Below are 112,850 nucleotides of genomic sequence, written 5' to 3' on the forward strand. Positions count from 1 at the left end.
TCTCAGCATGGGCTGGCGTGTCGGCGTGGTGGTCGCCGCCGCCGTACCTTTGACCCTGGCTATCGTGTTTGTGGTGATGGCAGCCACCGGCAAGAACTTCGACCGTATTACCCTCGGGTCGTTGATCCTGGCGCTGGGGCTGCTGGTCGATGACGCGATCATTGCCATTGAAATGATGGTGGTGAAAATGGAGGAGGGCTACGATCGCATAAAGGCGTCTGCCTATGCCTGGAGTCACACGGCGGCGCCGATGCTGTCCGGAACCCTGGTGACGGCGATCGGTTTTTTGCCAAACGGTTTCGCTCAGTCAACCGCCGGCGAATACACCAGTAACATGTTCTGGATCGTGGGCATCGCTCTCATCGCTTCGTGGGTCGTGGCAGTGGCGTTTACCCCTTATCTGGGCGTGAAACTGTTGCCGGACATCAAGGCAGTCGAGGGTGGACACGCCGCGATCTATAACACGCCGCGATACAACCGCTTCCGCCGGGTTCTGACCCGGGTCATTGCGCGCAAATGGTTGGTCGCGGGCTTGGTTATTGCGCTGTTCTTCGTGGCGGCTGCGGGCATGGGGCTGGTGAAAAAACAGTTCTTCCCGACCTCTGACCGTCCTGAGGTCATGATCGAGGTGCAAATGCCCTACGGCACCTCCATCGAGCAGACCAGCGCCACGGCCGCCAAGGTCGAAGCCTGGCTGCACCAGCAGGACGAGGCAAAAATCGTCACGGCCTATATCGGCCAGGGTGCGCCTCGTTTCTTCCTGGCGATGGCGCCGGAACTGCCCGATCCGTCGTTCGCCAAGATCGTGGTGCTGACCGACAGTCAGGAGGCACGGGAAACCCTCAAATTGCGTTTTCGTGACGCGGTCGCTCAAGGGCTTGCCCCGGAGGCGCGCCTCAGGGCATCGCAGATTGTGTTTGGTCCTTATTCGCCATTTCCAGTGGCTTACCGGGTGATGGGGCCTGATCCGGCAAAGTTGCGCGTGATCGCCGAGCAGGTGCAGGGCGTGATGCAAGACAGCCCGATGATGAGAACCGTGAACACTGATTGGGGGCCGCTGACTCCGTCGTTGCATTTCAACCTGGATCAGGACCGTCTGCAGGCAGTGGGGCTGACATCGACTGCGGTTGCACAGCAATTGCAATTCCTGCTCAGCGGAGTACCGATCACGGCGGTGCGTGAAGATATTCGTTCAGTGCAGGTCATGGGGCGGGCAGCGGGCGATATACGGCTCGATCCACAACAAATCGAAGGCTTCACTTTAGTCGGTGCGTCGGGACAGCGAATCCCCTTGTCGCAGATAGGCGAGGTCGATGTGCGCATGGAAGATCCGATCCTGCGTCGGCGTGATCGCACCCCGACCATCACCGTGCGCGGCGACATTGCCGAGGACTTGCAGCCACCGGATGTTTCCAGTGCGCTGCTGAAGCAACTGCAGCCGATCATCGAGAAGCTGCCTTCCGGTTACCGGATCGAGCAGGCGGGCGCGATCGAAGAGTCCGGCAAGGCCGGCAAAGCGATCCTGCCGTTGTTGCCGATCATGATCGCCATGACTCTGGTCATCATCATTGTGCAGGTGCGTTCGATCTCGGCGATGATCATGGTGTTTTTGACCTCGCCGTTAGGGTTGATTGGTGTGGTGCCGACACTGCTCATCTTCAATCAGCCGTTTGGCATCAATGCGCTGGTCGGGTTGATTGCACTGTCGGGGATCCTGATGCGCAACACGCTGATTCTGATCGGTCAGATTCATCACAACGCGCAAGAAGGGCTGGATCCGTTTCACGCTGTCGTCGAAGCCACGGTGCAACGTGCACGACCGGTACTGTTGACGGCCCTGGCGGCAATCCTGGCGTTTATTCCCCTGACACACTCGGTGTTCTGGGGGACGCTGGCCTATACCCTGATTGGCGGCACGCTCGTCGGCACCATCATGACGCTGGTGTTCCTGCCCGCGATGTACTCGATCTGGTTCAAGATCCGTCCTGACGATAAGGGGCAAACTGAAACAGTAAAACCGGCACAGGTATAAAAGCTTGAAATCTAGGCCCGCTTTGTCGGGCCTCTTTGCCCCCTTACTACTCATCTTTTGACTGGTCACGTTTGGCAGGATTACTGACAGTTTTGTCGTTTATCTGAACGTGCGGTATTGGCCGTGGCGGACATTCACGCTGATCCGCTTCTGGCCGTAAGCTGCCTATCGACGTCACCGAATACCCATTGTGGGTGAGTTCTGAGTTTCTTGATCCAGGCTGGAAAGCTGGGATGGAACGGGAGGGTTGCGGAAATAGCTGAAAAGATGCGGAAACGATCCATAGTGAGAGGAACCAATTTCCTAAATGCCAGAAACGACAAAGCCCTGAATAATCAGGGCTTTGTCGTATAAAGATGGCGGAGGCGATGGGATTCGAACTCATGGACCTGTTACAGTCGACGGTTTTCAAGACCGTTGCCTTAAACCACTCGGCCACACCTCCGTTTGCGTTGCGGGCGCCATAATACCTGAATGAAACACACTGTCAAACTCTGTGCATGGCTTGTTACAGAGCGTCTGTTATGATCTTTGCGACTGAACGTTTCAAACCAACAGGAGTGTCGCCATGCGCGAACAGGATTACGCAGTTAATAACAGCGTGCAGGCTGAGCAGCTAGAGGTTAGCCGCGTCCTGCGCAACACATACGGCTTGCTCGCTCTCACCCTCGCATTCAGCGGCGTGATGGCGTTCGTCGCCCAGCAGATGCGCGTCGGCTACCCGAATATCTTCGTGGTGCTGATCGGTTTCTACGGCCTTTTCTTCCTAACCAACAAACTCCGTGATTCCGCGTGGGGCCTGGTGTCGGCGTTTGCCTTGACCGGTTTCATGGGTTTCCTGCTCGGCCCGATCCTCAACCGTTACCTGGGCATGCAGGGCGGCGCGGAAGTAGTGAGCTCGGCCTTCGCGATGACGGCGCTGGTGTTCGGCGGTCTGTCGGCTTACGTGCTGATCACCCGCAAGGACATGAGCTTCCTCGGTGGCTTCATCACCGCAGGTTTCTTCGTGCTGCTGGGTGCGACGCTGGCGAGCTTCTTCTTCCAGGTCAGCGGTCTGCAACTGGCGATCAGCGCAGGTTTTGTGCTGTTCTCCTCGGTCTGCATTCTGTTCCAGACCAGCGCCATCATTCACGGCGGTGAGCGCAACTACATCATGGCGACCATCAGCCTGTATGTGTCGATCTACAACCTGTTCATCAGCTTGTTGCAGATCTTCGGCATCATGAGCCGCGATGATTAATCGTCGTCATGAGTAAAAAACCCGCTTCGGCGGGTTTTTTCTTGCCTGCGATTTGGCTGAAGGCTCACGCCATGGGCGGCAATCGGCGTTTGACCGGGGTTTTCTTGACGATGGCGGTGTTGGTTTCGGCGTGGGTGTTCAGGCGGTCGAGGAGGGTGTCCAGCTGTTCCATCGAGCGCACGTGCAGGCGGGCGATGAAGCAGTCGTCGCCGGTGACCTTGTCGCACTCGGTGAATTCGGGAATCGCCTGGATTTGCCGCTCAACCTCTTGCAGCTGGCCCGGCAACGGGCGGATTCGCACGATGGCCTGGAGTTGATAGCCGAAGCACTTGGGATCAATCTCGACGGTGTAGCCCTTGAGCACGCCGCGTTCTTCGAGGCGGCGCAAACGCTCGGCGACGCTCGGTGAGGACAGGCCGCTGAGGTTTGCCAGCGCCTTGAGCGAACGCCGTGAGTCTTCCATCAACGCCGTAATCAGCACCTGGTCGATATCGTCAGTCATGGCGCAACCCCTGTAAGGCAATTAATCGAAACCGCCTTGATAAAAAAGGCAGATGTCGAGTTTAGCCTGCTTTTTGCGCTGGAGAAGCCCCCGGTTGGATGGGCATACTTTGGGCTCAATCACAGGAGTCTGATGATGGACAAAACACTTCGTCGCGGGTCATTCGAGATGACCGCCGCCATGCTGATTTCCGGGACCATCGGCTGGTTCGTGCTGGTGTCCGGGCAACCGGTGCTGGACGTGGTGTTCTGGCGTTGCGTGTTCGGCGCCGGCACCTTGTTGCTGATTTGCGCGGCTTTCGGCTTCCTGCGCCCCGGCATTCTGACCCGCACCACTTTTCTGCTGGCCGTGCTCAGCGGCGTGGCGATTGTCGGCAACTGGGTGCTGTTGTTTGCTTCTTACTCCCGCGCTTCGATTGCCATCGGCACCGCGGTGTATAACGTTCAACCGTTCATGCTGGTCGGCTTGGCCGCGCTGTTCCTCAACGAAAAAATCACCCTGCAGAAACTGTTCTGGCTGGGCGTTTCGTTTCTGGGGATGCTGGCGATTGTCAGCGCTCACGGGCAACAGGGCGAGGGCGGCAACGATTACCTGATGGGCATCGCGCTGGCGCTCGGGGCCGCTTTCCTTTACGCGATTGCGGCGTTGATCATCAAACGCCTGACTGGCACGCCACCGCACCTGATCGCGCTGATTCAGGTCAGCACCGGCGTGTTGTTGCTCGCGCCATTCGCGCACTTCTCGGCGTTGCCGCAATCCCCGAGCGCCTGGGCCAGCCTGGTGACTCTCGGCATTGTTCACACCGGCGTGATGTACGTGTTGCTGTACGGCGCGATCCAGAAATTGCCGACGGCACTGACCGGTGCGTTGTCGTTTATTTACCCGATTGCGGCAATTTTCGTCGACTGGTTTGCCTTCGGCCATCGTCTGGAAGTGCTGCAATGGATCGGTGTCGCTGCGATTCTGCTGGCCGCCGCCGGCATGCAACAAGGCTGGAGCCTGAAGTTTCGGCGGACCGTTACACAATAATCAGATGTTCCAACACGGCTCGGTCTTGGCCAGGCGCTGGCGCATTTCGCCAATGTTGCTGGCCAGCTGCCGGATCAATAGCCGGTAGCCGTCCAGCGGGTTGTAGACCGGTGCGTCCAGGCTCGAATCCGTTGGCAGTTCGACGGGTCGATTCAGCCGCTGGGACGCACCGGATTTCAGCGCCCGCGCCATGCCCACCCATTGCACGCGAATCAGCCGATGCTCCGCTTTCAACGCCGATTGCAGATGCGCCATCGCGTCAGGGTCATTGATATCCGGTCGGGTGTTGCCGAGGATTTCCAGGGTGCTGACACACATGCGCAAATGGCGCTGGATCGCATCGAGTTCGGTCATTGAAATCTTCACTTCCTTGGACACCGACGGCATCAGCGAGCGCTGTTGCACCATCACCGTGTTCAGACGATTCATCAACTTCACGTGCTCGTCATCAGTGACGGGTTGGCCATTGATGATGCGCCCGTAAATCGTCGCGCAATCACGCAGCGCATCGGCCAGGTTGTAGCGCCAGGAGTAAACCGCGTACAGCGGCAGTGCAAAGGAAAACGCCAAGGCCAGGGCAATGCCGATCAGGATATCCACCCCGCGCCACAGCCCGTCGGTCACCGGATTATCGCCATGCCCGGCGACGATAAACACGGTGATCGCCGACAGCAGCGCCGTGTAACCGCCCTTGCCGATGGCATGGTATGAGAAGAATCCGCAGACCACCGACATCGCAAAATAGGTCAGCCACGGCATCCCGAGCCAGGCTTGTTGCGCCACCAGCAACAGGCCGACACCAGCGCCGATCAAGGTGCCGATGGCGCGCTCGGCGGCTTTTTTGCCGATGTTGCCGTGGTGTTGCAAACCGCCGATCACCACCAGCATCGTCACCGACGCCCACTCACCGTGGGGCAGGTGGATGCCGGTGGTCAGCAGGATCGTCGCCAGCAACCCCAGCGATACGCGTACGGCGTGAATCAATCTGGCGTGGCGATAGCGCCGGTACGGGTCCAGTAACGGACGCAGTACCCGGCGCAGTAACGGTGCCAGTCGGTTGGCTCTGAATGTACTCAGACTCGTGGTCCTCAGAAGATGTAGTCGGTGGTCAGGAAACTCGAACTGCGGCCGCTGATGATCTCGCTGATGAGGTCCTTGTTGGTCTCCTGGAACTTGGTCGCGACCAGCGTGCGAATAGAGAACACACGCAGCGCATCATGCACCGACAACGTGCCTTCGGCCGAGTTCTTGCGGCCGTTGAACGGATAGGTGTCCGGGCCGCGCTGGCACTGGGCGTTGAGGTTGATCCGTCCGACCTGGTTGGCGAAGGTGTCCACCAACCGGCCAACCGCCACCGGGTTGGTGCCGAAGATACTCAGTTGCTGGCCGAAGTCCGATTCCAGGACGTAATCGATCACTGTGTCCAGATGCCGGTAAGGCACGATCGGCACCACCGGGCCAAACTGTTCTTCCTGATAGACACGCATCTGCGGCGTCACCGGGAACAACACCGCCGGATAGAAGAACGACGCGCGGGCTTCACCGCCATTCGGGTTGACCACACGGGCACCTTTGCTCACGGCATCCGCAACCAGCCCGTGCAGATAATCGACTTTGCCCGACTCCGGCAGCGGCGTCAGGGCTACGCCGGTTTCCCACGGCATGCCGGGTTTGAGGCTGGCGAGTTTGGCGTTGAATTTGTCGATGAACGCCTCGACCACGTCTTCGTGGACGAAGAGGATTTTCAGCGCGGTGCAGCGTTGGCCATTGAACGACAGCGAACCGGTGACCGCTTCGTTCACGGCGTTGTCCAGGTCCACCTCAGGCAAAACGATGCCAGGGTTTTTCGCATCCAGGCCCAGCGCTGCGCGCAAGCGGTGCGGTTTCGGGTGGAGTTTTTTCAGGTCGCTGGCGGCCTTGTTGGTGCCGATGAACGCGAAGATATCGATCTTGCCGCTGGCCATCAGCGCGCTGACCGTCTCGCGGCCGCTGCCGTAAATGACGTTGATCACACCGGTCGGGAAGCTGTCGCGGAACGCTTCCAGCAGCGGACGAATCAGCAGCACGCCGAGCTTGGCCGGTTTGAACACCACGGTGTTGCCCATGATCAGCGCCGGAATCAGCGTCGTGAAGGTTTCGTTCAGCGGGTAGTTGTAAGGTCCCATGCACAGCGCCACGCCCAGCGGTACGCGGCGGATTTGGCCGAGCGTGTCCTGTTCCAGCTCGAAACGACTGGAGCGGCGGTCGAGTTCCTTGAGCGCGTTGATGGTGTCGACGATGTAGTCGCAGGTGCGGTCGAACTCTTTTTCCGAGTCCTTGAGGTTTTTGCCGATCTCCCACATCAGCAACTTGACCACCGCTTCGCGCTGTTCGCGCATACGCCCGAGAAATGCTTCGACGTGCTGGATGCGTTCGACCACGCGCATGGTCGGCCACAAACCCTGGCCCCGGTCATAGGCACGGACGGCGGCGTCGAGGGCAGTCAGCGCGGTGTCGGCATCGAGCAGCGGCGTGCTGCCGAGGATCACTTGTTCGTCGCCATTTTCGCCGGTCAGGTACACCGGGCTGCGGACTTGGGCGAGGGGGCCGGACCAGGTTTTCAGCTCGCCATCGACCAGGTATTCACGCTGCTCGGTCTGGCCGTCGAGGCGGTACTTTTCCGGAATGTCGCTGGCGTCGGGAAACAGGTTGCCGAGGATGTGTGCTGTGGTCATGTCGCTACTCCATGTGATGTAAGCCATACGCTGGCGGCTTGCAGTTCAGAATTCACTTCAAAGGTTATACGCCTTATTGCCTCGACTTTTTAAGTGCCGGGGTCAAGATCCGGCGATCTTTTGACCTGAGAACACACAACGGCCGACGCTGCGGGTAAACTTCATGCTCTTTATTAAGGAGTTCATATGAGTTACTACCAGCCGGGCATTCTCGCCACCCCCGTTCCACCTCAAGCCCGTCATATGTTCTTCGCGCTGGAATCCGTCGATGCTCTGCCGGCCGCGCTCGACAAGTTGATGCTGCTGGTGGACGGGAAGTCGGCGGTGGTCGGTTTCGGTGAATCCCTGGTCAAGGCGCTGCACGTGCAGATCGACGGGCTGCGGCCGTTTCCGGCACTGACCGGCGTCGGCGTCGACAACCCGTCGACCCAGCACGCGCTGTGGTGCTGGTTGCATGGTGTCGACCGTGGCGAGTTGCTCAATCGCGCCACCGCCATCGAGGCCGCGCTGGCACCGGCCCTGCGCCTGGTGCAGATGAACGAAACGTTCCGCCACCTCACCGGCCACGACCTGACCGGTTACGAAGATGGCACCGAAAACCCGCACGACGAAGCCGCCGTGGCTGCCGCGCTGGTCGGTGAGGGCGCTGACGGTGTGGTCGGTGGCAGCTTCGCCGCGATCCAGCAGTGGCAGCACGACCTGAAGGGCTTCCACGCGATGCCGTCCGAAGAAAAAGACAACATCATGGGCCGTCGCTTGAGCGACAACGAAGAAATCGATGACGCGCCGATCTCTGCCCACGTCAAACGCACCGCCCAGGAAAGCTTCGCCCCTGAGGCGTTCGTGGTCCGCCGGTCGATGCCGTGGATCGAAGGTGACCGCGCCGGTCTGATGTTCCTCGCGTTCGGTTTCTCCCTCGACGCCTTCGAAGCCCAATTGCGGCGCATGAGCGGTCTGGAAGATGGCATCACCGACGGCTTGTACCGCATCAGTCGCCCGATCACCGGCGGCTACTACTGGTGCCCACCGCTGAAGGACGGTCGACTGGACTTGCGCGCGCTGCGCGTCGGTTGATCTGTAGGGGCAAGGCTTGCCGGCGATGGCGATTTCATGGGCGCCATCGCCGGCAAGTGTGTGGGTGTACCGGGAGTGTTCGGTTGACACCAATCCTGTAGGAGCCCGGCTTGCCGGCGATGGCGATTTCAAGGACGCCATCGCCAGCAAGCCGGCTCCTACAAGTGCGTGGGTGTACCGGGGATTTTTGGTTGACGCCAATCCTGTAGGAGCCAGGCTTGCCGGCGAAGGCGATTTCATGGGCGCCATCGCCAGCAAGCCGGCTCCTACAAGTGCGTGGGTGTACCGGGAATGTTTGGTTGACGCCAATCCTGTAGGAGCCAGGCTTGCCGGCGATGGCGATTTCACGGGCGCCATCGCCGGCAAGCCGGCTCCTACAAGTGCGTGGGTGTACCGGGAGTGTTCGGTTGACGCCAATCCTGTAGGAGCCAGGCTTGCCGGCGATGGCGATTTCATGGACGCCATCGCCAGCAAGCCGGCTCCTACAAGTGCGTGGGTGTGCCGGGAGTGTTCGGTTGATGCAAACCCTGTAGGAGCCGGCTTGCTGGCGATGGCGATTTCATGGACGCCATCGCCGGCAAGCCGGCTCCTACAAGTGCGTGGGTGTACCGGGAGTGTTCGGTTGACGCCAATCCTGTAGGAGCCAGGCTTGCCGGCGATGGCGATTTCATGGGCGCCATCGCCGGCAAGCCGGCTCCTACAAGTGTGGGGGTGTGCCGGGAGTGTTTGGTTGACGCCAATCCTGTAGGAGCCGGCTTGCTGCGGGCGGCGTTCCGACGATCCATGCAGCGCGGTGCGTCAGGTAACGCGCCACCCCACGAATCTAACCTTATTCTCAAACAGTATTTCTCAACCCCGTCATTAGAACTCTAAGATCACGTCATAACTCGTTATAACAAGTGATCTGCCATGACCGATAACGTTCTCTCCCTCAGCAGTGTTCCTTTGCACACTCAACTGCGCGACGTCCTGCGTGCCCGCATTCTCGATGGCGAATACCCGCAAGACAGCCAGATGCCTTCGGAAAGCGAGCTTGGCGCGTTGTTCAAAGTCAGCCGCATCACCGTGCGCCAGGCCTTGGGCGATCTGCAAAAAGAAGGGCTGATCTTCAAGATTCACGGCAAGGGCACGTTCGTCGCCAAGCCGAAAACCTTCCAGAACGTCAGCACCCTGCAAGGCCTCGCCGAGTCCATGACCGGACGTGGCTACGAGGTGATCAACCGCCTGCGCAGTTTCAAATTCATCCCCGCCGACAAACTCGTCGCCGAGCGTTTGCAGGTGGCCGAAGGCGAGATCGTGGCGCAGATCAAGCGGGTTCGCCTGATCAACCGCGAGCCGATCTCACTGGAAATCACCTACCTGCCAAAAACCATCGGCGAACGGCTGGAGAAGGCCGATCTGGTCACCCGCGACATCTTCCTGATCCTCGAAAACGACTGCGGCCTGGCCCTCGGTCATGCCGATCTGGCCATCGACGCCGTACTCGCCGACAGCGACCTGACCCAGGCGCTCAACATCGAACCCGGTTCGCCGATCATGCGCATCGAGCGTCTGACCCACGATGCCAGCGGCCAACCCGTGGACTTCGAACACCTTTACTACCGTGGCGATGCGTTCCAGTACCGCCTGCGGATCGACCGGCACAAAGGGGCGCAGGCATGACAAGAAGTACCCTCGAACAGGAATACGACATCGTCGTGATCGGCGGTGGCACGGCAGGTCCCATGGCGGCAATCAAGGCCAAGGAGCGCAACCGCGACCTGCGCGTGTTGCTGATCGACAAGGCCAACGTCAAGCGCAGCGGCGCGATCAGCATGGGCATGGACGGCCTGAACAACGCGATCATTCCCGGCCATTCCACGCCGGAGCAGTACACCAAGGAAATCACCATCGCCAACGACGGCATCGTCAATCAAGCTGCGGTCTACGCCTACGCCACCCACAGCTTCGAAACCATCGAGCAACTGGACCGCTGGGGTGTGAAGTTCGAGAAGGACGAAACCGGCGACTACGCGGTGAAAAAGGTCCACCACATGGGCGCTTACGTGCTGCCGATGCCGGAAGGGCACGACATCAAGAAAGTCCTGTACCGCCAGTTGAAACGCGCCCGGGTCAGCATCACCAACCGTGTGGTTTGCACGCGCTTGCTGACGGACGAAGAGGGCGCGGTCAACGGTCTGATGGGGTTCGACTGCCGTACCGCCGATTTTCACGTGATCAAGGCCAAGGCGGTGATCCTCGCGTGCGGCGCCGCTGGGCGCTTGGGCCTGCCGTCCTCGGGTTACCTGATGGGCACCTACGAAAACCCGACCAATGCCGGCGACGGTTACGCCATGGCTTATCACGCCGGGGCCGAACTGGCGAACCTCGAATGCTTCCAGATCAACCCTTTGATCAAGGACTACAACGGCCCGGCCTGCGCCTACGTCACCGGCCCGTTGGGCGGCTACACCGCCAACAACAAGGGTGAGCGCTTCATCGAGTGCGACTACTGGAGCGGCCAGATGATGTGGGAGTTCCACCAGGAACTCGAAAGCGGCAACGGCCCGGTGTTCCTCAAGCTCGATCACCTGGCCGAGGAAACCATTCAGAACATCGAAGAGATCCTGCACAGCAACGAACGCCCGAGTCGCGGTCAGTTTCACGCCAATCGCGGCACCGATTACCGCACGCAGATGGTCGAGATGCACATCTCGGAAATCGGTTTTTGCAGCGGGCATTCGGCGTCGGGTGTGTGGGTCAACGAGAAGGCCGAAACCTCGGTCAAGGGTTTGTACTCGGCGGGTGACATGGCCGCCGTGCCGCACAATTACATGCTTGGCGCGTTCACCTACGGCTGGTTTGCCGGCACCAACGCAGCGGATTTTGTCGCCGGTCGCGAATTTTCAGCGGTCGATGCCAAGCAGATCGAAACAGAGAAAGCACGGGTCTACGCACCGCTGGACCGCGAGCACGGACTGCCGCCGGCCCAGGTCGAGTACAAGCTGCGACGCTTCGTGAACGATTACCTGCAACCGCCGAAAGTGACCAAGAAGATGCAAATCGGCCTGCAGCGTTTCAGCGATATCCAGCGCGATCTTGATCAGATCAAGGCCCACAACGCCCACGAACTGATGCGCGCCATGGAAGTCAGCATGATCCGCGACTGCGCCGAAATGGCCGCCCGCGCTTCGTTGTTCCGCGCCGAAAGTCGCTGGGGGCTTTATCACTATCGGGTGGATCACCCGAAGCGCAACGACAGCGACTGGTTCTGCCATTGCCATTTGAAGAAGGATGAAAACGGCCGGATGAGCAGTTTCAAGAAAGCCGTCGAGCCCTACATCATCCCGCTGGATGCCGAAGAAATGCAGGCCTACGACCGGCTGCGCGTCGGTGCCTTTGCGGCCTGAGCCTGACTATAAGAGAGACCGACCAATGGCCTATCAACCCCAGGAAATTTTCTTCCGTTCCAACGCGCCCGTCACGGTCGACGAGGACCTGTGCATCGCCCACAAAGGCTGCACCGTGTGCGTCGACGTCTGCCCGATGGACCTGCTGGCGATCAACCCGGCCACGCAAAAGGCCTACATGGCCTTCGACGAATGCTGGTACTGCATGCCGTGCGAAAAGGACTGCCCGACAGGGGCCGTGAAAGTCGAAATCCCATACCTCTTACGCTGAAACACCGAACTGTAGGAGCCGGCTTGCTGGCGATGAGGATTTCCAATTCAACATTAATGCTGGCGGATATACCGCGATCGCCAGCAAGCCGGCTCCTACAATTGATCGAGTTCCAATGTGGGAGCGGGCTTGCTCGCGAAGAGGCCAGCCCAAACAACATAAAACGCTACCCGGCAACACCGGACGCCTGCTTCAAACACCCCTCGTTTCCCACCACGCCCTGATCGTGGCGGAGACGAACATCCTATAAATGATTCGAGGGGATTCACCATGTTATTGCGTGCAGCATTGGCCGGTCTGGTACTGGCTTCATTCACCTTGTCGGCTTCCGCCGAAACCATCCGCATTGCCATTGGCACCCAGGACACCACGATCAACTGCGCCGCCGGCGGCCTGTTGATTCGCGAGCTCGGCCTGCTGGACAAATACTTGCCCCACGATGGCCAATACAAAGACGCCAAATACGAGGTCGAGTGGAAGAACTTCACTAGCGGCGCGCCCCTGACCAATGAGATGGTCGCCGGCAAACTCGACTTCGGCGCGATGGCTGATTTCCCTGGTTCGTTCAACGGCGTCGCGTTCGAAACCGCCGGCAAACACAGTCTGTTTATCAGCGTGCTGTCGGGCAGCATCAAGGGCAGCGGCAACGGCATCGTCGTGCCGAGCGCTTCGGGCGTGCAATCACTGGCCGAGCTCAAGGGCAAGACCATTTCCGTGCCGTTCGCCTCGACCGCCCATGGCATGTTGCTGCGCGCCGTGGCGGCTCAGGGTTGGGACCCGCTCAAAGACGTGAACATCATCGCCCAGCCGCCGGAAGTCGCAGGCTCCGCGTTGCAGGCCGGGAAGATCGACGCCCACGCCGATTTTGTGCCGTTCGCCGAACTGTTCCCGAGCCGTGGCTTCGCTCGCAAGATCTATGACGGCTCCCAGGCGAATACGCCGACGTTCCACGGTGCGCTGGTCGATCAGGCCTACGCGAAAAAGTACCCGGAAATCGTCGTCGCGTACCTGCGCGCCAGCCTCGAAGCCAACCAGTTATTGGCGGCAGAACCCGAGAAGTACAGCGAGTTGATCGCCAAGGTCACCGGCGTCGATGCGGAGGTCAATTACCTGTTCCACGGCCCGCTCGGCGTGCAGACCCGCGACCTGAGCTGGAAGCCGGAATATCGCCAGGCGGTCGGCACCGCCATCGACACCCTCAAGCTGCTGAAGAAGGCTGATCGCGGTCTCGATCTCAATACCTTCATCGACGACCAGTACATCCGCGCCGCGTTCAAGGCCTCGCACCTGGACTACACCGCGCAACTGGCCAACTACGGCCAGACCCCGCTCAAAGCAGTGGATGCGTTGAGCGGCAAAGCCATCACCGACTTCAGTCATGTGGCCGAGATCTGGGTGCGCGGCGAGCCGAAAGTGCGGCAGTACGGCTCGGCGGAATCGGCGTTCACCGCATTGGCCGGTTTGAAGTCCGAAGGCAAAAACATCCGCGCGGTGTATGCCCAGGCAAGTGACAGCGGGATCAAGTTGCTGGCGGATCAGGCGTGGTTTGCCAGTGATGCGAAAGGGCGCCTCAGCGCGTTTCTGCTCAAGGGCCAGGCCCAGCAATTCGCCACGGCCCAGGGCGGCAAAGTCCTCGACTTCACCGACGCCACCACCCAGGCCGTAGCCGCCCGCTAACCGCCAGAACCCCGCAATCCCCTGTGGGAGCCGGCTTGCTGGCGATGGTGTGTCAGCTACATAGATGTCGACTGACACTCCATCGCCAGCAAGCCGGCTCCTACAGGGTGGAGGAAGATGCATGTCCCGATCTATAAAGCGCTGGATTCCAAGGGCAGCTTCATTGCTGCTCTGCCTTTTGTTCTGGCAACTCGCCGCCAGCCTCCACTGGAACCTCGGCCTGGTCACCTTCGCCAATGTCCCGACACCGCTGGCGGTGATCGAAGCCGCCCTGGGCCTGGGCGATTCCGGCAAACTCGCCCAGCACCTGAGCAGCAGCCTCAGCCGGGTCTTCGCCGGTTACCTCGCGGCGCTGATCATCGGCATCGCGTTGGGCCTGGCCATCGGCCGTTCGAAATGGGCCGAAGATTTGCTGCTACCACCGCTGGAAGTCCTGCGTCCGATCCCGGCCGTGGCCTGGATTCCCCTGGCGATCCTGATGTTCCCGTCGTCGGAACTGTCGATGGTCTTCATCACCTTCACCGGCGCGCTGTTCCCGATCCTGCTCAACACCGTGCACGGCGTCGAAGGCGTCGACCCGCGCCTGATTGCCTCGGCGAAAAGCCTCGGGGCAGGGCGTCGGGCGATTCTGCTGGAGGTGATTCTGCCGGGCGCCGCGCCGAGCATCATCACCGGCCTCGCCATCGGCATGGGCACCTCGTGGTTTTGCCTGGTGACCGCCGAAATGATCTCCGGCCAATACGGCATCGGCTATTACACCTGGGAGTCCTACACCATCCAGAACTACGCCGACATCGTCGTCGGCATGTTGCTGATCGGCGTGCTCGGCATGGGCAGCAGCCTGCTGATCAAACGGTTGGGCGGGTTGTTGACGCCCTGGCATCGACCACGAGGAAAAGCCTGATGAGCGTATTTCAACACCTTGAAGGGCGTATCGATATTCGCGGATTGTCGATCAGCCTCGGGGAGGGCCGTGCCGCGTTCGAAGCCGTGCAAGGCCTCGATTGCCAGATCGAACCGGGGCAGTTCGTGTGCATTCTCGGCCCCTCCGGTTGCGGTAAATCGACCTTGCTCGGCGCACTGGCCGGACACCTGCAACCTCGCGCCGGCAGCCTCAAAGTCGATGGCGAAGACGTGTCGAGTCCTTCGCCCCAGCGCGGCATGGTGTTCCAGCACCATACGCTGTTCCCTTGGCGTACGGTGCGCGACAACGTCGCGTTCGGCCTGAAAATGCGCGGCATCGGCAAGGCCGAACGGCACGAAGCCGCCGATGAAATTCTCGCGCTGGTCGGCCTCGAAGGGTTCGCCGAGCGCTGGCCGGATCAGTTGTCCGGTGGCATGCAGCAGCGGGTGGAAATCGCCCGTGTACTGATCAACCGTCCGCGCCTGTTGCTGATGGACGAACCTTTCGGTGCCCTCGACGCGCTGACCCGATTGAACATGCAAGAGCTGCTGCTGGACATCTGGACGCGGATTCGCACCACCGTGGTGTTCGTCACCCACGACATCGACGAAGCGCTGTTCCTCGCCGACCGGCTGCTGGTCATGAGCACGCGCCCTGGACGGATCATCGAAGACCTGCGCCTCGACTTCCCTCGGCCACGCACCAGCGAACTGGTGACAAGCCATGAGTTTTCCCGCTTGAAGCGCCATTGCCTCGAATTACTGCGTCACGAAGACGGTCGGCAGCTACCACGCCTGAACCCTCTCGGACTTCCTCCTGAAAACAAACTGCCGCGATTTGCCCTATGACCTCTCTATTCGATGTAACCGATAACGATGACATTCTCGCCCTGCAACCGCGCCTGACCGATGCCGACGCCGGCGTGCGCCGGATCGCCCTGATCGAGCTGGCGGATCTGGAAGAACCGGACGGTTTGCTGTGGCTGGTCGATCGACTGGCCGAAGACCCGACCGCAGAGGTCCGCGCCGAAGCCGCGCGCCTGCTTGAAGCCTGGGAGGATGCGCCGGTCGTCGAGGCGCTGTGCCAGGCGTTGACCGATCCGTCGCCGGCCGTGCAGGCCGCCGCCGCGCAGAGCCTGAGCCTGCTCAAGAGTGAAGCCGCGGGCAGGGTGATTCTGCCGTGGACCGGGCATGCCGACATCAACGTGCGTATCGCCGCGTTCCGGGCGTTGCGCGAATTGCGTTTTCCCGATGCCGCTACCGCTGCTTTGGCGGCGCTGAGCGATGCAGACGCCAGCGTTCGCCGCGAAGCTGTTGGCGTGCTCGGCTGGCTCAAACAGCTCGATGCATTGCCGGCCCTGGCGACGTTGGCCAGTCACGACCCGGACACCGACGTCCGTCGCGCCGCCACGGGTGCACTCGGCCTGGCCTCCGATGCGTACGTCCTGCCGGCCCTGCGCCAGGCATTACAGGACGGCGCCTGGCAAGTGCGCGAAGAAGCCGCGACCACCCTCGGCAAGGTCGGTCATACCGACGCCGGCCCGGCATTGGTCGAAGCGTTGAGCGATGATTATTGGCAAGTGCGCCTGCGCGCCACCCGCAGTCTCAGTCGCTTGCGTTATGCCCCGGCGCTGGACGCATTGATCGAAACCCTCGGTCATCGCATCAGCAACCTGCGCAAGGAAGCCGCGTTGGCCCTCGGCGAATTGAACGATAAAGGCGCAGTTGCGCCGTTGCAGGCCGCGCAGAACGATGGCGACCCGGAAGTGCGTAAAGCCGTGCGCATTGCCTTGAGTCAGTTGCAATGAACCCGCTGGCGATCGGCAATTCCCGGAGCAAACGGCAGCTGCGACTGAACTGGCCGGATGGTCGTGAGCAGTTGCTGGATCATGCCGAGTTGCGCCGGCAATGCCCGTGTTCGCAGTGCCGGGCGTTTCGCTTGAAAGGGTTGACGCCGAGGGTCGATGACCGAGTGCAAGTCATCGAATTGAACGCGCAGGGCTATGGCCTGCAACTGATTTTCAGCGATGGCCACGAACGCGGCATTTACCCGTGGCCGTATCTTTCGAGCCTGGCCTGATGACGCGCTTCACCGGTGTATGAGCCCGCCGATGAAGCGCTGTTGGGTGGTCAGGCTTTGCTGGCGGCCAGGTAAGCGCCCAGTCGGCGCCCCATCTCTTCACCCAAGGCTTGCAAGCCACTCAAGGGGCGGACCATCACCTCGAATTCAACGATTTTTCCTTGTTCGTTGAAGCGGATCATGTCGATGCCCTTGAGCTGTTTTTCACCGACCCTGGCGCTGAACTCGAGGATGACGTTCAAGCCGTCCGCAGTCGACAGTTCGCGGTGGTACTGGAAGTCCTCGAACACGCCGGACACCGTGTTGAGAATCATGTTGACCACTGGCGCCCCTGGATAAGGCGTGTGCGCCATCGGCGAGCGGAAAACCACTTGCGGGTCCAACAATTCGGGCAAGGCCTTCAAGTCAGCCTTTTTGATCATCGCGTGCCATTGGTTCAAGGATTGTGCGGCGTTTGGATGCAGTTTCAGTTCCGACATTTTCAACTCCTGTATTTTTTGTTGTTCTGCAAACGTCGGCGAAGACTGTACATCAAAGGGCTTGAAGGGAAACCCTCCGGCGGCAAAACCCTCGGACACTGGTTAGTATTTTTCCGTCCTGACGTCCGTCGCCATGGGCAAAATCGTTCTAAAAATTCAGGGGCGCGGTTCGGGGGGGTGTACTAGTCTTGAATTTGTAGGTGAAGACGCAGACTGATGCGCAAGCGGATGGCAAGGACACGTGGGGCGCGTTCCGAAGGGTACACGGTTAGAAAGATCTCCGCGCTGAGATCCAGCCCTTATGCCGTGTGAAGCAGAAGAGCACAAAACTGTTCTGTGAGAGTCCTGATAAACCTTGTAAGCCGGAGACCAGCGCCGGCCACCTACTCGAATCCCAAAGCCCGCCTTGTGCGGGCTTTGTCGTTTTCGCCTTCTCCCGACACCTTTGTAGGAGCCGGCTTGCTGGCGATAGCGGTGGGTCAGCCAACTTGTTTGTTGACTGGACGGACGTTATCGCCAGCAAGCCGGCTCCTACAGGGGATTGCGTACAACAGGGTGATCAGGGCGTCTTCCGACACCGGATCCACCGGGACACCGATATTGGCCATTTCGATCTCCTTTTGGCCGACCTCGCACTATGAACTCACTCGTTCGTCAGCAAGAATCGAAGCAGCATTGCTGTTTCAGCACGCTTGCGAATCCACAACTGAAATCCTGTTTTCCTTGCCCTGGGCAATTTTTAAGGCCTGCCGTGTACAGAACATAAAAACCAACGAGCGACACATTTGGGGAATTCATTCATGGTCATGATGAAACGCATACTGGGCGCCACTGTTTGTGGGCTGACGCTGTTGGCCAGTGCCGTGCACGCCGAACAGCGGGAATTGCGGGTGTACAACTGGGCGGACTACATCCTGCCGTCCGTGCCCAAGGACTTCGCCCAGAAAAGCGGAATCAAAGTGACCTGGGACACCTTCGACACCAACGAATCGCTGGAAGCCAAGCTGCTGACCGGCAACTCGGGTTACGACCTGGTGGTGCCGTCGAACCAGTTCATCGAAACCCAGATCAAGGCCGGTGTATTCCAGAAACTCGACAAGACCAAGCTGCCGAACTGGAAACACCAGGACCCGGCACTGCTCGCATTGCTGGACAAGAACGATCCGGGCAACCAGTACGGCGTGCCCTACATGTACGGCACCGTGCTGATCGGTTTCAACCCGGCCAAGGTCAAGGCCGCGCTGGGCGAGAATGCGCCGGTGGACAGTTGGGATCTGGTGTTCAACCCGCAAAACATGCAGAAGCTGAAATCCTGTGGCGTCGCCATGCTCGACTCACCTTCGGAAATCCTGCCGCTTGCGCTGCACTATCTGGGGCTGGACCCGAACAGCCAGAACCCGGACGACTACGAAAAAGCCAAGGCGCTGATGCTGAAGATTCGCCCTTACGTCACCTATTTCAACTCCGCCAAGTACATGACCGACATCGCCAACGGCGACATCTGCGTCGCCATCGGCTACTCCGGCAGCTTCTACCAGTTCGGCAATCGCGCCAAGGAAGCGGGCAACGGCGTAGTGGTCGATTGGCGCTTGCCGAAGGAGGGGGCGCCGATCTGGTTTGATACCTTTGCGATTCCAAAAAGCGCGAAGAACGTGGAGGAAGCCCACGAGTTTCTCAACACCTTGCTGGACCCGAAAGTCATCGCACCGATCAGTGATTTCCTCGGCTACCCGAACGCCAACAAGGACTCGCTTGCGCTGATCAACAAGGAAATCACCGGCAACCCGAACCTGACGCCGACCAGCGAAGCGTTGAAAACCCTGTATGTGGTGCAACCGCTGCCGCAAAAGCTTGAACGGGTGCGTACGCGGGTCTGGACCAGCATCAAGTCCGGCGAGTAACACCCAACGCAGAGCGCAATCGACCTGTCGTACGCCTTCCCCTGTAGGAGCCGGCTTGCTGGCGATGGCGGCGTGTCAGCCAACATCAATGGTGATTGATACACCGCCATCGCCAGCAAGCCGGCTCCTACAGGTTCGGTGTCATGCCACCGAACCCCGTTTTGTTCAGATCCGCGTCAGCGCCTGCGCCAAATCGGCACGCAGATCCTCGACATCCTCAACCCCCACGGACAACCGCACCAGCCCGTCGCCGATGCCCAGCTGTGCGCGGGTTTCTGCGGGGATGGTGGCGTGGGTCATGATCGCCGGATGCTCGATCAGGCTTTCTACGCCGCCCAGACTCTCGGCCAGGGCGAATATCCGTACGCTCTCAAGGAAACGCGTGGCACCCGCCAGGTCACTCTTCAGATCGACAGAAATCATCCCGCCGAAACCGCGCATCTGCCGCTTCGCCAATTCATGCTGCGGGTGCGATGGCAGGCCCGGGTAGTAGACGCGCGCGACTTGCGGCTGGCGCTCCAGCCATTGCGCCAACTCAAGCGCGTTGCTGCAGTGACGCTCCATGCGCAGCGCCAGGGTTTTCACGCCGCGCAGGGTCAGAAACGCGTCGAACGGGCCGGCGATTGCGCCCACCGAGTTCTGCAGGAAACCCAGGCGTTGCGCCAGTTCCGGGTTCTGCCCGACCACGGCGATGCCGCCGATCACGTCGGAGTGGCCGTTCAGGTATTTGGTGGTCGAGTGCAGCACGATGTCGAAACCCAGCTCCAGCGGGCGCTGGATCCATGGGCTGGCAAAGGTGTTGTCGGCGACGCAGATGATGTCGCGGTCGCGGCAGATACGTGCGACGGCAGCGAGGTCAGTCAGGCTCAGCAATGGATTGCTCGGCGTCTCGACCCAGACCATTTTGGTGTCGTCCTGCAACGACGCTTCGAACGCACCGAGGTCTGTCAGGTCGACGAAGCTGAAGCGGTGCCCGGCGCTGCGTTTACGCACTTTGTCGAACAGTCGGAACGTCCCGCCGTACAGGTCATTGCCGGACACGATGTGCGAACCGGCGTCGAGCAGTTCCAGCACCGTGGAAATTGCCGCCAGCCCGGAGGCGAACGCGAAGGCCTGGGTGCCGCTTTCCAGGTCGGCGACGCAGCGTTCCAGGGCGAAGCGCGTCGGGTTGTGCGAGCGCCCGTAATCGAAACCCTTGTGCACGCCGGGGCTTTGTTGCAGATAGGTGGAGTTGGCATAAATCGGTGGCATCAATGCGCCGGTGGTCGGGTCCGGCGTTTGCCCGGCGTGGATCACCCGAGTGGCAAAGGCGCGTGCCGCGGCGTTTTCATCGTGTTGACTCATGCAAGGGATCTCCGCAAATGATTGAGCAGGTCGACGCGAGTAATCAGGCCATGGAAGCCCGAGGCGTCGGCGATGATCGCGACCAGCCCGCGATCGAGTTCTGCCTGCAGCTTTTCCAGGCTGGCGCTGGGCGGCAGGGTTTCTACTTTGTTGGTCATTGCGCTGGCCACGGTCAAGCGGAAGTGTGAAGGATCTTCCTGCATGCCCAGCAGAATGTCGGATTCGTCGATCACACCGACCAGTTGCTTGCCGTCCGCCAGCACCGGCAATTGCGACACATCCGCCAGGCGCATGCGCTGGAACGCCGTCAGCAACGTGTCATCCGGGCCGACGCTGATCACCCGGCCATCCTCGAAACGCCGTGCGATCACATCGCGCAGGTCGCCATAAGGTTTGCGCTTGAGCAAGCCCTGATCGTTCATCCACTGGTCGTTGTAGACCTTCGACAGGTAGCGGGTGCCGGTGTCGCAGACGAAGCTGACCACGCGTTTGGGCGTGGTTTGCTCGCGGCAGTAACGCAGCGCCGCCGCCAGCAGGGTGCCGGTCGAGGAACCGCCAAGAATGCCTTCGGCGCGCAGCAGTTGGCGGGCGTGATCGAAGCTTTCCTCGTCGCTGATCGAATAGGCGTGGCGCACGCTGGACAGGTCGGCAATCGAGGGGATGAAGTCTTCACCGATGCCTTCCACCGCCCACGAGCCGGGGGTCTGCATGGTGCCGCTGCGGCTGTATTCGGCCATCACCGAACCGATGGGGTCGGCCAGCACCATTTCCAGATTGGGTTGTACGCGCTTGAAGAAACGGGTCAGTCCGGTCAGCGTGCCGGCCGAGCCGACGCCGACGACAATCGCATCCACGTCATGCTGGGTTTGCGCCCAGATCTCCGGTGCGGTGCTGCACTCATGGGCGAGCGGGTTGGCCGGGTTGTTGAACTGATCGGCGAAGAATGCGTCGGGAATTTCCAGCGCCAGCCGTGCCGCGACGTCCTGGTAATAATCGGGATGGCCCTTGCCGACGTCGGAGCGGGTGATGTGCACCTCGGCGCCCATGGCCTTGAGGTGCAAGACTTTCTCGGTGGACATCTTGTCCGGCACCACCAGCACCACCCGATAGCCCTTGGCGCGGCCAACCAGGGCCAGACCGAGGCCGGTGTTGCCGGCGGTGGCCTCGACGATGGTGCCGCCGGACTTCAGCCGGCCGTCGCGCTCGGCTTCGTCGATCATCGCCAGGCCGATGCGGTCCTTGATCGAGCCGCCGGGGTTCTGTGATTCGAGCTTCAGAAACAGGGTGCACGGGCCCGTGTCAAAGCGGCTGACGCGCACCAGCGGCGTATTGCCGATCAGTTCAAGCACGGCAGGGCGGGAGTCGTTCGGCATGTTGTCACCTCTTTGCGAAAATTCGCACGGGAAGGACAGCAACCGGCGGCGAGCCATCGCACGCCAGTCGCCAGCAATGCATCGTTTGGACCATAGGCCGCGAATGCGCCTCTCGCAACTTTGTGCGACCAGCCGGTCACCTGATTGCTGGAGAGAATCCCCGAGTCGGCAATACTCAAGCGACCACCATCGGTCGAGGGCGAGCACCATGACGAAGGAAAGCAGTGGGGGCGAATCAGCCTCTGCGCTAATCGATGCACGAATCAGGGAATTGGATGACTGGCGGGGCGAGACGCTCGCGCGCGTCAGGGCGATCATCCAACAGGCAGACCCCGACGTGGTCGAGGAGTGGAAGTGGAGGGGCGTGCCGGTGTGGTCGCATGCCGGGATCATCTGCACGGGCGAGACGTACAAAACGGCGGTGAAAATGACCTTCGCCAAAGGTGCTGCGCTGGACGATCCCGCCCATCTCTTCAACGCCAGCCTGGAAGGCAATACCCGCCGGGCGATTGATGTGCATGAGGGCGAGACGCTTGATGAAAAAGCATTGAAGGCGCTGATTCGGGCGGCGGTGGTGCTCAACACCTCCAAATGAGTCGGCCGGTTTGTATCCCCGTGTATCCCTCGGGGCCGCAGCTATCTTGGCTTACAAAACCATGGCATCCGCGACACGTCCCCGATACACGACGGCCGCCTAATGGGGCACCACAACGGTATCACCCGGAGAAATGCCATGTTCCGTATCAACGCTCGTCACACCGCCAGAATGCTTGGCGTCGCTGTTGTCACCACTGCCGCACTCGCGGCGTTCTCCGGGATGTCTCAGGCCGAGGAAGTGAAGGCCCCTGCAAAAAGCTGGCAGACCGGGATTCATCGCACCGATCTCCTGAAAAAGGACCTCGACGTCGACGGTCGTGAAGTGATCCAGGTACGGGTTGATATCGATCCGGGCATCTCGTCGCCCAACCACTCCCATCCCGGCGTGGAAGTGGCTTATGTCATCGACGGCACGTTCGAATATCAACTGGAAGGGCAGCCACCGGTGACGTTGAAGGCCGGTGACTCGCTGTATATCCCGGCTGGCGTCGCGCATATCGCGAAGAACATCGGGACCAAAACCAGCTCCGAACTGGCGACGTACATCGTCAAGAAAGGCGAACCGCTGGTTGTGATCAAACAGTAAGGCCTAGGGGGAACCGTCGATATGGTTATCGACGGTTCCCCTGTCATGCGCGAATTTTAATACACCGCAAATCCCTGTAGGAGCCGGCTTGCTGGCGATGGAGTGTCAGTCGACATCGATTCAGCTGACCCACCATCGCCAGCAAGCCGGCTCCTACAGGATTTATGTCAACCGGACATTCCCGGAACACTCCTACAACGGTTTCAGCGTTCGGCGGGCTAGCACGACGCCCAGTGCAACAACGATCAGCCCCAACGCTACCGCGAAGGTGACCCGCATGCCGTGGGCCACGGCTTCGGGTGGCGTCTGGGTGATGTCGGCCGCCTGCGAGGCGAGGGCGAATACAGCGCCCAACGCCGAGGCGCCAGTGATCAGTCCCAGATTTCGCGACAGATTGAGCATGCCCGAGACAACGCCACGCTGATCGGACTGCACATCGCTCATGACCGTGGTGTTGTTGGCCGTCTGGAATACGGCATAGCCGAGCGTGATCACCACCATCGGCGCAACGTACCCGCCGATGCCAACTGTCAGCGGCAACACCGATAACACCAGGCAACCGACGGCCATGGCGATCAGCCCGGCGACAGTCATCCGTTGGGCGCCGAATCGGTCGGCGATCCGCCCGGCGGGCACACCTGTCAGGGCCGCGACACAGGGCCCGACCGCGAGCACTATGCCCACCACAACCGCCTTCAGCCCAAGCCCGTGGGCCAGATAAAACGGCCCGACCACCAGCGTTGCCATCATCACCGTCGCGACCAGTGTGCTCATGGCCAGGCTCGCGCTCAGCACCGGGTTGCGAAACATCGCCAGCCGTATCAGCGGCGAGGCGACTTTCATTTCAACCAAAACGAAGAGCCCCACGCCGAACCCCGCCGCCAACAGCAAACCAATATTAAGCAGCCCGAAATGGCCACGGCCCAACGTCATGGCCAGCGCATACGCCGCCAACGTCAGTGCCAACACCAGCGTGCCCCATGCGTCGAAACGGGCGCTCCCAGTGGTTGCCTTCTGCCGATCCGCCGGCAGGTAGCGATGCGCAAGCAGCAACGTCATCAGGCCCAATGGCACGGTGACCAGGAACATCGCCTGCCAACCGAACCCACTGATCAACAGGCCGCCCAGCGATGGCCCCAGCGCGGTGCCAATCGCCGACATCGTTCCGAGTAACCCCATGGCGCTGCCGGTTTTGGCTTTCGCCACGGTCTCACCGACGAAGGCCATGGTCAGCGCCATCATGATCGCCGCACCGAGGCCTTGCAGGGCTCGGGCGCCAATCAACATGCCCAATGTCGGTGCCCACGCGCACAGCGCCGAGGCGAGGGTGAACACGCCAATGCCGCCGAGCAGCAGCCGGCGGCGGCCGATCAGGTCACCGAGCCTTCCGACGCTGACGATCAGCGTGGTGATCGCCAGCAGATACGCGATGACGACCCACTGCACGTCCTGAAAGGTTGCACCGAACACCTGGGCCAGCGTCGGCAAACCGACGTTGGCGACGCTGGTGCCGAGTGACGACAGCAGCATCGACAGCGAAAGGCTGACCAGCGCCCAGCGCACGGCGGGTGTCTGTGTTGTGTTGTCCGCGATGGCGATAGTCGGCTTCATGCTGTCCCTCTGGATCTGACCGCTCCCGAAGTGGAGCTATCAGAAATCTACGCTGGCGCCTAACATGGCGGAAGGCGCACGGGTTGCACTCTACTCGTGCGTCAAACGCCATCTCACCCGGCCGTGGGGCAACGCATGTCGACTCCCGATTTCAATTTGCTGATCACCCTTGATGTGCTGCTCGCCGAAGGCAGCGTGGCGCGGGCCGCCAAACGCTTGCGGCTGAGCCCGTCAGCGATGAGCCGGGCGTTGGCGCGGTTGCGCGAAACCACCGGTGACCCGTTGCTGGTCCGGGCCGGGCGCGGACTGGTCGCCACGCCTCGGGCGCTGGAATTGCGCGAGCGGGTCAGCCAGTTGGTGCAGGACGCCGAAGCGGTGCTGCGCCCGGCGCAACAGCCTGACCTGAAACAATTGGCCCGCACGTTCACGTTGCGCACCAGCGAGGGCTTTGTGGAGACCTTTGGCGCGCCGCTCATCGCCCGCGTCGCCGAGCAAGCGCCGGGCGTGCTGCTGCGCTTCATGCACAAACCTGACAAGGACAGCACGTCGCTGCGGGACGGGACCGTTGATCTGGAAACCGGTGTGGTGGGGAAGGCCGCCGGGCCTGAGTTAAGGACCCAGGGTTTGTTTCGTGACCGATTCATCGGCGTAGTGCGCCTGGGGCACCCGTTGAGCCAGGGCGAGATCACCCCGGAACGTTATGCGGCGGGCGGTCACATCAGCGTCTCAAGGCGCGGGCTCGACAAGGGGCCTGTCGATGAAGCGCTGGCGGCGCTGCAACTGGAACGGCAGGTCGCGACCATCGTTGCCGGTTTCTCGACCGCGTTGGCGCTTGCCCGAGCCACCGATTTGATCGCTGCCGTTCCTGAACGCCACACCGAAAACCTGCGGTCGGGCATGCACAGTTTTGCGCTGCCGGTTACCTTGCCGGAATTCACCGTCGCGATGCTCTGGCATCCGCGTCTGGACGCCGATCCGGTGCATCGCTGGTTACGCGGGTGTGTTCGTGAGGTTTGTGCGCAATAGCCCAAGACGCCTGTAGGGCGCGCGCTGGCCTATGTCACTGAATGGCGTTGACGGGCAGTCTCAAAAACTGAACGACCGCGAGGTGTGTTGGGCCAGTTCGGCATCCAGCAGATGTTCGGCCAGCACATCATTCAAAAAGCGGAATTGATCGTTGAGGCCGACCACTTCGTTGCTGAAGTGGTTGCCGGCGGCGGGCATCAGCAGCGCTTCGAAGTTCTTGTCGAACACCAGCGACAGCACTTTGCGCGAGACGGCCTGCTGCGAGTAGTAGTTGTTGCCGAACACCGGAAAGCTCACGGCGAGGGTGACGGTGTGGATCATGATGTGCGCTCCTCGGTCAGGACGTACCACGAAAAAACGGTCAGAGTGAAGGCTGTCAGGGCCAGGCAGGTCAGCAGATGGATCAACATGATTTGCCCCTCCGGTTCGGGGTTGTGTGTCGGGTTGAAGTTGATCCTACGCTGACGATTCATGAGCGGAAGGCATTCGCGGCGATGGTGAATATCGACGGAAGTGATGGTCGGTTTTTGTGGTGTTCTTGAGGGACCCTTCGCGGGCAAGCCTCGCTCCTACAGAGATATCCGCGGGACACCAGTCCTCTGTAGGAGCGAGCGGTGCGACGATTCGACTTGCCCGCGAAGAGGCCATCAGCAACACCATCAACCTGAGAGTCCGCCGCCTATACTCAAATCAGGGCGCTTTAACCCCTGAATATCCCGTTCGGGGGAAGACTTTAGGACACACGATCTTGAACCTGCGTTCGCTGATCGTCGCCGTGCTGCTGGTGTTGGCGGGATGCGTCACGCCTGCGCGTGCCCCGGTGCCTGCGCCGCCGGTGACCATTTCCCAGAGCACCTGGCAGCAGGTGGATCGGGACATCGTCGCGGCATCCCAGTCCGCCACCGAACAGGCAAAAATCTATTCGCGCGGCGCCATGGATTACTGGCGAACCCGGGTCTATCAACTGACCGAAGAAAAATTCATTCCCTGGTTCAGCAGTTACTGGACCCAGGAATGGCTGTCGATGAAAGTCAGCTGGTACAGCCTCAGTGCCCAGGGTGAGCAGGACGCCTCGTCGAAACGCCTGGCGGCCTATCTGCTGGAGCAATACCAGAAACGCGTTCTGGCCCCGGTCGCGGTCGAGATTGATCCCGACCAGATCCTCGGTCTGGCCACGGCGTTCTACGTGGATATTCTTCAGGAAGAACTGCAAAAAATCTCCCAGCGCCACGGCGTGCCTATGGCCCAGCTCAATGGCCGTATCCAGAAAATCCCGGCCATCGCCCTCGGACCGCCGCCCGCGCGGGACGCTTCGCTGTACCAGGTCGTGCACACCCAGCCGCTCAACACCCTGCCGGCGTACGCGGCGCTGATCGACAAGATCCACAAGGCCGGCGGTAGCAAGGGCGTTGATTCCACCGACCAAGCCATGGCGCCGGTGGCCAAGCGCGCCAGCCAGCGGATGGAAGCCGAAATGGCCCCGCGCGGTGCCGCCAGCGCGGTGTCCGCAGCGGCGGGAAAAATCGCCGGAGGCTTGATTACCTTGGGCGTGGCGGGAATTCGCGCACTGATTCAGGCCAACGACCGACCGGACAGCGAGGCGCTGATTCGCAGCAGCCTGGGCAACACGTTCGATAAGGCCTGGATAAAAATGGTGCAGAATCCGACCACCGGTGTGATGGCGGGGACGTTGTACATGGCAGGGCAGATCGAGGGCAACCTGGCGGGGAGTGCCGACGTACCGTCGGTCAGTTCGGGCAGCGGCGCTGTCGATTGGAGCCCGTCCGAACCGACTAAACCGCAGATCAACCCTCAACCCCCGGCAGGAGAATGACCATGTCTTACGTCGATGGCTGTGTCTTTGCGGTGCCCAGTGCCAACCGCGAAAAATTCAAGAAACACGCGGAATCCGCCGCTGTGATTTTCAAGGAAAACGGCGCCCTGAGCATCGTTGAATGCTGGGGCGATGACGTGCCCGATGGCAAAGTGACTTCGTTTCCGCTGGCGGTGAAACTCAAGGACGACGAAACCGTGGTGTTTTCCTGGATCGTCTGGCCGGACAAGCCCACCCGCGATGCCGGCATGCAGAAATTGATGGCCGACCCGCGCATGCAGCAGGACGTCAACCCGATGCCGTTCGATGGCCAGCGGATGATTTTCGGCGGCTTCAACGTCCTCTTGCAGGTCTGAGCGTGTGTCAGGATCACTCCGGCGTCGGGGTGATCCTGCAACTTTTTCGATTGCGGATCTCGCTGTCCGTCGGTCGTTCTTTGACAAACTCGAAACGCGGTTCACCTTCGCTATAGTGAACCAGCCAGCCCCATTCCAGCTCTGACTCATCCTGACCCGGTTGCGGTGGCACGGCCCACCATGGCTCTTTGCTGATGATCTCTCGCATGGCCCCGTCCCGTTTATTCGGTTGGTTCAACTATAACGTGCATGTCAGGAGGTGCCAGGCGTGAGCGACGAAACCCCGGAGCCGGTCAAACGGCTGTTTTTTGCATTGGATTGCCCACCCGAACAGCGCAAGGCGATTGCCCAATGGCGCAGCGCGCTGCAATTGCGCATCGGGCGTCCGGTGCCGGTGGAAAACTTCCATCTGACGTTGCTGTTTTTGGGCGCTGTGGAGGTGGCGCAGATTGCCGAAATCTGCACTGCGGCAGCAAAGGTGCGCGTGCCGGGTGCGGCGTTGCGGCTGGCGCTGGATCGCCTGGATGTGTGGCGCAGGGCCGGGGTGTTGGTGCTCGCACCGGAACAGGCACCGCCGGAGTTGCTGCGGCTGGTGTATGCGCTGGAGCAGGCGATGTTGCCGTTCGGGTTTGAAGAGGCACACAAGGAATTCAGACCGCATCTGACGTTGATGCGTGACTATCGGGCGCCGGTGCCTGAGTCGACGACGCCGCCGGAGTTTTTTCTGCGGGCGGATCGATTTGTGTTGTTTGAATCCCACAAGGGCCGCTATCGGGCGTTGGCCGAATGGCCGCTGGTGCCGGCATAAAAAAAGGCGCCCGAGGAGGGCGCCGAACTCACCTTAACCGAGGAAGCCAGGTGAGGCCGTTCGTCAGAGAGGAGTGCAGCGGTGGTAAGGCGCTGCGTGAACGGAAACAGTTGAGTTTTGTGTTGCCAGCGATAGCAATCTTGAGTTTAGCGACTATTTCCCGAGCTTCACCCGCGTCCAGCCGCGCGTCATCACCCGCTGAACCCCGATCGGCATGTCCGGAATCGCATACAACGTCGCCATCACGGCCAAGGGCGGATACGAGCCCGGATCATCGCGAATCGCTTCATCCACCAACGGCGTCGCCGCCGCGTTGGCGTTGCTGTAGCCGATGTTGTTGGTGATCTCGGCGATGATGTCCGGGCGCATCAGGAAGTTCATGAACAGGTAGGCGTTGTCGACGTTCGCCGCATCCCGTGGGATCGCGACCATGTCGTAGAAACTGCCGGCGCCTTCTTTCGGAATGCTGTATTCGATTTTCACCTTGTCGCCCGCTTCCTGTGCGCGGGCCTTGGCTTGCAGCACGTCGCCGGAATAACCGACAGCGACGCAGATGTTGCCGTTGGCCAGGTCGGAGATGTACTTCGACGAATGGAAGTACGCCACCGACGGCCGGATCTTCATGAACAGCGCTTCAGCTTCGGCGATCTGCGCCTTGTCCTGCGAGTTCACCGGGTAACCCAGGTAGTGCAGGGCGGCGGGCAGCATTTCGGTCGGCGAATCGAGGAAGCTGATGCCGCAGGCTTTCAGCTTCTCGGCGTTTTCCGGTTTGAACAGCAAATCCCAGGAGTTGGTCGGCGCATTGGCACCGAGCACTTCCTTGACCTTGGCCGGGTTGAACCCGATGCCGATCGAGCCCCACATGTACGGGAAGGCGTGACCGTTTCCCGGGTCGCTGGCCGAAGCGTTTTTCAGCAACACCGGGTTGAGGTTTTTCCAGTTCGGCAGCTTCGACTTGTCCAGTTCCTGATAGACGCCAGCCTTGATCTGCTTGGCCAGGAAGCTGTTGGACGGCACGACAATGTCGTAGCCGGATTTGCCTGCGAGCAGGCGTGCCTCAAGGGTTTCGTTGCTGTCGAACACATCGTAGGTCACGCGGATGCCGGTCTCGTCTTCGAACTTCTTGACGGTGTCCGGGGCGATGTAATCCGACCAGTTGTAGACGCGCAGTACCTTGTCATTGGCCTGGGCGCCGGTAGCCATCGCGCCCAATAAGGACAGTGTCAGCAGAGTCCTGCCAAACATTTTCATCGGTACAACTCCATTCTTTTTTATTCAATGCGCAAAGCTGTGAAACGCGACGGCACTAGGCCGTCGCTTCTACCATTTGCTTTTTCGGTTGCTGCCAGGATTCGCTGGCGGTCTGGTCCATCGCTTCCTGGATCGCACGTTTGCGGCTGGCTTCAGCGCGGCGGCTGAAGTACCAGACCATGAAGGTCACAATCGAAACGGCGAGCAGAATCAGGCTGGCCACGGCGTTGATCTCAGGCTTCACGCCCAGACGCACCGCCGAGAACACTTCCATCGGCAAGGTCGTCGAGCCTGGGCCGGATACGAAACTCGCCAACACCAGGTCATCCAGCGACAGGGCAAACGACATCATGCCGCCGGCCGCCAGTGACGGCGCGATCATCGGGATGGTGATCAGGAAAAACACCTTGAACGGCTTCGCCCCGAGGTCCATGGCCGCTTCTTCGATGGACAGGTCCAGCTCACGCAAGCGCGCCGATACCACCACCGCCACATAGGCGGCGCAGAACGTGGTGTGGGCGATCCAGATGGTGACGATGCCACGCTCCATCGGCCAGCCGATCAGCTGCGCCATGGCCACGAACAGCAGCAACAGCGACAGGCCGGTGATCACTTCAGGCATCACCAACGGCGCGGTGACCAGGCCACCAAACAGCGTACGGCCCTTGAAGCGCGTGACACGAGTCAGCACGAACGCCGCCAAAGTCCCCAGCGCCACCGCCGCAATTGCGGTGTAGCAGGCGATTTCCAGCGAGCGCACCACCGAGCCCATCAGTTGCGAGTTATCGAGCAGGCCGACGTACCACTTCACCGACCAGCCGCCCCACACCGTTACCAGTTTCGAGGCGTTGAACGAGTAGATCACCAGAATCAGCATCGGCAGGTAGATAAACGACAGGCCGAAAATCAGCATGAACTTTGAAAATCCGAAGCGTTTCATCCCCGACCCTCCATCTCTTTGGCCTGGCTACGGTTGAACAACAGGATCGGCACAATCAGGATCAACAGCATCACCACCGCCAGGGCAGACGCCACCGGCCAGTCGCGGTTGTTGAAGAACTCTTGCCACAGCACACGGCCGATCATCAGGGTTTCCGGGCCGCCCAGCAGTTCCGGAATCACGAACTCACCGACCACCGGAATGAACACCAGCATGCAGCCGGCGATGATCCCGTTCTTGGCCAGCGGCACGGTGATTTTCCAGAAGTTGTTGAAGTTGCTCGAGCCCAGGTCCGAACCCGCTTCCAGCAAGCTTTGATCGTGTTTGACCAGGTTGGCGTACAGCGGCAAGACCATGAACGGCAGGTAGGCGTAAACCACGCCGATATACACGGCCGTGTTGGTGTTGAGGATCTCGATCGGGTGATCGGTGAGCCCGGTCCACATCAAAAACGCGTTGAGCAAACCGTTGTTGCTGAGGATGCCCATCCACGCATACACGCGGATCAGGATCGCAGTCCAGGTCGGCATCATGATCAATAGCAGCAAGACGTTTTGCGCTTCCTTGCTTGCCTTGGTGATCGCGTAGGCCATCGGAAAGCCGATCACCAGGCACATCAGCGTGCTGAAAAACGCGACCTTCAGCGAACCGAAGTAGGCCGAGATGTACAACTCATCCTCGGTTAGCAGCAGGTAGTTGCCGACGTTGAGGAACAGCTGGAGTTTCTGTTCGGCGAAGGTGTAGATCTCGGAGTAAGGAGGAATGGCCAGCGCCGCTTCCGAGAAGCTGATCTTCATCACCAGGAAGAACGGCAACAGGAAAAACAGGCACAGCCACAGGAATGGAATCCCGATGACGAGCTTTCGACCACTCGGCATCAGCCGCATGAACCGCTGATTGAGTGTTTTCATGAGCGCAGTACCACGCCGCTGTCGTCTTCCCACCACACGTAGACTTTGTCGTCCCAGGTCGGACGCGCGCCACGGCGTTCGGCGTTGGCCATGAACGACTGCACGACTTTGCCGCCAGGCAATTCGACGTAGAACACCGAGTGACCGCCGAGGTAGGCGATGTCATGCACCTTGCCCTGGGACCAGTTGTAGCGGGACTCGGGTTGGGTGGTGCTGACCAGCAGTTTTTCCGGACGGATCGCGTAGGTGATGGACTTGTCCTCCACCGAAGTGCTGACGCCGTGACCGACGTAGATCTTCTGCTCCAGATCCTTGCTGTGAATGATCGCGTGACCTTCAAGGTCCTCGACAACGGTGCCTTCGAAGGCGTTCACGTTGCCGATGAATTCGCAGACCATGCGGCTGACCGGGGCTTCGTAAATGTCCACGGGGCTTCCGATCTGGGCGATCCAGCCCAAGTGCATGATTGCGATGCGCTGGGCCATGGTCATGGCCTCTTCCTGATCGTGGGTCACCATCACGCAGGTCACGCCGACGCGTTCGATGATTTCCACCAGCTCAAGCTGCATCTGCGAACGCAGTTTTTTATCCAGTGCGCCCATTGGTTCGTCGAGCAGAAGCAGCTTCGGACGTTTCGCCAGGGAGCGGGCGAGGGCGACACGCTGACGCTGACCGCCGGAGAGTTGATGGGGTTTGCGTTTGGCGTATTGGGTCATGTGCACCAGGCGCAGCATCTCTTCCACGCGGGCGTCGATTTCACTGGCGGGCAAACGGTCCTGCTTGAGGCCGAAGGCGATGTTCTGTGCGACGGTCATGTGCGGGAACAGGGCGTACGACTGGAACATCATGTTGATCGGCCGTTCGTACGGCGGCATGTCGGTGATGTCCACGCCATCGAGCAGGATCCGCCCTTCGGTCGGGCGCTCGAAGCCGGCGAGCATGCGTAGCAGCGTCGATTTGCCGGAACCGGAACCGCCGAGCAGGGCGAAGATTTCCCCTTGATGAATCTCAAGCGAAACATCGTCCACTGCGGTGGTTTCGTCGAATTTCTTGGTGACGCGGTCGACTTTCACCAACACCTTTTTCGGTGCCTGGTGACCTTCAAGAGCCTTCCTGTAAATGCTGGAGGCGATTGCCATGTGAAACTCCCAACAGGTTTCAGTCGTCGGGCCAACGCGGCCTGACTTAAGAGTGGATTGCAAGCCCGAGCAATACGCGGGTCCTTGTAGGAGCTGGCTTGCCAGCGATGGCGGCCTGACTGCCAATGATGATGTCGGCTGTCATGGCCTCATCGCTGGCAAGCCAGCTCCTACAGGGGATACGCGCCGGCCTGGCTTATTCGGCGCCGCCGTCCTGGCTGCCTGGGTCGTACTTGTTGTTATTGCAGTGTGTTGTTTTCGCGAGCCACGGACGCGCAAAGGCACGCCCGCCAAACTCGCGGGGGCAGTAAATGGGTGTTTTGGGTCAGCGGGTTTTACGCTGCGCGGCCCGTCGTCGGCATGCATCGCCGAACGCCTGGAAAATACTCAAATAAGGAGGATTCGAAAGCACCTGCCATTCCGGGTGCCATTGCACACCGACCGCAAAGGTCGGGCTGTGGTCCACCGAAATCGCTTCGATCAAGCCGTCCGGCGCAATCGCCTCGGCGCGCAGGCCGGGAGCGAGGCGGTCGATGCCCTGGCTGTGAATCGAATTGACCATGAACTCGGTCGGCAACTCCAGCGCTTCGAACACGCCACCCGGTTGCACCGTCACCGCATGCGCCGGGGCGTATTGCACCGCCAGCTCAGGGCTGTCCGCTTCGCGGTGATCGAGCATGCCCGGCAGTTCATGCACCTTCTGATGCAGGCTGCCGCCAAACGCCACGTTCATTTCCTGGAAACCACGGCAGATGCCGAGTACCGGAACGCCCGCCGCAATGGCTGCACGCAATAAAGGAAGGGTAGTAGCGTCCCGCGCCGGATCGTGATCCGTGCCGGGAGCGCTGGCCGGGCCTTGATAGTGGAAAGGCTCCACATTCGACGGCGAGCCGGTCAGCAACAGACCGTCAAGATGCGCGAGCACATCCTCGATTTCGGTCAGTTCGCCTAAGGAAGGTATGACCACAGGCAGCCCCAGAGCCGCGACGCTGACAGCACGCAAGTACTTGTCGCCGCTGATGTGGTAGGGGTGCAGGCCAATCTGTTTGACGCACGCTGTAACGCCGATCAATGGCTTGAATGCCATTTTTATCACCTCGAAGTTTCACACTTGAACGAGCTTTTCCGGAGCTTAGCCTTGTTGATTTTAATTAACAACTCTCATGTAAAAAATTCTAAACGCCGCACGTCCGATCTTCAGGATTTACACGGTGCTCAAGGCTGATCTGGCACTCTCGTGCCCAAAAAAGGCCCGAAAATAAAGGATGGGAGGCTGGGTGTTCGCTATTGACTTCACTTTGCCGTTCGGGTTGACTGGGCTCCAGAAAGTGCAGTGAACATAATAATTAACAGCTAATAGGTGCATCATGTCGGTCCCTCTGCGTGCCGTTCAACTCAACGAAGCAAACGCATTCCTTAAGAAATATCCTGAGGTTTTGTACGTCGACCTTCTGATTGCGGATATGAACGGTGTGGTGCGCGGCAAGCGCATCGAGCGCACCAGTCTTCATAAGGTCTACGAAAAAGGCATCAACCTGCCGGCGTCTCTGTTTGCCCTGGACATCAATGGCTCCACGGTGGAAAGCACCGGCCTGGGTCTGGACATCGGCGACTCTGACCGGATCTGCTTCCCCATCCCGGGCACCCTGAGCATTGAGCCGTGGCAGAAGCGCCCAACCGCTCAGTTGCTGATGACCATGCACGAGCTGGAAGGCGAGCCGTTCTTCGCTGACCCGCGTGAAGTGCTGGCCAATGTGGTGCGCAAATTCGACGAACTTGGCCTGACCATCTGCGCCGCGTTTGAACTGGAGTTCTACCTGATCGACCAGGACAACGTGAACGGTCGTCCGCAGTCGCCGCGTTCGCCGGTATCGGGCAAGCGTCCGGTGTCGACTCAGGTGTACCTGATCGACGACCTCGACGAATACGTCGATTGCCTGCAAGACATCCTCGAAGGCGCGAAAGAACAGGGCATTCCTGCCGACGCCATCGTCAAGGAAAGCGCCCCGGCGCAGTTCGAAGTGAACCTGCATCACGTCAACGACCCGATCAAGGCCTGCGACTACGCGGTGTTGCTCAAGCGTCTGGTGAAAAACATCGCCTACGACCACGAGATGGACACCACGTTTATGGCCAAGCCGTATCCGGGCCAGGCGGGCAACGGTTTGCACGTGCACATTTCGATTCTCGACAAAGAAGGCAACAACATCTTTGCCAGCGAGGATCCCGAGCAGAACGCCGCACTGCGACACGCGATCGGCGGTGTGCTCGAGACCCTGCCGGCGCAGATGGCTTTCCTGTGCCCGAACGTCAACTCGTACCGCCGGTTCGGCGCGCAGTTCTACGTGCCGAACTCGCCGAGCTGGGGCATCGACAACCGTACTGTTGCGGTACGTGTGCCGACCGGTTCCTCCGATGCCGTGCGCATCGAACACCGCGTGGCCGGTGCCGATGCCAACCCGTACTTGCTGATGGCTTCGGTGCTGGCGGGCGTGCACCACGGCCTGACCAACAAGATCGAGCCGGGCGCACCCGTGGAAGGCAACTCCTACGAGCAGAACGAGCAAAGCCTGCCGAACAACCTGCGCGATGCATTGCGCGAGCTGGACGACAGCGAAGTCATGGCCAAATACATCGACCCGCTGTACATCGACGTGTTCGTGGCGTGCAAGGAAAGCGAGCTGGCCGAGTTCGAAAACTCCATTTCGGACCTTGAGTACAACTGGTACCTGCACACGGTTTGACGAGATCTGCGTCGACGACACCTCTCGTGCACGACACAAAACTCTGTAGGAGCCGGCTTGCTGGCGATAGCGGTGTATCAGGCGAGATCAATGTTGATTGATCCACCGCCATCGCCAGCAAGCCGGCTCCTACAGTTGATCTTCGTCGTTCACAGCTTTTGTGTACGTCACCAAACCCTGTAGGAGCCGGCTTGCCGGCGATGGCGGCAGCTCAGCCACCACCAACGCCACGGCCCACCCAACATTCCTCTGCGTCGAGTCACAACCATGACAAACACTCGCAGCGACTGGGAACAACGCTTCCAGTCCTTAACCATCGAAAGCCGCGCCTTCATCAACGGCCAATACCGCGCTGCACTCAGCGGTGAAACTTTCGAATGCATCAGCCCGGTTGACGGTCGCTTCCTGGCCAACGTCGCCAGCACCGATGAAGCCGACGCCAACGAAGCCGTCGCAGTCGCACGCCGCACCTTCGAATCCGGCGTCTGGGCGCGTTTGGCGCCCGCAGAACGCAAGCGCACTTTGATCCGCTTCGCCGACCTGATCCTGGCCAACCGGGAAGAACTCGCCCTGCTCGAAACCCTCGACATGGGCAAACCGATCAACGATTCGATGAACATCGACATCCCGGCGACCGCCAACGCGATCCGCTGGAGCGCCGAAGCCATCGACAAGATCTACGACGAAGTCGCCGCCACGCCGCACGATCAACTCGGCCTCATCACCCGCGAACCTGCCGGTGTCGTTGCCGCCATCGTGCCGTGGAATTTCCCGCTGATCATGGCCAGCTGGAAGTTCGCCCCGGCCCTCGCGGCGGGTAACTCGTTCATCCTCAAGCCTTCGGAAAAGTCGCCACTGACCGCGATCCGAATCGCTCAATTAGCGCTGGACGCCGGCATTCCGAAAGGCGTGTTCAACGTCCTGCCGGGCTACGGCCACACCGTCGGCAAGGCGCTGGCGTTGCACATGGACGTCGACGTGCTGGCCTTTACCGGCTCGACCGCGATTGCCAAGCAACTGCTGATCTATGCCGGCCAAAGCAACATGAAGCGCGTCTGGCTCGAAGCAGGGGGGAAGAGCCCGAACGTGGTGTTCGCCGATGCGCCGGATCTGCGCGCGGCAGCACAGGCAGCGGCCAGCGGCTTCGCTTTCAACCAGGGCGAAGTCTGCACCGCCGGTTCGCGTTTGCTGGTCGAGCGTTCGATCCGCGAGCAGTTCATTCCGCTGCTGGTGGAAGCGCTGCAAGCCTGGAAGCCGGGGCATGCTTTGGACCCGCAAACCATCGTCGGCGCGGTCGTCGATCAGCGTCAACTGGACAACGTGCTGCGCTACATCCAGGTCGGCAAAGACCAGGGCGCGCAACTGATCGCGGGCGGCAGCCGCACCCTCGAAGCCACCGGTGGCCTGTACGTGGAGCCGGCGATTTTCGACGGCGTGACCAACGCCATGACCATCGCCCGGGAAGAAATCTTCGGCCCGGTCCTGTCGCTGATCACCTTCGATACCGCTGAAGAAGCCTTGGCCATCGCCAACGACAGCATCTTCGGCCTGGCTGCCGGTGTCTGGACCAGCAACCTGAGCAAGGCCCACACCTTCGCTCGCGGCTTGCGCGCCGGCAGCGTCTGGGTCAACCAGTACGACGGCGGCGACATGACCGCGCCGTTCGGCGGGTACAAGCAGTCGGGTAACGGTCGGGACAAATCGCTGCACGCGTTCGACAAATACACCGAACTCAAAGCGACCTGGATCAAGCTCTAATACTTCTACAACGGCGGCCGCCGGCACATGCCCGCGGCCATCGGAGAAACCTATGAAACACGCCTCTGTTGAACAAAAGCATGTAAACAGCTACTACGCCGCAACCCGCAACTTCACCGGCGACTTCCCGGTGCTGGAACAAGCGGTGGATTGCGACGTCTGCATCATCGGCGCCGGCTACACCGGTTTGTCCTCGGCGCTGTTCCTCGCCGAAGCCGGCTACAGCGTGACCGTACTCGAAGCCGCCAAAGTCGGTTTCGGCGCCAGCGGTCGCAACGGCGGTCAACTGGTCAACTCCTACAGCCGCGACGTCGATGTCATCGAAGAGCGCTACGGCGACAGAACCGCTGAAGTCCTCGGCAGCATGATCTTCGAAGGCGCCGACATCATCCGTCAGCGCATACAACACTACGACATCCAGTGCGACTACAAGCCGGGCGGCATCTTCGCTGCGCTGAACAAAAAGCAGCTCAAAGGCCTGGCCGAGCAGAAAAGCAGCTGGGAGCGCTACGGCAACAAGAACCTGAAAATGCTCGACGCCGCGGACATCAAGCGCGAAGTCGGCAGCGACAACTACGTCGGCGGCCTGCTCGACATGCAGGGCGGCCACATCCACCCGCTGAACCTGGCCCTTGGCGAAGCCTCGGCGATCATCGGCCTGGGCGGCAAAATCTACGAACAATCGGCGGCGGTGGAAATCACCTACGGCGAACCGATCACCGTGCGCACCGCCAAAGGTGTGGTCCGCGCCAAATACCTGTTGATCGCCGGCAACGCCTACCTGTCGCAGGGCCTCGACAATCGCGTGACCGCCAAAAGCATGCCGTGCGGCTCGCAAATCGTCGTCACCGAACCGTTGTCGGAAAGGGTTGCGCGCAGCCTGATCAAAAACAACTACTGCGTCGAAGACTGCAACTACCTGCTCGACTACTACCGCCTCACCGCCGACAACCGTTTGCTGTATGGCGGCGGCGTGGTCTACGGCGCGCGCGAACCGGATGACATCGAACAGCTGATCAAGCCAAAAATCCTCAAGACCTTCCCGCAATTGAAGGACGTGAAGATCGACTACCGCTGGACCGGCAACTTCCTGCTGACCATGTCGCGCATGCCGCAATTTGGCCGCATCGAGAAAAACGCCTACTACATGCAGGGCTACAGCGGCCACGGCGTCACCTGCTCGCACCTGGCCGGCAAACTGATCTCGGAAATGATCCGCGGCGACGCTGAACGCTTCGATGCTTTCGCATCCTTGCCGCACATGCCAATGATCGGCGGCCGCACCTTCCAGGCCCCGCTCACCGCCATGGGCGCCGCGTACTACGCGCTGCGCGATCGTTTCGGCATCTAACCCAACACAACCCTGCAGGAGCAGAGCTTGCTCGCGAAGACGGCGGCACATCTGACATCGATGCCGCCTGACACACCGCCTTCGCGAGCAAGCCCGCTCCCACAGAGATCCAAAGCGGACAATAGATGTATGACCAATACCGGCTAAACCGTAGGAGCCGGCTTGCTGGCGATGGCATTTTTCCAGGCGATAATTGGACAGGCTGATACACCTCCATCGCCAGCAACCTTGCTTCTACAGCAACACCCCCAAACGTGATTTAATACCCGCCTTTCACAATTACGGGACAGGGAAGCGGTACTTTCGCGGCCAAAAGTCGCCCGCCATCCACCCCCATAACCCTTAAGTTTTCCTCGCATAAGGCTGTCATGGACACGGGCTCACGACTCAAATTAGTACGCGAAAGCTACAAACTCTCCCAGCGCGAGCTGGCGCGGCGTAGCGGCGTCACCAATGCCACCATCTCCCTGATCGAACAGAATCGCGTCAGTCCTTCCGTCAGCTCCCTGAAAAAACTGCTCGAAGGCATCCCCATGTCTCTGGCGGACTTCTTCACCTTCGACCAACCGCCACGCGAGCATCAATACGTGTTCCGCGCCAACGAACAACCGGATCTTGGGCGTCATGGGCTACGGTTGCTGCTGATTGGCGCTTCGGTGCCGAGCCGGCAGATGCGCTTGCTGCGCGAGCAATACGCGCCTGGGGCGAGCTCGGGGGAAGAGCCGATTGTGCATTCTGAAGGCGAGGAGTGTGGGCTTGTGACTCGTGGCACTGTTGAGCTGACGGTTGATGGGCAGATCAGTGTGCTCAACGCGGGGGACGGCTATTACTTCCCGACAACCTTGCCGCACAAGTTCCGCAACATCGGCCAGGATGAAGCGGAAATCATCAGCGCCAACACCCCGGCTAACTTCTGATCTCAAAAACGGACGCCAACCTGTAGCAGCTGCCGAGGTTGCGTCCGCGACCAACACCCATGCCGAATGGGAGCAGCTGCTTCAGGAATTTTCAAAGTAAATGGACTTCACATCATGACCACACCCCGCATCCGCCCCCTTGCACTCTGCATCTTCCATCACGATGGCAAGATTCTGGTCAACGAAGCCCGCGACCCCATCACTGAAAAGCCATTCTTCCGCCCAATCGGTGGCGGAATCGAATTCGGTGAAACCAGTGCCCAAGCCATTGTGCGAGAAGTACAGGAAGAACTCGGTTTGCCCATCACCGATGTTCGCTTGCTCGGCACGCTTGAAAGCCTATTTACGTATAACGGCACACCAGGGCACGAAATCGTGCAGGTCTACGACGCGAAGTTTGTGGATGCCAGCGTCTATGAGTTGTCGTACTTGAATGCTCAAGAAAGCGATGGTGCGGCCTTCGTTGCAAAATGGCTCCCATGCGCGAGCTTTATTGATGAAAAGCCATTAGTGCCTGATGGGCTCTCTGAGCTATTGAATAAAGTCGCGCTACTAGACTAATCCCCGTCACCTAATCATCTCGGGTGAAACAGCGTCAGGCTATTTTCAGGAAAATCAGGGATGTGCGTGATGAGAGTGATTATGTAAGTCGAAAAAATATTTCGATCACAATGAATTCCTAGTATCGATGGTTATGCAATTTAAACTGGCTTTTTTTCTTGGTAGTTAAAGAAATCAAAGGGGCTGTCGATAATGTTGTGGGTTTATCAAAGGAAGCGTTAAATATGATCATTACAGCAAGGTTGCGCAATAATATAATAATCGCCTTGGGCTCGATTTTCATTGTTTCAGTTATGATCTGGCAAATTTCTTGTCTGCGAACTCCAAGTAATTCTGTACCCCCAATACCTCCAGCGATGTCCGCTCAGAAAGTCAAGGCTTGCTCGGATAATGGTAATTGCTCTACAGATGTCATTTTGCTTTCTGGTCAGATTTATTCGGGTGGGGCATCTCGGACTGTAACGGCTCTCAATGAGGCGTTGAAGGATGCGGGCACTAATATAATTTGTTTGGATAGCATTGGTGGAGATAACGACGCCGCCCAAATTATTGCTAGCCATATAGCAAATCTTGGTTTGAGTACTTGTCATTCTTCGGTTTACAAAAATACAGACGGAACGGATTTTTCCTTTAACTATCGGGGGTGTCTATCATCTTGTACGTGGATTATGTTAGCGGGCAAGGAGCGGGCTATTTATGGTTCGAATGTAAATATCGGTTTTCATGGTAGTAGTTCATATAATCCCGTGGGCTTTTGCAAGTGCTTTCGGAGGCCATCTGAGGGCGCTAAAAAAGAATGGGCCACGTTGTTAGGAAATCTGTCGGGAAAGTTGGCGGAGTCTGATGTGGTGTTGAAGGCTCATCTTGATTTGTTGGATTGGTCTTTTGAGCAGGGTTATGGTGGAGAAACTTTTCCTCGAGAGCTTTCGCTTCTTCTAGGTGTTGATCACTATTTTACGAGTGATCGTAGAAATATTTAAATTTTAGTGTTGTGGGCTTTTAAAAAAGTCACAGCTCTATTTGAATAAATAGAGCTGTGGCCTTTTTTCATAACCACGGAATACAGTTGGGGTTGTAATACTTTACTTTTTCACGAGCTTGATTGAATGCGTATTCAACTTGTTCGTAAGTAATGGTTTTATCCAGTAGTTCAAGTGCTTCAGTAGATCGTTTTATCGCCTCCACGTCCGAATCTGAAGTGGCTCGATTTTCTAGGCACACCAGTCCCCGAAGCATTACGGTAATGGATTTTTCACCCGTAGCCAATCCCAGTGTTTCGGTCGGGGGTAGCAGCCACGTAAAGTTGATCTCTTCCCGTTGTCGATCAGGTGGGAGATTTCCAGCTTTGAAAACGGCTAAATCTCTTTTGGCTTGCAGAGAGTTTTTTCTACTGGCTAAATGATATCGGAGTTGAGCTAAATCGGGCAGCGGCTCATCCAAATCCAATGTCAATACTAGTGAGTTCTGAACTTTAAATCCGTCAATGGTTATATTGTTATTTTCGGTATCAAAAGTTTCAAATGATCTCGAACGACCCATTCGCAAAGGAATCCTTGCTGGGCAGATAGGGGCGACATTGATTTTTGAGACTTTGCGTCCATCTTTTTTTATTTCAAGTAGCGGTTTACTGACTGTTCCGATTTTTCCCTCAAGTGATAAGTCAGCTCTGAACGTTTCGTCTGTTATGTAGTACCACCAGTCCGCTACCACAATCATCTTATTGATATGGGAAAAATCTGCTAGCCGGAATCCTTGTGCCCCTAGTAATGCAGCCTCAATGAAAGCAATGCGACGTGCAAAGCGATTTAGCGCGTAATTCACCGAGGTTTTGTGGAACTCTTTGTGGTCGACTCCGCTGAGGATTATTCCCTGCGTAACGCTAACTCCCAATTGAACAAAATCGAAGACGATATCTGGCCCATTCTCAAGCACATCCATGTCCTGATCAGGTCGTGAGGCGAAAAAAATTTCGAGCCGTTGACGAAGCAAGCACAACAGACGGAACGCCTTGGGCTCAGTGAGCCTTGCGCTACGTTGAGCAATCTCAAGCAGGAAAAGTCGTTCCATTTGATCTTTCAAAAATAGCTCTGATTCGGTGTGGTTAGGCTTCGGCATGATCAGGCCTTCTGAAAACGGGGATTCCCGTTTTAGGGTGTTAAAGGATGAGGCGAAATTTTAGAGTTCTTTCGCCGATAGTCACCGCAATGGTTGGATATCTGGAGCTATGCATGTGGCGCAACGGACGAACATCTTTTCGCTCAGATTGTGCCTTAATCCCAGCAGCTAGCAGCTGGGTCTTACCCCATATCGAGGCAATTTTACATGTCAACATTTCAAACCTTTACTGACAGCGTGATTGATACCACCAACGATTTGATAGAGAAGGTCTCCACGCCTGGTTCTCGAGCGGGCTCAACCATTGAGCGCGCAGGAAGGATGCTCGAGGAAGGAGTCGACGCTGATGTCATAGCTCTGCAGATGACAAAAAACAGTGCTAGCTCGCAGAAATATACTAAAAGCGATGTTTTGGCCTATGGAAGAGTCTATCAAGACTGCAAAACCAAGGTTGTTCTGACCTCTGCTCAGACACGAGCGTTGATTCAAGATCAGCAGGAAGCTAGCGAACTCAGCGGCCAGTTAACCTGATACGGCTCTGCTGGATCAGGGGAAGTGGGAACGGACTGTCTAAGGCGACTCGAGCCTTAGGGGAAAATCAGAACGGTACACGCAAAAAGAAACCCGCAGAAACGCGGGTTTTTTGATATTTGAAGAATGACGGCTCAGTTTTACTTATCAACCCCACGCTGCTCAATCACCCGAAAAACATCACTCACGTCCTGGAGCAAAATCCGGGCGATGTTGGCGCTCACAACCGGGCTGTAGGACGTACTCGCGGTTGTTGTGGCAAGGCGGATTGCCACTGTTTACGGGGTTTTCACAGCATTACGGGCCGTGTGGAGTGCCTTGGGAAATCGGGGGCAGGTTTTGGGGCTGCTTCGCTGCTTGTTGGGAATAAATCCCCTCGTTACAAAAGGTAAATTCCTACACGTTTTTCGGACTCAGGTTTGCGAATCGAGTGGGCTGAAAGGTGTGACAGTGGATGTTGGTGTTGAATGTCAGGGCCTCATCGCCGGCAAGCCGGTCTCACTCCTACAGAGGGCGGTGTAGGCGGGCGCGTTGTTGCGTCCGCCTGTGATTCCTTTATGCGGTGTGACCGATCACTTCGATGATTCGCTTTGCGATGTAGTCGACGTGGGTTTCCAGGGCGAAGTGTCCGGTGTCGAGTAGTTCGACAACGGCATTGGGGTTGTCGCGTTTGAAGGCTTCTGCGCCAGGCGGGATGAAGAAGGGGTCGTTCTGGCCCCAGATGGCCAGGGTTGGCAGTTGGGTCTCGCGAAAGAAGCGCTGAAAGTCCGGGTAGCGTTTGAGGTTGTTCGCATAGTCCAGGAACAGGTCGAGCTGGATGTCTTTGTTGCCCGGCCGCTCCAATAACAGCGCGTCGAGGGTGTAGGACTCGGGAGCGATGAGTTCTGGCGTGCTGACGCCATGTTCGTATTGCCAGCGGGTGCCTTCCAGGTGCAGGACTGCGTCGGCGATGACCTGGCGATTTTCGGCCGACGGTTCTGCCCAGTAGGCTCTGATCGGTGCCCAGGCATCGCCCAGTCCTTCGAGATACGCGTTGCCGTTTTGCGAGATCAGTGCGGTCATTCTTTCGGGGTATTTGACTGCCAGTCTCAGGCCGGTCGGTGCGCCGTAATCGAAGACGTACATCGCGTAGCGTTTCAGTCCCATTGTCTCGACGAAATGGCCCAGCGTTTCTGCCAGTGCGTCGAAGGTGTACGTGTATTTGCGCTCGGCAGGCACTTCGGTGAATCCAAAGCCGGGCAGGTCCGGGGCGATGATGTGGAAGTGTGCCGACAGCAACGGGATGAGTTGGCGGAACTGGTGGGATGAGCTGGGAAACCCATGGAGCAGAAGGAGGGTCGGCTTGGCCGGTTCTCCTGCTTCCCGGTAGAAGACGCGGACGCCGTCGACGTCGGCAAAGGTGTAGCGGATGGGTGCAGTGGTGCTGGTCATGATGATTGGCCTCGTAACCGCATGGATGAGATCAAGCCGGTTTTCGAGATTAAATCTGGCACGAATAAAGTAACCCGTCAAAACAATTTTAAGAGGTTACTGTTTTCCGCCCTCAAGCATCGATGACTTTCTTTTGCCGCTCGCGGTGGGCCGCTGCTTTCGCTCTGTTACCGCAGACCGCCATGCTGCACCAGCGGCGTTTTCTGCCTCGGGTGTGGTCGATGAACATCAGGGTGCAGCTCGGTCCTTCGCAACATTTAACGTTGGTGAAATCTTCCTCGCTGACGAACTGCGCGAGCACTTCGCCCAGTGGCAACAGCAGGGAATCCGGGCTGCGCCAGCGGCGTTTCAGTTCCCAGGCGAGCTTCGGTGTCTCGCCGTCCTGCAGCGTGATCTGGGTGTATTTTTCGTCCCGTTCGAGCAGGCGATTCAAGGCCTCTAGCTCTGTCAGGGCCGAGGCTTCAAGCGGTTGGCCTTTGTATTTCAGGACAAAGCCGCGAAACCACTCGCGCAATGAACGTGCCTGCGCTGCGACGGTTTCCAGCTCGCCAGGCATCGCTTGTGCCTGAAGCCGTTGCAGTATTTCGTCTTCCACCCAGCCCGATTGTTTCAGCCAGTCCAGCCAGCCGTTGCCGTCGTCGATCCAGTCGACGGGTTCATCGACCGGCGTTGCTATCGAGTTTAGAAAATCGAGAGCGGCGGCGTCGGCGACGAAGAGGGCCGGTCCACGGGGAGTGCTGTTCATGAGGGTGTCCACTAAAGCCTGGATTGATAAGGCTCAGCGTAACCACTCAAAGTGCATCCGACAAGTTACTATATTATTTGTAACCTCTTCGTTGTGTTCGGTGGGGTTACTGAATGGGCTCAATTCTTGACCTGCTGATTCCTCCCATAAACATCCTCCAACCGCTCAATATCATCCTCACCCAAATAGCTCCCGGACTGCACCTCAATCACCTCCAACGGAATTTTCCCGGGGTTGGCCAGCCGATGCACCGAAGCAATCGGAATGTAGGTGGACTGGTTTTCCGTCAGCAGGAAGACCTTTTCATTGCACGTCACTTGGGCGGTGCCGGAGACCACGATCCAGTGTTCGGCGCGGTGGTGGTGCATTTGCAGGGACAGTTGCGCACCCGGTTTGACGGTGATGTGTTTGACCTGGTGGCGGATGCCGTTGTCCACCGAATGGTAGCTGCCCCAGGGACGATACACCGCGCAGTTGTTCTGGGTTTCCGAACGATTTTGGGCGTCGAGCGCATTCACCAGTTTTTTCACGTCTTGCACGGTGTCGCGGTGCGCGACCATCAGTGCATCTTCGGTTTCTATCACGACGAGGTTTTCCACCCCGAGCAAGGTCACCAGTTTGCTGCTGCCATGGACGAAGCAACTGCGGCTGTTGTAGCTGACGACATCGCCCTTGAGCACATTGCCGTCGGTGTCCTTTTCGTGCACATCCCACAGCGACGACCAGCAACCGACGTCACTCCAGCCAGCGCTGAGCGGGACGACCCACGCGCGGTGGGTGCGTTCCATCACCGCGTAGTCGATGGAGTTGTCCGGGCAGCATTCGAAGGTGACGCGATCGATGCTGGTCACGCCTTCGCTGCTGGGGCTGCGCTCCAGGGCCATCACGCAGGTGTCGTACATGTCCGGTTCGTGAGTGCGCAGCTCTTCGAGGTAGCGGCTGGCACGGAACAGGAACATGCCGCTGTTCCAGAAGTATTCGCCGGAGCGGACAAATTCGGCGGCGGTTTGCTGGTCGGGTTTTTCGATGAATTGCTCGACCTTGAAGGCGTGGGCGTCCGCATCGCTGCAGTCGGCCTTGATGTAGCCGAAGCCGGTTTCCGGACGTGTCGCCGGAATGCCGAACAGCACCAGATTGCCTTTGAGCGCCTCTTGCTCTGCGTGTTCCAGTGTGGCACGCAAGGCGGGGACGTCGCCGATTACATGGTCGGCAGGAAGGACCAGCATGAGCTCATCGCGGCCCTCGGCAATCAGCTTGAGGGCTGCCAGCGCCACCGCCGGTGCGGTGTTGCGGCCGAAGGGTTCGAGCAGGATTGCCTGCGGCGTGCAGCCGATGGCAGCAAGTTGCTCGTTGACGAGGAAGCGATGCTCCTGATTACACACCACGATCGGCTTGCCGATACCGTCGAATGCCAGGCGCTGCAGGGTTTGCTGAAAGAGTGATCCTTCGCCAGCCAGGCTCAGGAATTGTTTGGGGTACAACTTGCGTGACAATGGCCACAACCGGGAACCACTGCCCCCGGACAGAATGACTGGAATCATTTTTCTTTCCTCCCGCACCTTCATCGTTCGATATGAAGGCGCTTCGAACAGCGAAGGACTGCCTTCCATTATTTGAAACACAAGCTCAATTCAAAGTGGCCGCAATCAGGGGCGTGCCGGCTGTTGCACCTAGTCTTTCTGGTCAGCAAACAGCTGGGTGATGTCGCCGCCCAGGCGGTAGTTTTTCATCGGTTCAACCGATTGGCGCCAGCGGTTGGTTTGCGCTGAGCAGTCGTATAGGGCGCAGTACGGTTCCAGCCAGGCAAACTTGCCATCCTCGTTGAGGTCTTCGAGTGCTTGCTTGTGGCCGGTCTTGCGTTCGAACAAACCTGGATTCTTGATGCCTTCTTCCACGCGCGTCGCCAGACGCCGCATGGCGCCGTTGTTCTCTTCGCGCAGGTCGATGCCGTTGGCTTGGGCGAAGGAGGCGATCATCATCAGCGGCCCCATCGCGTAGTTATGGTAAGCCAGTGCGCGGGTGTCGCGACCCAATTCGTTGGGCAGGTACCCGTCGGCATCGACCTGGGACGCGCCGATGCGAAACTGTGCGACGGACCAGTCGAACAGGTCGCGCCGGTCGACCACCACCGAGGCCGCCATGACGGACCATGCCGCCCAATACTGGTGATTGTTGAGGCGGTCCAGCGGTTGGTCGCGCCAGTCCTGCACCACTTGTTCGGCGAGCTTGCCGATCCAGGCTTCGATGGGTCGGGTCTGCGCTTCACGGCCCTTCAATGGTTGCGATTGCGAAAACTTGAGCCGCAGGTACGCCGAAGAAATACTGCCCAACGCCCATTTGCGCATCGACTTGCCGGTGTGGGTGTAGGTGGTACTCAGCAGCGCCTGCGCTTTGGCCCAATCGCCCAGCCAGCTCAATGTGCAGTCCACATGACCGGGGCGGCCGAGCCGCAGATAGGCGGCGACTTGTTTGTTGACGCCTTTTTCCAGTTCGTTGATATCGCCGGACATTTCCTTGTAGCGTTTGTTGGACTCAGCGTTGAGCTGATCCCGTGCTTTGCCCGAGCCTTCGTATTTGCTGGGGATCAGCAGGTCGCCGGTATAGGGTTTGGGCGTCGCCGGACAGCTCTGCGCGTCGCCCTTTTTCTCTGTGGCCGGCGCGTAATAGCCCTGCGGCGGGCGAAGTTGTGCGGTCGCCTGCGTGATCGGCCCCATCAGAATGAAGGCCACGCCAACGGCGGCCCAGTGTGCCGGGCGCATCAGTTTGCCTCCGTCTGCGCGGTGCGCAGGGCCGGTGCCGCCGTGATGGCGGGTTTGACGCACAGTCGGGTCGAAAGCCCTGTGGTGGTCATTCCCGGCGGCGGTTGCACGTCCATGGAAAGAAGCGTCTGTTCGCCCCAGTCGCCGTCGCCGCGCAACTCGAAGGCGAAGCGGCCCTGGGTATTGACCGTCGGCGAACGGCTCAAGCTGAGGTTTTCCTGGCGACCGTTCAGGTAGGTCAGGGTCGCGTTCAACAGACGCACGCCGGGATCCGCGAACTTGAGGTCGACCTGATAACGATTGCCCTTGATCGGATACACGTTGCCGCCACTGCCGTTGAACAACACTTGATTGCGCCCGCTGTGCAGGGTCGCCTGGCTTTTGAGCAGCGGGGACTGGTTGTCGCAGCCATCGCTCAGCGCCGCCATTGCCTGGCGGTAGAAGCTGGATTTGCCGAGGCTGTCGAGGTTGTCGGTTTCCCACACCAGCACCGCCGGCGGGGCGTTCTGGAAGTCGTCGCCGAGCAGGTAGGCGATCAACGAATCATCGTAGCCACCGCCCGGTACGCTGAAGTTGCGGACCGGCGTCTGCAGGTATTGTTCAAGGAAACCGGGAAAGTTGAACAGCTCGCTGCTGGCACTGGTGCCGATCAGTGCGACCTTGGCCGGGCCCTTGGAATCGCCTTGGGCGCGGGTTTGATAACGGGTCACATACTGCGCCGCATAGCCGTTGCCGCAGATCTGTGTGGCGGCTTTTTGCAGCGTGCCCGAGCGTCCCAACAGACCAGCCGGTTGGCTGGCGAAGACCTGATGCGGCAACGCCTTGAGCACATCGTTGCCCTTGAGCGTCTGGGCTACCAATTGGGCACTGCGGTCGGCGCCATAGGGCGTCCAGTTGTGATCGCCCTTGAAGTAGAAGGGCTGCCCGGCGGGCTGTGGCGAACTCAGCAGGTTGGCAAAGTCGGGTGCCAGAATGCCCAGGCCGCGCACCCGATCCAGCGTTTGCAGGTAGTTCTGCCGGGCGCTGACCTGATCGAAGCTGGCCAGTTCCAGCGGCGTCAGGCGGTCGGCGTGCAGCAAGCCGCGACTGGGTGGCATCACCAACACCAGTTCGACGCCACGCTGGGCGAGCCCGTCGCGCAGGCGCTTGAGGGCTTTGTAGCCGCTCTCATCGAGGCCGAAGTCGGTGCGCAAATCGCTACGGGTGCGAAACAGCCACTGGTCCTTGGCCTCCACCAGCGTCGCGTAGTTTTTCAGCTCCGGCTGTTCGTAATATGTCGCCTGCGCCGCTTGCGGGCACAGCTGACAGCAGGCCTCGGCCGTGTACTGCGGCTGCGCCTGTGCCCCCATCGACATGGACAGCAGGCCAAGCGCGGCAAATCCATGAAAGGTGTTCATCGGCGGCTCCTCACAGTGTCTCGGGCAGAATCAGCGCGGCGGCGTGGCGGCGCAGGAGGATGTCCATCAAGTCGCCCTGAACGTCTCCCAGTAAACCGGTGAAGGCCAGGCCGTCCTGTTTCTGCGGTGCGAGAAAGGTCAAGTCATAGAGTTCCAGGCGCGAGGGTGAAAACACGGCGATGGGGCTGGAACCGTTGCCGATCAGTTTGCCGCCAACCACGGTGAGCGACAGTTTGGCTTCGTAAGGGTCTTCCTTGAGATCGCGGTCGCTGCCACGCAAATCCTTGGTGTGGCCATAGATCCCGGTCAGGGCGTTGGCCATCAGCTCGTTTTCATACAGGCGCACGCCGGTGCTGTTGCGCACGCGGATCCCGTGTCGGTCATTGTCCGCCGCGCGGTTGCGCCAGATCAGGTTATTGCCGCTCTCGTACAAGGTGATGCCGTCGGAGCGGTTTTTGTAGGTTTCGTTGTAGGCCAGCAGGTTATTGACGCTGGAACGATCCAGGACGATGCCCGAGAGATGATTGTTGTAGGTGCGGTTGTAGATGATCCAGCTGTCGTTGACCTCGCGCGAGAGGATGATGCCGTGCTTCTTGTGGGTATCGAAGACATCGTTATGGGCAATGATCAGCCGGCGCGAACGGTCGTGCGGGTCGATGCCATATACGATGTTTGCGCGATAGGTGTTGCGCAGAATCACCACGTCGTCGGCCTCGTAGCAATAGAAGCCGAAATAGTTGTCGATGAACTGCGAATTGATCAGCCACCCGGTCGGTTTTTTGCGCTTCATCTTCGGCGCCATGCTCGGGCTGTACTGGGAAATACTCACCCCATAACTCTTGCTTTCGGTGTAGCCGAAGCTGGTGATGGTGCTGTTGACGATGTAGGTCTCGGTGCCGCCCCAGGAAATCAGGAACGGGCGAAACGTTTCCTCTTTTTTGAACCAGGCCGGGCTGTCGTCTTTCTCGCTCCAGGCGCTGACCTTGGTATCGGTAATGAACAGTTTGCCGTCGTTGACCAGGAAGGAACCGCCGTCCTGGGACAAGCGCAATTCCTTGACCGACTTGTCGATATGCAGCGTCCCGCCGGGACGGATGACGATCGGCAAGCGCGCCAGAAACACCCCCGGTGCGGTCTCGCGCAGGGCTGTCTGCGGCAGGCTGCGCGCCAGTTGCGTCAGGCTCATGTAGCCGCGATCGATGAAGATCGCTACAGGCATTTGCTTCTGGCGCACTACCCATTCCTTGAAGCGGTCCTGGCCACCGATGAACTCATCAAGCGCGTTCTCCTTGAGCATCGGCTGGATCAAGGCACGGCCTGCGGGTTTGAAGGCAATCTTCGCGGCGACTGCCTCGGCGGTATAGCCGGACAGGTCGGGCATTTTCGGTTCCTTGATCAGCAACGGTTTTCCCGGAGCTTCGGTGATGGTGTAGCGGGGTATCAGGACGTCACCCGCCGTGGCACCTGCCGTCTGCATCAACAGCATTGTGGCGAGCAAAAGCCCTATCTTGACGACACGGTCCATAAGTCTCACTCATCCCAAAATGCTAACTGGTGTGATCAATGCGCCGTTGCCCACGGTGACATCACCGTGGGCAACCACCGGGTCCTAGATTTTCCAGACAAAATCAATGAACGCCCGGTGCATGCTCGAGTCGGTGTCGTTGGCGTAAGCGTCGCCCGGGAAGAACACGCCCAGGCGCAAGCGGATCAGCGCCGAAGGTTCGTCGACCCAATCCACCATGCTCGCGGGCAACAGGCCTTGCTTGAAGTACTTGGTCATGACCAGATCGACTTCCTGGCCCAGGTCTTTCTCGCCATCCACCAGTGCCGCGTTGACGATCCCGTCGTCGCCGGTTTCCGTTTCGTCGTCGACCCGCCAGAAGCGGTGGTAGACGAGGCTGGCGTCGTAGTCCTCGCGCATTTGCCAGGAGCCGAACAGCGTCGCCGTCTGGAGGTTGCTCAGTTCACCGCGAAAGGCTTCACCGAAACGGTGTACGCGTGAGCGCGTGCCGGTGAAGTTGGAGCGGTTGCTCTGCAGGCCGGTTTGCTGGTACTGGTTTTCCTGGTCGTTACCGCCGCCGTCGCCGCGGGCGGCGGCAGCACCGAGGCGCCAGCTTTCATCGATGTTCCAGCGCAAGCCCAGGTCCGCGGCCCAGGCGTTGACGTTGCCACTGGTGTGTCCCGTCGCGATTCGATCGCCGACGGGGTCGATCACGCTGGTGAGGTTTTCGCGATCACCGGTCAGCCAGGTTGCGGAGGCCCAATAATTGACCGGCATCGTCGAGCGATAGTTGTAGCCGTCACCGTTCGCTTCGAGACCGACCCAGGTCAGGCTGCCGGTGTTGGTCTTGTCGAGTGTATCGACCTGCTCGCCGGGATCGGGCAGGCTGCCGCTGTCCTCTGAGTGGTGGACACGCAGGCCTACCCAGTTATTGGGCGTCCATTGTGTAGAGATGTCGGCGAAGACATGGGAACGGTCTTCATCTTCAGGCGCCAGGTCGTCGAAATCGGTGCGATAGTCGGAAAAGCGTTGAGCGGCGCCGAGGTGGCTGCGCAGCAGCGTGGTTTCGAAGGTCCAGTTGAGCGCTTCGATGTTGGTGTCCATCCACTCGCCGCTGTCCTCGCGCAGACGCTGGCGGCCCAGGCGCAGGTGCTCGCCCGGATAGGCGGTGATGCCCGAATAGTCGACCCAGAACTCACGCAGCGCCAGGTAGCTGTCATCCGCTTCACGGGTGTTGTTTTCGCCGGCACCGTTGTTCACCGTATCGGTGTCGATGGTATCGGTCGCCGCGACCGCCTGCGCCATCGTATAGGCACTCCAGTTACCCCATTGGCCAAAGGCCCAGGGGCGCAAGTCGATACCTATATCGTTGAGGGTGCCACCGGGTGCAGTGCCAAGGTCCCGGTCGTCCTGCGATTCACCGGTAATCTTCACATCCAGGCCGAAATTCTTCGGCGCCACTTCCGCCGCCAGCACCAGACCGGCGCTGCACAACAGCGAAACTCCCAGACCATAACTAGCTAACAATGCTTGCTTCATAGTAAGTCCTGTCCATTTTCCGGAGTTTGCAGCCTGGCTAAAGCCGCGCCCGTCAGACGGGCCTTGGCTTCTTCCTCAAGCAAGGGCTGCGCGATTTTCTTTTCTGCCGGGGTCATCCCCGACTGCACGGCCGACAGCACTGGCCCTGCATTCACCACGCCCTGGCGTTGCGCAAGTTGCGCAAAGACAAAAGCATTGATCCGATTGACCTTGACCCCGCGGGAGTCGGAAAACATGTGAGCCAGGGCCAAATCGGCGTTGGGCGAGCCATTACGGGCTGCCAGCAACAAATGTAGCAGTGCTTTCTGAGGTTCGACCTCGCCCAGGTAACCGCGCCGGTACAACTGACCCAGGTAGTAATGTGCCCCGACTTCACCGGCGGCGGCCGCCTTGAGCAGGTGCTCTTGCGCCAGGCGCGGATCCTGCGGCAGCCATTTGCCGAGGTAATACAGGCGCCCGGTCAGCAGTTCCGCCCGTGGATCGCCCGCTTCGCGCCCGCGCTGCAAGGCCGAGAGCAATTGCGGCGCATCGCCTTGTGCGGGGTAGTCGTCGATCAGCCGCGCCAGGCTGGTCCAGGCCGGTGGATAGTCGGGTGCCAGTTCCTCAAGCAGGCGCTGGGCGCTTTGCGGATCGGCCGGGCCTTCGAGTGTCGGCGTCGACAGAACGCGCGCCACCGACTCGACCCGCAAGGGCGCGACTCGTCCCTCACGCCAACCCTGGCGCAACTGCGCCAGCAAGTCGGCTTGCGCTTTGGGCTGGGCGCGCATTCGGTTGATGGTGGCCAGCTCCACATAACAGGCATCGAGTAATGCCAGTCGCGCCCGGCACATCTGCTCGATCTGCGGCAGGTGAGCGTTATAAGTGCCCTGATTGCGGTAAATCAGAATCTGCGCCATGTCTGCCTCGACAATGCCCTGGGCGCGCCAACTGTTGACCTTCTGCTGCGGATCCACCCCCGGCGTCAGTTGCGGGTAGCCCAGGTACAGCAACGTCAGCGGCACCACGGCACTGAACTCGCCTTTGTCCAGCGCGCCTTCCAGCAATTGCCGGGCCTCTTGCACTTGCTTGGGATCCGTCGGTCCCTGACGCAGCAACACGCGGCCCAGACGTGACTGCGCCTTGACCGATTCCGGCGCGGCCTGCCGGTACAATCCCTCAGCCTCTTTCAGGCTCGCGGGGTCGCCCGCCGAGGCCGTCAAGTCGCCCATTCCGGCCTGGGCGTCGGCGTAGCCGTCCTCGGCCAGCGGCGCGTAGTTCTTGCGAGCCGTTTCATAATCGCCGCGCGCCATGGCCTCGCGCGCCAAGCCTTGATCGGGGAGGGTGCCGCACCCATGAATCATTGTCAGGGCAACGGCCAGCGCGGAAAACCGCAGCCCCGATCGCCATGCGCCGTTCATTTTCCGGCCGCCATGACTTTATTCGCCCAGGTGTTTTTCACCCAGGCATTGGCCGCCGAGGCACTCTGCACCCAGACATTGCCTTGCAGGTCTTCGATACTGACCTCCACCGGCCGCCCGGCCTGATCGGTTTGCAACGGGCTGTCAGGCTCAATGGTGACCCGCAGGTCCGAGGCCAGGCCGCCGTTGTCCAGCGCCACCGCAGTGATTTTGCCCGCGCGTGGCTGTTCTTCGCCGATCAACTGGAAGCTCACCGCTTTGCCAGGCTGGATCTTGGCAAAATTCTTGTAGGGGAAGCGCGCCTCGATGGTTGCCACACCGTCGATCGGCATCAACTCGTACACCGTGGTGCCCTTGCCGACGACCTGGCCATCCGGCACCAGTTGCGACACCACCCGGCAATCGCAAGGGCTGGTCAGCGAGCCTTGCAGGGTTCGGCTGAACAGGCGCTCAAGGTTTTCCGGGGTCGCCTGTCCGGGCGGCAGGTTGCCTTTCATCACATCCAGCAACGAGGCGGAAAAGGTCGCCAGCGGGGCTCCCTTGGCCACCACCGCCCCGACTTTGACCAACGAATTGACGCTGCCGTCGCGCGGCAGTCCGATCAACTGGCCGGGCACATTGACCCGCGCCGATTCGGCATGGGTGACGAAATAAATGCCATACAACTGGTGCACCACATAACCAAAGGCAAACAGTCCCACCAGGAACATCAGCAGGCTTACCGCGGTGGCCCGCACGCGAGCGAGAATGCCCATGCCGTGGCCGCTTTCGTGCTTTCGCGGCTTGGTGAAGTTGTCGCGCTGCTGGGTCGAGAGCATGTCACCCAGGCTGATCACCCCGCCCGAGAGGTAAGAGGTGATCACGTAACGCAAGGCGGAAATCGCACGAGGGCGCAGGTTTTGAAACTCGCAACCTATGCGTTGCCCCTCGTCGTTAATCGAGCGCACGACAAACTCCACGTCGATGGCAAACCCCAGCGCATCGACCTGGAACACCAGTTTGCCTTTATGTTGCCGGCCCACAATCAGCGTTGTACCCGGCTGACTCAGGCTGAATCCTCCGGCTGACAAGTCGATCAGCTCGCAATCGAACGGCTCCCGGTCCGGCCCGTGAAACTTGATCCTCGCCGGCAGAGTCAGCCGCGCATGCTGACGCTGCACCTCCGACTCGTGCACGACATTGTCATCAACAGCAACAAAAGCTGTGTTCATAACGCGTTCCTTCCCATCGATTGAGTCCGATCCGGCACGGCCTGCCACGGCCCTGACACCTGCACTACACAATCCACATCAGCAGCGCGCAAAACACGCTGCCGGCCGAAAACGTCATGGCCCGCGACGACCAGGTATTGAACCAGCGCTGATAGCTCGCCAGCCCACGGTCGAGTTTGGTTTTCTGGCGCGTCCACGATTGCTGGTCGAGACGGAAGAACACATAGATCTTCACCATGGCGCCGACCAGCTGGTTGTAATAGAGAATCAAGGGATAAGCCGGCCCGACCGGGTGCCCCGACGCCAGCAACAGAAGACTCAGGATCAGGCGCGTCACGCCGATCCAGAGCACATAAATCAGCAAGTAGGCGATGCTGTATTTGAGGCTGGCAATGATCGCCACCGACGGCCCGAGCAGGCTGGCCCACATCGATACGCGCTGGTCGAGCAGCACCAGCGAGGTGAACCAGCCCAGCCGCCGCACGCCCAGGTGCAGGGCCCGTGAGTTCTGCCGCAGGTTATTGCCATACCAGCGGAACATCAGCTTGCGGCTGGCCTTGATGAAGTTCTTTTCCGGTGGATGCTCGACGGTGTTGATCGCAGCATCGGGCACATAAAAGGTGTTGTAGCCCAGCCGCATCAGGCTGTACCAACTGGACTTGTCATCACCGGTCAAAAAGCGGAAACGTCCCAGGCGCCAGTGCTGCAGATAATCGCGCTCGACGTCTTGAATGAATCCGGGATCGGTCACCACCTGGGCGCGGAACACCGACATCCGTCCGGTCATTGTCAGCACGCGCTTGCCCAGTGCCATCGAGCACATATTGATGTGCCGCTGGGCGAACCGCAGCTTGTGCCATTCGCTCATCAGGTAGCTGCCGCGTACCTCGCAGAACTCATTGGTGGTCAACCCGCCGACGTTCGGAAAAAGCTTGAACCAGGGCACGGTCTGACGTACCAGCCCGGCGGAGAGCACGGTGTCGCCATCGACCACCGCCACCACTGCATCGGCGTCCGGCACGTGTCGGGAGATCGCCCGGAAACCATTGGCCAGGCCATCGCGCTTACCGGTGCCGGGAATCCGCACGAAGCTCAGCTTGACCTGCTCCGGCGGGGTATAGCTGTCCCAGAGCGCTTTGATCAGCAATTCATCGGCGAGTTCGACGATGGAGCAGACCACCGTGGTCGGGTAACCACAACCGATGGCCTCTTCAATCACCGAGCGGTACACCTGCGCCGTGGTCAACGCCTCGATCCGAAAACTGGTGACCAGCAAAAACACGTGCGACGGGTCGGCAATGCTGCCGAGCCGGGTGACTTTGCGTCTGTAGTAGGGGAACACCAGATAAAGGAACAGTAACCCTCGTATGTAATGGACAGCCCCCATCGAGTAGCGCCAGATGCCGACCGCCCCCAGCAACAGGAGAAAGTCCCTGGATTGAGGATCGAACACTGAGCGCGGCAGCAGCAGTGCAAGCCCCAGCAACGCGGTGACGTAAAACAGCCAGCCCGCCGCTTCGCGCAAGTAATCCCTGGCACCAGCCATACCTGTGACTCCTGTTCGATAAACCCGTATTGCCCGGGTTGCAGTTCGGTGTCGCTCTTACCAGCAGATGCCTTCTAGCTGATCGTCACTGGTGTGTGGCATGAAACCCACCAGGTCAACCACCTGCTTGCCCTCGGGCACCTCAAGCGCGAGGGCTCTGAAGGACTCGTCACCGTTGCCAAGCACAATCACCTCCGCCTCGTCGATCACCTTCACAAGGTCTGCGCGTAGCAGCGAAGCCAGGTGCGGAATCTTCGATTCGATGTAGTCCTTGTTGGCGCCATAGATGCGCGCGTATTCAACGTTGCGGTCGAAGATATGCAGGTCGTAGCCCTTGCCGATCAACATTTCGGCCAGCTCCACCAGCGGGCTTTCGCGCAGGTCATCGGTGCCGGCCTTGAAGCTCAGGCCGAGCAGGGCGATACGCCGCTTGCCGTAACTGGTGATGATGTCGAAGGCTCGCTGAACCTGCGCCGCATTGCTGCGCATGATCGACGCCAGCAGCGGGTGCTCGACATCCAGTTGCCCGGCGCGGTAGTTCAGCGCACGCACATCCTTGGGCAGGCAGGAACCGCCGAATGCGAATCCGGGACGCATGTAATAACGCGACAGGTTGAGTTTGGTGTCCTGGCAGACCACGTCCATCACATCGCGACCGTCCACGCCGGCGGCCTTCGCGATATTGCCGATCTCATTGGCAAAGGTGACTTTGGTCGCGTGCCAGACATTGCAGGTGTACTTGATCATCTCGGCCACTTCGATACTGCGGCGCAGGAGCGGCGCGTCCAGCTCTTGAAAGAGCGAGGCGAGCAGGTCACCGCTGCGTTGGTCGAGTTCACCAATCACTGTCATGGGTGGACAGTTGTAGTCCTTGATCGCCGTGCTTTCACGCAGGAACTCCGGGTTGATCGCCACACCGAAGTCGACCCCGGCCTTCTTGCCGGAACAGTCTTCCAGTATCGGGATCACCACATTCTTCACGGTGCCCGGCAGCACCGTGCTGCGCACCACCACCGTATGCCAACTGTCCTTGGTGTGCAGGGCTTCGCCGATCTCGCGGCAGACCGACTCTATGTAGACCAGATCCAGATCGCCATTCTTCTTGCAGGGCGTTCCGACGCAGAGGAATGACATCTGCGTGTCCATCACGGCCGCCTTTACATCACTGCTGCCGCGCAGCCGCCCCGAGTTCACCCCCTGTTCGAGCAGCGGTTCCAGGCCGGGCTCGACGATAGGCGATTTACCCTGGTTGATCAGGTCAATCTTGACTTGCGAGACATCCACGCCGATTACGTCATGACCGCGAGCAGAAAGACAGCCCGCGCATACAGCGCCCACATACCCCAGACCAAATATGCTGATACGCATTGGTAAGTTCCCCATATACCCGGATTTCGGATGGCCATCGGCATGCCACACAGGCCGACAGTTGCTCTATTTGGCTAACTAAGCGGCAGTTTTGTTCAACGTGTTTTTCGGACCCGCAATCGCAGAATCAAGAGTGTAGACAAACATTATCCTGGCACTGTCATTTTTTTTAACAGAAATTTCGAACAGTTCGTGCCGGCAGTATTAAGAGTGGAGGTTACAAGGAAAGTGCCAAAAGACCATATACGAATTTATAATAAAAATTATCAATAAAATCAGTTGGATATCTAACTTATTCCGATTTGAAATATGGATAGAATATGTGTTTTTGCACCAAAATCAGGCGGGATACTATATCGGTTTTTCGCGCCGGCACTGGAGCGGTGCAACACCAGCGTTACAACTCTTCAATCAACCAAATAAAATTTTTCTTAAGGTGTAAAGTTGCTGAAACATGTCAATTTTTTAATAACGGTTTTATTGGCGTTTTCAGAGTGCGTGATAGTCAACGTCTTGGATCTGAAAAAGAGGATCCAATAATAAAAAAAACCGCATTAATGCGGTTTTTTTGCAATTGGAATGTGAGGGGTTAGAGGTTATTGGCGAGTTTCCCAGTGGAGAGGCGGCGTTTGTACGCGGTGTCGCGATTGGCCAGCCAGTAGTAGAGCGGCGAGGTGATGATCAGACCCACCAGCCAGGACAAGTCAGCCCCATTGATGTGCTCCGAAATCGGCCCGACGTACAGCGGCGTGTTCATGAACGGAATCTGCACCACGATCCCGATCGCATACGCCAGCAACGCCTGCGGGTTGTACCGGCCGTAGATGCCGCCATCGACCTTGAAGATCGAATTGATGTCGTACTGGCCTTTGTGGATGGCGTAGAAGTCGATCAGGTTGATCGCGGTCCATGGCACCAACACCACGAGCAACACCAGCACCATGTCGACAAAGTGGCCGATGAAGTTGGCGGAGGCGCCGACAGCGGCAAAGCAGCAGGCGGCGAGGAGGATGATCGACAGGATGGCGCGGCTTTTGGCGGTGGGGATCCAGCGGTAGGCGAAGGTTTGCACCAAGGTGATCAGCGACAGCACCGCGCCATAGAGGTTGAGGGCGTTGTGGCTGATGACGCTGAGCAGGAACAGCACGAGCATCAACGGGCCGATGGAGCCGGTGGCGAGTTTGACGGCGTCCATGGTGTCCATGCCGACGGGCGTGGCGAGGACGGCGACTGCGCCGAAGATGAACGAGAGGCTGGAACCGAACACGGTGCCCAGATACGTCGTCCAGAAGGTTGCGGCGACGGGCACGTTGGCCGGCAGGTAGCGCGAGTAGTCGGAGACGTAAGGCGCGAAAGCGATTTGCCAGAGCGCAGCAAGGGACACGGTGGCGAGCCAGCCGGAAATATTGAAGCTGCCGCGCGTGAGGAAGTCGGCGGTCTGCACGTGGGTGAAGATGTAGCCGAAACCAAGCACGATACCCGCGCCGAGCACCCAGGTGCCGATGCGGTTGAGCACGTGAATGAAGCGATAGCCAATGATGCCGATGATGCCGGAACCGAGGGCACCGATGACGATGCCGACCGGCACCGGCACGCTGTCGACCACGCCATGCAGAGACTTGCCGGCGAGGACGATGTTGGAGGCGAAAAAGCCGATGTACATGATGCCGGCGATCAGCACCACCAGCAGCGCGCCGAGGGAACCGAACTGGGCGCGGCTCTGGATCATTTGCGGGATGCCCATCTGCGGGCCTTGCGCCGAGTGCAGTGCCATCAGCACGCCGCCGACCAGGTGGCCGACGAGGATGGCGACAATGCCCCACACCAGGTTGAGGTGGAACATCTGCACGCCGAGGGCGCCGGTGACGATGGGCAGCGGGGCGATGTTGCCGCCGAACCAGAGGGTGAACAAGTCACGGGTTTTGCCGTGGCGATCTTCGGGTGGCACGTAGCCGATGGTGTGTTTTTCGATGAGCGGGGTGGGGGTTGTTGCTGCGGTAACCATGACGGACTCCAAGGCAATTTTGAGTACGTGGACGTACTTCGGTGAGCGCCGCGTGGGGCGACGCTTTTCTTGTTGGAGTTGATGGTGTGCGGTGGGGTGGGATAGATAAATTAGTAGTTTTGTTGGTACAGACGTTAAAAAAAGTAGGTCGCCGGGCAGCCGAAAAACCTGTGGGAGCGAGCCTGCTCGCGATAGCGGTCTGACAGTCAACATTGATTTGTCTGCCAGACCGCCATCGCGAGCAGGCTCACTCCCACAGGGTTATTTGGGGTGTTCGGGATCGTTGCATCACCACACAACCTGTAGGAGCCGGCTTGCTGGCGATGGCGATTTTGAGGACGCCATCGCCAGCAAGCCGGCTCCTACAATGGCGAGCGCGTGCGGTCGCGGGTGTTGGTTTTATTGGCTGATGAACGCGAGCATTCGTTGCAGCATTTCATCGCAACGGTTCAATTGTTCAAGGCTGACGAATTCATCCGGTTTATGACCCTGATCCATGCTCCCGGGGCCGCAGACAACGGTGGGAATTCCTGCTGCATCGAACAAGCCGCCCTCGGTGCCAAAGGCCACTGTTCCAAATTCCCTGGAGCCGGAAAATGCAGCGATCAACTCAGCCGCTTCGCTGTGGGCATCCGTCGCCAATCCGGGATACGCCGACAACTCACTGAAGCGAATCTCGCTCTGTTCACTGACCGCACGCATTCGCGGCAGCACTTGCTGCTCGGCGTAAGTTTTCAGTTCCTGGGCGACTTCACTTGGATCATGCGAGGGCAGGGCGCGTATTTCGAAGTCGAACCGGCAATCGGCCGGGACAATGTTCAACGCTTTGCCTCCGGAAATCACACCGGTTTGTACGGTGGAAAATGGCGGATCGAAACGCGCATCGTGATGCTCGGGCGCTTTCAGTCGGTTACCGATTCGTCCCAACTCACCGATCAATTCGGCGGCGTACTCAATGGCATTGACCCCAAGTGGCGCATACGCCGAATGGCACGCTTCGCCATGAATATCGCAGCGCATCGCCAGTTTCCCCTTGTGCCCGAGCACCGGTTTCAGCTCAGTCGGTTCTCCAATGATGCAGAGCATCGGTTTGACCGGGCGTTGTTCCAGCTCCGCCAGCAAGGAACGTACACCGAGGCAGCCGACCTCTTCATCGTACGAAAGCGCGATGTGCACCGGCAGTCTCAGCGAAGCGTTTACCAAGGATGGAACGAGGGCAAGCACGCAAGCAATGTAGCCCTTCATGTCCGCCGTACCGCGACCATACAACTTGCCATCGCGCTCGGTCAGTTCGAACGGCGCAACGGTCCACGGCTGGCCATCGACGGGCACCACATCGGTATGTCCCGACAGCACGATGCCCGGCTTGTCCGCCGGGCCGATCGTGGCAAACAGATTGGCCTTGCTGCGCTGCTCGTTGTAGATCAGTTCACAAGGCACATCGAGACTCGCGAGATAGTCGCGGACAAACTCGATGAGCTGCAGGTTCGATTCGCGGCTCGTGGTGTCGAACGCCACCAGGGTTTGCAGCACGTCGCGGCTGCTGCTCATCGGTCGTCTCCAGCGACGCCGTAGCCGGGGGATTTGTCCGGGGCGAGGGCGCGGTCGATGTAGTCCTGGACTTGTGGGCGGTAGGCATCCCAGAGTTTTTCCAGCCCACCGATAGGGTCTTCATCTGCCCAGTCAACCCGCAGGTTGATGATCGGCCAGGTCAGTTCGCCGACCACCACCATCGCTGCCGAATGCACCGGCCCGGCTTCGCCACCAGCGGCAATGGCGGCTTTCATCGCAGCGAGCAGGCGGTCGGCCAGTTGACCTTCGCCGTGTTCGAAGGCCTCGACCATCGCCTCGATCACGCCCCGGTCCGCAAGCATGTTGCCGGCGGCCACACATTGTTCGCCGGACACGGCGTTGTGGTTGCCCAGGGTTTGCGCGCCGCTGAAGTGGGCGGTCTGGCCGAGGTGGTCGATGGCGGTGATCTGCCGGTATTGGCTGTAGCCGTTGCGCGTGAGGACCTTGTCCAGCGCATCGAAGGGGGCGAGGCCTTGCTCCATCAGGGCGAGGACGTCCGGGCCGAGAGAGGGCAGGGTGATGTTTTGCGTGGAGACGGCGCCGACGCCCGGCAGCAGCCACGGACAGCGGGCGCCGACGGCGATGCTGGAGGAACTGATGGCAATGCCGAACTGGCCGGTTTCGGGGCAACGGGCGGCGATGGAGAAGGTCATGGGTTTTACTCCTTGGCAAATGAGGTGTCTGGACGGGCCTCATCGCGAGCAGGCTCGCTCCCACAATTGGATTTGTGTCGTACACAATTCCGTGACCACTGAAGATCCCCTGTGGGAGCGAGCCTGCTCGCGATGGCCGCGACTCGGTCTGGTTCCTTACTCCGGAATCACCGCAATCACATCAATCTCCATCAACCACTGCGGTTGCCCCAACGCCGATACCACCAACCCGGTCGAAATCGGAAACACGCCTTTCAACCACTTCCCGACTTCCTGATACACCGGCTCGCGATACCGTGGATCGATCAGGTAAGTCGTGGTTTTGACGATGTGACTGAGGTCGCTGCCAGCCTCTTCCAGCAACTGCTTGACGTTGCGCATGGCTTGCTCGGTTTGTGCACGCGGATCACCAAGGCCCACCAGACGGCCTTCGAAATCAGTCCCGACCTGGCCGCGAACATAAACCGTGTTGCCGGCGCGGACCGCCTGGCACAGGTCATTGTCCAGGCTCTGGTTCGGGTAGGTTTCCTTGGTGTTGAACATGCGAATACGGGTATGGGTTGGCGTGGACATGTGAAGCTCCTGGAAAATGGCTTAAGCGCTGACAGTTTTTTTAGGGGCGAGCGAAACAACTTCAGCCTCGCGTTGCGCCGCATCGTGGTAGTCGAGGTACGAACGCTGAATGGCGATGTGATCCGCCACGTACTTGGCGTCATGCCAAACGCCCCAGATGAACGAAGAGCCGCGACGGGACTGCCAAGGCAACCCAAGGAAATACACACCCGGTTCGCTCGACACACCGCGTTGATGCTGCGGCTTGCCCTTGTCGTCGAAGGCATCGACCTTCAGCCAGCTGTAGTCCGTGGCAAAACCGGTGGCCCAGATGATCGAGGTCACGCCGGCCTTGGCCAGGTCCAGCTCAAGAATCGGATGGGTCACACAGTCCGGATCGGGGAAGGTGATGCGCGCTTCCGGTTCTTGGGGCAGGTCCAGGCCATTGCGTTCGATGTAGGTGTCGGCGGCGTTGAGCAGCGCCAGATAATTTTCGTCGCCACGCGCCAGGTTCTCGGCCAGGTTCGGCTGGAAGGTCGCCACGCCGCCGTTGAACGCCTGGGTCAGGCCGACCAGTGTCATGCCGCGATGAGCGAGGCCACGGAAGTCCACCGTACGGCCGCCATGTGCGCCGCTGACCGCGATGGTCACGTGTTCGCGACCGGGCTTCATCGCCGCTTGATCCCACTCGCCAAGCACCCCCAGCCACCAGCAGAAATCACGGTTGCGATAGGCGCGAGGCGGGCGGTCGTGGGCACCGACCGAGAGGTAAACCTGCTTGCCGGCCCGCTGCAATTCATCGGCGATCTGCACGCCGGATGAGCCCGCGCCAACCACCAGCACTGCGCCTTCAGGCAGTTGCTGCGGGTTGCGATAATCGGCGGAGTGGATTTGCAGGAAAGGCTGATCCTGCGGCGCAATCGGCGGGATGACCGGACGCTGGAAAGGCCCGGTGGCGGCGACCACACGGTTGGCCTCGATCACGCCTTCAGAAGTTTCGATGGTGAAACCCGGACGGCCAACGTTGCGTTCAACTTTCAGCACGTCCACGCCGGTGCGGATCGGCGCGTTGAATTTCTTCGCGTAGGCTTCGAAGTAATCGGCCACGCGTTCTTTCGGTGCAAATTCGTCGGGGCTGAGGTCGTCAAAATCAAGGCCCGGAAAACGGTCGTGCCACGCCGGACCATTCGCCACCAGCGAATCCCAGCGCCCGGTGCGCCAGCGTTCGGCGATACGGTTGCGCTCCAGCACCAGGTGCGGCACGCCGAGTTTGCTCAGGTGTTCACTCATGGCCACGCCAGCCTGACCGGCACCAACAATCAGCGTATCTGTTTTTATTTTTTCAGTGGTCATCTCTATACCCTTCGAGTTGGATTTAGGTCGCGAACGGCCTGCCATTTCTTGGGCTCAAGACTAGGGATGACCCTGTTATCGGTAAAATATTATTAAGCTGGCATTTGAGTATAAATAACTGATGCAGAGCGTTTGACTCAGCGCCTGTTGAACCCTCGCCTTGAAATATGGTTGTATGGTGCAACTAATTTTTCAGAGGAGGCCTGAAGTGACCACTCATCCCGCTCTGATTGAAGAAATCCGCTCTGCGTCGCGCACGATGGTGCGTGAGTTGGGCTTCATGCGCGCCACGCTGGCGGCGACCGACTACTCGCCTTCAGCCGTACACGCGCTGCTGGAAATCGAAGCGCACCTGGCGCTGACCGCCGCTCAACTCGTGCAATTGCTCGATCTGGACAAGTCCAGTGTCAGCCGCATGGTGGCCAAGCTCATCAAGGCCGGCGAGCTGGTGGAAAGTGCCGACAGCGATGGTCGCGTCAAGCGCCTGCAATTGACGAAGCAGGGCCGGCGCACGGTGGCTGCGATCCATGCTTACGGGCGAACGCAGGTCCAAACGGCGCTGGAGCACTTGAATCCATCACAACAACAAGCGGTCGCCCAGGGGCTGGCGGCGTATGCCCATGCCCTGAATGCACACCGTACCGGCGAAGGAAAAGCGCCGGGCAACCCGGTCGAGATCAGCGCCGGTTACCGTCCTGGCGTTGTAGGACGTGTGACTGAAATGCATGCCGCTTTCTATGCGAGGCACTCAGGGTTCGGGCAATTCTTCGAGAGCAAGGTCGCCAGCGGCATCGCTGAGTTCGTGGGGCGTCTGGACCAGCCCTGCAACAACCTCTGGGTGGCGACAGTGAACGATCGCATCGTCGGCTCGATCGCCATCGACGGGCAGGATCTGGGCAATAACCAGGCCCACCTGCGCTGGTTCATCCTTGATGACGGTTGCCGTGGTGGCGGGGTCGGCCGTCAGTTGCTGCGCGAGGCCGTTGAGTTCTGCGACCGGTTCGGCTTCGAGGCGATTGAGCTGGCAACGTTCAAGGGCCTGGACGCCGCGCGTCGACTTTATGAAGCCGCAGGTTTTGAGCTGACCCACGAACAGCAAGGCAGTCAGTGGGGCAGCGTGGTGACTGAACAGCAATTCACCCGCCGCAGGGGAGGCGCAAGTCACCCGGTGAAGCTGTAAACTCCCCACACTTTTTACTTCCTCGAACAAGAGAACCCCATGGCGAACCAAGACATCACCTTCACCCCTGATCCCGACGCGGATTCCATCTCCTCCGACGTGGCCGGCTTCAACGGCATTCTGGTCTCCACGCAGATCCCGACCCGCGCCGACGGCAGCCTGGAACTGGGCGACATCACCCTGCAGAGCGAATGCACGTTGCAGGCATTGAAGGTTGCGCTGGAGCGCGCCGGCAGTTCCATGGACCGCGTCATGCACCTGACCATCTACCTCACCGACATGGCCGACCGCGCCGCGTTCAACGAGGTGTACAAGCGCTTCTTCGCCAAACCGTGGCCGGTGCGTGCGGCAGTGGGCGTGGCCTCGCTGGCGGTTGAAGGCATGCGTGTGGAAGTGACCGCGATGGCAGCCAAGGGCTGAGTTCGCGAACGCGATACACGATCTGTAGGAGCCGGCTTGCTGGCGATTGATTACGCCTCGGTTTTTCAGGAACACCGCGGTGATGCAATCGCCAGCAAGCCGGCTCCTACAACGACGGCACTCTCGGAGAACTGTTCGTTACATCGTCTTGCCGGCGGGAGCCAGATTACCCAGCAACCACTCGATAAAACTGCGCGCCAACGGATTGTTCTCACTGTCACGGTGAGTCAACAACGCCCAATTCGGCCCGCGAATGGTTTCCTCCACCAACGGTTGCAGCAGTCCGTTGTCACGCGCCTGTCGACTCAGCAGCTTGCTGACCAGTGCAATCCCTAACCCCGCGCACGCCGCGTCCAGCAGCAATCCGGGGTCGGAAAAATTCAACCCCTGATCCTTCTGCCCCACATCGATGCCGGCCTCGACGTCCCAATGGCTCCAGTCCATTTCCCGCTCGCCGTGCAGGGTGGTGCGTTGCTCGATGGGCACGGCCAACACATCCGGGTGACAGGCCGGATAGAGGCGGTCGGCGTGCAGCACTTTGAAGCTGCATTCGGCCTGGGAGCTGATGTCATCGCGCACCGCGAGGTCGATGGTCTGGGTGGTCATGTCCGGGACTTCATCGGTGCTGAAAATCCACAGATCGACTTCCGGATGTTGCCGGCGAAAATCCCCCAGGCGTGGCAGCAGCCAATGACGAGCGAATGTCGGCGTGGTGTTGAGCACCAGTTGGTTGGGTTTCTGGTATTGCCCGAGACGACGAATGCCGACCGACAATTGCTGCAACAACGCCTGCGTGGTGCTGAGCAGATCGTGGCCGGCATCGGTCAGGCTGACGCTGCGTCCACTGCGGAAAAACAGTGGCTGTTCAAGGTACGCCTCAAGCGTTCGAATCTGCTGGCTGATCGCCGATTGGGTCAGGTGCAGCTCGTCAGCGGCCTTGTGAAAACTGCCCAGGCGAGCGGCGGCTTCAAAGCCGCGAAGGGTGCTGAGCGGAGGCCAGTGCTTGAGCATATTGATAAGTTCCTCTAATCACTTTTCTGCAAAATCCATCGTTTGTTAGCCCGTTTTTACAGCCGTAGCATGCATGCCAAGACCGCAAAGGTCATTTTCATTGAACACAATGACTTAACTCAAGGGCGATTGTCATGCAGCAGAACGAACTTCAGAACAGCGGCTGGTTGATGCCGGCAGAATGGGTAAAGCACGCAGCGACCTGGATGGTCTGGCCACACAATCAGGCACTCTGGGAGTCGGGTTGGCGCGTCACCCTGGCGAAAGTGCAGAAGGATTTCGCCGGGGTAGCCAACGCCATCGCCCGTTTCGAACCGGTGAAAATGGTCGTTGATCCGTCGGCTGTCGCGAGTGCCAAAGCGCTTTGTGGTCCGAACATCGAGCTGATCGAGTTGGCGGTGAACGACAGTTGGTGCCGCGACTCCGGCCCAAGCTTCGTCTGCCACCCGCAACAAGGGCTGGCCGGTGTGAGCTGGCGTTTCAACGCCTGGGGCGGCAAGTCGGCGCACGATCTCGATGAAGGCCTGGCGCGCCGCGCACTCAATCACCTGGGCTTGCCGTGCTTCGGCACACCGCTGAGTAACGAAGGCGGGGCGATCCATGTCGATGGCGAGGGCACGCTGATCACCACCGAGTCGGTGTTGCTCAATCCTAATCGTAACCCCGGGATGACCAAGGCTGAGATGGAGGAGATTTTCACGCGTCTGCTGGGCGTGAAGAAAACCATCTGGCTGCCGGGCGATCCGGACTACGTGACCGGCGACATGACTGACGGCCATGTCGATGGTGTCTGCGCATTCGCACGCCCCGGCGTGTTGCTGGTGGACGCGACTCACGACAAGCAGTCGGTGTATGCCGAAGTGGCCCGCGAGAATCGCCGCGCGCTGGAACTGGCCACCGATGCCCAAGGCCGGAAGTTCGAGCTGATCGAACTCTATGAAGCCACTGATGCGGTGGACACTGAGGCTGAAGTGTTCTGTGCCTCGTACACCAATTTCTACATCGCCAACGACGCGATCATCATGCCGGCCTACGGCATCGATGCCGACAACGCAGCGGCCGAAGTGTTGGCCCAGGCATTCCCAGGGCGTGAAGTAGTGCCGGTGCGGATCAACCATCTGGCCCATGGCGGCGGCGGGGTGCATTGCATCACCCAGCAGCAGCCTGCCTGGCCAGTGAAGGGTTGATGCCATGACCCTATTGACGATTGCCACCACCCAAATGCCCTGCACCTGGGACTTGCCGCACAACCTCGACCTTGCCGAGCAGTTGGTTCGCGAGGCCGCGGCGAAGGGTGCTCAAGTCATCCTGTTGCAGGAGCTGTTTGCCACGCCGTATTTCTGCATAGAGCAAAGCCACAAACACTTGGCACTGGCCGAAGAATATCAATACAGCCGTGTACTCAAACGCTTTGCCGCGTTGGCCAAGGAGTTGGGCGTGGTGCTGCCGCTGAGCTGGTTCGAGAAGGCCGGCAATGCCTATTTCAACTCTCTGAGCGTGGCCGATGCCGACGGACGCTTGTTGGGCGTGTATCGCAAGACTCACATCCCCAACGCCATCGGTTATCAGGAGAAGGAGTACTTCAGCCCCGGCGATACCGGTTTCCGGGTCTGGGACACCGCGTTCGGGCGCCTCGGTGTGGGGATCTGCTGGGATCAGTGGTTCCCCGAGACCGCGCGTTGCCTGGCGTTGATGGGCGCTGAAGTCTTGCTGTTTCCCACCGCCATCGGTTCTGAACCTGGCTGCGCCGATCTGGATTCCCGTGATCACTGGCAGATGACCATGCGTGGCCATGCGGCCGCGAACATCCTGCCGGTGGTGGCCGCCAATCGCGTCGGCCGAGAAGCGGCGACCACCGATCCGAGCTTGCAAATGAACTTCTATGGCTCGTCGTTCATCTGCAATCACAAGGGCAAATTGCTCGCCGAGGCCGACCGTGACAGCACCGGCGTGCTGGTGCACAGCCTGGACTTGAGCGCCATGCGCGAAGAGCGCCTGAGCTGGGGCATCTACCGCGACCGTCGCCCTGAGATGTACGGGGCGCTGTTGAGTCAGGACGGTCGTCACCTTCATGCACGCTGGAACACTCAAGGAGTTTGATATGGGCATTGCGCACACGTTGTTGCTCGGCACCTTGGGGTTGGCACTGGCCTCGTCGTCGCTGCACGCCGAAGAGAAAACCCTCAGGCTGTACAACTGGGCCGATTATTTCGCCGAGGACACGCTGGCGAAATTCACCGCTGAAACCGGGATCAAAGTGATCTATGACGTCATGGATGGCAGCGAAACGCTGGAAGCCAAGATGCTCGCCGGTGGCAGCGGTTATGACCTGATCTTCCCTGGCGACACGGTGGCCGAACGCTTGATGCGCGCCGGCAGCCTGCTGCCGCTGGACCGCAGCAAACTCACCGCGCTGGACGACATCGAGCCCGGATTGCAGAAACTGCGCAGGCAGTATGAAACCTCGAGTCAGGCCACCGTGCCTTACACGTGGGGCACCATCGGCCTGACCTACAATGATGAGCAGATCAAACAGCGCTTGCCCGATGCTCCGGTCAACAGCCTCGATATGTTGTTCAAGCCGGAACTGGCCGGCAAATTTGCCGACTGCGGTATTTCGATGATCGACTCACCGGATGAAGTGCTCGCCGTGGTGCTCAATTACCTCGGTCGGGAACCGCGCAGCGCCAGGCCCGAAGACCTCGCGGCGGCGAGTGAATTGCTGATGAAACTGCGGCCACACATTCGCAAGTTCCAGTCGCAACCAGTGACCGATCTGGTGAACGGCAACCTGTGCGTGTCGCTCGGTTACAGCGGCGACATGACCCAGGCGCAACGGACGTCAGACAGCGCCGGCAAAAGCACTCGATTCGAGTACCGCATCCCTCGTGAAGGCACCACCGTGTGGATGGACACCATGGCGATTCCGGTCGATGCGAAACATCCGGAGTACGCTTATGCGTTCATCAACTTCGTCATGCGACCACAGAACATGGCCGACATCAGTAACTTCACCGGCTACCCGACCTCCAACGCCAAGGCGCGGCCGAGCGTCGATGCGACAATGCGCAACAACCCGGACATTTACCTCGATGAGGCCACCTATGCGCGGCTGATTCCGGGCAAGGACATCCCCCAATCCGATATGCGCGCGCGGATGCGCACCTGGACCAAGTTCAAGACGGCCACAGCGAAATGAGTTCACTTTCCAAGGATCAATACATGTCGACGCGTCGCGAGTTCATCAAGCAGGTTTCGGTCGTGGCGGGGATGGGGGCGGTTGCCTCCATCGGTTTCGGCCTGACGCCTTTGTCCGCGCACGCAGCCACCCAAGTCGGTTGGCGCATGCCGGATGAGGGCGATCGCCACGAGCAAGCCTTCATTGCTTTTGGTGCGCAAGAGGCGATCTGGGAGGATTTCACCGCCGACGTGCAAGCGGCCATCGGCCTGATTGCGCGCACCATCGCCCGCCATGAACCGGTTACCGTTTTCTGTCGTGAGCATGAGCGGAGCCTGGCCGAAGAGCATTGCGGCAAGAGCAACATCACCTATGTCGTCACCGAACTCGACGACATCTGGATGCGCGACATCGGCGCCAACTTCGTCATTGATGACAAGGGCGTACTTGGCGCCGTGGATTTCAACTTCAATGGCTGGGGCAACAAACAGCAGCACAGCGAAGATGCGCAACTGGCGGCAAAGGTAGCCGACGCCACGGATGCGCGTTACCTGCGCAGCGAGCTGGTGGGCGAGGGCGGCGGCATCGAAGTGGATGGCCACGGCACCGGGATCATGACCGAGAGCAGCTGGATCAATAAAAATCGCAACCCGGACTGGAGCAAGGCCGAGGTCGAGGAAGAACTGAAAGCCCGCTTGGGCCTGCGCAAAATCATTTGGCTGCCGGGCATCAAGGGCAAGGACATCACCGATGCCCATGTCGATTTCTACGCGCGTTTCGTCAAGCCTGGCGTGGTGATCGCCAACCTCGACAACGACCCTGAGTCATACGATTACAAGGTCACGCGGGCTCATCTGGACATTCTGAAAAATGCCACGGATGCTGATGGCCGCAAGCTGCAGGTCTATACCGTGTCGCCGCCGCTCAATCCACGAAAGAGCAGGTTCAACCGCAACAACCCGGACTTTGCAGCGGGCTATATCAACTACTTCGTGATCAACGACGCGGTGATTGCTCCGGAGTTTGGTGACAAGGTGGCAGATGCCAAAGCCTTTGATCTGTTGTCCGGGCTCTATCCGGATCGAGAGGTGGTGCAGCTCAACATCGACGCGATCTCGGCCGGAGGTGGCGGTATTCATTGTGTGACCAGTCATCAGCCGTTGGTTTAGTCTGCGATGCTCCACTGCTTGAGCCTGGTCGGGAGCTTTGTATGAAGGTTGGCGTGATTTCCGATACCCATGGACTGCTCCGCCCTGAGGCCCTTGCGGCTTTGGAGGGGTGTGAGCGGATCATTCATGCGGGCGACATCGGTAGCTCCGAAATCCTTGAGCAGCTGGGGGCAATCGCCCCACTGCACTTCGTGCGCGGGAACAATGATCTTGATGCTCCCTGGGCAAAGGATCTTGAAGATTGCCTGCGTTTCGACCTTAACGGGTGGGAGGCGTTGCTGGTGCATGACCTCGCCGATGTCCCGGCCGTGCTTGATGCCGGTATAAAACTGGTGATCACCGGCCATTCGCACAAGCCGTGCATCGAATGGCGCGGTGAAGTGCTTTATCTCAATCCGGGCAGTGCGGGGCGCAGGCGCTTCAAGTTGCCGGTAACGTTGGCGTTGCTGGAGGTATTCGAGACTGCAATAGAGCCACGCCTGGTTTCGCTGTTGGAGTGAAGTGCGCGAAGCAAAAACGGCTCGTTTACAGGATTGGGTGAGGCCCGGTCTTGCGTACACCGCTGCACTGTAGGAGCTGGCTTGCCAGCGATGGACTCACAGGCGCCGCGTTTATTCTGTAGAAACGCTTAATCGTCAACGACCATCGCCGGCAAGCCGGCTCCTACAGGATTGGGGTGAGGCTGGGTCTTGTGCGCGCCGCTGCACTGTAGGAGCTGGCTTGCCAGCGATGGACTCACAGGCGCCGCGTTTATTCTGTAGAAACACTTAATCGTTAACGACCATCGCCGGCAAGCCGGCTCCTACAGGGTTCAGGTGAGGCTCGGTCTTGCGTACACCGCTGCACTGTAGGAGCTGGCTTGCCAGCGATGGACTCACAGGCGCCGCGTTTATTCTGTAGAAACGCTTAATCGTCAACGACCATCGCCGGCAAGCCGGCTCCTACAGGGTTTGGGGGAGGCTGGGTCTTGTGTACGCCGCTGCACTGTAGGAGCCAGTTTGCTGGCGATGGACTCACAGGCGCCGCGTTTATTCTGTAGAAACGCTTAATCGTTAACGACCATCGCCGGCAAGCCGGCTCCTACAGGATTGGGGTGAGGCTGGGTCTTGTGTGCGCCGCTGCACTGTAGGAGCTGGCTTGCCAGCGATGGACTCACAGGCGCCGCGTTTATTCTGTAGAAACGCTTAATCGTTAACGAGCATCGCCGGCAAGCCGGCTCCTACAGGGGGAGGCCGGGTCTTGTGTGCGCCGCTGCACTGTAGGAGCCGGCTTGCTGGCGATGCAGACGACGCGGTGTATCGGCGGACGCCGTCATATTTGCGCCAGCAACCAGGTACGGAACGCGATCAGCGACGGCAGCCGTTCGTTACGCGGTGGATAGGTCAGGTAGTAACTGCGCTGACTGGCGAAGGGTTGGTCCAGGCTGATCAGCTCGCCGTTGGCCAGCTCGTCGGTCACCAGGATGCGCGGCACCAGACCGATACCAATGCCTGCTCTCACGGCCTGGATCAAGTGTGAAGTGAGTTCGAAACTCGGCCCCAGCCGCATCATTCGATGGGGCAGGCCGTGGTGGCTGAACCACTCGCCCCAGACGTTGGCGTTGTTCGCGACGTTGAGCAGCGTCTGTCCGCCGATGCGTTCCGGGGTCCAGGCGTCATGGGCCTCGGCCGCTTCTGGAGAAATGATCACCATCAACTCTTCCGTGTGCAGGCGATGGCTGATCAGGCCCGGCGAGTCGGCCGTGCCAACGACGATCGCGGCATCGATGCCACTGGTTTCGAAGTCGATGGCTTCGATCCGGGAGTTGATGTGCACCAACATGCCGGGATGGGTTTTGTAGAAGTCATGAAGACGCGGCAACAACCACTTCGAACCGAACGTGGGCAATGTGGCCAGGCGCAAAGTGCCGCTGCCTGACTGATAAGCCAGCGCCTGCAATGTGGCGCTGCGGATGCGCCCGAGCGCGTCGCTCATTTCCCGCTGGTAAAGACGACCGACGTCGGTCAATTGCACCTGCCGACCTTCTCGACGAAACAGCGTCAGGCCCAGTTGCTGCTCCAGCGCCTGGACTTGCCGGCTGACGGCGCTTTGGGTCAGTGACAGCTCCAGCGCAGCGCGGGTATAGCTTTCATGCCGGGCGGCGGCTTCAAACGCCAGCAGCAAGGACATGGAAGGGGTGAGATGGCGGTAATTCATTCGTAAAAGTCATCGATAGCGGCAGGATTATCCGTTTGTTCGGCGTCGGAACCTGCAGGATCATTGGCTTGGCCGACGACCTGAGGCTGACCTATTAATGCTCAGGCGACAAGTATTTTGATTTCCGTGATTAGACCTACAAGAGATTTTCCAGCGATGATCGCCCAGTTGCCTACCGCTGCACCCGCCGCACAGTACCCGGAATTCCTCCAGGCCTTGCGTGCCGCCGGTTTCCGCGGTCAGCTCAGTGCCGACTACGCCACCCGCACCGTGCTGGCGACCGACAACTCGATTTACCAGCGTCTGCCGCAAGCGGCGGTGTTCCCACTGGATGCAGACGACATCGTGTGCATCGCGACGTTGATGGCCGAACCGCGCTTTCGCCAGATCAAGCTGACCCCACGTGGCGGCGGCACCGGCACCAACGGCCAGTCGTTGACCGACGGCATCGTGGTTGACCTGTCGCGACACATGAACACCATCCTCGAAATCAACGTCGCCGAACGTTGGGTGCGGGTGCAGGCCGGCGTGGTCAAAGACCAGCTCAATGCCGCGCTCAAACCCCATGGACTGTTCTTCGCCCCGGAGCTGTCGACGTCCAACCGGGCCACCGTTGGCGGCATGATCAACACGGACGCCAGCGGCCAGGGCAGTTGCACCTACGGCAAGACCCGCGATCACGTGCTGGAACTGCACAGCGTACTGCTCGGCGGTGAGCGCCTGCACAGCCAGCCGCTGTCCGACGCACAGCTGGAAGCTGCGTGTGCGCAACCCGGCCGCATCGGTGAGGTGTACCGCACCGCACGGCAGGTCCAGGAAACCCAGGCCGAGCTGATCGAGGCGGTGTTCCCCAAACTCAATCGCTGCCTGACCGGTTACGACCTGGCGCACCTGCGCGACGAGCAGGGGCGTTTCAACCTCAATAGCGTGCTGTGCGGTGCGGAAGGTTCGTTGAGTTACCTCGTCGAAGCCAAGCTCAACGTGCTGCCGATTCCCAAGTATTCGGTGCTGGTGAACGTGCGCTACAGCAGCTTCATGGATGCGCTGCGCGATGCCAATGCATTGCTGGCGCACAAGCCGCTGTCCATCGAAACCGTGGACTCCAAAGTGTTGCTGCTGGCGATGAAAGACATCGTCTGGCACAGCGTCGCCGAGTATTTTCCGACGGATGCCGAGCGCCCGACGCTGGGTATCAACCTGGTTGAATTCAGCGGCGAAGACCTGTCGGAGGTGAACGCTCGCGTGGCGTCGTTCGTGACGCATTTGCAGGCCGATACGACGATCGAACGGCTGGGGCACACGCTGGCCGAAGGCGCTGAAGCGGTGACCCGTGTCTACACCATGCGTAAACGCTCTGTCGGGTTATTGGGCAACGTCGAAGGCGAAGTCCGCCCGCAGCCGTTTGTTGAAGACACCGCCGTACCGCCTGAGAAACTGGCCGACTACATCACCGAGTTCCGCGCATTGCTAGACAGCCATGGCCTGGCGTACGGCATGTTCGGCCACGTCGATGCCGGCGTGTTGCATGTGCGTCCGGCGCTGGACATGAAAGACCCGAAGCAGGCCGCGCTGGTCAAGCCGATTTCCGATGCCGTGGCCGAGCTGACCCGGCGTTATGGCGGGCTGTTGTGGGGCGAGCATGGCAAGGGTTTGCGCTCGGAATATGTCCCCGATTTTTTTGGCGAACTGTACCCGGCGCTGCAATCGCTCAAGGGCGCGTTCGACCCGCACAATCAGCTCAACCCCGGCAAGATCTGCACGCCGCCGGATGCGGCCCAAGGCTTGCTCAAGGTCAACGAAGTGACGCTGCGCGGTGATCTGGATCGGCAAATCGACGAGCGTGTGTGGCAAAGTTTCGGCAGCGCCGTGCACTGCAACGGCAACGGCGCTTGCTACAACTATGACCCCAACGATGCGATGTGCCCGTCGTGGAAAGCCACCCGGGAACGCCAGCATTCGCCGAAGGGCAGGGCGTCATTGATTCGCGAGTGGTTGCGTCTGCAAGGCGCAGCCAATATTGATGTGTTGCAAGCGGCCCGGGGCAAGTTGACGTGGTTGAGCGGGTTGCCGGCGCGGCTGCGCAACAACTTGGCGCGCTCGCGCGGCGAGGCTGATTTCTCCCATGAGGTGTACGACGCCATGGCCGGCTGCCTGGCCTGCAAATCCTGCGCGGGACAATGCCCGGTCAAGGTCAATGTCCCGGAATTCCGCTCGCGTTTTCTCGAGCTGTATCACGGTCGCTATCAACGGCCGATGCGCGATTATCTGATCGGTTCGCTGGAGTTCACCATTCCCTACATGGCGTACGCGCCGGGCCTGTACAACGCGGTGATGGGTTCGAAATGGGTGAGTCGTTTGCTGGAGCGACACGTCGGCATGCTCGACAGTCCGCTGATCCACCGCTTCGACCTGCAGACCACGTTGACCCGCTGCAAAGTCGCTGTCGCCAGCGTGCCCGCCCTGCGCGAACTGACTGCCGCACAACGTGAGCGAAGCGTGGTGTTGGTGCAGGACGCCTTCACCCGCTACTTTGAAACGCCGCTGTTGGCGAGCTATATCCAGTTGGCGCATCAGTTGGGCTACCGCGTGTTTCTGGCGCCCTACAGTGCCAACGGCAAGCCTTTGCACGTGCAGGGTTTCCTCGGTGCATTCGCCAAAGCGGCGATCCGCAACGCCAATCAGCTCAAGGCCCTGGCCGACTGTGGCGTGCCGTTGGTTGGCCTGGACCCGGCGATGACGCTGGTCTATCGCCAGGAATATCAGAAAGTGCCAGGCCTCGACGGCTGCCCGAAAGTCCTGCTGCCCCAGGAGTGGCTGGTTGATGTGTTGCCTGAAAGGTCCCGTCACGCTGATCAGACGTTCCGTTTGATGGCGCACTGCACCGAGAAGACCAACGTCCCGGCCAGCACATCGCAATGGGAAACCGTGTTTGCCAGGCTTGGGCTGAAGCTGGTGACCGAGGCAACCGGCTGTTGCGGCATGTCGGGCACCTACGGCCATGAAGCGCGTAACCAGGAGACCTCACGGACTATCTTCGAGCAATCATGGGCGGGCAAGCTGGAGAAGGCGGGTGAAGCGCTGGCGACGGGGTATTCGTGCCGCAGCCAGGTCAAGCGCCTGGCCAGCAAGCAACTGCGTCACCCGCTGGAGGTGGTGTTGGAGCATGTGCTCGTTGAGTGAAGGGGGATTGCGTCGTCCGTTGGATGGCCGGGTTACCGCTCACGTCCTCGAGTCTCGGCCAGAATGCGAGCGGTATCCCGCGCCGGCGGCAATCCGAATACGCGGGCGTAATCACGGCTGAATTGAGTGGCGCTTTCGTAGCCGACATCGAATGCCGCACTCGTGACGCTCTTTGCACTGGACACCAGCAGCGTGCGTGCCTGAAGCAATCGCACGCGCTTTTGGTACTGCAAGGGGCTCAACGTCGTCACCGCCTTGAAGTGACGGTGAAAGGCAGACACGCTCATCGCCGCCTTCTGCGCCAGTGCCTCCACTCGAATGGGCTCTGCGAAATACTGCCGAATCCACTGGATGGCCAGGCTTACCCGTGCCATCGCGGTATCCGGTGCCGCAATTTCACGCAGCATCCAGCCATGAGGACCTTGCAGCACGCGGTACAGGATCTCCCGTTCGTAAACGGGAGCGAGCGCTGCAATCTCCTCGGGGCTTTCCATCAGTCGCAGCATGCGAACCCATGCATCCATCAGTTGCGGAGTGACGGCGGCCACTGAAAATCCCGGGTCGTTCTCGTAACGTCCAACGGGTTTTGGCAGGTCGGCCAGCAGCGTCGAGAGCACCATCGGGTCAAGTGTCAGGTTGACCGCAAGATAGGGCTCGCCCGAGACCGCCGGGTGCACGCTTCCCACCGCAGGCAATTCGATGGACATCACAAAATACGTCGCCGGGTCGTAGTGCAGCGTGCGATCGCCGACGGTCATCGATTTGCTGCCCTGGAGGATCAGGTTGATCATCGGATCGTAGACAGCAGCGAGCATGTGTTCGGGAATTTCGCCCTGGACCATGGCCACGCGCGGGATACCCGTTTCAGTGCGACGGTTCTCGGCCTTTGACGCCAACGCCCGAAGTTCGATCAGTTGTGTGTTCATGGGCGCATGCTGATCTGCGGGACACACGGGCGCAAGTAAAAAGCAGAAACAGGCAGGAATCGGGCAGGAACGGCTGCGTGCTCGACGTGGGTCATGGTTACTGTGGTCGCTCTTCTCATCGACAGCGGAGCATCACATGGGCGTTATCGTCATCACCGGAGGCAGCCGTGGCATCGGCGCCAGCACCGCCGAACAGTGTGCGCGGCAGGGCATGGGCGTCATCCTCACCTATAAGACTAATGGGCAGGCCGCACAGTCTGTTGCAAGTCGCATCGAGCTGGCGGGTGGCAAGGCGGTGGCGCTGGAACTGGATGTCGCCGATGTCAGTAGCTTTGGGATATTTCGTACGGCTGTCGTGCAGGCATTGCGGGTGACCTGGGGCGTGAGCACCCTGAGTGGTCTGGTCAACAACGCGGGCCACGGCTTGTTCAATCCGCTTGAGTCGGTCACTGAATCACAGTTCGACAGTTTGCTGAACGTCCACCTCAAGGGCCCGTTCTTCCTCACCCAAGCCTTGCTCCCATTGATGGAGGAAGGCGCCGGCATCGTCAATCTGACCAGTGCGACCACCCGCGTGGCGACGGCGGGCGTGGCACCTTACGCCGCCTTCAAGGGTGGGCTGGACGTGCTCACCCGGTACATGGCCAAGGAATTCGGCGCCCGCCGCATTCGGGCCAATGCCGTCTCGCCCGGTGCGATCCGAACCGAGTTGGGTGGTGGCTTGAATGACGAGTTCGAGGCGTTGCTGGCCTCGCAAACGGCGCTTGGCCGGGTGGGCGAACCGCAAGACGTGGCGCGGGTGATCGCCATGCTCCTGTCGGAAGAAGGACGCTGGATCAATGCCCAGACTATCGAAGTCGCCGGCGGCTACATCATCTGAACAGGGGGACTGATACATGCTTGATCACATCTTCATTTGCGTCACTGATATCGAGCGCTCGATCCGGTTCTACGACGCCGCACTCACGCCGCTTGGTATTACTGCGAGGCTCGATTTCGACGGCAAGGACGGTCCGCCGGGTCATCCGGACCTCAAGGGTTTCGGCGCCAACGGACGGATGTTTTTCTGGTTGCGCGAGGGTGTCGTCGAAGGGAGGGCGGTGCACGTGGGGTTCGTGGCGAGCAGCAAAGCCGAGGTCGACGCAGCTTACGCCGCCGCCATGAAGCATGGCGCAATCGACAATGGCGCACCCGGCGCACGCCTGCATTACGACCCGAACTATTACGCGGCCAACGTCCTTGACCCGGACGGTTACAGCCTCGAATTTGTCTACAAGAACTGGCAGCACACTCAATGAAAAAATTAATGATCTACGGCGCGACCGGTTATACCGGACGCATGGCTGCCGAGCATGCCAAGGCGCTGGGGCTGGACGTTGTGATCGCTGGGCGCAATGCCGACAGATTGATGCCGCTCGCTGCGCAACTGGACGTTACTTACCGGGTCTTTGCGCCCGACATGCTGACAGTGCAATCCCTGGAAGGTATTGGCGTGCTGCTGAATTTCGCCGGGCCTTTTGCACAGACAGCGGGGCCATTGATGCTGGCCTGTATCGAGGCAGGGGTCGATTATCTGGATATCACGGCCGAGATCAATGTCTATCGGCTGGCGGAACGGCTTGGCGTGCAAGCTGCCGAGGCGGACGTGATGCTGTTGCCCGGAGTGGGCTGGGACGTGGTGCCGACAGACTGCCTGGCGATGCATGTCGCTCGCCGTGTGCAGGATCCGCAGTCACTGCGGGTGGCGCTTCAGGTCGCAGGCTCCATGTCACGCGGATCAGCCTTGAGTGTCAGCGAGATCATTGGCGCGGGCCTGTTGGCGCGTGTCGGCGGTGAACTGGTTTCGACCCCCGATGCACAACCGGAACACTTCGACTTCGGCGATGGCCCGGTGCTGTGTGCGCCGCTGTCGTTCGGTGACCTGGTTACCGGGTGGCACTCCACCGGCATCCCCGATATAGCCATGTTCGTGCACATCACGGGTGATGCTTTCCCCGAAGGCGATCTGTCTCAACTTCCCGATGGCCCGAGTGCACAGCAGCGTGAAGCTCATCGAGCCCGGGCAGTCGCCGAAGTCACCGGTGCGGATGGCAGAGTTGCACGTTCGGTCATAGAGACCGTCAACGGATACACCTACACGCCGTTGGCGGCGGTGGAGGCTGCGCGTCGGGTATTGAATAACGAACGGCGACCGGGCTTCGAAACGCCGGCACGACTGCTCGGGATGGGCTTCGCGCAGACGATCGCCGGGACGACGATCAGTGATTTTTAGAATCGCGGTTCATTGCAACTCGATCTCACGTTCATCGAACGCTGTCTGTGCCTGCATGACGGCATCCAGGTGATTGAACGTCCAGAGATACAACGCGCGGAACGGTTCTTCCAGCGTGCGCCCCAATGGCGTGATGCTGTATTCCACCGCGATCTGCGAGGACGGGATCACCCGCCGGGCAAGGATGCCGTTGCGCTCCAGGCGACGCAGGGTCTGCGTCAGCGCCTTTTGGGTAATTCCGTCCAGGCAGCGCTTGAGTTCATTGAAGCGCAGCGGTTTCTCGCACAGCGCGGCGAGTATCAGTACCGACCATTTATCAGCGATCTGATCCAGCAGGAATCGGCTGGAACAATCGACGCCTTTATTTCCGGAGTCGGGTTCGTCTTGAGCCCGCTTCCGACCGCCATTTTCGAGCATGGGGTTTCCTCCGATATACCTGATGACTTCAAAGTGCGTAATTGATATCTGGTATACGAAAGATACCATGCGAGCTCATTTCGAGGAGTCACCCATGTCATTCACAAACCCGACGGAAACCGCAGACAAACTGGCTGTGGTCGAGACCCTTTACCGATTCGCCGCGGGCATCGACCTGCGTGACAGAGATTTGCTGGCGTCAGCTTTCGTCGAAAACGCGGTCTCCGACTTCCGGCCTGCCGCGGCAAAAGCCGGTTTCGATTATCCGGTGCTGGAAGGCCGGGAGTTGATCGTCGCAGCGCTGTCCGATTCGCTCGCCCAAATCGACACGACGCATTCGGTGAGCAATCCCCGGGTCAGCGTCGAAGGTGACAAGGCGCATCTGGAAGCGATCGTTGAAGCACAACACCTGCCTCAAAACGATCACTCGCGCCATTACCTGATGAAAAACCGCTACGACGTCGAACTGGTGCGGCGGGGTGCGGTTTGGCTTATTGAGCGTGTCACTGTCGACAATGTCTGGCGCACGGGGGATCCGGGTGTTCTCTCGGGCGTTTAGACACTCGGGTTAGCGGTTGAAAACCAGGGCCTTCCAAGGGACTGACCGGCCTCTACTGGCAGTACATTCAATTTTCATCCTCTGAACGAGGTTTGACTGCCAGCCCTTCTTTTTCAGGAGCAGCAGGCCAGGCACTGATCACCGATTGCAGAAACTGCCCGGACAACTCCGGGTTGTCTAGCGCCCTGGCAATCAGCATCGCCCCGGCTATCGATGACAGGATGCGCAGCGATTCCTGATACTTCTCCTCGTCACTTTCCCCCTCGACCAGCACCATCAGCGTTTCGATCAAACGCTCGACGCCTTTGGTGAAGGAGTTGCTGACGGTCCCGCCGGCGCGGGCAACATCGGCGCCCAGTGCCGGGATGGGGCAGCCCTCGGTCCAGTTATCCAGATGCCCTTGCGTCAGGTAACCCTTGATGAGTTCGGGAATGGATTTGGCGTCCTGCCAGTCCTGGATATTGGACTCGAACGTGCGGGTGACGGCTTCTGAAGCCAACTGCTCCTTGCCGCCCGGAAACTGTCCGTAAAAGCCGCCATGGGTCAGGCCCACGGAACGGGACAGTTCACCAATGCCGATGCCGTCGATTCCCTTTTCCCGATACAGCCGGGACGCGGCCGTGAGGATCGCCTCTTTGTTCGCGGCGGCCTGGTCTTTCGTGACTTTCATGAGACTGCTCCTGTCGCCAGGTCGGCATCGCTTGGGAAAAGCTGTGCTGAGAGGCTGGTATTGATGATGCGCGTCATATAAAGTCGCTGCAATGGCTTTTCCGGTATCGACTCAAGTCTGGCGGATTCCCCGCCTGTGGCTCAAGTCAAAAATCTCTACGTGGACCTGCCCCATGAATCGTAATGATCTGCACAGTATCGATCTGAATCTGCTGGTGGTATTCGACACGCTGATTCAGGAACGAAACCTCACCCGTACCGCTGAGAAACTGTCGCTGGGCCAGCCCGCCATCAGCGCGGCGCTGGTGCGTTTGCGCAAGTTGTTCAACGACCCTTTGTTTGAGCGCATCGGTCGCCGGATGGTGCCCACCCCACGGGCATTGAGTGCGGCGCAGACGCTGGGGCCGGCGCTGGATTGCGTGTGTTCGGCAATCGCTCACAAGAGGGGTTAACCGGGTCGACCCCTTTTTTTGCTCTTAAACATGACGGCTATCATTAATGATGATAGCCAACTTCACTCCGTTCGATTCGTCGTGACCTCGCGCGAGGCCGAGAATCCGCAAAATCCCAAACCGTCTGGCGGACACCCCCCATGGAACAGTCACTCAAACCTTTGCGTTATCCCCTGGCTGCGTTGGCGCTGCTGATGCTTACCGCGTGTGAACGCACACCCAGCGCCGCACAGGCTCCGGGGGCGCCGCACGTTACCGTTGCCAAAGTGCTCGAGCAGCCCATTACCGAGTGGGATGAAGTCACCGCTCGCCTGGAAGCACCGGAAACCGTCGAGGTTCGTCCACGGGTGTCGGGCCAGATTGAACGTGTAGCCTTTGCCGACGGCGTGTTGGTGAAGAAGGGCGACTTGCTGTTTCAGATTGACCCTCGGCCGTTCGAACATGAGGTGCATCGCATCGAGGCGCAGCTGCAACAGGCACGTGCAACGCTGGTGCGCACCGGCAACGAAGCGCAGCGCGGCCAACGTCTATTGAGCAGCAACGCGATCTCCGCAGAGCTCGCCGACACCCGCACGACCACGGCGCAAGAAGCCAGGGCCGGTGTCGATGCCATTCAGGCGCAGCTGGATCTGGCGCGTTTGAACCTCAGCTTCACCCGCGTTACCGCGCCGATCACCGGCCGCGTCAGCCGTGCGGAAATCACCGCCGGCAACATCGTGACCGCCGACACTACAGCGCTGACCAGCGTGGTCTCCACGGACAAGGTCTACGCCTATTTCGATGCGGACGAGCGCATGTTCCTCAAGTACAGCCTGCTTTCCCGCCAGGGTCAGCGCGGTCAAGCCACGCCGGTGTACATGGGCCTGTCGAACGAGGAGGGCAACAGCCACCTCGGGCAGATGAACTTCGTCGACAACCAGGTCAATCCGAAAACCGGCACCATCCGTGGTCGCGCGGTGTTCGACAACACGGACGGCCAGTACACGCCCGGTCTGTATGCCCGGTTGAAACTGGTGGGCAGCGCCGCCTATCCCGGCCTATTGATCAAGGACGAAGCGGTGGGCACCGACCTCGGCAAAAAATTCGTGCTGGTGGTCGATCAGGACAACAAGGCCGTGTATCGCAGCGTCGATCTGGGGCCGAAACTGGAAGGCTTGCGCATCGTGCGCAGCGGCTTGCAGAAAGAAGATCGCATCGTCATCAACGGCTTGCAGCGCGTGCGGCCCGGTGCAGTGATCGACCCGCAGGATGCGCCGATGGCCAGCCCGGAAACCGTCGCCACACTGGCTCGCCAGCGTCAGGCCATCGAAGCCTCCAATCAGCCGGCTGCCGCTAAATCACCTGCCCTGGTGAAAGCGGATTCTGCCACTGCACCTCGCGGATAAGGAGCACCGACATGAAGTTCTCCCAGTTCTTTATCACGCGGCCGATCTTCGCGGCGGTGCTGTCGCTGCTGATCCTGATCGCCGGCGCGATCTCGCTGTTCCAGTTGCCGATCAGTGAATATCCGGAAGTGGTTCCACCGACCGTTGTCGTTCACGCCAACTACCCGGGCGCCAACCCGAAAGTCATCGGCGAAACCGTGGCAGCCCCTTTGGAGCAAGCCATCACCGGTGTCGAGAACATGCTGTACATGTCCTCGCAATCCACGGCTGACGGCCGGCTCACCCTGACCGTGACCTTCGCGTTGGGCACCGACCTGGACAACGCCCAGGTGCAGGTGCAGAACCGCGTGACCCGTACCGAGCCCAAGCTGCCCGAGGAAGTGACGCGTATCGGTATCACCGTCGACAAGGCGTCTCCCGAGCTGACGTTGCTGGTGCATTTGATCTCTCCCGATAAACGCTACGACATGCTCTACCTGTCCAACTACGCGATCCTCAACGTCAAGGACGAGCTGTCACGTTTGGAAGGGATCGGCGATGTGAAGATGTTCGGCATTGGCGATTACTCGCTGCGTATCTGGCTCGATCCGGACAAAACTGCCTCGCGCAATCTGACTGCCACTGATGTGGTTACTGCGGTGCGTGAACAGAACCGTCAAGTCGCCGCCGGCCAACTGGGTTCGCCGCCTGCGCCGAATGCCACCAGCTTTCAGATGTCGATCAACTCCCAAGGGCGGTTGGTCAGCGAAGAAGAGTTTGAAAACGTGATCGTGCGCAGTGGCCCGAACGGCGAAATCACGCGCCTGAAGGACATTGCCCGGATCGAACTGGGTTCCAACCAGTACGCCTTGCGCGCCTTGCTCAACAACCAGGAAGCGGTGGCGATGCCGATCTTCCAGCGGCCGGGTTCCAACGCTATCGACGTCTCCGATCAGGTGCGGGCGAAGATGGCCGAGCTGAAGAAGAACTTCCCGGAAGGCATGGATTACGAGATCGTTTACGACCCGACGATTTTCGTCCGCAGCTCGATTGAGGCGGTGGTGCACACGCTGTTCGAAGCACTGATTCTCGTGGTGCTGGTCGTTATCCTGTTCCTGCAAACCTGGCGCGCTTCGATCATTCCTTTGGTGGCCGTGCCGGTGTCGCTGATCGGTACGTTTGCCGTGATGCATCTGCTCGGATTTTCGCTCAATGCGCTGTCGCTGTTCGGTCTGGTACTCGCCATCGGGATCGTGGTCGACGATGCCATTGTGGTGGTGGAGAACGTCGAACGAAACATTGAATCCGGACTGGAGCCGGTCGAAGCGACCAAGAAAGCCATGGGCGAAGTGACCGGGCCGATCATCGCCACGGCGCTGGTGCTGTGCGCGGTGTTCGTGCCAGCCGCGTTCATCTCCGGGCTGACAGGGCAGTTCTACAAACAGTTCGCGTTGACCATCGCGATCTCCACGGTGATCTCGGCGTTCAACTCCCTGACTCTGTCACCGGCGTTGGCGGCGGTGTTGCTCAAGGCCCATGGTGCACCGAAAGACCGGTTCTCCAGAGTGCTGGATCGTTTGCTTGGTGGCTGGCTGTTCAAACCGTTCAACCGTTTCTTCGAAAAGGCCAGTCACGGCTACATGGTTGCCGTGGCCAAAGTCATTCGTGGCAGCAGCGTAGCGTTGTTGGTATACGCCGGTCTGATCGCCATGACCTGGATGGGTTTCAGCACCACGCCGACTGGCTTCGTGCCGACCCAGGACAAAAAGTACCTGGTGACCTTCGCGCAACTGCCGGACGCCGCGAGTCTCGACCGCACCGAATCGGTGATCCGTCGCATGAGCACCATCGCCATGAACGAGCCGGGTTTCGACAGTGCCGTGGCATTCCCGGGCCTTTCAATCAACGGCTTCACCAACAGCCCGAACGCCGGTATTGCGTTCATCGGCTTGAGTTCGTTTGAAGAGCGTAAAGACCCGAGCCTGTCTGCCAAGGCGATTTCCGCCTCGCTCAACGGCAAGTTCGGCGGCATTCAGGACGCCTACATCGCTGTGTTCCCGCCACCGCCGGTACAAGGCCTGGGCACCATCGGTGGCTTCCGCCTGCAGATCGAAGACCGTGGCAACCTGGGCTACGACGAGCTGTACAAAGAGACGATGAATATCATCGCCAAGAGCCGTAGCACGCCGGAGCTGGCCAACCTGTTCACCAGCTACACCGTCAACGTGCCGCAGGTCGAAGCCGCCATTGACCGGAAAAAAGCCAAGACTCACGGGGTGAAGATCAACGATATTTTCGACACCTTGCAGGTCTACCTGGGCTCGCTGTACGCCAACGACTTCAACCGTTTTGGCCGGACCTATCAGGTCAACGTGCAGGCCGAGCAGCAGTTCCGCCAGGAGCCTGAACAGATCGGTCAGTTGAAGGTGCGCAATGATCGCGGCGAAATGATTCCGCTCGCCACGTTCGTCAAGGTCAGCCCGACGTCAGGCCCTGACCGGGTCTCGCACTACAACGGTTTCCTCACCGCAGAAATCAACGGCAGCGCCGCCCCCGGCTACAGCTCCGGACAGGCACAAGCCGCGATTGAAAAGTTGCTCAAGGAAGAGTTGCCCAACGGCATGACGTACGAGTGGACCGACCTGACCTACCAACAAATCCTGTCGGGCAACACGGCGCTTCTGGTGTTCCCGCTCTGTGTGCTGTTGGCGTTCCTGGTGCTGGCGGCGCTGTATGAAAGCTGGAGCCTGCCATTGGCGGTGATCCTGATTGTGCCGATGACCCTGCTGTCGGCGATTGCCGGGGTGATCATTTCCAAGGGCGACAACAACATCTTCACCCAGATCGGCCTGATCGTGTTGGTCGGCCTGGCCTGCAAAAACGCGATCCTGATCGTCGAGTTCGCCAAGGATAAACAGGACCAGGGCATGTCGCCGCTGGATGCAGTGCTGGACGCTTGCCGCATGCGTCTGCGGCCGATTCTGATGACGTCCTTCGCGTTCATCATGGGGGTGATTCCGCTGGTGACGTCCACGGGTGCCGGCTCGGAAATGCGCCGTGCGATGGGCGTCGCGGTGTTCTCCGGAATGCTCGGCGTGACCTTCTTCGGGTTGCTGCTGACGCCCGTGTTCTTCGTGCTGATTCGTCGCTACATCGAGCGCAAAAACGCGCGCAAGGTCACCAAGGTTCATCAGGCAAACGCACTCAATCAGGAGGCACATTCATGAACACCTTGAAGCTATTTTTACCCAGCCTCCTGGTCGTCGCGCTCGGCGCCTGCACGGTAGGCCCGGACTACAAAACGCCTGACACCGCGCCCGCCAACGTCGTGTCTGCCCAAGGCAGTGCCTACGATCAATCGCGTTTTGAAACGGTGTGGTGGCAACAGTTTGATGACCCCACGCTCAATCAGTTGGTGAGCAAATCCCTGGAAGGCAACCGCGACCTGCGCGTCGCGTTTGCCCGCTGGAAAGCGGCCCGGGCGATTCGTGATGACGTCAGCAATGACAATTTGCCGGTTGTCACCAGCCGCGTCAGCAGCCAGCAGGGCAAGTCGCAAGTGCCTGGCCTGACCGAAAGCCGCGTCAATATCGAACGCTACGATCTGGGTCTCGACATGGCATGGGAAGTCGATCTGTTCGGCCGGATCCAGCGTCAACTGGAATCCAGCAGCGCCCAGGAAGATGCTGCTGCCGCAGACTTGTACCAGCTTCGCGTGACAATGACCGCCGAGCTGGTGGATGCCTACGGCCAATTGCGCGGCGCGCAGTTGCGGGAAAAAATTGCCCTGGCCAACCTGAAAAATCAGCAGGATTCGCGCAGCGTGACGGTCAGCCTGCGCGATGCCGGCGTGGGCAATGAGCTCGACGTGGTGCGTGCCGACGCACGTTTGGCGGCTGTCGAGGCGACGGTTCCGCAACTGCAAGCGGAACAGGTGCGGCAGAAAAACCGCATCGCCACGCTGTTGGGTGAACGCCCGGATACGTTGAGCGTGTCGTTGAGCCCTGCGCAGTTGCCCGCCATCGCCAAAGCGTTGCCGATCGGTGATCCCGCCGAGCTGCTGCGTCGGCGTCCCGATGTGCTGGCCGCCGAGCGCAGACTGGCGTCCTCCACGGCGGAAATCGGCGTGGCCACCGCCGACCTGTTCCCGAGAGTGAGCTTGAGCGGCTTCCTCGGTTTCACCGCTGGCCGTGGATCGCAGATTGGTTCCAGCGCCGCCAGAGCCTGGGGATTGGGACCGAGCATTACCTGGGCAGCTTTTGACCTGGGCAGTGTGCGAGCGCGCATCCGGGGTGCCGACGCGAATGCCGAAGGCGCCTTGGCCACCTACGAACAGCAAGTGCTGCTGGCGCTGGAAGAGTCGGAAAACGCCTTCAGCGACTACGGCAAACGCCAGCAGCGGCTGCTGTCATTGATCCGGCAAAGCGAGTCGAGCCGAGCGGCTGCAGACCTTGCGGCGATTCAGTACAAGGAAGGCACGGTGGATTATCTGGTGTTGCTGGATGCGCAGCGTGAACGCCTGAACGCCGAGGATGCGCAGGCGCTGGGTGAGATTGATCAGTACCGGGGCATCGTCGCGATCTATAAGGCGTTGGGAGGAGGGTGGGACAGTGTCGGCAAAAAAGTGGTAGCCACGAACTGATGCTGGCGTGAGATCTGTCGCCCTACGCTGATGGTGTGGGGCGGCCGGTCGGATATTGCGGATGCATCACCATCCTTTCACTCCACTCATATCGGGCAACTTGTGCGCAATGCCCTTGTGGCAGTCGATGCAAGTGGCCTCGCCATTGGCCAATGCGGTGGAGTGCATGGCCGCAGCGCGTTTGCCCTGGCGGGTAAAGTCCATGAACTCAAAGTTGTGGCAGTTGCGACATTCGCGCGAGTCGTTGGCCTTGAGCCTGGCCCATTCATGTTCCGCCAGTTCACGGCGCAAGGTGAGGAATTTGTCGCGGGTGTCGATGGTGCCGAACAGCTTGCCCCAGACTTCCTTCGATGCCTGCATCTTGCGCGCGATCTTGTGCGTCCACTCATGGGGGACGTGGCAGTCCGGGCAACTGGCGCGCACACCGGAACGGTTGGTGTAGTGAATGGTGTCCTGCAACTCGACATAAACGTTGTCGCGCATCTCGTGGCAGGAAATGCAGAACTTCTCGGTGTTGGTCAGCTCCAGCGCTGTGTTGAAACCGCCCCAGAAAATGATCCCGGCGATAAAGCCGCCCAGTGTCAGAAACCCCAGGCTGAAGTAAACGCTGGGTCGACAGAGGATGCCCCAATAATCCTTAAGCAGGGCGAACAGTGCTTTCATGGCGCCTCCTCAAGGTTTTTGCGCGGCGTTGGCATCGTCTTGCAGGATTTTGTCGATGGTTTCAAAGGTGTTGCCCACCAGCGGCAGTACCTCTTTTTGCGGCACGTGGCACTGAGTACAGAAATAGCGCCGGGGCGAGACCGCCGCCAGCGCCTGACCGTCACGGTCCATGTAGTGGGTGATGCTGATCATCGTCGCTTGGGTGCGCGCGCTACTGGCCCGGCTGTGGCACGTCAGGCATTTGTTGCCGTTCTTGTCGATCTGGTACCCGCGAATGCTGTGGGGAATGGTCGGCGGCTGGTCAGGATAGTTGCGCTCGCGCTTCAGGTCCTTGTTTTCATCGTTGGCAATCGGTGGCGCGGGCATGCTCCGGGTGAGGGTGCCGCCGGGGCGGCGACCGTCGGGGCCGGGCGCATCCAGCGGGTAATCGACCTCGGCGGCGAGCACCATGCCCATTGCGGCAAGCAGTACCAGGGGCAGGATTCGAAAAGTCATGACGGTTCTCCTCAAGCCGCGCTGATCAACTCGATGCGGATGGCGCATTTCTTGTAGTCGGTCTGCTTGGAGATCGGGTCGGTGGCGTCGAGCGTGACCTTATTGATCAACTTGTTGGCATCGAAAAACGGTACGAACACCAGGCCGCGGGGTGGTTTGTTGCGCCCGCGGGTTTCGATGCGCGCGCGGATTTCACCGCGGCGGCTGATCAGCTTCACTTCACTGCCACGCCGTGCCTTCAAGGCCTTGGCGTCCTCCGGATGCATGTACACCAGGGCGTCCGGCACTGCTCTGTACAATTCCTCGACTCGCTGGGTCATGCTGCCCGTATGCCAGTGTTCGAGGACACGGCCGGTGCTTAGCCAGAACGGGTAATCAGCATCCGGGATTTCGGCCGGTGGCTCGTAGGGCAGGGCGAAGATGATCGCTTTCTTGTCCGGGTAACCATAGAACTGCACTTCGCTGCCGGCCTCCACGTAAGGATCGAGGCCCTCGCGATAACGCCAGCGGGTCTCCTTGCCGTCGACCACCGGCCAGCGCAGGCCGCGTTCGCTGTGGTAAAGGTCGAAGGGCGCCAAGTCATGGCCGTGACCACGACCGAACCGGGCGTACTCTTCGAACAAGCCTTTTTGCGCATAGAAACCAAAGGCCTTGGCTTCGTCGTTCTTGAAGCCGGCCTCGATTTGCTCGACGGGAAACTGGTCGACCTGACCGTTCCTGAATAGAACCTCGAATAGGGTTTTGCCTTTGTATTGCGGCGATTTGGCCAGCAACTCGGCGGGCCAGGTTTCGTCGGTGGTGAAGCGTTTGGAAAACTCCATCAATTGCCACAAGTCCGATCTGGCGTCTCCCGGTGCGCTGACCAATTGATGCCAGAACTGCGTGCGACGTTCGGCATTGCCATAGGCGCCTTCCTTTTCCACCCACATGACACTGGGCAAGATCAGGTCGGCGGCCTGGGCGGAAACGGTGGGGTAGACGTCCGAGACGATGACGAAGTTTTCCGGGTTGCGCCAGCCAGGCAAGACTTCCTGCATGATGTTCGGCCCGGCGTGCATGTTGTTGCTGGCCTGGGTCCAATACACGTTGAGGACGCCGTCCTTGAGCATGCGGCTCTGTTGCACCGCGTGAAAACCGACTTTCTCCTGGATGGTGCCGGCCGGCAGTTTCCAGATCTGTTCTGCGGTGGCGCGGTGCTTGGGGTTGGTCACTACCATGTCGGCGGGCAAGCGGTGGGAGAAGGTGCCGACCTCCCGCGCAGTGCCACAGGCTGACGGCTGGCCGGTCAACGAGAATGGGCTGTTGCCCGGCTCGCTGATCTTGCCGGTGAGCAGGTGGATGTTATAGATCAGGTTGTTGGCCCACACCCCGCGTGTGTGCTGGTTGAAACCCATGGTCCAGAACGACACGACCTTGCGTTCGGGGTCCGCATAAAGTTCAGCCAGGGCCTTGAGGCGTTCCGGGGCAACGCCGGACTCTTTCGCGGTACGTTCCAGGGTGTAGGGTTTGACGAACGCTGCGAATTGCTCGAAGGACATGTCGGTCCAGGTATTGGCCTTGTCGGCATTCTTCGCCTGTTTTTCCCGTGGGTCGTCAGGACGCAAGCCGTAGCCGATGTCATCGGCGCCTTTGGCGAAGCGCGTGTGCTTGCTGATGAAGTCCTTATCGACCGCACCGTTTTCAATGATGTGGTTGGCAATGTAATTGAGGATCAGCAGGTCGGATTGTGGCTTGAATACCATGGGAATATCGGCCAGTTCGAAACTGCGATGCTCGAAGGTCGACAGCACCGCGACTTTCACGTGCGGCTGGCTCAGGCGCCGGTCGGTGACCCGGCTCCATAGAATCGGGTGCATCTCAGCCATGTTCGAGCCCCACAGCACAAAGGCGTCGGTGGCTTCGATGTCGTCGTAGCAGCCCATCGGTTCATCCGCGCCAAAAGTGCGCATGAAACCCATCACCGCCGAGGCCATGCAATGGCGGGCATTGGGGTCGATGTTGTTGCTGCGAAAACCGGCTTTCATCAATTTGTTGGCCGCGTAACCTTCCCAAACCGTCCATTGCCCGGAACCGAACATGCCGATCGATTCCGGGCCTTTGCTCTTCAGGGCTTGCTTGTACTTTTCTTCCATGATGTCGAAGGCCTGGTCCCAGCTGATCGGCTGGAATTCGCCCTGTTTGTCGAACTGGCCGTTGGTCATGCGCAGCAGCGGCTGGGTCAAGCGGTCCACGCCGTACATGATTTTGGAGAGAAAATAGCCCTTCACGCAGTTGAGTCCGCGGTTGACCTCGGCCTTGACGTCGCCATGGGTGGCGACCACCCGGTTGTCGCGGGTCGCGACCATCACGCTGCACCCGGTGCCGCAGAAACGGCAGGGCGCCTTGTTCCAGTCCAGGGTGACCATGTCCGCTTCGGTAATCAGGTTGCTGGCGGACGTGGCAATCGGCAGGCCAGCGGCGGCGGCTGCGATGGCCGCGGCCTGGGCCTTGACGAACTCTCGGCGGGACATGCTCATTCGGTGTCTCCTGTGGGCTCTAGGAGTTCGTGATAGATCAACGCGGCGTTGAGCACCCCCGGCAGATTGTTGATTTGCTCGATACGTTGCAGGATCTGATTTTCGTGGCGGGCCTCAAGCACGACCACCAGTTTTCCGGCGGCACTTTCGTGATGTAATTCCAGGCCGTCCAATAGACGCAAGTTGGCTTTGACGGCGTCGAATAGTTCAGGTCGGGCAAGTACCACCAGGCTGGCGATATGCAGAGCTTCGTCCATGCGCTGACTCCAACAGGCTCTGAAAGAGAACTATCAGTTAGGTGGCCCGGGCGGGCCGTAGAGCATTTGGAAAAACCAGATGAGGAAGCCATAGCCGCCCACTATCGCGACCGACAGCAGCGGAAAAAGGCAGACGACAAGAAAGACAAACAGCCGGGCTTCTTTACGACGCTGCGGTTTTTGTTCTTCAGCCAACGACATGAGAATCTCCTGCCGAAACTTGCGTTGATACTAGATCAGTAGTTAAGGGGAGGACTTCTGCCCTGAGTTTTTCTCGACCAATGGTTAACCTCCCTACACCGGTGCAGGCCTCGGAAACGCTAGTACGAGCGGGACATGTTTGGAGATGGATGCGATCTCTTCCCTGTCGATGCATTCGGCTATCGGTCCAGCAGAGGTGCCAGCAGTGCACACATGCTGCGCCAGTGCGAACCCTCCCAGTAAATCCGTTGGCAGGCGTCGCAGCGCAAGAAGTGCGAATAGAGGGCGCCAACGCGTGGCGGCACCTGCGGCCGGGCCAGTTCCGGGCTGATCTCGTGCAGCGGCAGGTTGCAATGAAGGCACAGGCTGAATGGCCGCGCGCTACGCGCCAGGTCGAGGCGCTCGTACAATTCGCGCAACTGCAGCGACGGTTTCAGGGCATGCACGTAACAGCCGTGGCTGATGATCCGCCGCTTGAGCAGTTCGCGGTCACGGGTAAGCACGATACGTCCTTGCTGCGCAGCGATCTCAGCAATCTCGCCATCCTCGAAGCCATTGTCGTAGAGGGTATCGAAGCCGCTCATGCGCAGCAGGTTGGCCAGCCCGCCCAGGTGCGCATCCGCGACGAAGCGCAGCACCCGTAAAGGTTGAGCACGAACCTTTAACAGCGGGCTGATGTCCAGCGTTTCGAACTTGGGATACACCGCCAACCGGTCATCATCGAAGATCACCCGCTCGAAACCCACCGACTCACCGTTGAGCAACACCAGTTCGACCTCCGTGTGCGGTATCCCGAGCGCCTCGATCATGTGCTTGACCGTCGCCCCTCGCGCGCACTTGCAGGTGAATGACTGCCGCCGTCGTTCAGCCGGCAGGAAATCGTTGAGCTCCTCGTAGAAGCGGAAGGTTGCACTGGCCATGATGAACAGTATGGCAGGGCTGCAGGATGAGCGAGTCTGGCCCGGACATCTTCTGCGGCGGGGCCCCGACTGCGATCGTGTTGGAATTGCTCAGGGATAGGTTTGATGCCGATTTGTTCAGGGCCTTCCAGGCCGCCAGGATAAAAAACAGTGGGCCAAATGTATCGCTGTGTATCCAGACCCACTGTAAAGATGCTGGCGTACAAATGCCCTCGATCCGGATACATCCGGGATACACGGTTGCAGTCAAATAGCCTGGCCTTAGCGAGAAAGCAAAAGCATCTCGCACCACGGCTTATCGCCCTGGTGGCATGACCCTGAGCGGCCTCACCGCACACAGTATCCGGAGAAATAACCATGTCCCGTCTTTCGAACAAATCCCGTATTGGCCTGATCGCTGTTTCACTGGTCGGCTGCATGAACCTCGCTTCGTCCGCCTTCGCCGCTGACGCACTGCCTCAAGGCTACCAACTCGCCGCGGCGGAAAAGACCAGTGAAGGCAAGTGTGGCGAAGGCAAGTGCGGTGCCAGCGAAACCGGCGCCAAAGTCACCAAGGCCGGTGAAGGCAAGTGCGGTGAAGGCAAATGCGGCGACGCTTCCTTCGCCCGTACCGACACCGACCACGACGGCCGCGTTTCCCTGAAAGAATTGCTGACCGTGGCCCCAAAGGGTGCTGAAGAGTTCAAGGCGATGGACACCAACAACGACGGTTTTCTTTCTGAAGGCGAGGTCTACAAATTCCGCACCAACCAGTTCACCTCCAACGGCAAGAAAGTGCCAACCGAGCTGTTCACCAAAATGAGCAAAGCGCAGGGCTGATAGTGGGGGCTGCCGACTACGACAACACCGATGTGGCGAGACAGGGTTTTCTCTATCTCGCCACATCGGTGTTTTATTCGTTGCGATCTATAAAGCGTCGGGGTGCTTCAAATCGACCGCTGATTCACCCGCCGGGTCAGTTCTTCTGCCGACTCCTTGCGTTCGGAGTAACGGTCAACCAGGTCCGGGCGCTCCCGCAGCAACAGGGTGAACTTCACCAGCTCCTCCATGACGTCCACCACCCGGTCATAAAGCGCGGACGGTTTCATGCGGTTGTCTTCGTCGAATTCCAGATAAGCCTTCGGCACGGAAGACTGGTTGGGGATGGTGAACATCCGCATCCAGCGCCCCAGCACGCGCAGTTGATTCACCACGTTAAACGACTGAGAGCCACCACTGACTTGCATGACCGCGAGGGTTTTGCCCTGGGTCGGGCGAATGGCGCCTAGCGCGAGCGGCACCCAGTCTATCTGCGCCTTGAACACGGCCGACATCGAGCCATGACGTTCAGGAGAGCACCAGACCTGTCCTTCGGACCATTGCATCAGTTCGAGCAGTTCCTGGACTTTCGGGTGATCGGTCGGTGCATCGTCCGGCAGAGGAAGACCGGATGGATTGAAGATCCGCGTTTCTGCACCGAAATGTTCGAGCAATCGGGCGGCTTCTTCGATCAGCAGACGGCTGAATGAACGCGGTCGGGTCGATCCGTACAACAGCAGGATTCGCGGCTTGTGCGGGGTGTCGTCACCGGCAATGGATTGAATCAGGGAGGCGTCGAGATTGGGCAGTTCGTGGGACATGAGGGCTCCGGTTACAGGGTGCTGATGCGATCGAGTTCGCGCTTCAAGGCATCCCGGTCAAGTTCGCCGAAGGGCAGGTCGAAGAAGGCCCGGCAGCGTGTTTCGATGCGCGCCAGGGTCGAGTGGAAGGCTGCGGTCACGACCGCTTCGTCGCCCTTCACCTCGGACGGATCTTCCAATCCCCAATGGGCCTTCAGCGCCGGCCCGAAGTAAACCGGGCACGCCTCGCCGGCAGCCTTGTCGCAGACGGTGATGACAATATCCGGTGGGTTGGCTTCGAAGGCGTCGTTGCCTTTACTGCTCAACCCGTCAATCGCGATGCCGGCCTTTTGCAGCGTCACAAGACTGCGCGGCAGAACCTCGCCCTTGGGGAAGCTGCCGGCACTGACTGCCTGAAAACCTTGCGGCGCGAGATGATTGAACATCGCTTCGGAGAGGATGCTGCGGCAGCTATTGGCGGTGCACATGAACAGAACGCGCATGGTGACTTCTCTGGGTACATATGGTTAATCGAATATACGTTTTTCCATATGGGGTGGTCAAATGCTGTCTGATTGTCAATTCATTGCCTGGCATGGGGCGTTGCAGGAGTGCGGTCTTTGAGAACGAGGCCGCTGCAGAGTCCGTAGGGCTGACTCATTCGCCCAAATCATTACTACCTTTGCAGGCGGATCGATCAGATCCATCAGTATTCCTTCCTCATTGCCATAACGTGCATTTGATTTAGCGCCCAAACCGACTAATATACGTTCCATATCCATTTCATATAGTGAAGCTCATGGGCATCGTAAAAATTTCTGAAGGCATGCATGAGCATCTGCGCGTCGCGAGCGATGCGTTGAGTCGCTCGATCAACGCTCAGGCCGAGCACTGGATGCGTATCGGGATGCTTGCCGAATTACACCCCGACCTGGATCACAGCGACATTTGCCGCATGCTGATTCGCGCAGAACTGCAAGGCGGTCTTGATTTGAAGAAGCTCTGCGCCCTCGAAGAAAGTTCGCAAGGCCCACAGGTTCATGCAGCCATCGGAGCCAGGAAATGAGGGCGAACGTGCGCATCAATACCCCGGCAGACATCGCCAGTTCACGTGCCGCTGCAACGCTGGCGGCCGAGGTGCTGGCCATGATTGGGCCTTATGTGAAAGCGGGTGTCACCACCGACGAACTCGATCAGCGCTGTCACGACTACATCGTCAATGTGCAAAAGGCCATTGCGGGTAATATCGGCTATCTCGGCTACCCGAAAACCGTGCTGACGTCCGTCAATCAGGTGGTCTGCCATGGCCTGCCTTCGGCCACTGTCCTGAAGGATGGCGACATTGTGAATATCGACGTCGCTGTCAAAAAGGACGGTTGGTATGGCGACACCAGTCGAATGTATTACGTGGGTGAACCCGGCCCGCAGGCTCGGCATTTGGTCAAGACCACCTATGAAGCGCTGTGCGCCGGTATTCGAGTCGTTCGCCCCGGCGCCACGCTGGGCGATATCGGTTATGCCATTCAGTCGGTCGCCGAAAGGGAGGGATTCAGTGTTGTGCGCGAATACTGCGGTCACGGTATTGGCAAGGTCTATCACGACGAACCGCAGATCCTCCATTACGGCTACCCCGGCCAGGGATTGCAGTTGAAAGCGGGCATGATTTTCACCATTGAGCCCATGCTGAATGCGGGTAAGCGTCATGTGAAAACCCTGGCGGACGGCTGGACCGTTGTCACCAAGGATCACTCCCTTTCGGCCCAGTGGGAGCACATGGTGGCGGTCACTGACGATGGCTTTGAGGTTCTATCTGCCTGGCCTGACAGCGTCGAAGAGTTCCCGGCTATCCGATAACCCGGCCCTGGACAGGCCTTTGACAATTACGCAGTTGCGCCGGATTCACGCCATGGCCTCACGGGTTAAGTCAATCAGTCCCTGTTGGCCATTGCGATAGCTGGCGGAGCGGAAGAGGTCGTAATGTCCCAAGTCAGCAGTATCTGGGTGATGGCGGCATCAATGACCTCATGCGACGTGTTATCCCGAGCGAGGATGGAAATACCCTGCAGGAAACTGTCGAACACCGTAGCCATCGCGGTCGCATGAACATTGCCCGGCAACTGACCTGTACTGATACCCCGCTCGACACACGCCAAAATCCCCGCACGAGTGCGGGTGCGAGATTGGGTCAATGCATCGACCACCCGCGCATTCTCCGGACTGGGCGCGCTCATCACGCCGAGGGCCACCATGCAGCCTTTGGGATGACCTTCTTCACACTGCATGCGCGCCGATTGGCGCAGCGCGGTTTCGATGGCCTGGCGTGGAGGCAGGCTCTCGTCCCACAGGCATTCGGTGACTTGAGCGAAAGTCGCCAGATAACGCTGCACACACTCATCAAACAACGCTTCCTTGGAACCGAATGCCGCGTAAAAACTCGGTGCGGAAATCCCGCCGCCCAATCCGGCTTTCAACTGAGCGAGGGAGGTCGCGTCGTAGCCGTGTTGCCAAAACAGGTGCATGGCCTGTTCCACGGCGTGGTCGCGGTCAAAGGTGCGGGGGCGGCCCATTTGCGCCATTTCAAGGCTCCTGAGGATTACGAGATAAATACTAGTCGATACATAAGTCGTTGACAACGCGTGCTGGCAGCAGTCAACATTTGTATCGATCAGTATTTAAGTCGAAAATCCTCACTCAAGGAATCTACCGTGACACCCTCAATCACCTTATCGGTGGCGCCCGAGCGCCTACCCATCGGCGCCTTGCTTGCCCTGGCCATGACCGGCTTCATCTGCATCGTCACCGAAACATTGCCCGCCGGCCTATTGCCTCTGATCAGCGAAGGACTGGCGATTTCCCCCTCCATGGCCGGGCAGATGGTCACCGCTTATGCGCTTGGTTCGGTTCTGGCGGTGATCCCCATGACCATCGCCACCCGTGGCTGGCGTCGCCGTAATGTACTGCTGCTGACCATCGTCGGTTTCCTGCTGTTCAACTCCATCACCGCGCTGTCATCCCACTACGGCGCGACCCTGGTGGCGCGCTTCTTCGCCGGCGTCGCGGCGGGGCTGGCCTGGAGCCTGCTGGCCGGTTACGCCCGACGCATGGTCGCGCCCCATCAACAGGGCAAGGCTCTGGCGCTGGCCATGGTCGGCACACCGATTGCCCTGTCCCTGGGTGTACCCCTCGGCACTTGGCTGGGTGGCCTCGTGGGTTGGCGCACGACCTTCGGCATCATGTCGGCCCTGACCCTGGTGCTGATTGTCTGGGTGCTGGTGAAAGTCCCGGACTACCCCTCCCAAGCCGAGCACCAGCGCCTGTCGCTGCGCACCGTTCTGACCACTCCGGGCGTGCGCCCCGTGCTGGCGGTGGTGATCTGCTGGATGCTGGCCCACAACATTCTCTACACCTACATCGCACCGTTCGTGGTGCCGGCGGGGTTGGGGGATCGGGTGGATTTAGTGCTGTTGGTGTTTGGTACTGCGGCGTTGGCGGGGATCTGGCTGACTGCCAAACTGGTTGAGCCGTTGTTGCGCAAGACCGTGTTGGTGAGCCTGGCGACGTTTGCGGCGGTTTGCGTAGTGCTTGGGTTTTTGGGGAGCGTGCCTGAAGTGATCTACATCGGCGTCGCGGTTTGGGGGTTGAGCTTCGGCGGGGCGGCGACGTTGTTGCAAACGGCGCTGGCAGACGCGGCGGGAGATGGGGCCGATGTGGCGTTGTCGCTGAATGTGGTGGCCTGGAACAGTGCGATTGCGGGGAGTGGGGTAGTGGGCGGCGTGTTGCTGGATAGATGGGGTATTGCCTCTTTTCCGTGGGCAATGATGGTGTTGGTGGGAGTGGGGTTCGCGATTGTCTGGGGGGCCCGGGCTCACGGCTTTAAATCGGGTCCGCGTGCGGCTGGCCGGCCTGCGGTTGCTGGGCACTGAACTACAAAAAAGGCGCTGGCGGGGGGCTTTAATTCGAGAGTTGTCCCGTCCTGATTAAGGTTTACACCTTCTGATCTGTTTTCAGGAGGACGGGATGTATCTCCGCTGCTGAGGGCTTGGCAAAAGTTTATTGAGGCAGATGACCGGAGCGCTGTGGTCAACTTCCGAATCCAGAAACCGGCTTTCAGGCAAACGCCTCCTCGATAAATGCTTCCAGCGCCTTGTCTTCCAATATCTCGATGGAGAAGTGCCCGAAGCGTTTGGGCAGCCAGATGATGCGGGCCCCGGACGGGGACTGCAGGTTCGCGCGGGCCAGTGGTTTGCCGTTTTCGTCTTCTGGCTGAACACCACTGGCCATCAATTCGTCATAGGCCTTCTCGATGTCCGGCGTGGAGTAGCAGTGGCGATAAATCATGCCTTCACCCGATGAATCCAGGAGTTCTTTCAGGTTCCCCGCCAACGGTTGCACCAGCATGAAACGCTCCTGACCGATCAACGCGATCGCGTAGCGCACGTGCAGGCCACCGCGTTCCCAGACGAGCGTTTTAGAGATCCTGGCCTTCAGTGTCTGTGCGTAGTAAGCACAGGCTTCTTCGAGATTCGTGACCAGTACATCGACGTGACTGAACTTCAGCTCCATTGCATTTCTCCTGTCGAACCGGTGTCCATGGTAACGACGTCACCCTCAGGGGCAGAAGGGGGTACTTGAGTGCCCCCCACAATTTGCCTACACCGTTACATCAACGCTTCCACGAGCCAGCAGCCACTCCTGATAGACCGCAGCGCTATCAATCGAAAAGTCGCCATGGTTAGCGTTGATGGTTGTCTCTTCAAGGCGTCCGATCTCGATCAGAGGCTGAAGGTCTATCGGCCCATGCGAAGCGTCGCTGCTGTTGAGGGACTGCACATCGGGCCGTTCGATAGGATTGCTTTTCGCGTCGAATGTCGCCGAGATTTGATCAGGTTTATAGCGGGCTTTCAGCTGTTCCAGATCGCGCTCTGACTCGCGAAAACTTTTATCGATCTGTGCCTGGGTTTCGGCTGTCGCATTGGCGACCTGGATCTTGCCGGCGGTCACCTTGCCACTCTCCAAAGACCTTTTGAGCGCATCTACGTACGGCAGCGGAGGTAAGTTGCTTCCGATCATTTTGAAACTCCCTGGTTGGTAACCGGGTAGTAGAGCAAAAGTCAGGCCATGCGCTGAGTGCCTTGTTCTTCCGGGCGTTGGCGAGTCGCTGAGGTGGATCCGTGGCATAGGCTTGCCGGGAGCGGCAAAGCATTGCCCTCGACGTTTGCGGCAAGCAAGCACTTCATCCCTTACTCATACGCCGTAACTCGCCGCTATCACAATGAGCGCAAGGAAACAGACCAACTGAACGCAAAAGAAGGTAAACCGAATCGCCACGAACCTGTTTGTCTGCACATGAGATACGTGAACCAGAGACTGGCACACGCGAGCGATCAGGACGAGCATGGACAAGTAGTCAACGGCGGGTGTGTTGATACCAAGGGCTGAAATCACGAAGACGATGGCGCCAAAGACCGGCAGGTTCTCCACACAGTTTGCATGCGCTCGTGTTCCGCGCCGATACCAATCCTCGCCATCGGGCTGATCGCTTCGGAAAGAGGCAATCGGAACATTCGAGAACAGGATTCTGCCCCAGCGATACACCCCGACGGTTGCCATCAGCAGCAGCAAAGTCCAGGTCGCGAATCCAAGCAACATCCACATCGGTATCGTCATGGCTGCCATCCTCAATCCAGCACGTCATCCCACATCCACGTGGCCGACGCGAGGTCGGCCGGACCCTGTAGATCAGTTGCTCATGATGGGAGCCAACGCAGTCTGAATCCTGGACATCTGCGCGGGTGTTGTCATGCGCGCAAGCAGTTGGCCAAAGTGTGGATGTTGCACGCCCGAGATTATGTATTGCCAGCGGTAGGCGCCCAGCACGGAGGCTTTGATTTGCGCGGTCTCATCAACACTGAATGAGCGTGGAACATTGCGAATAAAGTAGTCGGCGTCGGATGCCGATTGTGCCTGCAGGATTGCATCGACGGCTGCCACCAGCGCAATCAGATCGTTCACGGCCTGGTCGCGCTCGACTGGCGAAAGTTTCGCGTGCTCCGCTTTCCATTCCAGCTCATCGAGCACGACGTGCCGGCTTTCATCCTTCCAGTGAAATTTGAAGACATCCTTGAAGAGTGGGCACAACTCCTCGCGCGGGGCGATGCTTTTTGCGTAATGCGTTTGAACAAACAGCTCGATATGACAGGTCAGCGCCAGCACCGACCAGGTGCTGGCCGCCAGTACCGCACGCGCCACATCGTTCGGATCGGCCACTTGACGATATCCCGCCGGCAATTGCACATCCATCATCGTCTCTATGCGCCGGAACAGCTCCTGATGCTTGATCTCGTCATTGGAAAATCGCACCAGCGCTTCAAGCGCGAGTTGATCGTCAAAGACATGGGCCCGACCTTGATCGAGCATTTTGGCACTGATAAAGCGCTCGACCAGGCCAAAGATGTACGCATAGGTTCGGCCCTGAATCTGGCTGAGCAGGCGCGCCTCTTCCAGGGTGAGAAAGGTCAGGCGGTCGATCCGCGAGAGTCCGTCGGGCAAGAATTTGCGCGAGAAGTCGAAGCGGCGGTCCTGCAGCAAATCGCGATCGATCTGCCATTCGGCTTTCTTCGAGGACCTGACAAGTTGAGCATACCGGGCGGCGTTGCCTGAATCTGCGTCGGGTAGGGTAGCGACGGTGTTCATATCGATCTCCTGCTTCCTGGTCGAATTGGAAGGGGCCATTGCGGTTAACGTCGGAGCCAGTGACCCAGGGTGAAGCCTCTGGTGGGCGTCCCGATCACTGAGTCCGCGTTGGTGCTAATCTAGGCCTCGCCGTTCAGGCGCAGAATGACCGGTGCGCCTGATTACATGCTCCGGACTCCGGAAAGGAGGGCTGGCAATTGCTGGATGCGCTTTCTGATGTCTTGCGTGTCATTCGGCTCTCTGGAGGAGTCTTCCTCGAGGCGGAATTCACTGCGCCCTGGTGCATCAGCGGAAAAATCTCTGCGGACGATTGCAAACCGTTCCTGGCGGCCCCTCGACATGTCATTGCGTCGCATTTTGTCGCTGCGGGGCACATGCAATTGAAAATCGACGGTGAAGCCCCCCTCGACGTGCGGGTAGGCGAACTCATTTTGCTTCCGCGCAATGACGTTCATACGTTTGGCAGCGACCTGAGCGTTGCTCCCATGTCGGCGCGCGACGTTATTCAACCGCCGGAAGTCGGCGGCATTTCACGTATCAAGTGCGGCGGGGGCGGCGAGGTCACGCAGTTGTTGTGTGGGTTCCTCGGTACTGAAACCCCTTTCAGTCCGTTGCTCTCGTCGCTGCCATCCTTATTGAAACTGGACGTGCGCGCGACGGCTTTGGGAGCCTGGATTGAAAGCTCATTCCGATTTGCTGTCAGCGAGATCGCGGCGGGGCGCGTCGGCTCGACAACGGTCATCGCCAAGCTATCGGAATTGCTCTTCGTCGAAGCCGTCAGCCAGTATGTCGCGAGCCTCCCCGCTGAACGGCGCGGGTGGCTGGCGGGTTTGCGGGATCCGCATATCGGGCGCGCATTGGCGCTGCTTCATGCTCGCCCAACCGAGGGCTGGACGGCAGAAGCCCTGGCGCTTGAAGTGGGCATGTCGCGCTCGGTTTTCGCGGAACGATTCACGGCATTGGTCGGCCAGCCACCAATGCAATACCTGACGCTCTGGCGCATGCACGTGGCGGCTCAACACCTGCGCGAAGGTCGCGGCAATGTGGCGCAAATCGGCTTTGCAGTGGGCTACGAATCCGAAGCCGCGTTCAGTCGCGCATTCAAACGCCAGTTCGGCACATCACCCGGCACCTGGCGCAGGCAATCGGCTTGAGAACGGAGGGCGACGGGCGCGCTTCATCCGCTTGCTACCCGTATTCAGCGAAAGATCAGCGACTGGTGTGCCGCGCCGCCCTGTCTGTCCTACGTTAGCTGAAATCGCTCTAACGCATAATCCTTGCCTGCCAAGGTAAGTTCAAAAGTGGTGGCGCCAAACGTACCCCGTGTCACTTTTTGTTTGATAAGGCGTTTGTCTTGAAGTTGCTTTAGATCGGCTTCAACTTCTGCTGTGCTGAGTGAGACAAGTTTGCAAATTGAGTTCAGGTTTGCAACTTTCCTGAAGTTTGCATGATAGGCCAACGCTTCCATCAGTAGCGTTTGGTTATCTGTCAGTCGTGGAAACTGAGGGTTGTTCATTTTGTAAACTTTTCGCTCTATCTCATGTAGCTCGTCGTAAGCTCCATCAGTGTTGCGGGCGTAGTAAATCGCTACAGACAGAGTGCTGATTAAAATCGCGATAATCATCAGCAGCGACCAATTCGGCATTGGCGTTTCCAGCGAAAGCCAATCCGAAAAACGTTGCGGCCAGCTCGTGCTATCTGCCAACAATCTCAGGTCGAGGTGAGTGTCGAGCAGCTTTATGACAGCCCAGGTGACAAGGAAAATTCCTGCCCAACAGGCCAAAGCCTTGAACGTGAATGGGGAATGCTTGCCTTGTGCTGCCATGCTACTCGTCCCCAGTGCAGAAACAGGTCTTATCAGCATAGCAGTGGAAAATTTGTCGTCTGGCAGATGACCTGAAAGGTCAGCTTTTGGCCGCCGGCCGCTCACCCAACCGCTCAACCAATCTGACGAGATAACCATCGGGATCCTGGACGATGAACTCGCGCTGGCCTACTTCTACGTTGCCGGCAGTGTAAATACCTGATGCGTGGTATCAGGCTCTGCACTGTTGGCGCGAGTGCCACGGGAAAGGGGCGCGAGCAGCATGATGCAGGGGCGGATGAGTATTATCGAGCCACAAAGCGATTATCGGGACTGCGGCCAGTGATCCTGAATGTCATGCCATACAGCCTTGGACGTCACCTCGACATGTTTCTGTTTATCGCAAGTAAAGGGTGTGTCCAGCGTACCGAGGGCTATGGAGATCCAGTCGGAGTATTCGCCCTGGCTATTTGACCAGAAGAGCGACGAGCCGCAGCGAGTGCAAAACTGACGCTCGACAGATTCAGAGGAAGGGTAAGAACGGATGTCGTCGTTACCCTGTACCAGATCAAAGTCGCCCCTCAAGACACTTCCGTAGCTCGCAAATGCAGCGCCATGGCTTTTGCGGCATTGGCTGCAATGGCAGTGCGAAACAGCTTTGGGGCGTGACCGGAGTTGGTATTGGATGGCGCCGCAAAGGCAACTGCCCTGGTAGGTCTCAGTCATTTTTGGTGGCGATCCACTGATGAGGGGGCGGCACTTTAAGCGGTGGGCAGATGCAGTGTCGAGCGACTGTCCGTCGAACAGGCAGGGCGGCAGGCTTCGACAACGATCCGTAGACAGTTTTTGCCCTGCCACAGACGGTCACTGCAAAAAGTCACGAATCGCCCGAATGGTCTGTGTAGGCGCCTCTTCCATCAACCAATGTCCTGCCCCCGGAATCACCACTTCCGTGACATTGTCCGCGGCGTTGCGCATGACGATGGCTTCGTTGTTGCCAAAGGATTTTTCCCCGCCGACGGCCAGTACGGGCATGGTCAGGCGTGTCTTCATCGATGCTTCGTTGTCCACCGCGTCCTGGCGAATGCTGCGGAACTGTGCGAACGCCGCGTGCATCGCGCCGGGGCGGGCGTAGAGTTTGGCGTAATGCTGGCGGGTGGCTTCGTCCACTTTGGTCGGGTCGCCGGCGAACTCGTTCCAGAAGCGGTCGAGGTAGATACGCTCACGACCGGCCACCAGGCGCTCGGCATCCGGACCGCCAAAATCGAAGTGCCACAGCATCGGTGAACGCACAATCTCGTTCCACGGCGGAATGCCTGGCACGGGCGCATCCATCACCACCAGGCGATCGGTTTGCTGCGGATAACGTGAGGCGTAGGCGAAGGCGACCATGGTGCCGATGTCGTGGCCGATGACCACGGAATGTTCGATTTTCAACGCTGCGAGTACTGCGCGTATGTCGCCCGCTTGCGTTTTCTTGTCGTAGCCGCCGTCCGGGATCGACGACAAACCCATGCCGCGCAGGTCCGGCACCACGACCGTGTGGTCCTTGGCCAGGTCGGCAGCGAGAGGCGCCCACATGTCGCCGGTGTCGCCGAAGCCATGCAGCAGCACCACGGCAGGCCCTTTGCCGCCGACGCGCACGTGGATTTTCGCGCCTTCCACGGCGATGTCCTGGGTGCGGAATGAAGTGGGGAATGGCGTGACGCCGGCATGGGCGGGCAGGCTTAGCGCAAGCAGCAAAGAGGCGGTCAGCAAGGTGCGGATCATGTGGTTTTCCCGGAAGGATGCGTGGAGAGTTGCGTACCGCATCCGCTGCAAACCACCGTGCCGAAAACGCACGTCGCCCGGGGCAGAACAAGGTACCCAAGGCTGGAGCGTAGACCACATTGAGCGTTCTGATGGACCCTACAAATCGATGACCAGGTCTGACGTTGGCTTACTGCAGCACAGCAGGCGCAGTCCCTTGTCGATTTCACGCTGGCGGATGCCGCCGTTGTGGTTCATCGCCACCGTGCCTTGCAGCACCGCCGTTTTACAGGTGCCGCAGACCCCTTGGCTGCAAGAGGAGGGGATGATGGCGCCGGCCTTCTTCGCTGCGGCCAGCACGGTCTGGTTGCCCGGCATGCTGAAGGTTTTACCGGAGCGGGACAGCGTGATCGTAAACAGGCTCTCCGGCTGATCGAGCACGCAGGCCGTTTCGATCAGAGGGGCCTCATCCAGTGCCGTGATATCGAAGCTTTCCTGGTGATAGTGCTGGAAATCAAAGTTTCCCTGTTTGAGTAGCGACTTGACCGCGCCCATGTAACCTTGCGGCCCACAAGTGAACACTTCCCGCTCCTTGAAGTCCGGCACCTGTTCGCTGAGCAAGGCCAGATCCAGGCGGCCAATCGGCCCGGCCCAATCCGTGCTGGAGCCGTGTCCTTCGCAGATATTCACGACATGAAGTCCCGGCATGCTGGCCTGCATCCGTGTCAGTTCTTCATGGAAAATAATATCGTCGGGGGTTCGTGCACTGTGCACGAAGACGATATTCAGTCGGGCTGCCAGGTCGAAACCCGCGCGGGTCATGGACATCAGCGGTGTCACGCCGGAGCCCGCCGATAGATAAAGCAGCTTGTCGGCTGGACGGCCTGTCGGTGTGAAGCTGCCCGCAGGGCCTGAGGCAAGCAGCCTGTCGCCTTCGCGCAAGTGATCGTGCAGCCAGTTCGATACGGTCCCGCCGGGAACACGCTTGACCGTAATCGACAGCGCAAAAGGGCGGGTGGGCGACGATGACAACGTGTAGCAGCGCGACACGCGTTGCCCCGAGATGGTCGGCGATACAGTAATGAACTGCCCTGGCTCAAAACTGATGGCGCTGAAATCCGCACTTCGAAAGGTAAAGGTTTTTACGTCGTGGGTTTCGTCGCGTACGGCGCAACAGTGCAGCGCTTTTTGCTCGCCACTGTTCCACTGCGCACCGTAGGTGGCCCACGTGTCCGGATGGGTGAATACGTTCGGTGCAGACACGGTGTTCGCTGTAAGCGGCGGCTTTTCAAGGAGGGTCATGGTCATTGCTCACACTCCCTGTGCGGCAAGCCGCGCGGCGTACCAGCGAGAGAATTGATCCACGTAGGATTCGGTAAATGCCGAGAAGGGGCCTGGTGAGTAGCCGGGATCTTGCGTACCGCTGTGGGTGATCGCGACAAGGTTGGCGTCCTGCTGATTGGTGGCTTTCCAGACCTCGGTCAGTTTCTCGATGTCGTAATCCACGCCCTCGATGGCGTCGGCATGGACCAGCCATTTGGTGCGCACCAACGTCTTGCCGGGCGCGAGCGGGATGATGTACGAAATGACCGCGTGATCGCTCATCACATGCGTCCAGGAGTTATGAGTCCACAGGTGAACGTCGCCGAGATCGCGGCGGGTCAGGTCACCAAACAGCCGCGTGCAGGCCACCCGAGTGTCGAGCGTTTGCGATTCGCCATTGCCGGCAATGACCAGCCGCTGCGTGCGGAACTGGGTCACCGCGTCTGTGTCCAGGTGCTCCACTGCGTCGCAGATAAACCCGTCACGTTCCCAGCTGCGTTTGGCTGCCGCATTGCGTTCTTCATATTCATCCAGCGCTTGCAGCGATTCCTCACTCAGACCTTCAGCGCAGAACCCAAAATCTTCCGGGAGGAATGAAGCGGTTAATTCAGGGTGCGTCGCAGAGCAGTGATAACACTCGCGATTGTTTTCAATGACCAACTTCCAGTTACCGTCTTCAATGAGCTCGGCTTCATAAGCAATCTTCGAATACGTGAGGTTGTAGGGCGCCAGCCGGGGCGCCATGGTTTGTTCCAGATAGGCGATGTCTTCCGGTGGCTGGTCACCCAGGCAAACAAACACATGAGTGCCGACCACTTTCGTATGAACACGAGTCAGGCTTTTGCAGGTCGGATCGAAATCCTTGCCCATGTGAGCGGCATGCTTGAGGCTGCCATCAAGGTCGTAGGTCCACTGGTGATACGGGCACACGAGCATGCCCACCGTTGATTTGCCTGCCTGCTTCAGGCGCGCTCCGCGATGGCGGCAAACGTTGCGAAACGCCTGCACCTGCTCGTCGTCATCGCGAACGAGGATGATCGAGGATTTGCCGATGTCTATGGTCGAAACATCCCCAGGCTCCAGGATGTCCGCCGTCACGCCGACCAGAATCCAGTGCCGGGTGAAAAAGATATCGACGTCGCTGTCGAAAATGTCCTGACGCCCGAACAACGCGCCATGCATGCCATGGCCTGGGGTACGTGCAGTCACCAGTTCTTGTTGGGATTTCGCGACGGTAGTTGTCATCTGTTGCCTCACGGGGGCGATGTTGAATCGTCAGCAAGTGACGGTGAGGTAAGTATCAAAATGGTCCGGATTTGCGTCAATGCGCTTTAATTTCACCCTCGCATAGCTAAAAGTTATGCGAAGAATCGACAACTGACCTTAGTGTGAAAGTAGCGACTCATCGCGCAACCAATCGACGATGGCGTGCACCAGCGGGGTTATTTCCCGGCCGTTCGGAACAATCAGGTAATAGGCATCTTTTGGTTTCACCGCATAGTCAGTAATCCGCACCAGTTCGCCGCTCAGCAATAGCGGACGCAACAAACGGTTCCAGCCCAGCGCGACGCCATAGCCCTGCAGCGCGGCCTGCACCGTGTCGTTGTAACTGCTGCAACGCAGGCAGTAATTCACCTTGGGACGACTCTCGCCCAGCTCCTTGAACCAGCTGTTCCACGTCATCCAGCCTTCGAGCGTGGTGTCCGAATCGATCAGGTCGATGTGCAGGAAGTCGTCGACCGATAGCGGGGCAGGGTGCGTGGTCAGCCAGGCGGGGGAACATACCGGGAACACTTCTTCGTCAAACAGGAAAATCGCCGTGCCGTCTTCCCATTTTCCATTGCCGAAGCGCACGGCGATGTCGACGTCCTGCCGGTGCACGTCCGGATTGTGGACTTGGGTGATCAGGCGCAATTGCAGCTTGGGTTGCGACAGGCGCAATGCAGCCAGCCGGGGCAGGATGCGCAGGTGTGAAAACGCCGCGGTGCAGGCGAGCACCAGTTCCTGCTCGGGAATCCCCTCGGAAATCTTGTCGAACACGTTCGCCATGCGCTGCATGGATTCGGCGACCACCGAATACAGCACGTAGCCTTCGCTGGTCAGTTTGATCGCCCGGTGCAGTCTATGAAACAGACGGGTGCCGAGGGTTTCCTCCAGGTATTTGACCTGCTTGCTGACGGCCGCCTGGGTCACGCCCAGTTCTTGTGCCGCCAGCGTGAAGCTGCTCAACCGCGCGACGGCCTCGAATTCCATCAAGGCCGTCATGGACGGTATCAGTCGGCGGTAGCCCTTGACCTTCTTACTGGTTTCTTCACTGCCCATCTTGGTCGATCCTGAAGGAGAACGGAGCCGCTCAACCGGCGACACACTATCGCTTGTTCCGTTGCTCGCCGGGAAGTGCTCGCAAAGCCGTGTCGCAAACGCCTTGCGCCATGTCGCTACGGGTCAACCGGGCTGCTGGCAAAGTGCGCTTGGCAATAAGCTTTATGATGGAATGATCTAGAAATAAGCATTCCAAAAACGACGTGTTTCTTTTCTGTAACCGACTAGTTCATTTTTGAGGTGAACGCATAACTAAATGAATTAAAAAGAAATTAATCGAAATCGCGTTGTGTTTTTCCTGTGTTTTCTATGTATACACAAGAAATACAATCTATTGACCGACCCAAAAACCCGTGCGAGTCTCGACTCATCAGTCAGCCGCACCTGACCGCAAAACTGCCCTTGGAGGTCGTTGTGAAAAACGGCAAAACCAGTCTTTACGAAGATCTGAAACGTCAAATCCTGACGATGGAACTGGACCCTGACGAAGCGCTGGATGAGGTCATTCTCAGCGAGCGATATGGCTTGTCCCGCACGCCGGTCCGGGAAGTATTCCGACGCCTGGCCGGTGAAGGTTATGTCGACATTCGGGAAAACCGCGGTGCCCGGGTGATTCCAATGAATCACTCGACCCTGCGCAATTTCTTCCTCGTCGCACCGATGATTTACGCAGCCGTTGGCCGTCTGGCCGTTCAAAACTACAAGCCGCGCCAACTGGTCGATTTGAAGGACACGCAGCACCGGTTCCGCATCGCCACTACCTCAAGGGATGCGCTGGCCATGGTCGTCGAGAACAACCGCTTCCACGCGATCATGGGCGAAATGGCCGGCAATCAATACCTCCAGCCCAGCCTGGAAAGATTGCTGATTGATCACTCCCGTATCGGTAATACCTTTTTCCGGCCTCAAAACGAGGACATGGAAGAGCGTCTTGAGCTGTCGGCGGGGCACCACGATTTGTTTATCGAGGCGATTGAACGCCGCGATGAATCCGCAGTAGTCGATCTCGTGTTTGAGCACTGGGAACTGTCCCGGGAAAACATGGAGATTTTTATCGCGCCCCAAGGCATCAAGGCGGACGCGCTCGTTGATCTTCCACGCAATTCATTTCCGGAGAAATCATCTTGAAATTTGAAGGCATCTACACCCCCGCAGTGACACCTCATAAACCGGATGGGGAAATAGACTGGAGCGTGTACTCCGAAGTACTGGAGTCGCTGATCGAGGCGAAAGTGCATGGCATTATCATCGGCGGCTCGACCGGCGAATATTATGCGCAGACCTCGGAAGAGCGTACCGAGCTTGCCGCTTATGCCAAGGATGTCATCGGCAGCCGGGTCCAGTTGATCGTCAGCACCGGGGCCATTCGTACCGAAGATTCGGTGCAATACGCCAAGGATGCCAAAGCGATCAAAGCGGACGCCATTCTCGTCACCAGCCCGCCGTACGCGCTGCCGACTTCCCAGGAAAACGCGATCCACGCGTTGACCATCGATCGCGCTGCCGACCTGCCGATCATGCTTTACAACTACCCCGGCCGCATGTCCGTTTCGATGGACGAGGATTACCTCACCCGTGTGAGCACCTCCAGGAATGTAGTTGCCATCAAGGAAAGCTCCGGCGACATGGGCCGCGTTCATCTGCTGGCCCGTGAATTCCCGAACATCGCGCTGTCCTGCGGTTGGGATGATCAGGCACTGGAGTTTTTTGCCTGGGGCGCCCGAAGCTGGGTGTGTGCCGGTTCCAACTTCCTGCCAACCGAACACGTGGCGCTTTATGAAGCCTGTGTGCTCGAAAAGGACTTCGACAAGGGCCGCCGGATCATGTCGGCGATGATGCCGCTGATGAATGCCCTGGACGGCGGCAAGTTTGTTCAGTCGATCAAATACGGTTGTGAACTGGCCGGGCTGAAAGTAGGGGACGTGCGCTTGCCGCTGCAACCTCTCGACCTGGAAGAAAAGCAAAGCCTGCAAACCATCATTGCCAATGTGAAGCGCGACGTTGCACGCATCACATCAGGAGCCAGCCATGGGTGATCTCCTGACCAAGGCCGAATATGCCGCCATCGCCAAAGACATTTCGTTCCCCTGCAATGCCTTCATCAACGGCGCGTTCAAACCCGCGATCTCGGGCAAAACCTTCGCCACGAACAATCCGGCGACCGGTGAGTTTCTGGCAGACGTCGCCGCTTGCGCGTCGGCAGATGTCGATCTCGCGGTCAGCAACGCCAAGGAAACGTTTGAGGATGGCCGCTGGAGATCCATTTCTCCAAAAGAGCGCAAAACCGTCCTGTTGAAGTTTGCCGATTTGCTTGAACGGCATAGCCACGAACTGGCAGTCCTTGAGAGCCTCGACAGCGGCAAGCCAGTCAGCGAGTGCCAGTTGGTCGATGTGCCGGACACCATTCATACGCTGCGCTGGCACGCCGAGTTGATCGACAAGATTTATGACAACACCGCCCCTGTGGGCAGTGACGCACTGACCATGGTCGTGCGTGAGCCCATCGGGGTGGTGGGCTGCGTGCTGCCCTGGAACTTCCCGCTGCTGATGCTGGCCTGGAAAATCGGCCCGGCGCTCGCCGCAGGCTGTTCGGTGATCGTCAAACCCGCCGAACAGACCACGCTGACGACGCTGCGTGTGGCGCAACTCGCGTTCGAGGCGGGCGTCCCCGCCGGTGTGCTCAACATTGTCACCGGCACCGGGAAAGAGGTTGGCGAGCCGATCGGCCTGCATCACGACGTCGACATGGTGAGCTTCACCGGCTCCACCGCGACCGGCCGCCGTTTCCTGCACTACGCAGCCGATTCGAACCTGAAACGCATCGTTCTCGAGTGCGGCGGGAAAAACCCGGCCGTGGTGATGGACGATGCGCAAAACCTCGACCTTGTTGCTCAGCATGTCGTCAACGGCGCGTTCTGGAACATGGGCGAAAACTGCTCCGCAACCTCGCGGCTGATCGTCCACGCGTCTGTGAAAGATGAACTGCTGGAACGCATGGGCGCCTACATCCGCGAATGGAAAATGGGCGATCCACTCGACCCGCAAAACCGCGTCGGCGCGTTGGTCAGCCCCGAACATTTCGCGAAAGTGAAGTCGTACCTTGAGCATGCCAGCATCGGCAAACTTGACGTTGTGTACGGCGGTGGCACTGAAGACGGTGCGTTCGTCGAGCCGACCGTGATTGACGGTGTCGCGCCAGAGAGTCGGTTGTTCCAGGAAGAGATCTTCGGTCCGATTCTGTCGGTCACCACGTTCAGCTCGATTTCTGAAGCCATTACCCTCGCCAATGACACGGTGTATGGCCTGGCCGCCTCGGTTTACACCGGCAGCCTGCGCCGTGCCATCAAGTTGGCGAGGGAGATTCGCGCCGGGATCGTCACCGTGAACTGCTTCGGCGAGGGCGATGCTTCCACGCCGTTTGGCGGCTACAAGGAGTCCGGGTTCGGCGGTCGGGACAAATCGATTTTTGCCCACGATCAATACACCGAAATCAAAACCATCTGGATCGATGTGTCTGATCGGTCGGATGAAGAGAACGAAAAATGAGCACCCATACCATCAAGCGCCTTCCGGTAGATACCGGGGTTTCAGGTTGGGAGGCAATTTCCGTACGCACTGCGCCTGTCCGCCTGCTTGATGGCAACGTCACGGCGGACTGGCTGATCATCGGTGCGGGTTTTGCCGGGCTGTCTGCGGCTCGCAGGCTGGCGCAACTGCATCCGGGCTGCCGCATTGCGGTGGTGGATGCCCATGAAATCGCCAAGGGGCCGGCGGGCAGGAACTCGGGGTTCATGATCGATGTGCCGCACAGCCTTTCATCCGGGGAGTATTCGGTGGGCGGTGAGTCGGCAACGGCACTGGAAATTGCCCAGAACCGTTTTGCTATTGCGTTTGCCGCCGACGCTGCTCGTGAATATGGCATGTCTGCGCAGACGTTCGACCCTTCCGGCAAGATCAACGCCGCCGCCACCGAGCGGGGGATGAAACTCAATGACAACTATGCCAAATCGTTAAAAGGCATTGGCGAGCGGTTTGAAGTGCTGGACGCCGAGCAGATGCGGGACATCACCGGTTCCACTTATTACCACAACGGGCTGTATACGCCTGGTGCGGTGATGATTCAGCCAGCGCAATATATTCGGGATCTTGCAAACGGACTTGATCGGCAGATTGAACTGTATGAGCGTTCACCGATTGTGGAATTGTCCCGGGCGGGAATTGGCTGGAAGGCGAAGTCTCATCGTGGTTCCGTTAGTGCACCTAAAGTCATTCTTGCGGTCAATGGCCATATTGAAGACTTCGGTCACTTTCAAGGCCGGTTGCTGCATGTCTTTACTTACGCCTCAATGACGGCTGCTTATAGTCATGATGAATTTTCAAGGCCGGTTACCGGTAAAGATCGTTGGGCCTTATTGCCAGCGGACCCAATGGGCGCGACAGTTCGCAAGATAACTTCGAATGGACTTTCGCGGATTGTTATCCGCACCAAGTTTACCTACGACCCGAGTATTCAAGTCACACCGATGCGTGTTGCAGCGGTGGCCGAAGAACAACGGCACTCTCTGGACGCGCGTTTCCCGGAGTTGAAATCAACGCCG

Annotated in this window: 108 protein-coding genes, 1 tRNA gene and 2 pseudogenes (2 of these 111 running past the window's edge); 51 read left to right on the forward strand and 60 right to left on the reverse strand. The window is 59.4% G+C overall.

What is annotated here, in order from left to right:
* Positions 1-2,032, forward strand: partial view of an efflux RND transporter permease subunit gene (locus IB254_RS00515; protein ID WP_192415699.1) — the 3' portion only. The gene continues 1,064 nt to the left of window position 1, outside the view; 2,032 of the gene's 3,096 nt are visible here — the last part of the coding sequence; its start codon lies beyond the left edge, outside the window; its stop codon occupies positions 2,030-2,032.
* 357 nt (positions 2,033-2,389) lie between these two features.
* Here the strand turns inward: IB254_RS00515 and IB254_RS00520 are convergent.
* Positions 2,390-2,477, reverse strand: a tRNA-Ser gene (locus IB254_RS00520).
* A gap of 123 nt (positions 2,478-2,600) precedes the next feature.
* Here IB254_RS00520 and IB254_RS00525 point away from each other — a divergent pair.
* Positions 2,601-3,272, forward strand: a complete 672-nt coding sequence (locus tag IB254_RS00525; RefSeq protein WP_007915443.1) for a Bax inhibitor-1/YccA family protein — start codon at positions 2,601-2,603, stop codon at positions 3,270-3,272.
* 64 nt (positions 3,273-3,336) lie between these two features.
* Here IB254_RS00525 and IB254_RS00530 read toward each other — a convergent pair whose 3' ends face one another.
* Positions 3,337-3,774, reverse strand: a complete 438-nt coding sequence (locus IB254_RS00530; RefSeq protein WP_008028095.1) for an Lrp/AsnC family transcriptional regulator — start codon at positions 3,772-3,774, stop codon at positions 3,337-3,339.
* A gap of 135 nt (positions 3,775-3,909) precedes the next feature.
* Here IB254_RS00530 and IB254_RS00535 point away from each other — a divergent pair, with 135 nt between their 5' ends.
* A complete protein-coding gene (locus tag IB254_RS00535; RefSeq protein ID WP_192415701.1) occupies positions 3,910-4,803 on the forward strand; it encodes a DMT family transporter in 894 nt (297 codons plus the stop codon).
* Here the strand turns inward: IB254_RS00535 and IB254_RS00540 are convergent, their stop codons facing one another.
* Both IB254_RS00540 and IB254_RS00545 read right to left on the reverse strand, forming a co-directional pair.
* Complete coding sequence (locus tag IB254_RS00540; RefSeq protein ID WP_192416608.1) at positions 4,804-5,844, reverse strand: FUSC family protein; 1,041 nt, start codon at positions 5,842-5,844, stop codon at positions 4,804-4,806.
* Between the two features lie 47 nt (positions 5,845-5,891).
* Positions 5,892-7,517 (reverse strand): NADP-dependent glyceraldehyde-3-phosphate dehydrogenase, encoded by a 1,626-nt coding sequence (locus IB254_RS00545; RefSeq protein ID WP_192415703.1) that lies wholly within the window; start codon positions 7,515-7,517, stop codon positions 5,892-5,894.
* A gap of 186 nt (positions 7,518-7,703) precedes the next feature.
* On the opposite strand from IB254_RS00545, the gene IB254_RS00550 reads away from it, so the two are divergent.
* The 9 genes from IB254_RS00550 to IB254_RS00590 all read left to right on the forward strand — a co-directional run bounded on the left by IB254_RS00550 (position 7,704) and on the right by IB254_RS00590 (position 16,911).
* Positions 7,704-8,591, forward strand: coding sequence for a Dyp-type peroxidase (locus tag IB254_RS00550; protein WP_192415706.1), 888 nt, complete (start codon positions 7,704-7,706; stop codon positions 8,589-8,591).
* 909 nt (positions 8,592-9,500) lie between these two features.
* On the forward strand, positions 9,501-10,253 hold the full coding sequence (locus IB254_RS00555) for a GntR family transcriptional regulator (protein WP_192415708.1): 753 nt from the start codon (positions 9,501-9,503) through the stop codon (positions 10,251-10,253).
* Positions 10,250-11,980, forward strand: a complete 1,731-nt coding sequence (locus IB254_RS00560) for a fumarate reductase/succinate dehydrogenase flavoprotein subunit (RefSeq protein WP_192415710.1) — start codon at positions 10,250-10,252, stop codon at positions 11,978-11,980. Before IB254_RS00555 ends, IB254_RS00560 begins: the two co-directional genes overlap by 4 nt.
* Before the next feature lie 25 nt (positions 11,981-12,005).
* Positions 12,006-12,251 (forward strand): ferredoxin family protein, encoded by a 246-nt coding sequence (locus tag IB254_RS00565; protein ID WP_007946457.1) that lies wholly within the window; start codon positions 12,006-12,008, stop codon positions 12,249-12,251.
* 270 nt (positions 12,252-12,521) lie between these two features.
* Positions 12,522-13,928, forward strand: coding sequence for an ABC transporter substrate-binding protein (locus tag IB254_RS00570; protein ID WP_192415712.1), 1,407 nt, complete (start codon positions 12,522-12,524; stop codon positions 13,926-13,928).
* A gap of 121 nt (positions 13,929-14,049) precedes the next feature.
* Positions 14,050-14,832, forward strand: coding sequence for an ABC transporter permease (locus IB254_RS00575; RefSeq protein ID WP_192415714.1), 783 nt, complete (start codon positions 14,050-14,052; stop codon positions 14,830-14,832).
* Positions 14,832-15,680, forward strand: coding sequence for an ABC transporter ATP-binding protein (locus IB254_RS00580; protein ID WP_008027256.1), 849 nt, complete (start codon positions 14,832-14,834; stop codon positions 15,678-15,680). Before IB254_RS00575 ends, IB254_RS00580 begins: the two co-directional genes overlap by 1 nt.
* Entirely contained in the window at positions 15,677-16,639 is a 963-nt protein-coding gene (locus IB254_RS00585; protein ID WP_192415716.1) for a HEAT repeat domain-containing protein, read from the forward strand. Before IB254_RS00580 ends, IB254_RS00585 begins: the two co-directional genes overlap by 4 nt.
* On the forward strand, positions 16,636-16,911 hold the full coding sequence (locus IB254_RS00590) for a DUF971 domain-containing protein (RefSeq protein ID WP_192415718.1): 276 nt from the start codon (positions 16,636-16,638) through the stop codon (positions 16,909-16,911). The genes IB254_RS00585 and IB254_RS00590 overlap by 4 nt, the downstream gene beginning before the upstream one ends.
* 50 nt (positions 16,912-16,961) lie before the next feature.
* Here the strand turns inward: IB254_RS00590 and IB254_RS00595 are convergent, their stop codons facing one another.
* Entirely contained in the window at positions 16,962-17,390 is a 429-nt protein-coding gene (locus IB254_RS00595) for a nuclear transport factor 2 family protein (RefSeq protein ID WP_192415721.1), read from the reverse strand.
* A 479-nt stretch (positions 17,391-17,869) separates the two neighbouring features.
* On the reverse strand, positions 17,870-17,998 hold the full coding sequence (locus tag IB254_RS29625; RefSeq protein ID WP_263863959.1) for a hypothetical protein: 129 nt from the start codon (positions 17,996-17,998) through the stop codon (positions 17,870-17,872).
* Between the two features lie 192 nt (positions 17,999-18,190).
* Between IB254_RS29625 and IB254_RS00600 the strand changes: the two genes are divergently transcribed.
* The gene (locus IB254_RS00600; protein ID WP_192415723.1) at positions 18,191-19,291 is read left to right on the forward strand and encodes a polyamine ABC transporter substrate-binding protein; all 1,101 of its coding nucleotides are present in this window, start codon (positions 18,191-18,193) and stop codon (positions 19,289-19,291) included.
* Between the two features lie 165 nt (positions 19,292-19,456).
* Here IB254_RS00600 and IB254_RS00605 read toward each other — a convergent pair whose 3' ends face one another.
* Positions 19,457-20,635, reverse strand: coding sequence for a cystathionine gamma-synthase (locus IB254_RS00605; protein ID WP_008027244.1), 1,179 nt, complete (start codon positions 20,633-20,635; stop codon positions 19,457-19,459).
* Positions 20,632-22,008, reverse strand: a complete 1,377-nt coding sequence (locus tag IB254_RS00610; protein ID WP_192415726.1) for a pyridoxal-phosphate dependent enzyme — start codon at positions 22,006-22,008, stop codon at positions 20,632-20,634. Before IB254_RS00610 ends, IB254_RS00605 begins: the two co-directional genes overlap by 4 nt.
* A gap of 208 nt (positions 22,009-22,216) precedes the next feature.
* Here IB254_RS00610 and IB254_RS00615 point away from each other — a divergent pair, with 208 nt between their 5' ends.
* Positions 22,217-22,603 (forward strand): DUF1801 domain-containing protein, encoded by a 387-nt coding sequence (locus tag IB254_RS00615; protein WP_192415728.1) that lies wholly within the window; start codon positions 22,217-22,219, stop codon positions 22,601-22,603.
* A gap of 138 nt (positions 22,604-22,741) precedes the next feature.
* The gene (locus tag IB254_RS00620) at positions 22,742-23,191 is read left to right on the forward strand and encodes a cupin domain-containing protein (RefSeq protein ID WP_192415730.1); all 450 of its coding nucleotides are present in this window, start codon (positions 22,742-22,744) and stop codon (positions 23,189-23,191) included.
* A 192-nt stretch (positions 23,192-23,383) separates the two neighbouring features.
* Here IB254_RS00620 and IB254_RS00625 read toward each other — a convergent pair whose 3' ends face one another.
* The gene (locus tag IB254_RS00625) at positions 23,384-24,802 is read right to left on the reverse strand and encodes an MFS transporter (protein ID WP_192415732.1); all 1,419 of its coding nucleotides are present in this window, start codon (positions 24,800-24,802) and stop codon (positions 23,384-23,386) included.
* A gap of 135 nt (positions 24,803-24,937) precedes the next feature.
* Here IB254_RS00625 and IB254_RS00630 point away from each other — a divergent pair, with 135 nt between their 5' ends.
* Positions 24,938-25,828, forward strand: a complete 891-nt coding sequence (locus IB254_RS00630; protein ID WP_192415734.1) for a LysR family transcriptional regulator — start codon at positions 24,938-24,940, stop codon at positions 25,826-25,828.
* 60 nt (positions 25,829-25,888) lie between these two features.
* Here the strand turns inward: IB254_RS00630 and IB254_RS00635 are convergent, their stop codons facing one another.
* Positions 25,889-26,149, reverse strand: coding sequence for a hypothetical protein (locus IB254_RS00635; protein WP_008027230.1), 261 nt, complete (start codon positions 26,147-26,149; stop codon positions 25,889-25,891).
* Complete coding sequence (locus IB254_RS00640; protein ID WP_192416625.1) at positions 26,146-26,388, reverse strand: hypothetical protein; 243 nt, start codon at positions 26,386-26,388, stop codon at positions 26,146-26,148. Before IB254_RS00640 ends, IB254_RS00635 begins: the two co-directional genes overlap by 4 nt.
* A gap of 188 nt (positions 26,389-26,576) precedes the next feature.
* On the opposite strand from IB254_RS00640, the gene IB254_RS00645 reads away from it, so the two are divergent.
* Both IB254_RS00645 and IB254_RS00650 read left to right on the forward strand, forming a co-directional pair.
* A complete protein-coding gene (locus tag IB254_RS00645) occupies positions 26,577-27,662 on the forward strand; it encodes a hypothetical protein (protein ID WP_192415737.1) in 1,086 nt (361 codons plus the stop codon).
* 2 nt (positions 27,663-27,664) lie between these two features.
* The gene (locus tag IB254_RS00650) at positions 27,665-28,018 is read left to right on the forward strand and encodes a DUF1428 domain-containing protein (RefSeq protein ID WP_192415739.1); all 354 of its coding nucleotides are present in this window, start codon (positions 27,665-27,667) and stop codon (positions 28,016-28,018) included.
* A gap of 13 nt (positions 28,019-28,031) precedes the next feature.
* Here the strand turns inward: IB254_RS00650 and IB254_RS00655 are convergent, their stop codons facing one another.
* Positions 28,032-28,226, reverse strand: coding sequence for a hypothetical protein (locus tag IB254_RS00655; RefSeq protein ID WP_192415742.1), 195 nt, complete (start codon positions 28,224-28,226; stop codon positions 28,032-28,034).
* 60 nt (positions 28,227-28,286) lie between these two features.
* Here IB254_RS00655 and thpR point away from each other — a divergent pair, with 60 nt between their 5' ends.
* Positions 28,287-28,826: an RNA 2',3'-cyclic phosphodiesterase gene (thpR, locus tag IB254_RS00660; RefSeq protein ID WP_192415744.1), complete on the forward strand. Its 540-nt coding sequence runs from the start codon at positions 28,287-28,289 to the stop codon at positions 28,824-28,826.
* Between the two features lie 153 nt (positions 28,827-28,979).
* Here the strand turns inward: thpR and IB254_RS00665 are convergent, their stop codons facing one another.
* The 5 genes from IB254_RS00665 to IB254_RS00685 all read right to left on the reverse strand — a co-directional run bounded on the left by IB254_RS00665 (position 28,980) and on the right by IB254_RS00685 (position 34,154).
* The gene (locus IB254_RS00665) at positions 28,980-30,077 is read right to left on the reverse strand and encodes a polyamine ABC transporter substrate-binding protein (protein WP_192228304.1); all 1,098 of its coding nucleotides are present in this window, start codon (positions 30,075-30,077) and stop codon (positions 28,980-28,982) included.
* 55 nt (positions 30,078-30,132) lie between these two features.
* Complete coding sequence (locus IB254_RS00670; RefSeq protein WP_192228303.1) at positions 30,133-31,017, reverse strand: ABC transporter permease subunit; 885 nt, start codon at positions 31,015-31,017, stop codon at positions 30,133-30,135.
* A complete protein-coding gene (locus IB254_RS00675; RefSeq protein WP_162130710.1) occupies positions 31,014-31,895 on the reverse strand; it encodes an ABC transporter permease subunit in 882 nt (293 codons plus the stop codon). The genes IB254_RS00670 and IB254_RS00675 overlap by 4 nt, the downstream gene beginning before the upstream one ends.
* A 29-nt stretch (positions 31,896-31,924) precedes the next feature.
* Positions 31,925-33,067: a polyamine ABC transporter ATP-binding protein gene (potA, locus tag IB254_RS00680; protein ID WP_192415746.1), complete on the reverse strand. Its 1,143-nt coding sequence runs from the start codon at positions 33,065-33,067 to the stop codon at positions 31,925-31,927.
* A gap of 325 nt (positions 33,068-33,392) precedes the next feature.
* Positions 33,393-34,154, reverse strand: coding sequence for a gamma-glutamyl-gamma-aminobutyrate hydrolase family protein (locus tag IB254_RS00685; protein ID WP_008027209.1), 762 nt, complete (start codon positions 34,152-34,154; stop codon positions 33,393-33,395).
* Positions 34,155-34,434: 280 nt separating this feature from the next.
* Here IB254_RS00685 and IB254_RS00690 point away from each other — a divergent pair, with 280 nt between their 5' ends.
* The 6 genes from IB254_RS00690 (at position 34,435) to IB254_RS00715 (ending at position 41,378) form a co-directional block, all read left to right on the forward strand.
* On the forward strand, positions 34,435-35,811 hold the full coding sequence (locus IB254_RS00690) for a glutamine synthetase family protein (protein WP_192415749.1): 1,377 nt from the start codon (positions 34,435-34,437) through the stop codon (positions 35,809-35,811).
* 267 nt (positions 35,812-36,078) lie between these two features.
* On the forward strand, positions 36,079-37,569 hold the full coding sequence (locus tag IB254_RS00695) for an aldehyde dehydrogenase (RefSeq protein ID WP_192415751.1): 1,491 nt from the start codon (positions 36,079-36,081) through the stop codon (positions 37,567-37,569).
* 52 nt (positions 37,570-37,621) lie between these two features.
* Complete coding sequence (locus tag IB254_RS00700) at positions 37,622-38,920, forward strand: NAD(P)/FAD-dependent oxidoreductase (RefSeq protein WP_192415753.1); 1,299 nt, start codon at positions 37,622-37,624, stop codon at positions 38,918-38,920.
* Between the two features lie 368 nt (positions 38,921-39,288).
* Entirely contained in the window at positions 39,289-39,837 is a 549-nt protein-coding gene (locus IB254_RS00705; RefSeq protein ID WP_007946335.1) for a cupin domain-containing protein, read from the forward strand.
* A 114-nt stretch (positions 39,838-39,951) separates the two neighbouring features.
* Positions 39,952-40,398, forward strand: coding sequence for an NUDIX hydrolase (locus tag IB254_RS00710; protein WP_192415755.1), 447 nt, complete (start codon positions 39,952-39,954; stop codon positions 40,396-40,398).
* 158 nt (positions 40,399-40,556) lie between these two features.
* Complete coding sequence (locus IB254_RS00715; RefSeq protein WP_192415757.1) at positions 40,557-41,378, forward strand: hypothetical protein; 822 nt, start codon at positions 40,557-40,559, stop codon at positions 41,376-41,378.
* Positions 41,379-41,445: 67 nt separating this feature from the next.
* Here IB254_RS00715 and IB254_RS00720 read toward each other — a convergent pair whose 3' ends face one another.
* Complete coding sequence (locus IB254_RS00720; RefSeq protein WP_192415759.1) at positions 41,446-42,513, reverse strand: hypothetical protein; 1,068 nt, start codon at positions 42,511-42,513, stop codon at positions 41,446-41,448.
* Between the two features lie 207 nt (positions 42,514-42,720).
* Between IB254_RS00720 and IB254_RS00725 the strand changes: the two genes are divergently transcribed.
* Complete coding sequence (locus IB254_RS00725; RefSeq protein WP_192415761.1) at positions 42,721-43,044, forward strand: hypothetical protein; 324 nt, start codon at positions 42,721-42,723, stop codon at positions 43,042-43,044.
* A gap of 140 nt (positions 43,045-43,184) precedes the next feature.
* On the opposite strand, the pseudogene IB254_RS29420 reads toward IB254_RS00725, so the two are convergent.
* The 17 genes and pseudogenes from IB254_RS29420 to IB254_RS00805 form a co-directional block, all read right to left on the reverse strand.
* Positions 43,185-43,259 (reverse strand): annotated as a pseudogene (locus tag IB254_RS29420) (fructose-bisphosphate aldolase); the annotation flags it as partial.
* Between the two features lie 340 nt (positions 43,260-43,599).
* On the reverse strand, positions 43,600-44,475 hold the full coding sequence (locus IB254_RS00730; protein WP_192415763.1) for an alpha/beta fold hydrolase: 876 nt from the start codon (positions 44,473-44,475) through the stop codon (positions 43,600-43,602).
* Positions 44,476-44,587: 112 nt separating this feature from the next.
* Complete coding sequence (locus tag IB254_RS00735) at positions 44,588-45,220, reverse strand: CGNR zinc finger domain-containing protein (RefSeq protein ID WP_192415765.1); 633 nt, start codon at positions 45,218-45,220, stop codon at positions 44,588-44,590.
* Positions 45,221-45,339: 119 nt separating this feature from the next.
* Complete coding sequence (locus IB254_RS00740) at positions 45,340-46,761, reverse strand: mannose-1-phosphate guanylyltransferase/mannose-6-phosphate isomerase (RefSeq protein ID WP_192415767.1); 1,422 nt, start codon at positions 46,759-46,761, stop codon at positions 45,340-45,342.
* A 129-nt stretch (positions 46,762-46,890) separates the two neighbouring features.
* Entirely contained in the window at positions 46,891-47,979 is a 1,089-nt protein-coding gene (locus IB254_RS00745) for a mannuronate-specific alginate lyase (RefSeq protein WP_192415769.1), read from the reverse strand.
* Positions 47,979-49,376 (reverse strand): alginate O-acetyltransferase AlgX-related protein, encoded by a 1,398-nt coding sequence (locus IB254_RS00750; RefSeq protein WP_192415771.1) that lies wholly within the window; start codon positions 49,374-49,376, stop codon positions 47,979-47,981. The genes IB254_RS00745 and IB254_RS00750 overlap by 1 nt, the downstream gene beginning before the upstream one ends.
* A gap of 10 nt (positions 49,377-49,386) precedes the next feature.
* The gene (gene algG / locus IB254_RS00755; protein ID WP_192415773.1) at positions 49,387-50,901 is read right to left on the reverse strand and encodes a mannuronan 5-epimerase AlgG; all 1,515 of its coding nucleotides are present in this window, start codon (positions 50,899-50,901) and stop codon (positions 49,387-49,389) included.
* A gap of 84 nt (positions 50,902-50,985) precedes the next feature.
* Positions 50,986-52,419: an alginate export family protein gene (locus IB254_RS00760; RefSeq protein WP_192415775.1), complete on the reverse strand. Its 1,434-nt coding sequence runs from the start codon at positions 52,417-52,419 to the stop codon at positions 50,986-50,988.
* On the reverse strand, positions 52,416-53,816 hold the full coding sequence (locus IB254_RS00765; protein WP_192415777.1) for an SEL1-like repeat protein: 1,401 nt from the start codon (positions 53,814-53,816) through the stop codon (positions 52,416-52,418). The genes IB254_RS00760 and IB254_RS00765 overlap by 4 nt, the downstream gene beginning before the upstream one ends.
* Positions 53,813-55,027 (reverse strand): alginate biosynthesis protein Alg44, encoded by a 1,215-nt coding sequence (locus IB254_RS00770; RefSeq protein WP_008038966.1) that lies wholly within the window; start codon positions 55,025-55,027, stop codon positions 53,813-53,815. Before IB254_RS00770 ends, IB254_RS00765 begins: the two co-directional genes overlap by 4 nt.
* Before the next feature lie 64 nt (positions 55,028-55,091).
* Positions 55,092-56,573 (reverse strand): glycosyltransferase family 2 protein, encoded by a 1,482-nt coding sequence (locus IB254_RS00775; RefSeq protein WP_192415779.1) that lies wholly within the window; start codon positions 56,571-56,573, stop codon positions 55,092-55,094.
* Positions 56,574-56,630: 57 nt separating this feature from the next.
* A complete protein-coding gene (locus IB254_RS00780) occupies positions 56,631-57,941 on the reverse strand; it encodes a nucleotide sugar dehydrogenase (protein ID WP_008027175.1) in 1,311 nt (436 codons plus the stop codon).
* Between the two features lie 589 nt (positions 57,942-58,530).
* Entirely contained in the window at positions 58,531-59,946 is a 1,416-nt protein-coding gene (locus tag IB254_RS00785) for a purine-cytosine permease family protein (RefSeq protein ID WP_192415781.1), read from the reverse strand.
* Between the two features lie 399 nt (positions 59,947-60,345).
* Entirely contained in the window at positions 60,346-61,497 is a 1,152-nt protein-coding gene (argE, locus tag IB254_RS00790; RefSeq protein ID WP_192415783.1) for an acetylornithine deacetylase, read from the reverse strand.
* Complete coding sequence (locus IB254_RS00795) at positions 61,494-62,171, reverse strand: DUF1028 domain-containing protein (RefSeq protein ID WP_008038956.1); 678 nt, start codon at positions 62,169-62,171, stop codon at positions 61,494-61,496. Before IB254_RS00795 ends, argE begins: the two co-directional genes overlap by 4 nt.
* Before the next feature lie 156 nt (positions 62,172-62,327).
* On the reverse strand, positions 62,328-62,744 hold the full coding sequence (locus IB254_RS00800) for a RidA family protein (RefSeq protein WP_008038953.1): 417 nt from the start codon (positions 62,742-62,744) through the stop codon (positions 62,328-62,330).
* Between the two features lie 21 nt (positions 62,745-62,765).
* On the reverse strand, positions 62,766-64,076 hold the full coding sequence (locus tag IB254_RS00805) for a flavin-containing monooxygenase (RefSeq protein ID WP_192415785.1): 1,311 nt from the start codon (positions 64,074-64,076) through the stop codon (positions 62,766-62,768).
* Positions 64,077-64,284: 208 nt separating this feature from the next.
* On the opposite strand from IB254_RS00805, the gene IB254_RS00810 reads away from it, so the two are divergent.
* Both IB254_RS00810 and IB254_RS00815 read left to right on the forward strand, forming a co-directional pair.
* Positions 64,285-65,256, forward strand: coding sequence for a GNAT family N-acetyltransferase (locus tag IB254_RS00810; RefSeq protein WP_192415787.1), 972 nt, complete (start codon positions 64,285-64,287; stop codon positions 65,254-65,256).
* 39 nt (positions 65,257-65,295) lie between these two features.
* A complete protein-coding gene (locus IB254_RS00815) occupies positions 65,296-65,676 on the forward strand; it encodes a RidA family protein (protein ID WP_008027160.1) in 381 nt (126 codons plus the stop codon).
* Between the two features lie 138 nt (positions 65,677-65,814).
* Here IB254_RS00815 and IB254_RS00820 read toward each other — a convergent pair whose 3' ends face one another.
* Positions 65,815-66,687, reverse strand: coding sequence for a LysR substrate-binding domain-containing protein (locus IB254_RS00820; RefSeq protein WP_192415789.1), 873 nt, complete (start codon positions 66,685-66,687; stop codon positions 65,815-65,817).
* A gap of 134 nt (positions 66,688-66,821) precedes the next feature.
* Between IB254_RS00820 and IB254_RS00825 the strand changes: the two genes are divergently transcribed.
* Genes IB254_RS00825 through IB254_RS00845 form a run of 5 tightly spaced genes read left to right on the forward strand, consistent with a single transcriptional unit; the run spans position 66,822 to position 71,534 of the window.
* Positions 66,822-67,874 (forward strand): agmatine/peptidylarginine deiminase, encoded by a 1,053-nt coding sequence (locus IB254_RS00825; protein ID WP_192415791.1) that lies wholly within the window; start codon positions 66,822-66,824, stop codon positions 67,872-67,874.
* Between the two features lie 4 nt (positions 67,875-67,878).
* Positions 67,879-68,787 carry an N-carbamoylputrescine amidase gene (gene aguB / locus IB254_RS00830; RefSeq protein ID WP_192415793.1) on the forward strand — a complete coding sequence of 303 codons (909 nt, stop codon included), beginning with the start codon at positions 67,879-67,881 and terminating at the stop codon, positions 68,785-68,787.
* 1 nt (position 68,788) lies between these two features.
* Positions 68,789-69,886, forward strand: a complete 1,098-nt coding sequence (locus tag IB254_RS00835; RefSeq protein ID WP_192415795.1) for an extracellular solute-binding protein — start codon at positions 68,789-68,791, stop codon at positions 69,884-69,886.
* A gap of 23 nt (positions 69,887-69,909) precedes the next feature.
* Positions 69,910-71,034, forward strand: coding sequence for an agmatine/peptidylarginine deiminase (locus IB254_RS00840; protein WP_192415797.1), 1,125 nt, complete (start codon positions 69,910-69,912; stop codon positions 71,032-71,034).
* 41 nt (positions 71,035-71,075) lie between these two features.
* Positions 71,076-71,534 carry a metallophosphoesterase family protein gene (locus IB254_RS00845; protein WP_192415799.1) on the forward strand — a complete coding sequence of 153 codons (459 nt, stop codon included), beginning with the start codon at positions 71,076-71,078 and terminating at the stop codon, positions 71,532-71,534.
* An 811-nt stretch (positions 71,535-72,345) separates the two neighbouring features.
* On the opposite strand, the gene IB254_RS00850 is transcribed toward IB254_RS00845, so the two are convergent.
* Positions 72,346-73,230, reverse strand: a complete 885-nt coding sequence (locus IB254_RS00850; protein WP_192228267.1) for a LysR substrate-binding domain-containing protein — start codon at positions 73,228-73,230, stop codon at positions 72,346-72,348.
* 156 nt (positions 73,231-73,386) lie between these two features.
* Here IB254_RS00850 and IB254_RS00855 point away from each other — a divergent pair, with 156 nt between their 5' ends.
* Positions 73,387-76,410 (forward strand): FAD-binding and (Fe-S)-binding domain-containing protein, encoded by a 3,024-nt coding sequence (locus IB254_RS00855; RefSeq protein WP_192415802.1) that lies wholly within the window; start codon positions 73,387-73,389, stop codon positions 76,408-76,410.
* A 32-nt stretch (positions 76,411-76,442) separates the two neighbouring features.
* Here the strand turns inward: IB254_RS00855 and IB254_RS00860 are convergent, their stop codons facing one another.
* The gene (locus IB254_RS00860) at positions 76,443-77,336 is read right to left on the reverse strand and encodes an AraC family transcriptional regulator (protein ID WP_192415804.1); all 894 of its coding nucleotides are present in this window, start codon (positions 77,334-77,336) and stop codon (positions 76,443-76,445) included.
* A 136-nt stretch (positions 77,337-77,472) separates the two neighbouring features.
* Here IB254_RS00860 and IB254_RS00865 point away from each other — a divergent pair, with 136 nt between their 5' ends.
* The 3 genes from IB254_RS00865 to IB254_RS00875 are packed head-to-tail and all read left to right on the forward strand — an operon-like array spanning position 77,473 to position 79,608.
* Positions 77,473-78,216 (forward strand): SDR family NAD(P)-dependent oxidoreductase, encoded by a 744-nt coding sequence (locus IB254_RS00865; RefSeq protein WP_192415806.1) that lies wholly within the window; start codon positions 77,473-77,475, stop codon positions 78,214-78,216.
* A 16-nt stretch (positions 78,217-78,232) separates the two neighbouring features.
* Positions 78,233-78,634 (forward strand): VOC family protein, encoded by a 402-nt coding sequence (locus IB254_RS00870; protein ID WP_192415808.1) that lies wholly within the window; start codon positions 78,233-78,235, stop codon positions 78,632-78,634.
* On the forward strand, positions 78,631-79,608 hold the full coding sequence (locus tag IB254_RS00875; protein WP_192415810.1) for a saccharopine dehydrogenase family protein: 978 nt from the start codon (positions 78,631-78,633) through the stop codon (positions 79,606-79,608). Before IB254_RS00870 ends, IB254_RS00875 begins: the two co-directional genes overlap by 4 nt.
* Before the next feature lie 9 nt (positions 79,609-79,617).
* Here the strand turns inward: IB254_RS00875 and IB254_RS00880 are convergent, their stop codons facing one another.
* Positions 79,618-80,025 carry a winged helix-turn-helix transcriptional regulator gene (locus IB254_RS00880; protein WP_192415813.1) on the reverse strand — a complete coding sequence of 136 codons (408 nt, stop codon included), beginning with the start codon at positions 80,023-80,025 and terminating at the stop codon, positions 79,618-79,620.
* 94 nt (positions 80,026-80,119) lie between these two features.
* Here IB254_RS00880 and IB254_RS00885 point away from each other — a divergent pair, with 94 nt between their 5' ends.
* The gene (locus IB254_RS00885) at positions 80,120-80,584 is read left to right on the forward strand and encodes a nuclear transport factor 2 family protein (RefSeq protein WP_192415815.1); all 465 of its coding nucleotides are present in this window, start codon (positions 80,120-80,122) and stop codon (positions 80,582-80,584) included.
* A 67-nt stretch (positions 80,585-80,651) separates the two neighbouring features.
* On the opposite strand, the gene IB254_RS00890 is transcribed toward IB254_RS00885, so the two are convergent.
* Entirely contained in the window at positions 80,652-81,254 is a 603-nt protein-coding gene (locus IB254_RS00890; protein ID WP_192415817.1) for a TetR/AcrR family transcriptional regulator, read from the reverse strand.
* Between the two features lie 172 nt (positions 81,255-81,426).
* Here IB254_RS00890 and IB254_RS00895 point away from each other — a divergent pair, with 172 nt between their 5' ends.
* The 4 genes from IB254_RS00895 (at position 81,427) to IB254_RS00910 (ending at position 87,711) form a co-directional block, all read left to right on the forward strand.
* Positions 81,427-81,705, forward strand: a complete 279-nt coding sequence (locus IB254_RS00895; protein WP_192415819.1) for a LysR family transcriptional regulator — start codon at positions 81,427-81,429, stop codon at positions 81,703-81,705.
* Between the two features lie 140 nt (positions 81,706-81,845).
* Entirely contained in the window at positions 81,846-83,090 is a 1,245-nt protein-coding gene (gene mexE, locus IB254_RS00900; RefSeq protein ID WP_192415821.1) for a multidrug efflux RND transporter periplasmic adaptor subunit MexE, read from the forward strand.
* Between the two features lie 11 nt (positions 83,091-83,101).
* Positions 83,102-86,296, forward strand: coding sequence for an efflux RND transporter permease subunit (locus tag IB254_RS00905; RefSeq protein WP_192415823.1), 3,195 nt, complete (start codon positions 83,102-83,104; stop codon positions 86,294-86,296).
* Positions 86,293-87,711, forward strand: a complete 1,419-nt coding sequence (locus IB254_RS00910) for an efflux transporter outer membrane subunit (RefSeq protein ID WP_192415825.1) — start codon at positions 86,293-86,295, stop codon at positions 87,709-87,711. Before IB254_RS00905 ends, IB254_RS00910 begins: the two co-directional genes overlap by 4 nt.
* Before the next feature lie 66 nt (positions 87,712-87,777).
* On the opposite strand, the gene IB254_RS00915 is transcribed toward IB254_RS00910, so the two are convergent.
* The 6 genes from IB254_RS00915 to IB254_RS00940 form a co-directional block, all read right to left on the reverse strand.
* Positions 87,778-88,374, reverse strand: a complete 597-nt coding sequence (locus tag IB254_RS00915) for a cytochrome c3 family protein (protein ID WP_192228260.1) — start codon at positions 88,372-88,374, stop codon at positions 87,778-87,780.
* A 9-nt stretch (positions 88,375-88,383) separates the two neighbouring features.
* The gene (locus tag IB254_RS00920) at positions 88,384-88,869 is read right to left on the reverse strand and encodes a nitrate reductase cytochrome c-type subunit (protein ID WP_192415827.1); all 486 of its coding nucleotides are present in this window, start codon (positions 88,867-88,869) and stop codon (positions 88,384-88,386) included.
* A gap of 11 nt (positions 88,870-88,880) precedes the next feature.
* A complete protein-coding gene (gene napA, locus IB254_RS00925) occupies positions 88,881-91,385 on the reverse strand; it encodes a nitrate reductase catalytic subunit NapA (protein ID WP_192415829.1) in 2,505 nt (834 codons plus the stop codon).
* Positions 91,382-91,642: a chaperone NapD gene (locus IB254_RS00930; RefSeq protein WP_192415831.1), complete on the reverse strand. Its 261-nt coding sequence runs from the start codon at positions 91,640-91,642 to the stop codon at positions 91,382-91,384. The genes napA and IB254_RS00930 overlap by 4 nt, the downstream gene beginning before the upstream one ends.
* A gap of 33 nt (positions 91,643-91,675) precedes the next feature.
* A complete protein-coding gene (napE, locus tag IB254_RS00935; RefSeq protein ID WP_008038857.1) occupies positions 91,676-91,843 on the reverse strand; it encodes a periplasmic nitrate reductase, NapE protein in 168 nt (55 codons plus the stop codon).
* 179 nt (positions 91,844-92,022) lie between these two features.
* The gene (locus tag IB254_RS00940) at positions 92,023-92,763 is read right to left on the reverse strand and encodes a Mut7-C RNAse domain-containing protein (protein WP_192415833.1); all 741 of its coding nucleotides are present in this window, start codon (positions 92,761-92,763) and stop codon (positions 92,023-92,025) included.
* Between the two features lie 357 nt (positions 92,764-93,120).
* Here IB254_RS00940 and IB254_RS00945 point away from each other — a divergent pair, with 357 nt between their 5' ends.
* The gene (locus tag IB254_RS00945) at positions 93,121-93,582 is read left to right on the forward strand and encodes a hypothetical protein (RefSeq protein WP_192228256.1); all 462 of its coding nucleotides are present in this window, start codon (positions 93,121-93,123) and stop codon (positions 93,580-93,582) included.
* Between the two features lie 107 nt (positions 93,583-93,689).
* Here the strand turns inward: IB254_RS00945 and arsH are convergent, their stop codons facing one another.
* A complete protein-coding gene (gene arsH, locus IB254_RS00950; RefSeq protein WP_192415837.1) occupies positions 93,690-94,382 on the reverse strand; it encodes an arsenical resistance protein ArsH in 693 nt (230 codons plus the stop codon).
* An 11-nt stretch (positions 94,383-94,393) separates the two neighbouring features.
* Entirely contained in the window at positions 94,394-94,864 is a 471-nt protein-coding gene (locus IB254_RS00955; protein ID WP_192415838.1) for an arsenate reductase ArsC, read from the reverse strand.
* 296 nt (positions 94,865-95,160) lie between these two features.
* On the opposite strand from IB254_RS00955, the gene IB254_RS00960 reads away from it, so the two are divergent.
* Together IB254_RS00960 and map are read left to right on the forward strand one after the other, a co-directional pair.
* A complete protein-coding gene (locus tag IB254_RS00960) occupies positions 95,161-95,427 on the forward strand; it encodes a ParD-like family protein (RefSeq protein WP_192415839.1) in 267 nt (88 codons plus the stop codon).
* On the forward strand, positions 95,424-96,215 hold the full coding sequence (gene map / locus IB254_RS00965) for a type I methionyl aminopeptidase (RefSeq protein ID WP_192415841.1): 792 nt from the start codon (positions 95,424-95,426) through the stop codon (positions 96,213-96,215). Before IB254_RS00960 ends, map begins: the two co-directional genes overlap by 4 nt.
* Before the next feature lie 74 nt (positions 96,216-96,289).
* Here the strand turns inward: map and IB254_RS00970 are convergent, their stop codons facing one another.
* A complete protein-coding gene (locus IB254_RS00970) occupies positions 96,290-96,937 on the reverse strand; it encodes a TetR/AcrR family transcriptional regulator (protein ID WP_192415843.1) in 648 nt (215 codons plus the stop codon).
* Between the two features lie 129 nt (positions 96,938-97,066).
* On the opposite strand from IB254_RS00970, the gene IB254_RS00975 reads away from it, so the two are divergent.
* Positions 97,067-98,284 carry an MFS transporter gene (locus IB254_RS00975; protein ID WP_192415844.1) on the forward strand — a complete coding sequence of 406 codons (1,218 nt, stop codon included), beginning with the start codon at positions 97,067-97,069 and terminating at the stop codon, positions 98,282-98,284.
* Between the two features lie 184 nt (positions 98,285-98,468).
* Here the strand turns inward: IB254_RS00975 and IB254_RS00980 are convergent, their stop codons facing one another.
* The 4 genes from IB254_RS00980 to IB254_RS00995 all read right to left on the reverse strand — a co-directional run bounded on the left by IB254_RS00980 (position 98,469) and on the right by IB254_RS00995 (position 101,054).
* A complete protein-coding gene (locus IB254_RS00980; RefSeq protein WP_192228254.1) occupies positions 98,469-98,924 on the reverse strand; it encodes a VOC family protein in 456 nt (151 codons plus the stop codon).
* Between the two features lie 87 nt (positions 98,925-99,011).
* Positions 99,012-99,431 carry a hypothetical protein gene (locus IB254_RS00985; protein ID WP_192415845.1) on the reverse strand — a complete coding sequence of 140 codons (420 nt, stop codon included), beginning with the start codon at positions 99,429-99,431 and terminating at the stop codon, positions 99,012-99,014.
* A gap of 174 nt (positions 99,432-99,605) precedes the next feature.
* Positions 99,606-100,028 carry an MAPEG family protein gene (locus IB254_RS00990; protein ID WP_192415846.1) on the reverse strand — a complete coding sequence of 141 codons (423 nt, stop codon included), beginning with the start codon at positions 100,026-100,028 and terminating at the stop codon, positions 99,606-99,608.
* 72 nt (positions 100,029-100,100) lie between these two features.
* The gene (locus IB254_RS00995) at positions 100,101-101,054 is read right to left on the reverse strand and encodes a diiron oxygenase (protein ID WP_192415847.1); all 954 of its coding nucleotides are present in this window, start codon (positions 101,052-101,054) and stop codon (positions 100,101-100,103) included.
* 197 nt (positions 101,055-101,251) lie between these two features.
* Here IB254_RS00995 and IB254_RS01000 point away from each other — a divergent pair, with 197 nt between their 5' ends.
* Positions 101,252-102,208, forward strand: coding sequence for an AraC family transcriptional regulator (locus tag IB254_RS01000; RefSeq protein ID WP_192415848.1), 957 nt, complete (start codon positions 101,252-101,254; stop codon positions 102,206-102,208).
* Between the two features lie 89 nt (positions 102,209-102,297).
* Here the strand turns inward: IB254_RS01000 and IB254_RS01005 are convergent, their stop codons facing one another.
* From IB254_RS01005 to IB254_RS01030, 7 genes and pseudogenes are all read right to left on the reverse strand, one after another.
* A complete protein-coding gene (locus tag IB254_RS01005; RefSeq protein WP_192415850.1) occupies positions 102,298-102,879 on the reverse strand; it encodes a hypothetical protein in 582 nt (193 codons plus the stop codon).
* Positions 102,880-102,958: 79 nt separating this feature from the next.
* A pseudogene (locus IB254_RS29425) lies at positions 102,959-103,072 on the reverse strand (VOC family protein); the annotation flags it as partial.
* Positions 103,073-103,182: 110 nt separating this feature from the next.
* A complete protein-coding gene (locus IB254_RS01010; RefSeq protein ID WP_192415852.1) occupies positions 103,183-103,584 on the reverse strand; it encodes a GFA family protein in 402 nt (133 codons plus the stop codon).
* Positions 103,585-103,722: 138 nt separating this feature from the next.
* Entirely contained in the window at positions 103,723-104,628 is a 906-nt protein-coding gene (locus tag IB254_RS01015; RefSeq protein WP_192415854.1) for an alpha/beta fold hydrolase, read from the reverse strand.
* A gap of 138 nt (positions 104,629-104,766) precedes the next feature.
* Positions 104,767-105,915, reverse strand: coding sequence for a hybrid-cluster NAD(P)-dependent oxidoreductase (locus IB254_RS01020; RefSeq protein ID WP_192415856.1), 1,149 nt, complete (start codon positions 105,913-105,915; stop codon positions 104,767-104,769).
* A 3-nt stretch (positions 105,916-105,918) separates the two neighbouring features.
* On the reverse strand, positions 105,919-107,175 hold the full coding sequence (locus tag IB254_RS01025) for an aromatic ring-hydroxylating oxygenase subunit alpha (RefSeq protein ID WP_192415858.1): 1,257 nt from the start codon (positions 107,173-107,175) through the stop codon (positions 105,919-105,921).
* Between the two features lie 138 nt (positions 107,176-107,313).
* Positions 107,314-108,252 (reverse strand): LysR substrate-binding domain-containing protein, encoded by a 939-nt coding sequence (locus IB254_RS01030; protein WP_192415860.1) that lies wholly within the window; start codon positions 108,250-108,252, stop codon positions 107,314-107,316.
* A 414-nt stretch (positions 108,253-108,666) separates the two neighbouring features.
* Between IB254_RS01030 and IB254_RS01035 the strand changes: the two genes are divergently transcribed.
* The 4 genes in view from IB254_RS01035 to IB254_RS01050 are tightly spaced (each overlapping or abutting the next) and all read left to right on the forward strand, a layout consistent with a single transcriptional unit that may run on beyond the window.
* A complete protein-coding gene (locus IB254_RS01035) occupies positions 108,667-109,380 on the forward strand; it encodes a GntR family transcriptional regulator (protein ID WP_008033405.1) in 714 nt (237 codons plus the stop codon).
* A complete protein-coding gene (locus tag IB254_RS01040; RefSeq protein WP_192415862.1) occupies positions 109,377-110,288 on the forward strand; it encodes a dihydrodipicolinate synthase family protein in 912 nt (303 codons plus the stop codon). Before IB254_RS01035 ends, IB254_RS01040 begins: the two co-directional genes overlap by 4 nt.
* On the forward strand, positions 110,281-111,798 hold the full coding sequence (locus IB254_RS01045) for an aldehyde dehydrogenase (RefSeq protein ID WP_192415864.1): 1,518 nt from the start codon (positions 110,281-110,283) through the stop codon (positions 111,796-111,798). Before IB254_RS01040 ends, IB254_RS01045 begins: the two co-directional genes overlap by 8 nt.
* Positions 111,795-112,850, forward strand: the 5' portion of a protein-coding gene (locus tag IB254_RS01050; RefSeq protein WP_192415866.1) for an NAD(P)/FAD-dependent oxidoreductase. The gene runs 291 nt beyond the window's last position; 1,056 of the gene's 1,347 nt are visible here — the first part of the coding sequence; it begins with the start codon at positions 111,795-111,797; the stop codon falls past the right edge of the window. The genes IB254_RS01045 and IB254_RS01050 overlap by 4 nt, the downstream gene beginning before the upstream one ends.

Origin of the sequence: Pseudomonas sp. PDM03 (genome assembly GCF_014852385.1) — a bacterium.
GTDB lineage: Bacteria > Pseudomonadota > Gammaproteobacteria > Pseudomonadales > Pseudomonadaceae > Aquipseudomonas > Aquipseudomonas migulae.

What these genes read in the sequence shown, in the direction of transcription:
- IB254_RS00525 (WP_007915443.1), top strand. Translation starts at nt 2,601, where the DNA reads ATGCGCGAACAGGATTACGCAGTTAATAACAGCGTGCAGGCTGAGCAG.
- IB254_RS00530 (WP_008028095.1), bottom strand. Translation starts at nt 3,774, where the DNA reads ATGACTGACGATATCGACCAGGTGCTGATTACGGCGTTGATGGAAGAC.
- IB254_RS00535 (WP_192415701.1), top strand. Translation starts at nt 3,910, where the DNA reads ATGGACAAAACACTTCGTCGCGGGTCATTCGAGATGACCGCCGCCATG.
- IB254_RS00545 (WP_192415703.1), bottom strand. Translation starts at nt 7,517, where the DNA reads ATGACCACAGCACACATCCTCGGCAACCTGTTTCCCGACGCCAGCGAC.
- IB254_RS00550 (WP_192415706.1), top strand. Translation starts at nt 7,704, where the DNA reads ATGAGTTACTACCAGCCGGGCATTCTCGCCACCCCCGTTCCACCTCAA.
- IB254_RS00555 (WP_192415708.1), top strand. Translation starts at nt 9,501, where the DNA reads ATGACCGATAACGTTCTCTCCCTCAGCAGTGTTCCTTTGCACACTCAA.
- IB254_RS00560 (WP_192415710.1), top strand. Translation starts at nt 10,250, where the DNA reads ATGACAAGAAGTACCCTCGAACAGGAATACGACATCGTCGTGATCGGC.
- IB254_RS00565 (WP_007946457.1), top strand. Translation starts at nt 12,006, where the DNA reads ATGGCCTATCAACCCCAGGAAATTTTCTTCCGTTCCAACGCGCCCGTC.
- IB254_RS00570 (WP_192415712.1), top strand. Translation starts at nt 12,522, where the DNA reads ATGTTATTGCGTGCAGCATTGGCCGGTCTGGTACTGGCTTCATTCACC.
- IB254_RS00575 (WP_192415714.1), top strand. Translation starts at nt 14,050, where the DNA reads ATGTCCCGATCTATAAAGCGCTGGATTCCAAGGGCAGCTTCATTGCTG.
- IB254_RS00580 (WP_008027256.1), top strand. Translation starts at nt 14,832, where the DNA reads ATGAGCGTATTTCAACACCTTGAAGGGCGTATCGATATTCGCGGATTG.
- IB254_RS00585 (WP_192415716.1), top strand. Translation starts at nt 15,677, where the DNA reads ATGACCTCTCTATTCGATGTAACCGATAACGATGACATTCTCGCCCTG.
- IB254_RS00590 (WP_192415718.1), top strand. Translation starts at nt 16,636, where the DNA reads ATGAACCCGCTGGCGATCGGCAATTCCCGGAGCAAACGGCAGCTGCGA.
- IB254_RS00595 (WP_192415721.1), bottom strand. Translation starts at nt 17,390, where the DNA reads ATGTCGGAACTGAAACTGCATCCAAACGCCGCACAATCCTTGAACCAA.
- IB254_RS29625 (WP_263863959.1), bottom strand. Translation starts at nt 17,998, where the DNA reads ATGGCCAATATCGGTGTCCCGGTGGATCCGGTGTCGGAAGACGCCCTG.
- IB254_RS00600 (WP_192415723.1), top strand. Translation starts at nt 18,191, where the DNA reads ATGGTCATGATGAAACGCATACTGGGCGCCACTGTTTGTGGGCTGACG.
- IB254_RS00605 (WP_008027244.1), bottom strand. Translation starts at nt 20,635, where the DNA reads ATGAGTCAACACGATGAAAACGCCGCGGCACGCGCCTTTGCCACTCGG.
- IB254_RS00610 (WP_192415726.1), bottom strand. Translation starts at nt 22,008, where the DNA reads ATGCCGAACGACTCCCGCCCTGCCGTGCTTGAACTGATCGGCAATACG.
- IB254_RS00615 (WP_192415728.1), top strand. Translation starts at nt 22,217, where the DNA reads ATGACGAAGGAAAGCAGTGGGGGCGAATCAGCCTCTGCGCTAATCGAT.
- IB254_RS00620 (WP_192415730.1), top strand. Translation starts at nt 22,742, where the DNA reads ATGTTCCGTATCAACGCTCGTCACACCGCCAGAATGCTTGGCGTCGCT.
- IB254_RS00625 (WP_192415732.1), bottom strand. Translation starts at nt 24,802, where the DNA reads ATGAAGCCGACTATCGCCATCGCGGACAACACAACACAGACACCCGCC.
- IB254_RS00630 (WP_192415734.1), top strand. Translation starts at nt 24,938, where the DNA reads ATGTCGACTCCCGATTTCAATTTGCTGATCACCCTTGATGTGCTGCTC.
- IB254_RS00635 (WP_008027230.1), bottom strand. Translation starts at nt 26,149, where the DNA reads ATGATCCACACCGTCACCCTCGCCGTGAGCTTTCCGGTGTTCGGCAAC.
- IB254_RS00650 (WP_192415739.1), top strand. Translation starts at nt 27,665, where the DNA reads ATGTCTTACGTCGATGGCTGTGTCTTTGCGGTGCCCAGTGCCAACCGC.
- IB254_RS00655 (WP_192415742.1), bottom strand. Translation starts at nt 28,226, where the DNA reads ATGCGAGAGATCATCAGCAAAGAGCCATGGTGGGCCGTGCCACCGCAA.
- IB254_RS00665 (WP_192228304.1), bottom strand. Translation starts at nt 30,077, where the DNA reads ATGAAAATGTTTGGCAGGACTCTGCTGACACTGTCCTTATTGGGCGCG.
- IB254_RS00670 (WP_192228303.1), bottom strand. Translation starts at nt 31,017, where the DNA reads ATGAAACGCTTCGGATTTTCAAAGTTCATGCTGATTTTCGGCCTGTCG.
- IB254_RS00675 (WP_162130710.1), bottom strand. Translation starts at nt 31,895, where the DNA reads ATGCCGAGTGGTCGAAAGCTCGTCATCGGGATTCCATTCCTGTGGCTG.
- potA (WP_192415746.1), bottom strand. Translation starts at nt 33,067, where the DNA reads ATGGCAATCGCCTCCAGCATTTACAGGAAGGCTCTTGAAGGTCACCAG.
- IB254_RS00685 (WP_008027209.1), bottom strand. Translation starts at nt 34,154, where the DNA reads ATGGCATTCAAGCCATTGATCGGCGTTACAGCGTGCGTCAAACAGATT.
- IB254_RS00690 (WP_192415749.1), top strand. Translation starts at nt 34,435, where the DNA reads ATGTCGGTCCCTCTGCGTGCCGTTCAACTCAACGAAGCAAACGCATTC.
- IB254_RS00695 (WP_192415751.1), top strand. Translation starts at nt 36,079, where the DNA reads ATGACAAACACTCGCAGCGACTGGGAACAACGCTTCCAGTCCTTAACC.
- IB254_RS00700 (WP_192415753.1), top strand. Translation starts at nt 37,622, where the DNA reads ATGAAACACGCCTCTGTTGAACAAAAGCATGTAAACAGCTACTACGCC.
- IB254_RS00705 (WP_007946335.1), top strand. Translation starts at nt 39,289, where the DNA reads ATGGACACGGGCTCACGACTCAAATTAGTACGCGAAAGCTACAAACTC.
- IB254_RS00710 (WP_192415755.1), top strand. Translation starts at nt 39,952, where the DNA reads ATGACCACACCCCGCATCCGCCCCCTTGCACTCTGCATCTTCCATCAC.
- IB254_RS00720 (WP_192415759.1), bottom strand. Translation starts at nt 42,513, where the DNA reads ATGCCGAAGCCTAACCACACCGAATCAGAGCTATTTTTGAAAGATCAA.
- IB254_RS00725 (WP_192415761.1), top strand. Translation starts at nt 42,721, where the DNA reads ATGTCAACATTTCAAACCTTTACTGACAGCGTGATTGATACCACCAAC.
- IB254_RS00730 (WP_192415763.1), bottom strand. Translation starts at nt 44,475, where the DNA reads ATGACCAGCACCACTGCACCCATCCGCTACACCTTTGCCGACGTCGAC.
- IB254_RS00735 (WP_192415765.1), bottom strand. Translation starts at nt 45,220, where the DNA reads ATGAACAGCACTCCCCGTGGACCGGCCCTCTTCGTCGCCGACGCCGCC.
- IB254_RS00740 (WP_192415767.1), bottom strand. Translation starts at nt 46,761, where the DNA reads ATGATTCCAGTCATTCTGTCCGGGGGCAGTGGTTCCCGGTTGTGGCCA.
- IB254_RS00745 (WP_192415769.1), bottom strand. Translation starts at nt 47,979, where the DNA reads ATGCGCCCGGCACACTGGGCCGCCGTTGGCGTGGCCTTCATTCTGATG.
- IB254_RS00750 (WP_192415771.1), bottom strand. Translation starts at nt 49,376, where the DNA reads ATGAACACCTTTCATGGATTTGCCGCGCTTGGCCTGCTGTCCATGTCG.
- algG (WP_192415773.1), bottom strand. Translation starts at nt 50,901, where the DNA reads ATGGACCGTGTCGTCAAGATAGGGCTTTTGCTCGCCACAATGCTGTTG.
- IB254_RS00760 (WP_192415775.1), bottom strand. Translation starts at nt 52,419, where the DNA reads ATGAAGCAAGCATTGTTAGCTAGTTATGGTCTGGGAGTTTCGCTGTTG.
- IB254_RS00765 (WP_192415777.1), bottom strand. Translation starts at nt 53,816, where the DNA reads ATGAACGGCGCATGGCGATCGGGGCTGCGGTTTTCCGCGCTGGCCGTT.
- IB254_RS00770 (WP_008038966.1), bottom strand. Translation starts at nt 55,027, where the DNA reads ATGAACACAGCTTTTGTTGCTGTTGATGACAATGTCGTGCACGAGTCG.
- IB254_RS00775 (WP_192415779.1), bottom strand. Translation starts at nt 56,573, where the DNA reads ATGGCTGGTGCCAGGGATTACTTGCGCGAAGCGGCGGGCTGGCTGTTT.
- IB254_RS00780 (WP_008027175.1), bottom strand. Translation starts at nt 57,941, where the DNA reads ATGCGTATCAGCATATTTGGTCTGGGGTATGTGGGCGCTGTATGCGCG.
- IB254_RS00785 (WP_192415781.1), bottom strand. Translation starts at nt 59,946, where the DNA reads ATGGTTACCGCAGCAACAACCCCCACCCCGCTCATCGAAAAACACACC.
- argE (WP_192415783.1), bottom strand. Translation starts at nt 61,497, where the DNA reads ATGAGCAGCAGCCGCGACGTGCTGCAAACCCTGGTGGCGTTCGACACC.
- IB254_RS00795 (WP_008038956.1), bottom strand. Translation starts at nt 62,171, where the DNA reads ATGACCTTCTCCATCGCCGCCCGTTGCCCCGAAACCGGCCAGTTCGGC.
- IB254_RS00800 (WP_008038953.1), bottom strand. Translation starts at nt 62,744, where the DNA reads ATGTCCACGCCAACCCATACCCGTATTCGCATGTTCAACACCAAGGAA.
- IB254_RS00805 (WP_192415785.1), bottom strand. Translation starts at nt 64,076, where the DNA reads ATGACCACTGAAAAAATAAAAACAGATACGCTGATTGTTGGTGCCGGT.
- IB254_RS00815 (WP_008027160.1), top strand. Translation starts at nt 65,296, where the DNA reads ATGGCGAACCAAGACATCACCTTCACCCCTGATCCCGACGCGGATTCC.
- IB254_RS00820 (WP_192415789.1), bottom strand. Translation starts at nt 66,687, where the DNA reads ATGCTCAAGCACTGGCCTCCGCTCAGCACCCTTCGCGGCTTTGAAGCC.
- IB254_RS00825 (WP_192415791.1), top strand. Translation starts at nt 66,822, where the DNA reads ATGCAGCAGAACGAACTTCAGAACAGCGGCTGGTTGATGCCGGCAGAA.
- aguB (WP_192415793.1), top strand. Translation starts at nt 67,879, where the DNA reads ATGACCCTATTGACGATTGCCACCACCCAAATGCCCTGCACCTGGGAC.
- IB254_RS00835 (WP_192415795.1), top strand. Translation starts at nt 68,789, where the DNA reads ATGGGCATTGCGCACACGTTGTTGCTCGGCACCTTGGGGTTGGCACTG.
- IB254_RS00840 (WP_192415797.1), top strand. Translation starts at nt 69,910, where the DNA reads ATGTCGACGCGTCGCGAGTTCATCAAGCAGGTTTCGGTCGTGGCGGGG.
- IB254_RS00845 (WP_192415799.1), top strand. Translation starts at nt 71,076, where the DNA reads ATGAAGGTTGGCGTGATTTCCGATACCCATGGACTGCTCCGCCCTGAG.
- IB254_RS00850 (WP_192228267.1), bottom strand. Translation starts at nt 73,230, where the DNA reads ATGAATTACCGCCATCTCACCCCTTCCATGTCCTTGCTGCTGGCGTTT.
- IB254_RS00855 (WP_192415802.1), top strand. Translation starts at nt 73,387, where the DNA reads ATGATCGCCCAGTTGCCTACCGCTGCACCCGCCGCACAGTACCCGGAA.
- IB254_RS00860 (WP_192415804.1), bottom strand. Translation starts at nt 77,336, where the DNA reads ATGAACACACAACTGATCGAACTTCGGGCGTTGGCGTCAAAGGCCGAG.
- IB254_RS00865 (WP_192415806.1), top strand. Translation starts at nt 77,473, where the DNA reads ATGGGCGTTATCGTCATCACCGGAGGCAGCCGTGGCATCGGCGCCAGC.
- IB254_RS00870 (WP_192415808.1), top strand. Translation starts at nt 78,233, where the DNA reads ATGCTTGATCACATCTTCATTTGCGTCACTGATATCGAGCGCTCGATC.
- IB254_RS00875 (WP_192415810.1), top strand. Translation starts at nt 78,631, where the DNA reads ATGAAAAAATTAATGATCTACGGCGCGACCGGTTATACCGGACGCATG.
- IB254_RS00880 (WP_192415813.1), bottom strand. Translation starts at nt 80,025, where the DNA reads ATGCTCGAAAATGGCGGTCGGAAGCGGGCTCAAGACGAACCCGACTCC.
- IB254_RS00885 (WP_192415815.1), top strand. Translation starts at nt 80,120, where the DNA reads ATGTCATTCACAAACCCGACGGAAACCGCAGACAAACTGGCTGTGGTC.
- IB254_RS00890 (WP_192415817.1), bottom strand. Translation starts at nt 81,254, where the DNA reads ATGAAAGTCACGAAAGACCAGGCCGCCGCGAACAAAGAGGCGATCCTC.
- IB254_RS00895 (WP_192415819.1), top strand. Translation starts at nt 81,427, where the DNA reads ATGAATCGTAATGATCTGCACAGTATCGATCTGAATCTGCTGGTGGTA.
- mexE (WP_192415821.1), top strand. Translation starts at nt 81,846, where the DNA reads ATGGAACAGTCACTCAAACCTTTGCGTTATCCCCTGGCTGCGTTGGCG.
- IB254_RS00905 (WP_192415823.1), top strand. Translation starts at nt 83,102, where the DNA reads ATGAAGTTCTCCCAGTTCTTTATCACGCGGCCGATCTTCGCGGCGGTG.
- IB254_RS00910 (WP_192415825.1), top strand. Translation starts at nt 86,293, where the DNA reads ATGAACACCTTGAAGCTATTTTTACCCAGCCTCCTGGTCGTCGCGCTC.
- IB254_RS00915 (WP_192228260.1), bottom strand. Translation starts at nt 88,374, where the DNA reads ATGAAAGCACTGTTCGCCCTGCTTAAGGATTATTGGGGCATCCTCTGT.
- IB254_RS00920 (WP_192415827.1), bottom strand. Translation starts at nt 88,869, where the DNA reads ATGACTTTTCGAATCCTGCCCCTGGTACTGCTTGCCGCAATGGGCATG.
- napA (WP_192415829.1), bottom strand. Translation starts at nt 91,385, where the DNA reads ATGAGCATGTCCCGCCGAGAGTTCGTCAAGGCCCAGGCCGCGGCCATC.
- IB254_RS00930 (WP_192415831.1), bottom strand. Translation starts at nt 91,642, where the DNA reads ATGGACGAAGCTCTGCATATCGCCAGCCTGGTGGTACTTGCCCGACCT.
- napE (WP_008038857.1), bottom strand. Translation starts at nt 91,843, where the DNA reads ATGTCGTTGGCTGAAGAACAAAAACCGCAGCGTCGTAAAGAAGCCCGG.
- IB254_RS00940 (WP_192415833.1), bottom strand. Translation starts at nt 92,763, where the DNA reads ATGGCCAGTGCAACCTTCCGCTTCTACGAGGAGCTCAACGATTTCCTG.
- IB254_RS00945 (WP_192228256.1), top strand. Translation starts at nt 93,121, where the DNA reads ATGTCCCGTCTTTCGAACAAATCCCGTATTGGCCTGATCGCTGTTTCA.
- arsH (WP_192415837.1), bottom strand. Translation starts at nt 94,382, where the DNA reads ATGTCCCACGAACTGCCCAATCTCGACGCCTCCCTGATTCAATCCATT.
- IB254_RS00955 (WP_192415838.1), bottom strand. Translation starts at nt 94,864, where the DNA reads ATGCGCGTTCTGTTCATGTGCACCGCCAATAGCTGCCGCAGCATCCTC.
- IB254_RS00960 (WP_192415839.1), top strand. Translation starts at nt 95,161, where the DNA reads ATGGGCATCGTAAAAATTTCTGAAGGCATGCATGAGCATCTGCGCGTC.
- map (WP_192415841.1), top strand. Translation starts at nt 95,424, where the DNA reads ATGAGGGCGAACGTGCGCATCAATACCCCGGCAGACATCGCCAGTTCA.
- IB254_RS00970 (WP_192415843.1), bottom strand. Translation starts at nt 96,937, where the DNA reads ATGGCGCAAATGGGCCGCCCCCGCACCTTTGACCGCGACCACGCCGTG.
- IB254_RS00980 (WP_192228254.1), bottom strand. Translation starts at nt 98,924, where the DNA reads ATGGAGCTGAAGTTCAGTCACGTCGATGTACTGGTCACGAATCTCGAA.
- IB254_RS00985 (WP_192415845.1), bottom strand. Translation starts at nt 99,431, where the DNA reads ATGATCGGAAGCAACTTACCTCCGCTGCCGTACGTAGATGCGCTCAAA.
- IB254_RS00990 (WP_192415846.1), bottom strand. Translation starts at nt 100,028, where the DNA reads ATGACGATACCGATGTGGATGTTGCTTGGATTCGCGACCTGGACTTTG.
- IB254_RS00995 (WP_192415847.1), bottom strand. Translation starts at nt 101,054, where the DNA reads ATGAACACCGTCGCTACCCTACCCGACGCAGATTCAGGCAACGCCGCC.
- IB254_RS01005 (WP_192415850.1), bottom strand. Translation starts at nt 102,879, where the DNA reads ATGGCAGCACAAGGCAAGCATTCCCCATTCACGTTCAAGGCTTTGGCC.
- IB254_RS01010 (WP_192415852.1), bottom strand. Translation starts at nt 103,584, where the DNA reads ATGACTGAGACCTACCAGGGCAGTTGCCTTTGCGGCGCCATCCAATAC.
- IB254_RS01015 (WP_192415854.1), bottom strand. Translation starts at nt 104,628, where the DNA reads ATGATCCGCACCTTGCTGACCGCCTCTTTGCTGCTTGCGCTAAGCCTG.
- IB254_RS01020 (WP_192415856.1), bottom strand. Translation starts at nt 105,915, where the DNA reads ATGACCATGACCCTCCTTGAAAAGCCGCCGCTTACAGCGAACACCGTG.
- IB254_RS01025 (WP_192415858.1), bottom strand. Translation starts at nt 107,175, where the DNA reads ATGACAACTACCGTCGCGAAATCCCAACAAGAACTGGTGACTGCACGT.
- IB254_RS01030 (WP_192415860.1), bottom strand. Translation starts at nt 108,252, where the DNA reads ATGGGCAGTGAAGAAACCAGTAAGAAGGTCAAGGGCTACCGCCGACTG.
- IB254_RS01045 (WP_192415864.1), top strand. Translation starts at nt 110,281, where the DNA reads ATGGGTGATCTCCTGACCAAGGCCGAATATGCCGCCATCGCCAAAGAC.